This window comes from Scrofimicrobium canadense (genome assembly GCF_009696615.1).
In the GTDB taxonomy this organism is placed as follows: domain Bacteria; phylum Actinomycetota; class Actinomycetes; order Actinomycetales; family Actinomycetaceae; genus Scrofimicrobium; species Scrofimicrobium canadense.
Genome location: NZ_VULO01000011.1, coordinates 1 through 109,901, shown reverse-complemented (window position 1 = coordinate 109,901; position 109,901 = coordinate 1). Strand labels below are relative to the sequence as shown.

129 protein-coding genes and 3 tRNA genes (1 of these 132 running past the window's edge) are annotated in these 109,901 nt (G+C 53.4%); 85 read left to right on the top strand and 47 right to left on the bottom strand.

The genetic code is table 11. The annotated features are described in order from the left end of the window. On the top strand, positions 1 to 928 hold the 3' portion of the coding sequence (gene xylA, locus FYJ24_RS09860; protein ID WP_154545991.1) for a xylose isomerase. The gene continues 254 nt to the left of window position 1, outside the view; the window shows 928 of its 1,182 coding nt (coding positions 255–1,182); its start codon lies beyond the left edge, outside the window; it ends in the stop codon at positions 926 to 928. A gap of 108 nt (positions 929 to 1,036) precedes the next feature. Further along, positions 1,037 to 2,383: an FGGY family carbohydrate kinase gene (locus FYJ24_RS09855; RefSeq protein WP_318656634.1), complete on the top strand. Its 1,347-nt coding sequence runs from the start codon at positions 1,037 to 1,039 to the stop codon at positions 2,381 to 2,383. On the opposite strand, the gene FYJ24_RS09850 is transcribed toward FYJ24_RS09855, so the two are convergent. The 3 genes from FYJ24_RS09850 to FYJ24_RS09840 are packed head-to-tail and all read right to left on the bottom strand — an operon-like array spanning position 2,380 to position 5,795. Then, the gene (locus FYJ24_RS09850) at positions 2,380 to 3,111 is read right to left on the bottom strand and encodes a zinc ribbon domain-containing protein (protein WP_154545942.1); all 732 of its coding nucleotides are present in this window, start codon (positions 3,109 to 3,111) and stop codon (positions 2,380 to 2,382) included. The two genes, FYJ24_RS09855 and FYJ24_RS09850, sit on opposite strands and share 4 nt — an antisense overlap. Further along, entirely contained in the window at positions 3,108 to 3,926 is an 819-nt protein-coding gene (locus FYJ24_RS09845) for a Nif3-like dinuclear metal center hexameric protein (protein ID WP_154545940.1), read from the bottom strand. The genes FYJ24_RS09850 and FYJ24_RS09845 overlap by 4 nt, the downstream gene beginning before the upstream one ends. Before the next feature lie 15 nt (positions 3,927 to 3,941). Next, positions 3,942 to 5,795, bottom strand: coding sequence for a chorismate-binding protein (locus tag FYJ24_RS09840; protein ID WP_154545938.1), 1,854 nt, complete (start codon positions 5,793 to 5,795; stop codon positions 3,942 to 3,944). Between the two features lie 433 nt (positions 5,796 to 6,228). Between FYJ24_RS09840 and FYJ24_RS09835 the strand changes: the two genes are divergently transcribed. From FYJ24_RS09835 to FYJ24_RS09820, 4 genes are all read left to right on the top strand, one after another. Beyond that, a complete protein-coding gene (locus FYJ24_RS09835; protein WP_154545936.1) occupies positions 6,229 to 7,950 on the top strand; it encodes a peptide ABC transporter substrate-binding protein in 1,722 nt (573 codons plus the stop codon). Between the two features lie 86 nt (positions 7,951 to 8,036). Continuing rightward, on the top strand, positions 8,037 to 8,963 hold the full coding sequence (locus FYJ24_RS09830) for an ABC transporter permease (RefSeq protein WP_154545934.1): 927 nt from the start codon (positions 8,037 to 8,039) through the stop codon (positions 8,961 to 8,963). A gap of 7 nt (positions 8,964 to 8,970) precedes the next feature. Then, positions 8,971 to 9,945, top strand: a complete 975-nt coding sequence (locus FYJ24_RS09825; RefSeq protein WP_154545989.1) for an ABC transporter permease — start codon at positions 8,971 to 8,973, stop codon at positions 9,943 to 9,945. A 140-nt stretch (positions 9,946 to 10,085) separates the two neighbouring features. Beyond that, positions 10,086 to 11,792, top strand: a complete 1,707-nt coding sequence (locus FYJ24_RS09820; protein WP_154545988.1) for a dipeptide ABC transporter ATP-binding protein — start codon at positions 10,086 to 10,088, stop codon at positions 11,790 to 11,792. Between the two features lie 413 nt (positions 11,793 to 12,205). Here FYJ24_RS09820 and FYJ24_RS09815 read toward each other — a convergent pair whose 3' ends face one another. From FYJ24_RS09815 to FYJ24_RS09805, 3 genes are read right to left on the bottom strand one after another with little or no spacing between them, the layout of a single operon-like run. Continuing rightward, a complete protein-coding gene (locus tag FYJ24_RS09815) occupies positions 12,206 to 12,670 on the bottom strand; it encodes an META domain-containing protein (RefSeq protein WP_154545932.1) in 465 nt (154 codons plus the stop codon). A 47-nt stretch (positions 12,671 to 12,717) separates the two neighbouring features. Beyond that, a complete protein-coding gene (locus tag FYJ24_RS09810) occupies positions 12,718 to 13,392 on the bottom strand; it encodes a hypothetical protein (protein ID WP_154545930.1) in 675 nt (224 codons plus the stop codon). A gap of 16 nt (positions 13,393 to 13,408) precedes the next feature. Next, positions 13,409 to 15,214, bottom strand: coding sequence for a glycerophosphoryl diester phosphodiesterase membrane domain-containing protein (locus FYJ24_RS09805; protein ID WP_154545928.1), 1,806 nt, complete (start codon positions 15,212 to 15,214; stop codon positions 13,409 to 13,411). 102 nt (positions 15,215 to 15,316) lie between these two features. On the opposite strand from FYJ24_RS09805, the gene gndA reads away from it, so the two are divergent. From gndA to FYJ24_RS09780, 5 genes are read left to right on the top strand one after another with little or no spacing between them, the layout of a single operon-like run. Beyond that, a complete protein-coding gene (gene gndA / locus FYJ24_RS09800) occupies positions 15,317 to 16,756 on the top strand; it encodes an NADP-dependent phosphogluconate dehydrogenase (RefSeq protein ID WP_318656633.1) in 1,440 nt (479 codons plus the stop codon). After that, the gene (gene zwf, locus FYJ24_RS09795; RefSeq protein ID WP_154545926.1) at positions 16,753 to 18,276 is read left to right on the top strand and encodes a glucose-6-phosphate dehydrogenase; all 1,524 of its coding nucleotides are present in this window, start codon (positions 16,753 to 16,755) and stop codon (positions 18,274 to 18,276) included. The genes gndA and zwf overlap by 4 nt, the downstream gene beginning before the upstream one ends. Beyond that, on the top strand, positions 18,273 to 19,175 hold the full coding sequence (locus tag FYJ24_RS09790; protein ID WP_206192635.1) for a glucose-6-phosphate dehydrogenase assembly protein OpcA: 903 nt from the start codon (positions 18,273 to 18,275) through the stop codon (positions 19,173 to 19,175). The genes zwf and FYJ24_RS09790 overlap by 4 nt, the downstream gene beginning before the upstream one ends. Then, on the top strand, positions 19,172 to 19,840 hold the full coding sequence (gene pgl, locus FYJ24_RS09785; RefSeq protein WP_318656632.1) for a 6-phosphogluconolactonase: 669 nt from the start codon (positions 19,172 to 19,174) through the stop codon (positions 19,838 to 19,840). Before FYJ24_RS09790 ends, pgl begins: the two co-directional genes overlap by 4 nt. Before the next feature lie 6 nt (positions 19,841 to 19,846). After that, positions 19,847 to 20,110 carry a hypothetical protein gene (locus tag FYJ24_RS09780; RefSeq protein WP_154545922.1) on the top strand — a complete coding sequence of 88 codons (264 nt, stop codon included), beginning with the start codon at positions 19,847 to 19,849 and terminating at the stop codon, positions 20,108 to 20,110. 239 nt (positions 20,111 to 20,349) lie between these two features. Here the strand turns inward: FYJ24_RS09780 and FYJ24_RS09775 are convergent, their stop codons facing one another. Next, a complete protein-coding gene (locus FYJ24_RS09775; protein WP_154545920.1) occupies positions 20,350 to 20,841 on the bottom strand; it encodes a glutathione peroxidase in 492 nt (163 codons plus the stop codon). A 234-nt stretch (positions 20,842 to 21,075) separates the two neighbouring features. Between FYJ24_RS09775 and FYJ24_RS09770 the strand changes: the two genes are divergently transcribed. The 4 genes from FYJ24_RS09770 (at position 21,076) to FYJ24_RS09755 (ending at position 24,995) form a co-directional block, all read left to right on the top strand. Next, the gene (locus tag FYJ24_RS09770) at positions 21,076 to 23,463 is read left to right on the top strand and encodes a carbon starvation CstA family protein (RefSeq protein ID WP_154545918.1); all 2,388 of its coding nucleotides are present in this window, start codon (positions 21,076 to 21,078) and stop codon (positions 23,461 to 23,463) included. Continuing rightward, entirely contained in the window at positions 23,450 to 23,650 is a 201-nt protein-coding gene (locus FYJ24_RS09765) for a YbdD/YjiX family protein (protein ID WP_154545916.1), read from the top strand. The genes FYJ24_RS09770 and FYJ24_RS09765 overlap by 14 nt, the downstream gene beginning before the upstream one ends. A gap of 125 nt (positions 23,651 to 23,775) precedes the next feature. Further along, the gene (locus FYJ24_RS09760; protein ID WP_154545914.1) at positions 23,776 to 24,408 is read left to right on the top strand and encodes a ClpP family protease; all 633 of its coding nucleotides are present in this window, start codon (positions 23,776 to 23,778) and stop codon (positions 24,406 to 24,408) included. Continuing rightward, a complete protein-coding gene (locus FYJ24_RS09755; protein ID WP_154545912.1) occupies positions 24,405 to 24,995 on the top strand; it encodes a ClpP family protease in 591 nt (196 codons plus the stop codon). Before FYJ24_RS09760 ends, FYJ24_RS09755 begins: the two co-directional genes overlap by 4 nt. Before the next feature lie 7 nt (positions 24,996 to 25,002). Here the strand turns inward: FYJ24_RS09755 and FYJ24_RS09750 are convergent, their stop codons facing one another. Beyond that, positions 25,003 to 25,332: a helix-turn-helix domain-containing protein gene (locus FYJ24_RS09750; protein WP_154545910.1), complete on the bottom strand. Its 330-nt coding sequence runs from the start codon at positions 25,330 to 25,332 to the stop codon at positions 25,003 to 25,005. Positions 25,333 to 25,479: 147 nt separating this feature from the next. Between FYJ24_RS09750 and FYJ24_RS09745 the strand changes: the two genes are divergently transcribed. Next, positions 25,480 to 26,139 carry a DsbA family oxidoreductase gene (locus tag FYJ24_RS09745; protein WP_206192634.1) on the top strand — a complete coding sequence of 220 codons (660 nt, stop codon included), beginning with the start codon at positions 25,480 to 25,482 and terminating at the stop codon, positions 26,137 to 26,139. A 113-nt stretch (positions 26,140 to 26,252) separates the two neighbouring features. Here the strand turns inward: FYJ24_RS09745 and FYJ24_RS09740 are convergent, their stop codons facing one another. The 3 genes from FYJ24_RS09740 to FYJ24_RS09730 all read right to left on the bottom strand — a co-directional run bounded on the left by FYJ24_RS09740 (position 26,253) and on the right by FYJ24_RS09730 (position 28,083). Then, the gene (locus FYJ24_RS09740) at positions 26,253 to 26,744 is read right to left on the bottom strand and encodes a GNAT family N-acetyltransferase (RefSeq protein WP_154545906.1); all 492 of its coding nucleotides are present in this window, start codon (positions 26,742 to 26,744) and stop codon (positions 26,253 to 26,255) included. A gap of 136 nt (positions 26,745 to 26,880) precedes the next feature. Beyond that, positions 26,881 to 27,447, bottom strand: coding sequence for a YdeI/OmpD-associated family protein (locus FYJ24_RS09735; protein ID WP_154545904.1), 567 nt, complete (start codon positions 27,445 to 27,447; stop codon positions 26,881 to 26,883). Positions 27,448 to 27,498: 51 nt separating this feature from the next. Next, positions 27,499 to 28,083, bottom strand: coding sequence for a DUF1349 domain-containing protein (locus FYJ24_RS09730; RefSeq protein ID WP_154545902.1), 585 nt, complete (start codon positions 28,081 to 28,083; stop codon positions 27,499 to 27,501). Positions 28,084 to 28,130: 47 nt separating this feature from the next. On the opposite strand from FYJ24_RS09730, the gene FYJ24_RS09725 reads away from it, so the two are divergent. Continuing rightward, entirely contained in the window at positions 28,131 to 29,357 is a 1,227-nt protein-coding gene (locus FYJ24_RS09725) for a pyridoxal phosphate-dependent aminotransferase (protein WP_154545901.1), read from the top strand. A gap of 26 nt (positions 29,358 to 29,383) precedes the next feature. Here FYJ24_RS09725 and FYJ24_RS09720 read toward each other — a convergent pair whose 3' ends face one another. Together FYJ24_RS09720 and FYJ24_RS09715 are read right to left on the bottom strand one after the other, a co-directional pair. After that, a complete protein-coding gene (locus FYJ24_RS09720; protein ID WP_154545899.1) occupies positions 29,384 to 29,869 on the bottom strand; it encodes a VOC family protein in 486 nt (161 codons plus the stop codon). After that, complete coding sequence (locus tag FYJ24_RS09715) at positions 29,869 to 30,006, bottom strand: beta/alpha barrel domain-containing protein (RefSeq protein ID WP_206192633.1); 138 nt, start codon at positions 30,004 to 30,006, stop codon at positions 29,869 to 29,871. The genes FYJ24_RS09720 and FYJ24_RS09715 overlap by 1 nt, the downstream gene beginning before the upstream one ends. A gap of 159 nt (positions 30,007 to 30,165) precedes the next feature. Here FYJ24_RS09715 and FYJ24_RS09710 point away from each other — a divergent pair, with 159 nt between their 5' ends. Next, positions 30,166 to 31,185, top strand: coding sequence for a LacI family DNA-binding transcriptional regulator (locus tag FYJ24_RS09710; RefSeq protein WP_154545897.1), 1,020 nt, complete (start codon positions 30,166 to 30,168; stop codon positions 31,183 to 31,185). Between the two features lie 14 nt (positions 31,186 to 31,199). On the opposite strand, the gene FYJ24_RS09705 is transcribed toward FYJ24_RS09710, so the two are convergent. The 6 genes from FYJ24_RS09705 to rpmF all read right to left on the bottom strand — a co-directional run bounded on the left by FYJ24_RS09705 (position 31,200) and on the right by rpmF (position 34,353). Continuing rightward, positions 31,200 to 31,625 carry a siderophore-interacting protein gene (locus tag FYJ24_RS09705; RefSeq protein WP_154545896.1) on the bottom strand — a complete coding sequence of 142 codons (426 nt, stop codon included), beginning with the start codon at positions 31,623 to 31,625 and terminating at the stop codon, positions 31,200 to 31,202. Further along, positions 31,538 to 32,065 carry a siderophore-interacting protein gene (locus FYJ24_RS09700; protein WP_154545894.1) on the bottom strand — a complete coding sequence of 176 codons (528 nt, stop codon included), beginning with the start codon at positions 32,063 to 32,065 and terminating at the stop codon, positions 31,538 to 31,540. Before FYJ24_RS09700 ends, FYJ24_RS09705 begins: the two co-directional genes overlap by 88 nt. Positions 32,066 to 32,228: 163 nt before the next feature. Then, the gene (locus FYJ24_RS09695) at positions 32,229 to 32,669 is read right to left on the bottom strand and encodes a type III secretion system chaperone family protein (protein WP_318656631.1); all 441 of its coding nucleotides are present in this window, start codon (positions 32,667 to 32,669) and stop codon (positions 32,229 to 32,231) included. A 676-nt stretch (positions 32,670 to 33,345) separates the two neighbouring features. Then, positions 33,346 to 33,418: transfer RNA gene (locus FYJ24_RS09690), tRNA-Arg, on the bottom strand. A gap of 88 nt (positions 33,419 to 33,506) precedes the next feature. Beyond that, complete coding sequence (locus FYJ24_RS09685; protein ID WP_154545893.1) at positions 33,507 to 34,049, bottom strand: HdeD family acid-resistance protein; 543 nt, start codon at positions 34,047 to 34,049, stop codon at positions 33,507 to 33,509. A gap of 133 nt (positions 34,050 to 34,182) precedes the next feature. Then, positions 34,183 to 34,353 carry a 50S ribosomal protein L32 gene (gene rpmF, locus FYJ24_RS09680; protein WP_154545891.1) on the bottom strand — a complete coding sequence of 57 codons (171 nt, stop codon included), beginning with the start codon at positions 34,351 to 34,353 and terminating at the stop codon, positions 34,183 to 34,185. A 152-nt stretch (positions 34,354 to 34,505) separates the two neighbouring features. Between rpmF and FYJ24_RS09675 the strand changes: the two genes are divergently transcribed. The 4 genes from FYJ24_RS09675 (at position 34,506) to FYJ24_RS09660 (ending at position 37,381) form a co-directional block, all read left to right on the top strand. Next, positions 34,506 to 35,126 carry an IMPACT family protein gene (locus FYJ24_RS09675; RefSeq protein ID WP_206192632.1) on the top strand — a complete coding sequence of 207 codons (621 nt, stop codon included), beginning with the start codon at positions 34,506 to 34,508 and terminating at the stop codon, positions 35,124 to 35,126. Positions 35,127 to 35,320: 194 nt separating this feature from the next. After that, complete coding sequence (cysK, locus tag FYJ24_RS09670) at positions 35,321 to 36,253, top strand: cysteine synthase A (protein ID WP_154545887.1); 933 nt, start codon at positions 35,321 to 35,323, stop codon at positions 36,251 to 36,253. 1 nt (position 36,254) lies between these two features. Then, a complete protein-coding gene (gene cysE, locus FYJ24_RS09665) occupies positions 36,255 to 36,842 on the top strand; it encodes a serine O-acetyltransferase (protein ID WP_154545885.1) in 588 nt (195 codons plus the stop codon). Positions 36,843 to 36,889: 47 nt separating this feature from the next. Continuing rightward, entirely contained in the window at positions 36,890 to 37,381 is a 492-nt protein-coding gene (locus FYJ24_RS09660; protein WP_154545883.1) for a GNAT family N-acetyltransferase, read from the top strand. A 70-nt stretch (positions 37,382 to 37,451) separates the two neighbouring features. Here the strand turns inward: FYJ24_RS09660 and ptsP are convergent, their stop codons facing one another. From ptsP to FYJ24_RS09640, 4 genes are all read right to left on the bottom strand, one after another. Next, positions 37,452 to 39,098 (bottom strand): phosphoenolpyruvate--protein phosphotransferase, encoded by a 1,647-nt coding sequence (gene ptsP / locus FYJ24_RS09655; RefSeq protein ID WP_154545882.1) that lies wholly within the window; start codon positions 39,096 to 39,098, stop codon positions 37,452 to 37,454. A gap of 69 nt (positions 39,099 to 39,167) precedes the next feature. Then, entirely contained in the window at positions 39,168 to 40,031 is an 864-nt protein-coding gene (locus tag FYJ24_RS09650; protein WP_154545880.1) for an Fpg/Nei family DNA glycosylase, read from the bottom strand. A 2-nt stretch (positions 40,032 to 40,033) separates the two neighbouring features. After that, on the bottom strand, positions 40,034 to 42,901 hold the full coding sequence (gene leuS / locus FYJ24_RS09645) for a leucine--tRNA ligase (RefSeq protein WP_318656639.1): 2,868 nt from the start codon (positions 42,899 to 42,901) through the stop codon (positions 40,034 to 40,036). 105 nt (positions 42,902 to 43,006) lie between these two features. Continuing rightward, positions 43,007 to 43,456 (bottom strand): Dps family protein, encoded by a 450-nt coding sequence (locus tag FYJ24_RS09640; RefSeq protein ID WP_154545878.1) that lies wholly within the window; start codon positions 43,454 to 43,456, stop codon positions 43,007 to 43,009. 92 nt (positions 43,457 to 43,548) lie between these two features. On the opposite strand from FYJ24_RS09640, the gene FYJ24_RS09635 reads away from it, so the two are divergent. Continuing rightward, positions 43,549 to 43,974: an HIT family protein gene (locus FYJ24_RS09635; RefSeq protein WP_154545876.1), complete on the top strand. Its 426-nt coding sequence runs from the start codon at positions 43,549 to 43,551 to the stop codon at positions 43,972 to 43,974. Here the strand turns inward: FYJ24_RS09635 and FYJ24_RS09630 are convergent. From FYJ24_RS09630 to FYJ24_RS12665, 4 genes are all read right to left on the bottom strand, one after another. Beyond that, positions 43,939 to 44,688, bottom strand: a complete 750-nt coding sequence (locus FYJ24_RS09630; protein WP_154545874.1) for a metal-dependent transcriptional regulator — start codon at positions 44,686 to 44,688, stop codon at positions 43,939 to 43,941. The genes FYJ24_RS09635 and FYJ24_RS09630 overlap by 36 nt on opposite strands. Positions 44,689 to 44,697: 9 nt before the next feature. Then, positions 44,698 to 45,315, bottom strand: coding sequence for a vitamin K epoxide reductase family protein (locus tag FYJ24_RS09625; RefSeq protein WP_206192631.1), 618 nt, complete (start codon positions 45,313 to 45,315; stop codon positions 44,698 to 44,700). 109 nt (positions 45,316 to 45,424) lie between these two features. Then, the gene (locus tag FYJ24_RS13570) at positions 45,425 to 45,727 is read right to left on the bottom strand and encodes a GNAT family N-acetyltransferase (RefSeq protein ID WP_206192630.1); all 303 of its coding nucleotides are present in this window, start codon (positions 45,725 to 45,727) and stop codon (positions 45,425 to 45,427) included. Beyond that, a complete protein-coding gene (locus FYJ24_RS12665) occupies positions 45,643 to 45,849 on the bottom strand; it encodes a hypothetical protein (protein WP_206192629.1) in 207 nt (68 codons plus the stop codon). The genes FYJ24_RS13570 and FYJ24_RS12665 overlap by 85 nt, the downstream gene beginning before the upstream one ends. Positions 45,850 to 45,959: 110 nt before the next feature. On the opposite strand from FYJ24_RS12665, the gene FYJ24_RS09615 reads away from it, so the two are divergent. Then, positions 45,960 to 46,032: transfer RNA gene (locus FYJ24_RS09615), tRNA-Lys, on the top strand. An 89-nt stretch (positions 46,033 to 46,121) separates the two neighbouring features. Here the strand turns inward: FYJ24_RS09615 and FYJ24_RS09610 are convergent. Genes FYJ24_RS09610 through FYJ24_RS09600 form a run of 3 tightly spaced genes read right to left on the bottom strand, consistent with a single transcriptional unit; the run spans position 46,122 to position 48,194 of the window. Beyond that, positions 46,122 to 47,399, bottom strand: coding sequence for a tyrosine-type recombinase/integrase (locus FYJ24_RS09610; protein ID WP_154545870.1), 1,278 nt, complete (start codon positions 47,397 to 47,399; stop codon positions 46,122 to 46,124). Continuing rightward, positions 47,389 to 47,829 (bottom strand): ImmA/IrrE family metallo-endopeptidase, encoded by a 441-nt coding sequence (locus FYJ24_RS09605; RefSeq protein WP_154545869.1) that lies wholly within the window; start codon positions 47,827 to 47,829, stop codon positions 47,389 to 47,391. The genes FYJ24_RS09610 and FYJ24_RS09605 overlap by 11 nt, the downstream gene beginning before the upstream one ends. Beyond that, positions 47,811 to 48,194, bottom strand: coding sequence for a helix-turn-helix domain-containing protein (locus tag FYJ24_RS09600; protein WP_154545867.1), 384 nt, complete (start codon positions 48,192 to 48,194; stop codon positions 47,811 to 47,813). The genes FYJ24_RS09605 and FYJ24_RS09600 overlap by 19 nt, the downstream gene beginning before the upstream one ends. Positions 48,195 to 48,290: 96 nt before the next feature. Here FYJ24_RS09600 and FYJ24_RS09595 point away from each other — a divergent pair, with 96 nt between their 5' ends. The 21 genes from FYJ24_RS09595 to FYJ24_RS09500 all read left to right on the top strand — a co-directional run bounded on the left by FYJ24_RS09595 (position 48,291) and on the right by FYJ24_RS09500 (position 59,121). Continuing rightward, positions 48,291 to 48,554, top strand: a complete 264-nt coding sequence (locus FYJ24_RS09595; protein ID WP_154545866.1) for a helix-turn-helix domain-containing protein — start codon at positions 48,291 to 48,293, stop codon at positions 48,552 to 48,554. Next, positions 48,551 to 48,757, top strand: coding sequence for a helix-turn-helix transcriptional regulator (locus FYJ24_RS09590; RefSeq protein WP_154545864.1), 207 nt, complete (start codon positions 48,551 to 48,553; stop codon positions 48,755 to 48,757). Before FYJ24_RS09595 ends, FYJ24_RS09590 begins: the two co-directional genes overlap by 4 nt. Further along, a complete protein-coding gene (locus tag FYJ24_RS09585) occupies positions 48,757 to 49,215 on the top strand; it encodes a hypothetical protein (protein WP_154545862.1) in 459 nt (152 codons plus the stop codon). The genes FYJ24_RS09590 and FYJ24_RS09585 overlap by 1 nt, the downstream gene beginning before the upstream one ends. After that, positions 49,215 to 49,340: a hypothetical protein gene (locus tag FYJ24_RS13200; protein ID WP_263970229.1), complete on the top strand. Its 126-nt coding sequence runs from the start codon at positions 49,215 to 49,217 to the stop codon at positions 49,338 to 49,340. The genes FYJ24_RS09585 and FYJ24_RS13200 overlap by 1 nt, the downstream gene beginning before the upstream one ends. Continuing rightward, the gene (locus FYJ24_RS09580; RefSeq protein ID WP_154545860.1) at positions 49,337 to 49,708 is read left to right on the top strand and encodes a hypothetical protein; all 372 of its coding nucleotides are present in this window, start codon (positions 49,337 to 49,339) and stop codon (positions 49,706 to 49,708) included. Before FYJ24_RS13200 ends, FYJ24_RS09580 begins: the two co-directional genes overlap by 4 nt. 2 nt (positions 49,709 to 49,710) lie before the next feature. After that, the gene (locus FYJ24_RS09575; RefSeq protein ID WP_154545859.1) at positions 49,711 to 49,920 is read left to right on the top strand and encodes a hypothetical protein; all 210 of its coding nucleotides are present in this window, start codon (positions 49,711 to 49,713) and stop codon (positions 49,918 to 49,920) included. Beyond that, a complete protein-coding gene (locus FYJ24_RS09570; RefSeq protein WP_154545857.1) occupies positions 49,917 to 50,798 on the top strand; it encodes a hypothetical protein in 882 nt (293 codons plus the stop codon). The genes FYJ24_RS09575 and FYJ24_RS09570 overlap by 4 nt, the downstream gene beginning before the upstream one ends. A 23-nt stretch (positions 50,799 to 50,821) precedes the next feature. Beyond that, positions 50,822 to 51,652, top strand: a complete 831-nt coding sequence (locus tag FYJ24_RS09565) for a hypothetical protein (RefSeq protein ID WP_154545855.1) — start codon at positions 50,822 to 50,824, stop codon at positions 51,650 to 51,652. 94 nt (positions 51,653 to 51,746) lie between these two features. Beyond that, positions 51,747 to 52,160, top strand: coding sequence for a hypothetical protein (locus tag FYJ24_RS09560; RefSeq protein WP_154545854.1), 414 nt, complete (start codon positions 51,747 to 51,749; stop codon positions 52,158 to 52,160). Further along, positions 52,157 to 52,402: a glutaredoxin domain-containing protein gene (locus FYJ24_RS09555; protein ID WP_154545852.1), complete on the top strand. Its 246-nt coding sequence runs from the start codon at positions 52,157 to 52,159 to the stop codon at positions 52,400 to 52,402. The genes FYJ24_RS09560 and FYJ24_RS09555 overlap by 4 nt, the downstream gene beginning before the upstream one ends. Beyond that, the gene (locus FYJ24_RS09550; RefSeq protein ID WP_154545850.1) at positions 52,399 to 52,872 is read left to right on the top strand and encodes a hypothetical protein; all 474 of its coding nucleotides are present in this window, start codon (positions 52,399 to 52,401) and stop codon (positions 52,870 to 52,872) included. Before FYJ24_RS09555 ends, FYJ24_RS09550 begins: the two co-directional genes overlap by 4 nt. Further along, complete coding sequence (locus FYJ24_RS09545; RefSeq protein ID WP_154545848.1) at positions 52,869 to 53,120, top strand: hypothetical protein; 252 nt, start codon at positions 52,869 to 52,871, stop codon at positions 53,118 to 53,120. The genes FYJ24_RS09550 and FYJ24_RS09545 overlap by 4 nt, the downstream gene beginning before the upstream one ends. Continuing rightward, positions 53,117 to 53,776 (top strand): hypothetical protein, encoded by a 660-nt coding sequence (locus tag FYJ24_RS09540; protein WP_206192628.1) that lies wholly within the window; start codon positions 53,117 to 53,119, stop codon positions 53,774 to 53,776. Before FYJ24_RS09545 ends, FYJ24_RS09540 begins: the two co-directional genes overlap by 4 nt. After that, the gene (locus FYJ24_RS09535) at positions 53,773 to 54,192 is read left to right on the top strand and encodes a hypothetical protein (protein ID WP_154545846.1); all 420 of its coding nucleotides are present in this window, start codon (positions 53,773 to 53,775) and stop codon (positions 54,190 to 54,192) included. The genes FYJ24_RS09540 and FYJ24_RS09535 overlap by 4 nt, the downstream gene beginning before the upstream one ends. Beyond that, complete coding sequence (locus tag FYJ24_RS09530; RefSeq protein WP_154545844.1) at positions 54,189 to 54,524, top strand: DUF4406 domain-containing protein; 336 nt, start codon at positions 54,189 to 54,191, stop codon at positions 54,522 to 54,524. The genes FYJ24_RS09535 and FYJ24_RS09530 overlap by 4 nt, the downstream gene beginning before the upstream one ends. 49 nt (positions 54,525 to 54,573) lie before the next feature. Continuing rightward, positions 54,574 to 57,036 carry a phage/plasmid primase, P4 family gene (locus FYJ24_RS09525; protein ID WP_154545842.1) on the top strand — a complete coding sequence of 821 codons (2,463 nt, stop codon included), beginning with the start codon at positions 54,574 to 54,576 and terminating at the stop codon, positions 57,034 to 57,036. Between the two features lie 311 nt (positions 57,037 to 57,347). After that, positions 57,348 to 57,695 (top strand): hypothetical protein, encoded by a 348-nt coding sequence (locus FYJ24_RS09520; RefSeq protein WP_154545841.1) that lies wholly within the window; start codon positions 57,348 to 57,350, stop codon positions 57,693 to 57,695. Further along, positions 57,692 to 58,111: a hypothetical protein gene (locus tag FYJ24_RS09515; RefSeq protein ID WP_154545839.1), complete on the top strand. Its 420-nt coding sequence runs from the start codon at positions 57,692 to 57,694 to the stop codon at positions 58,109 to 58,111. The genes FYJ24_RS09520 and FYJ24_RS09515 overlap by 4 nt, the downstream gene beginning before the upstream one ends. A gap of 72 nt (positions 58,112 to 58,183) precedes the next feature. Beyond that, on the top strand, positions 58,184 to 58,582 hold the full coding sequence (locus FYJ24_RS09510; protein ID WP_154545837.1) for a hypothetical protein: 399 nt from the start codon (positions 58,184 to 58,186) through the stop codon (positions 58,580 to 58,582). Further along, positions 58,579 to 58,737 carry a hypothetical protein gene (locus tag FYJ24_RS09505; RefSeq protein ID WP_154545835.1) on the top strand — a complete coding sequence of 53 codons (159 nt, stop codon included), beginning with the start codon at positions 58,579 to 58,581 and terminating at the stop codon, positions 58,735 to 58,737. Before FYJ24_RS09510 ends, FYJ24_RS09505 begins: the two co-directional genes overlap by 4 nt. Next, entirely contained in the window at positions 58,738 to 59,121 is a 384-nt protein-coding gene (locus FYJ24_RS09500) for a hypothetical protein (protein WP_154545833.1), read from the top strand. It begins immediately after the preceding gene. On the opposite strand, the gene FYJ24_RS09495 is transcribed toward FYJ24_RS09500, so the two are convergent. Continuing rightward, positions 59,107 to 59,391, bottom strand: a complete 285-nt coding sequence (locus tag FYJ24_RS09495; RefSeq protein ID WP_154545831.1) for a hypothetical protein — start codon at positions 59,389 to 59,391, stop codon at positions 59,107 to 59,109. The genes FYJ24_RS09500 and FYJ24_RS09495 overlap by 15 nt on opposite strands. Before the next feature lie 15 nt (positions 59,392 to 59,406). Here FYJ24_RS09495 and FYJ24_RS09490 point away from each other — a divergent pair, with 15 nt between their 5' ends. The 26 genes from FYJ24_RS09490 to FYJ24_RS13435 all read left to right on the top strand — a co-directional run bounded on the left by FYJ24_RS09490 (position 59,407) and on the right by FYJ24_RS13435 (position 80,042). Further along, complete coding sequence (locus FYJ24_RS09490) at positions 59,407 to 59,592, top strand: helix-turn-helix domain-containing protein (protein WP_154545829.1); 186 nt, start codon at positions 59,407 to 59,409, stop codon at positions 59,590 to 59,592. A 379-nt stretch (positions 59,593 to 59,971) separates the two neighbouring features. Then, complete coding sequence (locus tag FYJ24_RS09485; RefSeq protein WP_154545827.1) at positions 59,972 to 60,223, top strand: hypothetical protein; 252 nt, start codon at positions 59,972 to 59,974, stop codon at positions 60,221 to 60,223. Positions 60,224 to 60,321: 98 nt separating this feature from the next. After that, on the top strand, positions 60,322 to 61,083 hold the full coding sequence (locus FYJ24_RS09480; protein WP_154545825.1) for a hypothetical protein: 762 nt from the start codon (positions 60,322 to 60,324) through the stop codon (positions 61,081 to 61,083). A gap of 50 nt (positions 61,084 to 61,133) precedes the next feature. Continuing rightward, positions 61,134 to 61,805 (top strand): DUF6308 family protein, encoded by a 672-nt coding sequence (locus FYJ24_RS09475; RefSeq protein WP_154545823.1) that lies wholly within the window; start codon positions 61,134 to 61,136, stop codon positions 61,803 to 61,805. A 10-nt stretch (positions 61,806 to 61,815) separates the two neighbouring features. Next, on the top strand, positions 61,816 to 62,493 hold the full coding sequence (locus tag FYJ24_RS09470) for a hypothetical protein (RefSeq protein ID WP_154545821.1): 678 nt from the start codon (positions 61,816 to 61,818) through the stop codon (positions 62,491 to 62,493). A gap of 176 nt (positions 62,494 to 62,669) precedes the next feature. Further along, a complete protein-coding gene (locus tag FYJ24_RS13440; protein WP_318656630.1) occupies positions 62,670 to 62,966 on the top strand; it encodes an HNH endonuclease in 297 nt (98 codons plus the stop codon). Continuing rightward, complete coding sequence (locus tag FYJ24_RS09460) at positions 62,966 to 63,106, top strand: hypothetical protein (RefSeq protein WP_154545819.1); 141 nt, start codon at positions 62,966 to 62,968, stop codon at positions 63,104 to 63,106. Before FYJ24_RS13440 ends, FYJ24_RS09460 begins: the two co-directional genes overlap by 1 nt. Positions 63,107 to 63,222: 116 nt before the next feature. Next, complete coding sequence (locus FYJ24_RS09455; RefSeq protein WP_154545817.1) at positions 63,223 to 63,624, top strand: hypothetical protein; 402 nt, start codon at positions 63,223 to 63,225, stop codon at positions 63,622 to 63,624. Next, the gene (locus FYJ24_RS09450) at positions 63,599 to 65,158 is read left to right on the top strand and encodes a hypothetical protein (RefSeq protein WP_154545815.1); all 1,560 of its coding nucleotides are present in this window, start codon (positions 63,599 to 63,601) and stop codon (positions 65,156 to 65,158) included. Before FYJ24_RS09455 ends, FYJ24_RS09450 begins: the two co-directional genes overlap by 26 nt. Before the next feature lie 14 nt (positions 65,159 to 65,172). After that, positions 65,173 to 66,600 carry a phage portal protein family protein gene (locus FYJ24_RS09445; RefSeq protein ID WP_206192627.1) on the top strand — a complete coding sequence of 476 codons (1,428 nt, stop codon included), beginning with the start codon at positions 65,173 to 65,175 and terminating at the stop codon, positions 66,598 to 66,600. After that, positions 66,597 to 67,766, top strand: coding sequence for a head maturation protease, ClpP-related (locus FYJ24_RS09440; protein ID WP_154545813.1), 1,170 nt, complete (start codon positions 66,597 to 66,599; stop codon positions 67,764 to 67,766). The genes FYJ24_RS09445 and FYJ24_RS09440 overlap by 4 nt, the downstream gene beginning before the upstream one ends. Before the next feature lie 2 nt (positions 67,767 to 67,768). Then, positions 67,769 to 68,122, top strand: coding sequence for a DUF2190 family protein (locus FYJ24_RS09435; RefSeq protein WP_154545811.1), 354 nt, complete (start codon positions 67,769 to 67,771; stop codon positions 68,120 to 68,122). Positions 68,123 to 68,137: 15 nt separating this feature from the next. Further along, positions 68,138 to 69,064 carry a phage major capsid protein gene (locus tag FYJ24_RS09430; RefSeq protein ID WP_154545809.1) on the top strand — a complete coding sequence of 309 codons (927 nt, stop codon included), beginning with the start codon at positions 68,138 to 68,140 and terminating at the stop codon, positions 69,062 to 69,064. Next, positions 69,064 to 69,408: a hypothetical protein gene (locus FYJ24_RS09425; RefSeq protein WP_154545807.1), complete on the top strand. Its 345-nt coding sequence runs from the start codon at positions 69,064 to 69,066 to the stop codon at positions 69,406 to 69,408. The genes FYJ24_RS09430 and FYJ24_RS09425 overlap by 1 nt, the downstream gene beginning before the upstream one ends. A 19-nt stretch (positions 69,409 to 69,427) precedes the next feature. Continuing rightward, positions 69,428 to 69,793, top strand: coding sequence for a hypothetical protein (locus FYJ24_RS09420; protein ID WP_154545805.1), 366 nt, complete (start codon positions 69,428 to 69,430; stop codon positions 69,791 to 69,793). Further along, positions 69,793 to 70,155, top strand: coding sequence for a hypothetical protein (locus FYJ24_RS09415; RefSeq protein WP_154545803.1), 363 nt, complete (start codon positions 69,793 to 69,795; stop codon positions 70,153 to 70,155). Before FYJ24_RS09420 ends, FYJ24_RS09415 begins: the two co-directional genes overlap by 1 nt. 3 nt (positions 70,156 to 70,158) lie before the next feature. Beyond that, entirely contained in the window at positions 70,159 to 70,452 is a 294-nt protein-coding gene (locus FYJ24_RS09410; protein WP_206192626.1) for a hypothetical protein, read from the top strand. 3 nt (positions 70,453 to 70,455) lie between these two features. Beyond that, entirely contained in the window at positions 70,456 to 70,878 is a 423-nt protein-coding gene (locus tag FYJ24_RS09405) for a hypothetical protein (RefSeq protein ID WP_154545801.1), read from the top strand. Between the two features lie 74 nt (positions 70,879 to 70,952). Beyond that, positions 70,953 to 71,576 (top strand): hypothetical protein, encoded by a 624-nt coding sequence (locus FYJ24_RS09400; protein WP_154545799.1) that lies wholly within the window; start codon positions 70,953 to 70,955, stop codon positions 71,574 to 71,576. Between the two features lie 87 nt (positions 71,577 to 71,663). After that, positions 71,664 to 72,101, top strand: a complete 438-nt coding sequence (locus FYJ24_RS09395) for a hypothetical protein (RefSeq protein WP_154545797.1) — start codon at positions 71,664 to 71,666, stop codon at positions 72,099 to 72,101. Between the two features lie 62 nt (positions 72,102 to 72,163). Further along, positions 72,164 to 72,427 carry a hypothetical protein gene (locus tag FYJ24_RS09390; protein ID WP_154545795.1) on the top strand — a complete coding sequence of 88 codons (264 nt, stop codon included), beginning with the start codon at positions 72,164 to 72,166 and terminating at the stop codon, positions 72,425 to 72,427. Between the two features lie 18 nt (positions 72,428 to 72,445). Next, positions 72,446 to 75,706 (top strand): phage tail protein, encoded by a 3,261-nt coding sequence (locus tag FYJ24_RS09385; protein ID WP_154545793.1) that lies wholly within the window; start codon positions 72,446 to 72,448, stop codon positions 75,704 to 75,706. Then, complete coding sequence (locus FYJ24_RS09380) at positions 75,703 to 76,521, top strand: hypothetical protein (protein ID WP_154545791.1); 819 nt, start codon at positions 75,703 to 75,705, stop codon at positions 76,519 to 76,521. The genes FYJ24_RS09385 and FYJ24_RS09380 overlap by 4 nt, the downstream gene beginning before the upstream one ends. Then, the gene (locus tag FYJ24_RS09375) at positions 76,512 to 77,618 is read left to right on the top strand and encodes a hypothetical protein (protein WP_154545790.1); all 1,107 of its coding nucleotides are present in this window, start codon (positions 76,512 to 76,514) and stop codon (positions 77,616 to 77,618) included. The genes FYJ24_RS09380 and FYJ24_RS09375 overlap by 10 nt, the downstream gene beginning before the upstream one ends. Then, a complete protein-coding gene (locus tag FYJ24_RS09370) occupies positions 77,615 to 78,133 on the top strand; it encodes a hypothetical protein (protein ID WP_154545788.1) in 519 nt (172 codons plus the stop codon). The genes FYJ24_RS09375 and FYJ24_RS09370 overlap by 4 nt, the downstream gene beginning before the upstream one ends. A gap of 70 nt (positions 78,134 to 78,203) precedes the next feature. Continuing rightward, the gene (locus FYJ24_RS13435) at positions 78,204 to 80,042 is read left to right on the top strand and encodes a polysaccharide deacetylase family protein (protein ID WP_154545786.1); all 1,839 of its coding nucleotides are present in this window, start codon (positions 78,204 to 78,206) and stop codon (positions 80,040 to 80,042) included. Here the strand turns inward: FYJ24_RS13435 and FYJ24_RS09360 are convergent. Beyond that, positions 80,012 to 80,161, bottom strand: coding sequence for a hypothetical protein (locus FYJ24_RS09360; protein ID WP_154545784.1), 150 nt, complete (start codon positions 80,159 to 80,161; stop codon positions 80,012 to 80,014). The two genes, FYJ24_RS13435 and FYJ24_RS09360, sit on opposite strands and share 31 nt — an antisense overlap. Positions 80,162 to 80,201: 40 nt before the next feature. Continuing rightward, positions 80,202 to 81,890, bottom strand: coding sequence for a hypothetical protein (locus FYJ24_RS09355; protein WP_154545782.1), 1,689 nt, complete (start codon positions 81,888 to 81,890; stop codon positions 80,202 to 80,204). 199 nt (positions 81,891 to 82,089) lie between these two features. On the opposite strand from FYJ24_RS09355, the gene FYJ24_RS09350 reads away from it, so the two are divergent. From FYJ24_RS09350 to FYJ24_RS09340, 3 genes are read left to right on the top strand one after another with little or no spacing between them, the layout of a single operon-like run. Next, positions 82,090 to 82,989: a CHAP domain-containing protein gene (locus FYJ24_RS09350; RefSeq protein WP_154545780.1), complete on the top strand. Its 900-nt coding sequence runs from the start codon at positions 82,090 to 82,092 to the stop codon at positions 82,987 to 82,989. Then, positions 82,989 to 83,336 (top strand): hypothetical protein, encoded by a 348-nt coding sequence (locus tag FYJ24_RS09345; protein WP_154545778.1) that lies wholly within the window; start codon positions 82,989 to 82,991, stop codon positions 83,334 to 83,336. Before FYJ24_RS09350 ends, FYJ24_RS09345 begins: the two co-directional genes overlap by 1 nt. Positions 83,337 to 83,338: 2 nt before the next feature. Continuing rightward, positions 83,339 to 83,659: a hypothetical protein gene (locus FYJ24_RS09340; RefSeq protein WP_154545776.1), complete on the top strand. Its 321-nt coding sequence runs from the start codon at positions 83,339 to 83,341 to the stop codon at positions 83,657 to 83,659. A gap of 80 nt (positions 83,660 to 83,739) precedes the next feature. Here FYJ24_RS09340 and FYJ24_RS09335 read toward each other — a convergent pair whose 3' ends face one another. Continuing rightward, entirely contained in the window at positions 83,740 to 84,444 is a 705-nt protein-coding gene (locus tag FYJ24_RS09335) for a hypothetical protein (RefSeq protein WP_154545774.1), read from the bottom strand. A 486-nt stretch (positions 84,445 to 84,930) separates the two neighbouring features. Here FYJ24_RS09335 and FYJ24_RS09330 point away from each other — a divergent pair, with 486 nt between their 5' ends. From FYJ24_RS09330 to FYJ24_RS13195, 4 genes are all read left to right on the top strand, one after another. Beyond that, on the top strand, positions 84,931 to 86,091 hold the full coding sequence (locus tag FYJ24_RS09330) for a hypothetical protein (protein WP_154545772.1): 1,161 nt from the start codon (positions 84,931 to 84,933) through the stop codon (positions 86,089 to 86,091). Beyond that, on the top strand, positions 86,088 to 86,540 hold the full coding sequence (locus tag FYJ24_RS09325) for a hypothetical protein (protein WP_154545770.1): 453 nt from the start codon (positions 86,088 to 86,090) through the stop codon (positions 86,538 to 86,540). The genes FYJ24_RS09330 and FYJ24_RS09325 overlap by 4 nt, the downstream gene beginning before the upstream one ends. A 628-nt stretch (positions 86,541 to 87,168) precedes the next feature. Then, a complete protein-coding gene (locus FYJ24_RS09320; protein WP_206192625.1) occupies positions 87,169 to 87,591 on the top strand; it encodes a GyrI-like domain-containing protein in 423 nt (140 codons plus the stop codon). A gap of 8 nt (positions 87,592 to 87,599) precedes the next feature. Then, the gene (locus FYJ24_RS13195; RefSeq protein ID WP_206192636.1) at positions 87,600 to 87,782 is read left to right on the top strand and encodes a GyrI-like domain-containing protein; all 183 of its coding nucleotides are present in this window, start codon (positions 87,600 to 87,602) and stop codon (positions 87,780 to 87,782) included. Positions 87,783 to 88,101: 319 nt separating this feature from the next. On the opposite strand, the gene FYJ24_RS12655 is transcribed toward FYJ24_RS13195, so the two are convergent. From FYJ24_RS12655 to FYJ24_RS09290, 7 genes are all read right to left on the bottom strand, one after another. After that, positions 88,102 to 88,275, bottom strand: coding sequence for a hypothetical protein (locus FYJ24_RS12655; RefSeq protein WP_206192624.1), 174 nt, complete (start codon positions 88,273 to 88,275; stop codon positions 88,102 to 88,104). 94 nt (positions 88,276 to 88,369) lie between these two features. Further along, a complete protein-coding gene (locus FYJ24_RS09315) occupies positions 88,370 to 89,122 on the bottom strand; it encodes an amino acid ABC transporter ATP-binding protein (protein WP_154545974.1) in 753 nt (250 codons plus the stop codon). A gap of 8 nt (positions 89,123 to 89,130) precedes the next feature. Beyond that, positions 89,131 to 90,084, bottom strand: coding sequence for an amino acid ABC transporter permease (locus tag FYJ24_RS09310; RefSeq protein ID WP_154545768.1), 954 nt, complete (start codon positions 90,082 to 90,084; stop codon positions 89,131 to 89,133). Between the two features lie 7 nt (positions 90,085 to 90,091). Next, the gene (locus tag FYJ24_RS09305) at positions 90,092 to 91,039 is read right to left on the bottom strand and encodes a transporter substrate-binding domain-containing protein (protein WP_154545766.1); all 948 of its coding nucleotides are present in this window, start codon (positions 91,037 to 91,039) and stop codon (positions 90,092 to 90,094) included. An 89-nt stretch (positions 91,040 to 91,128) separates the two neighbouring features. After that, positions 91,129 to 92,172 (bottom strand): glycoside hydrolase family 3 protein, encoded by a 1,044-nt coding sequence (locus FYJ24_RS09300; RefSeq protein ID WP_206192623.1) that lies wholly within the window; start codon positions 92,170 to 92,172, stop codon positions 91,129 to 91,131. Positions 92,173 to 92,285: 113 nt separating this feature from the next. Further along, entirely contained in the window at positions 92,286 to 92,669 is a 384-nt protein-coding gene (locus FYJ24_RS09295; RefSeq protein ID WP_154545762.1) for a YccF domain-containing protein, read from the bottom strand. A 48-nt stretch (positions 92,670 to 92,717) separates the two neighbouring features. Beyond that, positions 92,718 to 93,767, bottom strand: a complete 1,050-nt coding sequence (locus FYJ24_RS09290) for a lipoate--protein ligase family protein (protein WP_154545760.1) — start codon at positions 93,765 to 93,767, stop codon at positions 92,718 to 92,720. A gap of 115 nt (positions 93,768 to 93,882) precedes the next feature. On the opposite strand from FYJ24_RS09290, the gene ilvD reads away from it, so the two are divergent. Both ilvD and manA read left to right on the top strand, forming a co-directional pair. Further along, positions 93,883 to 95,751, top strand: coding sequence for a dihydroxy-acid dehydratase (gene ilvD / locus FYJ24_RS09285; RefSeq protein ID WP_154545758.1), 1,869 nt, complete (start codon positions 93,883 to 93,885; stop codon positions 95,749 to 95,751). A 4-nt stretch (positions 95,752 to 95,755) separates the two neighbouring features. Beyond that, positions 95,756 to 96,934: a mannose-6-phosphate isomerase, class I gene (manA, locus tag FYJ24_RS09280; protein WP_154545756.1), complete on the top strand. Its 1,179-nt coding sequence runs from the start codon at positions 95,756 to 95,758 to the stop codon at positions 96,932 to 96,934. A gap of 63 nt (positions 96,935 to 96,997) precedes the next feature. Here manA and FYJ24_RS09275 read toward each other — a convergent pair whose 3' ends face one another. The 5 genes from FYJ24_RS09275 to FYJ24_RS09255 all read right to left on the bottom strand — a co-directional run bounded on the left by FYJ24_RS09275 (position 96,998) and on the right by FYJ24_RS09255 (position 102,555). Next, complete coding sequence (locus FYJ24_RS09275; protein ID WP_318656629.1) at positions 96,998 to 98,125, bottom strand: branched-chain amino acid aminotransferase; 1,128 nt, start codon at positions 98,123 to 98,125, stop codon at positions 96,998 to 97,000. A 12-nt stretch (positions 98,126 to 98,137) separates the two neighbouring features. After that, on the bottom strand, positions 98,138 to 99,178 hold the full coding sequence (locus tag FYJ24_RS09270; protein WP_154545754.1) for a 3-isopropylmalate dehydrogenase: 1,041 nt from the start codon (positions 99,176 to 99,178) through the stop codon (positions 98,138 to 98,140). A 94-nt stretch (positions 99,179 to 99,272) separates the two neighbouring features. Beyond that, positions 99,273 to 100,298, bottom strand: coding sequence for a ketol-acid reductoisomerase (gene ilvC, locus FYJ24_RS09265; RefSeq protein WP_154545753.1), 1,026 nt, complete (start codon positions 100,296 to 100,298; stop codon positions 99,273 to 99,275). Between the two features lie 2 nt (positions 100,299 to 100,300). Then, positions 100,301 to 100,813 carry an acetolactate synthase small subunit gene (gene ilvN, locus FYJ24_RS09260; protein WP_154545751.1) on the bottom strand — a complete coding sequence of 171 codons (513 nt, stop codon included), beginning with the start codon at positions 100,811 to 100,813 and terminating at the stop codon, positions 100,301 to 100,303. A gap of 2 nt (positions 100,814 to 100,815) precedes the next feature. Then, a complete protein-coding gene (locus tag FYJ24_RS09255; protein ID WP_154545971.1) occupies positions 100,816 to 102,555 on the bottom strand; it encodes an acetolactate synthase large subunit in 1,740 nt (579 codons plus the stop codon). 359 nt (positions 102,556 to 102,914) lie between these two features. Here FYJ24_RS09255 and FYJ24_RS09250 point away from each other — a divergent pair, with 359 nt between their 5' ends. Both FYJ24_RS09250 and FYJ24_RS09245 read left to right on the top strand, forming a co-directional pair. After that, entirely contained in the window at positions 102,915 to 104,507 is a 1,593-nt protein-coding gene (locus FYJ24_RS09250) for an aspartate:alanine exchanger family transporter (protein WP_318656638.1), read from the top strand. Between the two features lie 42 nt (positions 104,508 to 104,549). Beyond that, on the top strand, positions 104,550 to 105,881 hold the full coding sequence (locus FYJ24_RS09245; protein WP_154545749.1) for a threonine/serine exporter family protein: 1,332 nt from the start codon (positions 104,550 to 104,552) through the stop codon (positions 105,879 to 105,881). 84 nt (positions 105,882 to 105,965) lie between these two features. Here FYJ24_RS09245 and FYJ24_RS09240 read toward each other — a convergent pair whose 3' ends face one another. Beyond that, the gene (locus tag FYJ24_RS09240; RefSeq protein WP_154545747.1) at positions 105,966 to 108,404 is read right to left on the bottom strand and encodes a GH36-type glycosyl hydrolase domain-containing protein; all 2,439 of its coding nucleotides are present in this window, start codon (positions 108,402 to 108,404) and stop codon (positions 105,966 to 105,968) included. Between the two features lie 183 nt (positions 108,405 to 108,587). On the opposite strand from FYJ24_RS09240, the gene FYJ24_RS09235 reads away from it, so the two are divergent. The 3 genes from FYJ24_RS09235 to FYJ24_RS09225 all read left to right on the top strand — a co-directional run bounded on the left by FYJ24_RS09235 (position 108,588) and on the right by FYJ24_RS09225 (position 109,542). After that, positions 108,588 to 109,088 carry a GyrI-like domain-containing protein gene (locus tag FYJ24_RS09235; protein WP_154545745.1) on the top strand — a complete coding sequence of 167 codons (501 nt, stop codon included), beginning with the start codon at positions 108,588 to 108,590 and terminating at the stop codon, positions 109,086 to 109,088. A 12-nt stretch (positions 109,089 to 109,100) separates the two neighbouring features. Next, entirely contained in the window at positions 109,101 to 109,397 is a 297-nt protein-coding gene (locus FYJ24_RS09230; protein ID WP_154545743.1) for a Dabb family protein, read from the top strand. A 68-nt stretch (positions 109,398 to 109,465) separates the two neighbouring features. Then, positions 109,466 to 109,542 (top strand) — tRNA-Pro (locus tag FYJ24_RS09225). The last annotated feature ends 359 nt before the right edge of the window (positions 109,543 to 109,901 follow it).

Sequence of the window (109,901 nt, the reverse complement as noted above, 5' to 3'; positions counted from 1 at the left end):
GATTGAAATGGTCACCACCAACACATTTACCCACCCCATTTTCAAAGATGGCGGCCTCACCAACAACGATCGTTCCATCCGCCGCTTTGGCCTTCGCAAAATTTTGCGCAATGTTGATCTTGCCGCAGAACTTGGCGCATCAGTCTTCGTCATGTGGGGGGGACGCGAAGGCGCCGAATACGATTCCTCTAAGGATCTCAACGCCTCGCTTAACCGATACAAGGAAGGTCTAGACACCGTCGCCGCATACATCAAGGAACGCGGTTACGACCTGACTATTGGACTAGAGCCTAAACCCAACGAACCGCGCGGAGACATCTTCCTCCCCACTGTTGGACACGCACTAGCCCTCATCGCTGAACTCGACAATGGGGACATCGTAGGACTCAACCCAGAAGTGGGGCATGAGCAGATGGCTAATCTCAACTACACGCACGGCATTGCCCAGGCTCTCAATGCTGGAAAGCTCTTCCACATTGACCTCAACGGCCAGTCCGGCCTGAAGTATGACCAGGACAAGGTCTTTGGCCACGGCGATCTAGCATCCGCATTCTTCACTGTTGACCTCATTGAAAATGGTTTCCCCGGGGGCGGCCCCACCTATGACGGCCCACGCCACTTCGACTACAAGCCCAGCCGCACCGAAGGCATGGAAGGCGTGTGGGAGTCTGCAGCTGCAAATATGGAAATGTACTTAATGCTTAAGGAAAAGGCCCAGGCCTTCCGCGCTGATCCGCGAACCCAAGAGCTTATGGAACTCGCCTCGATCCCAGAATCGAGCATCCCCACAATCGCCGAAAGTGAAAGCCTAGAGGAATTCCTCAGCGACCAGACTGCCTTTGAAGAATTCGATGCCAAGACTGCCGGTGAGAGAGAATACCACTTCGTAGAGCTCTACCAGCAGGCTATGCGTCACCTCATCGGCTAGGAGTCCCCTCCTTGCATAAGTGCTGGGGTTTTACAGATACACTCTTTGTAATCTGTAAAACCCCAGCACTCCGCACTATTAATGAATCCCAACGATGTGAGGAAAAACGTGAGTGAAACTCGATATGTTGCTGGCGTAGATACGTCGACACAGTCTTGCAAGGTCGTCATTACCGATGCCAGCACGGGCGAAATAATTCGGCAAGGTCGCGCTTCCCACCCTGATGGTACTGAAATCGATCCTTCTCATTGGTGGGATGCGTTCCTGGAGGCTGTAGAGGCTGCGGGCGGTCTCGCCGATGTATCTGCACTCTCCGTCGCTGGTCAACAACATGGCATGGTATGCCTGGATGAAAATGGCGAAGTTATCCGACCGGCATTGCTCTGGAATGACACCCGCAGTGCGGAAGCTGCCGAAGAGCTTATAGCCGAGCTAGGTGATGGAGATACCCAACTCGGCAAGGAACGCTGGGCCAATCTCACCGGATCTGTCCCAGTCGCCTCGCTCACTGTCACTAAGCTTCGTTGGCTGGCCGATCATGAGCCAGAAAACGCGGCGAGAATACGCGCAATATGTCTTCCTCACGACTGGCTTACCTGGAAGATTCAGGGAGCCAAGTCGCTTGGTGCTTTGGTAACGGACCGATCTGATGCATCCGGAACGGGGTATATGAGCAGACTAACCTCCGAATATTTGCCACAGCTTCTTGGCTTGGCATTGCGCCGAACGCCCCAGGAACTGGACAATATCACCTTGCCAAGCATTCTAGGACCTTGGGAGAGTGCCGGTCACGGGGACCCCGATAGAGGATGGAGTCATATCCGGATCGGTCCCGGTTGCGGCGATAATGCCGGAGCAGCTTTGGGAATTGGACTCACTCCAGGTGAAGCGATGGTCTCATTAGGGACTTCGGGGGTGGCAGCCGTTGTGAGTCCACACAGCACCGAAGACCCCAGTGGACTTGTCACCGGATTCGCCGATGCCAGTGGAAATTGGTTGCCATTGGCCTGCACCCTCAATGCATCACGAATTATCGATGCGATCTGCAGTCTTGGAGGCTTTGACTATACAGAATGTGATGCGCTTGCCTTGAGTGTTCCAGATGCGGCAGGCCTGACCCTGGTGCCCTATTTCGAGGGAGAGCGTACCCCTAATCTGCCAGACGCTACCGCGACTCTGTCAGGCATGACTTTAGCTAATTCGGATCAGGCACATCTAGCAAGAGCTGGTATTGAAGGATTACTGACACTGATGAGGGGTGCCTTGGATGCTGTAACGGATCTCACCGGACCAGTACGCCTCGTCCACATTGTAGGAGGAGGCGCAAAGTCCACAGCGGTACAAGAACTTGCCCCAGAATTCCTGGGAGCACCTGTCAACGTCCCCCACCCCGGAGAATACGTGGCACTCGGGGCAGCGGCCCAGGCAGCTAAGGTCCTTGAATCGGCCCGTTAGGACTCGGTTCTGACAACCATGTATTCATAGTCGTCAGAGAGATAAATGTGGTCTTTCGGGGTGGCTGCAATTTCGGCAAGCTCAGCTAAGGAAAAGTCCACAGGTGAAGATAGCGGGCGGCCGTCCTTCACCTCGATCACTACGCTGACACCCAACCGACTTTGCAGGCGCTGATATTCCTTGACCACCGGCTCAGGGATCAACTCTATGAGTTGATCCCTCCTGGCCCTGAGTTCGTCAACGCGCGCCTGAATTTCCGTACCAAACTGTGCAAGCGCTGCCTGTGCCGCTTCTAGATCGGCGGTAATGGCCTCAGCACTCGCGTGGGAGGTGAGTATCTTGGCCTCAATTTCTTCGCCCTCGCCCATGGCCTCTAGCAATTCATTCTCGAGGTCAGAGATTCGCACGTCCATCTGCGCGATTTCATGTTGCAGTGCAGACATATCCCTCATGGGCACTTTGCCCTGTTCTAAACGATCTTGCTGAAGTTCTCGCCGGGAACGCACTTTCTCTATTTCGTCTTCTATTCCGCGCGTCTTTCGTCCACAGGCCTGCAAGTCTGCTTCGAATGCCACGGTGGCAGCGCGGAGATCCTCAGCGCGACCTTGAAGCTGCCGAATCTCTTCATGAAGAGGGTTGCCGCGGTACTCATGCGCCGCCTTCGCAATCGCCAAATCGGTTTGCTGAAGTTCTAGCAAGTGGGATTGTTCCAAGGGCAGGGCTTTCATAGACGTCCTCTCGTGGGTAGATGCTCTACCCATGGTTCGGTGCACACTGTTGATATTGAGACTTCTAGAGTACCGTCACCGCAGTGTTGCGTGAGTTCAGTGGCGAGGTGTGGCAGCCACGGCCACTCGGTTGCCCAATGCGACCCACAGAGCAGCGCCGGTGGCCCTTCCATGAGGTGTTCTGATGCCGGGTGATGTCTCAGATCAGCCGTAAGGAAGACATCCGCCCCGGCTTGGCGAGCAGCGCCCAAGAGAGAGTCACCAGCGCCGCCAGAAACAGCAACAGTCTCAACCTCACTATCGAGATTCCCGCCTACGTATAGGCCTGTGGGACCTTTAGGAAGCACACTGGCTACTTTTGTCGAAAATTCTCTCAGTGTCTGGCGTTTCACTTTGCCAACCCGACCAATGCCCAGATTTCCTTCTCCGCGGCCTACAAGGGGCACCATTTCTTCTAGTCCCACCAGCAATCCAAGTGCGTCTGCTACTCCCCCGACTGCCACGTCAGCATTCGTGTGAGCACAAAATAACGCGCAGTCGGCACGAATAAGATCGCGAACCATACGGCCTTTCGCATCGTCAGAAGAGACATACGAGGTCCCTCTTAGATAAAGAGGATGGTGAGTGATGAGTAGTTGACAGCCAGTATCGATAGCTTCCGCGACAACTTCAGGGACCGGGTCTACCGCCAATAGGATCTTGCGGACCTCGTGAGTTCGATCGCCGACAATGAAGCCCACTCGGTCCCAGTCTTCCACGGAGCCTTTTGGATAGCGGCTTTCCATGTACTCAAGTACGCTCGCGATTCTCACCATTGTCCTATTCCTTTGCTAGCTGAGAACGTGCGCCACCACGCGGGTAAGTGCTCCGAAGCCATCATACGAGAGTACCGACTCCAAGTGTCCTTGAACGGAGACTACATTTTCACCAGTCAACAGGTGAACAAAGCCTGTATCCGGTTCAGAATGGACTCTTAGATTCCATAGTGGTGTGCGGCTTCCGTCCGCACCGACAGCCGTAAATGTATTGTAGAAGCCGATGCGACTATTTTTCCCTAAGATCTCGACGTCCAAGGGTTGTCCTTGACGAGGTACAGGAAGTTGTCGAATCTCAAGACCACTCATCGACGCAAGAATCTGGTGACTTAGGCACACCGCCACCATCGGGCGCCCCATTCTTTCACTGATAAGGCTGCGCACCCGCGCAATGCGGGGATCACCGCCGCTCAGGGGATCACCGGGCCCAGGCCCAAATACGACAAGGTCCCAGTCAAGTACGTTTTCAACCTCATCCCAGGGCAAAATTTTGACATCCATGCCTAGTCGGCGTAGTTGGTGGGCGAGCATAGTGGTGAACTCGTCTTCACAGTCAACAACGAGTACTTGAGCATCAAAAGTGGCAACAACGGTTTGTTCATCTCGCCAAAATGGAGCCAAATGACGATTGCGGTCCGTAAGTGCTTGTGCAACTTGAGGATCGTCGACCGCCGTATTCAATGCAGGACGAGGCATTGGCTCCCCCTGGGTCTTCGATCGACCTATGCCCAGGGCTCCCAATACTCCCGAGGCTTTTGCATGAGTTTCTTTCGCCTCGCTCATTGCATCTGAATGTCGAACCAGAGTAGCCCCTGCTGAGACGGTAATATCACCAGATGGGGTGAGGAAGGCGGTTCGAATGAGAATCGACGCGTGTAGGTCGTATCCAGTAGCAGTTGGTGCAAAATGAGCTAACACTCCGGAATAGTAGCCCCGACCGGTATCTTCATGACGCGCAATAACACGGCATGCGTTTTCCATGGGTGAACCAGTCACCGTAGGCGCAAACATCGTCAAACGCAGTATCTCCCGCGGATCAAGCTTTGATCGTCCTTCTAAGAGATACTCGGTATGAGTCAGCCGGGACATAGGCTTTAAGAATGGACCGCGCATGACACCGCCCTCGGGACATACCGCACTCATCATTTTGAGTTCCTCATCGACCACCATCACGAGTTCTTCGCTCTCTTTGCGGTCTTGGAGGAAAGCAAGAAGCTCTGAAGTAGTTGGAACATGGTCGCCATGGCGCAACGTACCAGAAATCGGATTCATCATCACGGTGCCCTGCTCTACGCTGACGTGTCTTTCAGGGGTTGCACCAACCGCAAAAATTTCAGGCGCGCAAAAGGCGAAAGTCCAGTAGGCTCCGCTTTCCCCCTCAAGTAGGCGTCGAAGCCATGCAAGTGTTGCCTGGCGCGTTGGTTCCTTGGTTTTTGCCCGGTAGTCACGCCGGATAACAAAATTAGCGCCCTCACCACGCCCTATTTCATCGCGAATAACAGTAGTAGCACGCTGGGCGTATTCCTCATCCGAGAGGCTGAAGCCCAGATCATCGATCTGAGGGAGACTCTCAGGAAGCGCGTCCACGAAGGCGGCAGTGTCAAGTACTTCTTTTTTATCTGCCACAAGTACAAGTAGCGGAGAACCATCATCAATAGCTTCAAACCCACGTTCACGAATCTGCCGGAAAGGAACCATAGCTATGACTTCCTTGCCTTCAAGAGGAATATCCGCCAGCATATCCACTGATTGGATATCTCCGGTCAATACTGTCAGAGATAATTCATCTAGGTGACGGAGTACTGCAAATCCTCGCGTGGGTGGCAGATCTAGCAACCTTGCTATTGTCTCTTGAGCCTGTGGGGCCATCAGTCACATCACTTTCTGCCCCTGCCGCCTCCGCCGCTGGGGCGGTTGCACGAAAAATGGACCGCCTATGCAGCGGACCACCATCCCATGCGGCTGTTCGTCATGTCGCTATAGTAATGACTTTTCTTTACTCTTCGCTACGCCATCTCGAATCTTCACCAGACCACCTGTAAAGACAAGAATCTATAAGTGATTTACATAACACTATTTCAACAATATCTTTCAAATTTTTAAGAGTATCGCCAATATCGTGTCATGAATACCGCATGTTTCCAGCATTCATTAGCTTGTTACCTAATTGTTACGCAATTTCGATGTTCACATGCTGATACTTGCTATCGTTTACAGAATGTCGGGTTTATTAGAGTCCGATCTATCTGATTCTATATGTAGAGCCAGATTTAATGAGTTCCGTGAGTATTCAGGAGGAACGATGAAACTCAAGCGCACATGGCTGGCGCTGGCAGCCGTGGCAGGCCTCTCTTTGAGCGCCTGCTCAGCTAGCAACAACAATGAAGGCGGCGACCAGAGCGGCACACAGAGTGCTGCCGGTGGTGGTGCAAGCAGCGGTGTAGTAACCGCGAACCGCACTGAGCCCCAAAACCCACTTATTCCTGCAAACACCAACGAAGTAGGCGGCGGCCACATTGTTGATATGCTGTTCGCAGGCTTGGTCTACTACGACCAGGACGGCAACGTCGTCAATGACATGGCCGAGTCGATCGAGACTGAAGATAACCAAACCTTCACCGTGAAGCTCAAGGCTGACCAGAAGTTCTCTGATGGCACTCCAGTCACCTCTAACTCTTTTGTTGGGGCATGGACGGCCGCGGCAGAAAATGGCATGAACAATGTCAACTTCTTCGTTCCAATCCAGGGCGAACCCCTTGACCTCGCTAAGTGTGAAGCCGACCAGAAGACCGCGTGGGACGGCGCAGAGCACGAAGAAGGCGAAGAGTTCGCGTTCGATGACTCTGCTTGCCCCCGCACTCTCACAGGTCTTAAGACAGTTGACGACACCACATTCACCATCACGTTGGCCCAGCCTGAAGCTGACTTCCCGTTGCGGTTGGGATACTCGGCTTTCTACCCCCTCCCAGAGAGCACCCTTGAGGACCTTGAGGCCGGCGGCGAAAACCCCATCGGCAATGGCCCCTACATGCTCGGTGGCGAAGGCTGGGTTCACAATGAAAGAATCGATCTGGTTCCCAACCCTGAGTACAAAGGCGGTCGCCAAGCACAAAACGGTGGGCTAACCTTCCTCTTTTACGCGGATAATAATGCGGCCTACAACGATTTACTAGCAGGAAACCTAGATATCCTCGATCAGATACCTGACTCTGCGGTTACAACATTCCAAGAAGACCTTGGCGACCGCGCTATCAATGTCCCTGCTGCGATTAACCAAACATTCACCTTGCCAGAAGGTCTTGAGCATTTTGCGCCCGGTGAAGAAGGCAACCTTCGTCGTCAAGCCTTGTCGTTGGCTATCAACCGTGAAGAGATCACCGAGAAAGTCTTCAACGGCACCCGTACTCCTGCAGTCGACTTCACTTCACCAGTGGTAGCTGGATTCCAAGAAGGTATAGAAGGCTCTGAGATCCTGGAATTCAACCCTGAAAAGGCCAAGGAACTTTGGGAGAAAGCCGATGCTATTTCTCCTTACGAAGGTAAGTTTGAGATCGCATATAACGCAGATGGTCCTCACCAGGCTTGGGTAGACGCAGTCGCGAACCAAATCAAGAATAATCTTGGTATCGATGCAGCTGGCAAGCCCTACCCAGACTTTAAGTCGTTGCGTGACGATGTGACTAAGCGCACCATCACTACTGCATTCCGTACCGGATGGCAAGGTGACTATCCTTCGGCATACAACTTCCTGGCTCCCTTGTACCAGACCGGTGCTGGCGCGAATGACTCCGACTACTCATCAGAAGAGTTCGATAAGCTGATCACCGAAGCAGCGGCTGCATTCTCCACCTCACAAGACGAGGCGAACAAACTGATGGCAGAGGCACAAACCGTGCTCTTCCGCGATCTACCTTCGATCCCGTTGTGGTATCAGAACGCGGCAGGCGGTTTCTCGGAACACGTAGATAATGTGGTGTTCGGATGGAATTCCGAACCTCTCTACTACCAGGTCACAAAAAACTAACGGTATAGTGTGATCTGATCGTGCGTTGAAATGGTGGGAAGACCATGGTCTTCCCACCATTTCTTGCGACAAACACAGAGGAACCAATGGCTCGCTACATAGGGCGTCGGATACTGCAGACCATCCCAGTATTCTTTGGCGCAACTTTTTTGATTTTTGCGATGGTCTATCTCATGCCGGGTGACCCCGTTGCTGCGTTGGGCGGTGATCGTGGGTTAGATCCCAGCGTACAGGCTCGCATCCGCGCCGAGTATAATCTCGATCAGCCTTTCTGGATGCAGTACCTGCTCTATCTCAAAGGCGTTTTCACCTTTGACTTTGGAAAAACCTTCTCGGGAAGACCCGTCGCAGAGGTGATGGCGCATGCCTTTCCTATCACCATCCGGCTAGCATTCTTCGCCATAGCGATTGAAGCTATATTCGGAATCATTCTTGGTGTCATTGCAGGATTGCGTAAAGGCAAGATTATCGATTCTACGATTCTCGTATTCTCCATGATCTTGATTTCTGTTCCTACCTTCGTGATGGGCTTCGTCCTTCAATTCGTCGTCGGAGTGAAACTCAAGTGGCTCCCGGTCACAGTCGGCCAGACTTTAGACTTCAAGTCTCTACTCATGCCTGCTTTCGTATTGGCAGCGGTTTCGCTGGCATACGTGATCCGTCTGAGCCGTCAGTCAATTTCAGAGACAATGTCGGCCGATTTCGTACGCACAGCACGGGCCAAAGGAATGTCCGGGCTTGCTGTAACCAACCGCCACATCCTAAGGAACTCTCTGATTCCCGTCGTCACCTTCATTGGCGCTGACCTGGGTGCTCTCATGGGTGGGGCAATCATTACTGAAGGTATCTTCAATATCAAGGGCGTTGGTGGTGTTCTCTTTGATGGAATTAAAAAAGGCGAACCAGCAACAGTTGTGTCGATGACTACGGCGTTGGTATTGGTCTATATCATTGCCAACCTACTGGTGGACCTTCTCTATGCCGCCTTGGACCCACGGATTCGTTATGAGTGATGACGCCATGAGTGAAAACCTAATACCTTCAAAAAAGATAGCACGCACGCGTGCTGGACAGTCACACTATATCTCTGACACGGATGAAACCGGACTTGGAGCAGTCGACGCCGTTGCAGATGAGTCGGCGCCCGCATCAATGTGGGGCGAAGCATGGAAAAACCTGCGACGCCGCCCAATGTTTTGGGTCGCAGCATTCATTATTGCGGTGGCCGTACTTATGGCCGCTTTTCCACAGCTGTTCTCGAGTCAGGATCCACGTTTTTGCGAGCTTTCGCGTTCCTTAGGCGCTCCTGAGCCTGGACACGTTTTTGGATTCGACCAGCAAGGCTGCGACATCTATTCGCGCGTTATCTATGGTGCCCGCGCGTCGGTGCTCGTAGGAATATTTACGACTATCGTCGTGGTAATAATTGGCGGTACCTTTGGCACTTTAGCAGGCTTTTTTGGTGGCTGGATAGATGCCCTTATGTCGCGCCTCACCGATATCTTCTTCGCAGTTCCACTCGTTCTGGGTGCGATCGTATTCATGCAGTTGTTCAAAGAACAGCGCACAGTAATGATGGTTGTAGTAATCCTGGCAGTCTTCGGTTGGCCGCAGATCGCACGGATTACTAGAGGTGCGGTATTGCAAGCAAAGAACGAAGAATATGTCACTTCAGCACGTGCTTTGGGAGCTTCACGTTGGCGCATCATTACGTCGCATATTCTTCCCAATGCGATGGCTCCCATCATCGTCTATGCAACGGTCGCGCTAGGCACTTTTATCGTTGCTGAAGCATCTCTGTCCTTCCTAGGTGTTGGCCTACCCGCGGATGTTGTCTCATGGGGCGGGGATATCTCCAGAGCTCAAACAGCATTGAGGACTCAGCCGATGGTACTGTTCTACCCCGCCATTGCATTGGCACTGACAGTACTGAGCTTCATAATGATGGGCGATGTCGTTCGCGATGCCCTTGATCCGAAGGCTAGGAAACGATGACAGATAGCACTCTCTTCCCCGGCGATGAGCCGCTTGAAGAATACGAGGATTGGAAAGATGCTCCTGATCCAATCACGGCAAAGAAAGATCGTGAAGAGGAACGGAAGATTGATCTAAGGGAGGGGAAAACTGATCCAGCAATGCTTAAAAAGCTGGAAGCACAGCCTCACCCAGATGACGCGAATCCCCTACTGCGTCTGACCAACCTTGACGTCACATTTACAACATCAACAGGTACCGTCACTGCGGTTCGAGAAGCAAACCTCACCATTTATCCCGGTCAAACAGTTGCCATCGTCGGCGAGTCCGGTTCTGGTAAATCGACGACGGCGGCAGCCATCATCGGTCTGCTTCCAGGCACCGGGAAAGTAACCAGTGGCAGCATCGAATTTGATGGTGCGGACATCACTCACCTCTCCCCTAAAGAGTGGGTTGCCATTAGGGGATCAGGTATCGGTATGGTGCCACAAGATCCTATGACTAACCTCAATCCCGTGTGGCGTATTGGGACACAAGTCAAGGAAGCACTCAAAGCCAACAATGTTGTCCCGAAATCCGAAATCGGTCAGCGAGTAGCTGATGTCTTAGAAGAAGCCGGTCTACCTGATGCGGAGCGCCGCGCCAAACAATACCCTCATGAGTTCTCTGGCGGTATGCGACAACGCGCCCTTATAGGTATTGGGATGGCGGCGAATCCAAAACTTCTTATTGCCGACGAGCCAACATCTGCATTGGATGTGACTGTTCAGCGCCGCATTTTAGACCACCTACAGGTTCTCACTGAAGAAAAGGGTACTGCTGTCCTTTTTATTACTCACGACCTGGGCCTAGCTGCTGAGCGTGCAGAACAACTGGTAGTGATGCACCGCGGACGTGTGGTTGAATCGGGTCCCGCACTGGAAATACTGCAGCACCCCCAGCATCCGTATACGAAACGGCTCGTATCTGCAGCTCCATCGCTAGCGTCACAGCGTATCGAAGTAGCTCATGAAAAGGGTATCGCCGTAACGGACGAAGAGCTCACTGGTTCTGGTGCTGGCTCGGTATCAACGTCCGAAATCATTCGAGTCGAAAACCTCGTCAAAGAATTTGACGTGCGCGGCGCCAAAGGAGAAGCGAAGATTCTCCGAGCTGTGGATGATGTCAGTTTCGGCGTGCGCTCAGGTACTACTCTGGCCTTAGTCGGAGAATCGGGGTCGGGTAAGTCCACCGTTGCGAATATGGTTCTCAACTTGATTGATCCAACGTCTGGAAAAGTCTTTTTCAAAGGTGAAGATCTCTCCACCTTGAACTCTAAAGACCTCTTCAAGATGCGCCGTAAACTGCAAGTAGTATTCCAGAATCCATACGGCTCTCTAGATCCCATGTACTCAATCTTCCGGGTTGTCGAAGAGCCACTGCGTGTTCACAATATCGGCAGTAAGAAAGAACGTGTCAATAAAGTAGTCGATCTTCTTGATCGTGTCGCTTTGCCGCGCTCGGTGATGCGTCGCTACCCCAATGAGTTATCTGGTGGCCAGCGACAAAGAGTTGCCATTGCGCGTGCACTTGCTCTCGACCCCGAAGTTGTCGTCTTAGATGAGGCAGTATCAGCGCTTGACGTTTTGGTCCAGAACCAGATTTTGCTTCTGCTGAACGATCTTCAGGCAGACCTCGGCCTCACGTATCTTTTCATTACTCATGACCTGGCCGTTGTCCGCTTGATTGCAGATGACGTTGTAGTGATGGAAAAAGGCAAGATCGTGGAAGCGGCCCCTTCAGATCAGCTTTTCGATGATCCTCAAAAGGAATACACTCGTGAGCTTATTGACGCAGTGCCGGGGCGAAAGATTCAGCTCGCACTGTAAACGTAGATAGACGTATAGAGTGGGGTTCCAGTTCCGATTCTGGAACCCCACTCTTAGTCTGTAAAAAGATTGGTAGACGATACCCGCCGTTTGAAGGCTAGCCAGGAAAGCAGCACGCGGTACCGTTGGTATCCACGTTGAGTGTTCGCCTATTCTGCGACTCAGCAACGGCCTTCGTTTTTCCGAGGCGACGACCAACATTCAACGGTTCCCTTTTCAGATAGGGCGCAATGCGGAAATCCCCAATACCACCAAGATATATAGACTACTGCGATCGTAGCTGACCATAACGAACTGCTAGAAAATGCTCCCGAATACACTCCTGCTAAAGACAGCTCCTATTAAACTCACGATACTTACAGCGAGTATCCCGACAAGCAATCGAATGTTTAGACTCAGATCCATGCGTCATTTTATTCTCTCTGGAAAGTCAGAGCCCCGTGATCTCCTACTATCTGCAATTCGCCAGACTCGGTCAATGTTGCCCCTGAAATACCCTCAAGGACATCTGTAACAAGGGTGTCCATGTCCATAAGAGCTGGGTCACAAGCCATGCGTGTTGTGATTACAGGGCCATCAATACTGAGAATCCCGTCATCGTTGACAGTGAACGTCCCCCGCGGATCATTACAGCCGGTGGTTACCTGGAAGGCTCCGTCATCATTCACAGTCATGGTTACCGACGAGAAATTACGAAGATCCTCACCGTTGCGTGCGGCGTCAGCACCTTCCCACTGTCCCCTGAGCGAGGCCAAAGAAATTGTGGCAGATGGCTTGAGCTCAGAGTCACCTGCCGATTGTTCAGGGCTGCTTTGGGCGCACCCAGCCGCACTCATCCCAACAAGCAATACAACGCCAAAACCTACAGTTTTCTTCATAATATTTACATTACTTTCATCCAGAGAATCTCGCAGAAAACTGAGGACTATTTATCCGCGGGGGTCCTGCTAATGACATCTGCATTCGTGAAGATGACAACTTCTCTATCAGTTGTGAGGACTCGCAGGTAGCCCGAAGTGTTTTCTAGGACATACCCTTGCAGTTGACCAGACTTTGTGACGATAATTTCTTCGGGCGACCACGGGGTGTTCACGGTTGTAGCAAGAACTAAAAGGGCCGCCACCATGATTGCACCAGCACGTTTACCTAACTGCGTGAACCACGGTGGAGTATCGCGTTTCTTAAGCAGCATGTACACGATAACAAGGACAATAGCTAACACGACTGGGGCAATTACCGGCCACCACAACGAAAATGACCTCACCAACACAACTTGAGTTGCAACGAGGGAAACTGCCAGTAGCCAATCTGTAAGTGACCCCCGAGAGCCGTGATACCTCGCAAGGATAAAGACTCTGAACAAGACCAGAGGCAAAACAATTGTGATGACGATACCTGTGAGGTCAGGGCGCTCAAATAGAGTGCCAAAAGCAATAGAGATAGCATCGTCAAAGTTGAAAGAATCAGCTATCTCTGCTGCAACCTGCCAGTTCCAGTCCGACACGGCAAGAATACGCAAAAACAGAAACAGCACGATCACTCCAGCAGTAATGCCAGCACCACTAGCCGTTTTTTGGCCACTATCTTCTTGTTTTTCCATACCCATCACTCGCCAATCAACTATTGAGGAGCAAATCCATCAACGCGTCATAGAGTACCGCGCTGAGGCCTTTCTCATCGGCCATCTCTGATCGACTAGTGATTCCTAAGTCAGTTCGATCAGTAATTATTGCGTCTGTGTCGCGCCGAAGTCGCTCACGAATTGTGTTGTCTTGGTTTGGGGTCCACACAACAAATCCAAGACCCGCATCGGTCACTTGCCTTTGAAGAGTGGTGCCCGCCGAAGACTCCTCGATCACCAGAAAATCACCAAGGGTGTTCGGGACTCCCCCAGCAGCAAAAGGCATAATGTACCCGACCGTGAGGTCCGGGCGTTGCTGTTTTAACGCCGTTACCGATGCGGCATCGAGAGAATGAAAGATATTGCCCTCCAGCAAATCATGGTCTTCTAGTAAACTCACCAGTTCAGCCACATGATCTGGGCCTTCGGCTCCCGACAGCTTGATTTCAATCAGTAGCGGTTGCCCAAGCTCTTTCGCTCTCATCCCAAAATCAATGAGAGACGGAATCTGCCCCGTATTCCCCGACCGATCATGTATTTCTAGGCCGACCGCCTCGTCGAATGTAATGTCTTTTACATCAACGTTGCGGGACGCTAAACGCCCTAAGCTTGTGTCATGCATGACGATGTAGCCACCGTCTTTCGTTTGCATGGCATCTAATTCGACGATATCTGCCCCAGCGGCGTGTGCTGCTTCTAAAGAGTCGATAGTGTTCTCAACTGCGTGCGCCGTAAAGCCGCGGTGACCCATAATGATGGAATCAGGATGCCGACTCAAATGTTCCATTGTTGGAATGGCCGCAAACCCCATAGCAACGACAGCAACGGCTGTTGCCCCCGCTGCTATCCAGCGGCTTCTCTTGCCTGCCATGGTCTCGCGATTCGGAAGTGTAATAAGGTCCTCTTTATTTTCGAGGTATCCCATAAGAACGCCAGCAACCACTGCCAGAGTAAATCCTCCTATGATCGCCACAGTGACGTGGGCCAGCCCCAGCGAAAAGGCGGCAACAACAACAGAACCGTCATCCCATAGGGCATCCGCTAACATCGTAGGCAATATTGAGATAAAGGCGGTCGCAATGGCGCACACCGCAGAAATACAGAGAACAATCACCACGGCAAAAAAGAACGGTAATGATCGAAGTCCGCGTGTGAGGTACCAGCTACGTTTAATTGATTCAGTACCAGATAAGGAGGTCAGTGCAAAACATGGGATAGTCAATGCGAGGCGAATATTCAACCACATGATCGCTGCGAAAAACACCCACATGGCTACTTGTGTGATGGATTCTTTCGCAAGCTCCCCCGTGATGAATGCGGGAATTGAGATGTTCTCTAAGAGCACAGAGGTAAAACCAAAACCTGCCAATGGAATTACCAGTAACGCATAGAGTGCGACTGGTATCGAGCTAGCACGGAAGACTTTTCGGGCAACTTTTACCAAGTCTTGCCAGATCTGCGACATAGGGCTGTCAGGGTGTTTCAGCAGTGTCAGGATTGCTGCAAATTGTAAAACAACTAAGAAAAACAGAAGGCCAATAATTGTAAGAATCAGTCCAATAGTGAGTGGAATACCGGGCCGAATTCCAAAGTCCGCCATATCGAGGACCATCATTCCGTTGGCGCGCAGGGCTTCTCTGAAAAGCCAACTTACTAGGGGAAAAGCTAGAGATCCCAGTAACAACTGAGTCGCAACAACGAGCACCAGCATACGGCCGCCAGTTTGACGCACTACACGCACGCTGTTTCGTAACAGCGCAAAAGGACTGGGGCTCCATACTTCACCAAAATGGACGCTCATAGGACCAGTTTCCCATGTGAGCAAGCAAACGGCAGATTATAGCAATATGCTTTCATGGGTGAGTATCTTTACGATGACGATTCGGCTAAGTGAGGTTTCAGCGTGAGTGCGAAAAAAGCACAAATTGGAGTAACCGGTCTTGCAGTCATGGGACGCAATCTGGCTCGTAATCTGGCTAGGCACGGATACACGGTGGCCGTGCATAACCGTTCACCTCAACGCGTTGAGTCCCTCATTGAGGATCATGGCAGCGAAGGGGATTTTATCCCGACAACTTCGCTTGAAGGCTTCGTTGATTCGCTAGAGCGTCCGCGCACCGCCATTATCATGGTCCAAGCTGGTGCTGCCACCGATGCGGTGATTGAGGGCCTGGCAGAACTGATGGAGCCTGGCGACATTATCGTCGACGCAGGCAACGCTCATTTCCCCGACACGATCCGACGGGAAGCAGCTCTGCGCGATCAGGGGATTCACTTTGTCGGAACTGGCGTATCTGGAGGGGAAGAGGGGGCCCTCAACGGGCCGTCCATCATGCCTGGCGGCACTCAAGAGTCCTATCAGACGCTCGGTCCAATGTTAGAAGCCATTTCAGCAAAAGTAGACGGAGTCCCCTGTTGTACTCATGTGGGGCCAGATGGCGCGGGACATTTTGTCAAGATGGTACATAATGGCATCGAATATGCCGATATGCAGCTCATTGCCGAGGCTTATGATCTTTTGCGTCACGGTCTCCACGCCTCTCCCGCTGAAATAGCCGATATCTTTGCTCAGTGGAACCAGGGAGAACTTGAATCGTATCTCATCGAAATAACTGCCGAGGTGTTGCGTCACTTTGACGCGGAAACCGGCAAGGGCTTTGTTGACATCGTTTTGGACCAGGCAGAGCAAAAGGGAACTGGTAGGTGGACTGTTCAAAGTGCACTAGACCTTGGCGTTCCAGTGACAGGAATTGCCGAAGCTACTTTTGCCCGGGCCCTTTCAGGTTCCCTCCCCCAGCGTGAGGCTGCGCGTGCCACGCTTCCAGCTGAGGCACAGCAATGGGACGTCACCCGTCCCGAAGAGTTCATCGAAGATGTTCGCCGCGCGCTGCTGTCTTCCAAAGTCGTTGCCTATTCACAAGGGTTTGACCAAATTGCTGCTGCTTCAGCAGAATATGGATGGAACGTAGATTTGGGTGCAATGGCCCGCATTTGGCGAGGTGGCTGCATCATTCGGGCCCGTTTCCTTGATCGGATTACCGAGGCATATGAGGCTAACCCCGACCTTGCGCTCCTTCTCTCTGCCCCCTATTTTACTAGTGTCGTTTCTGATGGTTTGGGTTCGTGGCGAAAGATCGTTGCTCAAGCAGCGCTGTGTGGCGTGCCCACACCAGCATTCTCATCGTCGTTAGCCTATTACGACGGTATTCGCAGCGAAGCATTACCAGCGAATCTCATTCAAGCTCAGCGCGATTTCTTCGGAGCTCATACCTACCGTCGTACCGACAAACCTGGTTCTTTCCATACAGACTGGTCGGGTGATAGGTCGGAATCGCCAGTATGAGTTTCCATAACCCACTGCGCGATGCCAGAGATCTTCGCCTCGCCCGGATCGCTGGCCCCTCTGCTTTAGTAATTTTCGGGGTGACGGGAGACCTGGCCAAGAAAAAACTCCTCCCCGCTGTGTACGATCTTGCCAACAGAGGCCTTCTACATCCAAGTTTTTCTCTCGTCGGTTTCGGTAGGCGCGACTGGACTGACTCGGAATTTGCAGAAGAAGTAAAGACTGCTGTGAAGGAGCATGCGCGAACTGAGTTTCGCGATAGTACGTGGGACCAGTTGGCGGCAGGAATCCGTTTTGTCACGGGAACCTTTGACGATCCCCAAGGGTATCAATGCCTACGACAAGTATTGGCCGACCTTGACCAGCACAGAGGCACCGGCGGCAACTACGCCTTCTATCTTTCTATTCCTCCGAGTGCATTCCCCGTAGTGTGCCAGCAGCTTGAACTCGCCAACCTGGCCCGCTCAGATGCAGAGCATTGGCGCCGCGTTATTGTCGAAAAACCGTTCGGCAACAATCTTGAGACTGCAGTAGAGCTCAACGATATTCTTAACTCCGTCTTCCGACCAGGTGAAATTTTCCGTATCGATCACTATCTTGGTAAAGAAACTGTACAAAATATCTTGGCTTTGCGTTTTGCGAACCAACTGTTTGAACCCATATGGAACTCCAATTACGTCGATCACGTTCAAATCACGATGGCCGAAGACATCGGCGTGGGAGGGCGTGCAGGGTACTATGACGGAGTTGGCGCAGCTAGGGACGTAATCCAAAACCACCTACTGCAGCTGTTAGCCCTCACTGCCATGGAGGAGCCTGTCACTTTTGAAGCTGCTGATCTAACCGCAGAGAAAGTCAAAGCTCTCTCGGCCGTTCGCCTGCCCACAGACCTGGGGTCCCATACAGCCAGAGGGCAATACACTGGCGGATGGCAGGGCGGCGAAGAAGTCGTTGGATATTTGGAAGAAGGCGGTTTCAGCGCCGATTCCACCACGGAGACCTACGCTGCAATACGGCTCGATATCGACACTAGACGATGGGCTGGGGTTCCGTTCTATTTGCGCACTGGCAAACGCCTCGGTAAAAGAGTAACTGAGATTGCTGTCATGTTCAAAAAGGCTCCCCACCTGCCTTTTAAATCGACTGCCACTCGCGAGCTTACCAAGAATGCCCTAGTGATCCGGGTTCAGCCTGATGAGGGAGTGACATTGAGATTCGGATCTAAGGTTCCCGGAGATTCCATGTCGGTGCGTGATGTGACAATGGACTTTGGATACGGACACGCTTTTACTGAGTCGTCTCCCGAAGCATACGAACGTCTCATCCTTGACGTGTTACTAGGAGAGCCACCGCTTTTCCCCAGACGTGAAGAAGTCGAACTCTCATGGAAGATTCTTGACCCTATCACCGCATATTGGGAGACACTAGATAGGCCTGAAGGGTACCGAGCGGGTACGTGGGGTCCACCTGAAGCCGATGAGATGATGGCCCGAGACGGCCGGGCCTGGAGGTTGCCGTGATCATCAATCTGCAAGGTACTACCGCACAACACATCAGCACTAGTCTCCAACAGGCCCGAGATGAGGGTGGTGCTGTGGCTCTGGGTCGTGTCCTCACGCTCATTATTGATGTTGGCGAACGCGACCCTGAGCTAGCTATCGAGGCTGCAAACCAAGCAAGTCACGAGAATCCTTGTCGGATCATCGTACTCACAGAAGACCAGGCACCCACCTCGGGGCTTGATGCAGAAATACGGCTTGGAGGTGACGCGGGTGCAAGTGAGGTTATCGTATTGCGCTATTCCCCTACTGTTGCTGCGCACGCCGACACCTTGGTTTTGCCGCTTTTGCTTCCAGATACGCCTATTGTCGCATGGTGGCCCTACCAGGCCCCAAATAATCCCTCCGAGCATCCTATCGGGAAACTGTCTCGGCGACGCATTACCGATTCGACTATGTGCAAGAACGGGGTCAATACTCTACGCAAACTTGCCCTGCATTATCAGCCAGGAGACACGGACTTAGCGTGGACACGTACGACCCTGTGGCGCGGTCTTACCGCGGCAAGTATGGATCTACCTCCCTTTGAGCCAGTGCAGAGTGTCACAATCTCAGGTCAATCTACACATCCATCCCTTGACGTACTTCAAGCTTGGTTTTCACATACGCTCGGTGTTCCGGTTGAAATTAACCGAATCGCTGGAGCACCCGCACTCACTGAAGTGCGATTAGATCGGCCATCAGGTCCCATCATTATCAATAGGCCTGACGGCTTGGTTGCCCGCATCAGCCAGCCGGGCCAACCAGATCATTCAATTCCGCTTCCTATTCGTGGTCTTGGCGAATGTATTGCCGAGGAGCTAAGGCGCCTTGATGCTGACGAGGTGTATGGCGAAGTTCTAAAGGAGATGAGTTCGTGACTCGATTAGTGATAGTGCATCCTGATGCGCAGACATTGGCCCACGCGACGGCTGCGCGGCTTATTACTCGTCTTATCGACTTGCAATCCCAACAGGAGTCAATCAATCTGGCTCTTACTGGCGGGACTATTGGTATCGCGACTTTGGCAGCCGTCGCTAAGAATCCCGCGTGTCATGCGGTCGACTGGTCATCTGTGCATTTGTGGTGGGGAGACGAACGGTTCTTACCTTCAGGCGACCCTGATCGCAATGAGACACAGGCCCGGGAGGTATTCATTGATGCACTTGCCCACGTGAACGTCCACCCAGTACCACAAGCAAATTCCGTCCATGAGGCAGCCGAGCTGTACGCCGAGCAGCTACCGGAGCATATGGACATCACTCTGCTAGGAGTTGGCCCCGACGGTCATGTAGCTTCACTTTTTCCAGGGAATCCCGCACTTAGAGTAGCTGGACGCGTGGTTGGAGTAGAGAACTCTCCCAAGCCTCCCCCTAAGCGTGTTTCTTTGACATTTGAGGCAATTAACGATTCTCGCGAGGTTTGGTTGATTGTATCTGGCGCGCAGAAGGCGGATGCGCTCCGAGATCCATCGGTACCAGCAGCTCAGGTGCATGGCACAGACACAACGTTGCTCTTGGCTGATGTTGCAGCGGTGGCAAAGTAATTTCTAGTGGGTGAAAAGAACGCGCGTGCTTCAGCTGGTAGCTGGTCCTTAGCTCTAGGGCTTGGTAGCGGTGTGGCGCTTTTGTTGCCAGCATTCAGTGATTACGTAGCTATCATCTGTGTTCTTGGCGCATTTGTCACTGGCTATGTGGGAATAGTTGACTTCGAAAAAAAGAAAACACCTCATCGGTGGGGCGCAGTATTCGGCATTATGTGCGGAGCAATTGCTCTCTTCCTTATCGTTATCATGCGTATGTCAGCTGCCCGGTAAATGAACGGTTTAGGACCAGGAGACAGCCGATATGTTGGCTCTTTAGGAGACGAGCAGTTTGCAAAAGAAACATTCAGGAAAGTGGGGTAATTGCCGTTTTAAGTCGGAATGAAATAACAGGAAACGGTATCTCAAGAATTCTTCCAACAACAAGTGCTCCAATATATAGGGAGCCCTGATTTCTCTCTAGCCGCAAGGGCACTGACTTTTCCAGGCTCTCATTGGTTACAACACTATGGTCAAGATTTTTCAGGGAGCCATTCTTCGATAAGCTGCACTATTGCGGGGTCATCAGGTTTCGTTGTCGGTCGGAACCTCGCACGCTCTCCTTGAGGACCAAGAAGGAATTTTTCAAAGTTCCATTTGACGCGGCCTGCTTTACCGTTCACATCGGGTATCTGCGTGAGCTCTTTGTACAGTGCATCCGCATGCTTGCCATTGAGTTTCATCTTTGCGGTCATTGGGAAGGTCGTTCCCCATGTAGTCGAACAATAGGTCGCGATACCTCCTTCGCTACCAGGTTCTTGAAGAAACTGATTACTGGGGACACCTATGACGGTAAAACCACGGCCGCCAAAACGCCTGTGGAGTGCCTCCAGTTGTTCATATTGTGGGGTGAGGCCACACCGAGAAGCTACATTCACGACCAAAGCAACTTTTCTTTCAACGAGATCACCAAAAGTGGTCTCGGTACCATCCAACAGAGGCACTTGTATGTCATTAAGATCCATAGCATTAGCCTTCCGTCACTGTCATGCTAACGCGACCTAGGACCAATTGCATAGGCTCTTGTCCTGTATGGCAAGGCTCGCACCTACTTCTCTCATATGTGCTCAAATGTTTTACTGAAACACAGTTAACGTTGCTATTTTCATGTTATTTTCGGATTATAGGCTTTCTGCCTATGGCAATCATCCATCAATAATTCCATCGATGAACATAGTAGAGAGAAGGTGAATACCCACATGACTTCTCCGGCATTGCAGGGGCCAAAAGCTCTGACCCCAGACGAAGAAAAGTACGTCATTCGCAATAAGAACGGCGTACCTGTTGGTACTAAACCACACACCAAATGGACCTGGTGGAAGGTTCTTATTTGGGTAGCGATCTCCTTGGCATGCGCATTAGGTTGGACGATGCTGGCCATCGTTCGCGGCGAAGAAGTGAATACGATTTGGTTCGTTATCACAGCTGTATGCTCCTACGCCATCGCCTATCGCTTCTATGCGCTCTATATTCAGCGCAAAATCATGAAGCCGAACGATTCAAATGCGACCCCGGCCGAACGCATAAATAATGGTAAAGATTTTGACCCGACGAACCGCGTTGTTCTCTATGGTCACCATTTTGCGGCAATCGCAGGAGCTGGCCCACTAGTCGGTCCGGTATTAGCTGCTCAAATGGGGTATCTGCCCGGCACGTTATGGATTATCTTCGGGGTTATCATTGCGGGCGCAGTGCAAGATATGCTTGTTCTCTTCTTCTCAATGCGCCGCGGCGGGCGTTCACTGGGGCAAATGGCCATCGATGAAATCGGTAAAATCGGCGGTACCATCGCAACAATTGGCATATTCGTCATGTTGATGATCGTCCTAGCGGTATTGGCAATGATCTGTGTCAATGCTCTTGCAGAAAGCCCATGGGGCGTTTTCGCGGTTGCCTGCACCATTCCCATCGCGGTTGGAATGGGACTGTGGCTTCGTTTTGTTCAACCGGGGAAAATCACCGCGGTATCCATTGCCGGGTTTATCCTTCTGATTGCTGCCATCATCGGTGGCCGCTGGGTTGCAGAAAACCCCACACTGTCAGATTTCTTCCATCTATCACCCACTGCCCTCGTATGGTGCATGGTAATTTATGGATTCTTAGCAGCGGTGCTCCCTGTGTGGCTGCTTCTCACTCCACGCGATTACCTCTCCACTTTCATGAAAGTGGGAACAATCGTTGTCTTAGCTATCGGCATTATCGTTGTGCGTCCTATCGTACAAATGCCAGCTATTACTGAGTTTGCCTCGAATACAGAAGGACCCGTTTTCGCTGGGACTCTCTTCCCATTCCTCTTCATCACCATTGCCTGTGGAGCGCTGTCTGGAATGCATGCCACGGTTGCATCAGGAACTACTCCGAAGATGATTCAGAAAGAATCCCAAGCTCGCATGATTGGATACGGCGGTATGCTCATGGAGTCGTTCGTAGCGATCATGGCCTTAGCAGCTGCGGTGTCGTTGAATCAAGGCGTCTATTTCTCGATGAACATGTCTCAAGCTGCAGTCGAAAAAACTGCTGGTATAGAGAAAATCGAAGGCGAAGCGGGGTCTCAAGAGTTCTACGACAACCAGGCAGAGGCGGCAGAACTTGCCATTCAGAACCTCCGCGTCTCAGATACTGCTGGCAATCAGCCCACGATTCAATGGGAATCTGATGCCAATGGGCAGATGGAAATGTTGGAAGGTGCGGAGGCAATCAAAGCAGTTGCCAAAGACGTCGGTGAGCCTTCTGTAGTTTCACGAACCGGTGGCGCACCTACATTAGCCGTGGGTATTGCAAATATCATGCACCAGGTTGGCGGCGGCAAAGCAATGATGGGCTTCTGGTATCACTTTGCCATTATGTTCGAGGCTCTCTTTATTCTCTCTGCAGTAGATGCAGTTACACGTGTTTCACGTTTCCAGTTGGGCGACGCCATAGGCAATATCGTGCCGAAGTTCCGCGACCCATCGTGGCGCATAGGATCGTGGCTCACGACAGGAATCGTCGTGGCAGCGTGGGGTTCACTGTTATTGATGGGCGTGACCGATCCCCGAGGTGGGATCCAGACCCTGTACCCCCTATTCGGCATTGCAAACCAGTTGATAGCGGCTCTGGCACTGCTTCTCTGTACAGTCGTTGTTATCAGAAAAGGATATGCAAAGTGGGCATGGATTCCTGGAATTCCGTTCCTGTGGGACTTGGCAACGACATTCACTGCCTCGTACCAAAAGATCTTCTCATCTGACCCAGCACTGGGCTATTGGAAGCAATGGTCGAATGCTCGTGAGCTGAAGGCCACTTTGACCGAACCTGATGCAATTGCAGTTCAAGATGCGATTATTCGTAATACTTTCATTCAGGGAACCATGTCGATCATTTTCGTCATCTTGGTAACAGCTGTCATAGTTGCTGCAGTAGCTCGCATTATCAAGACGCTTCGCACCAAAGATACAACCAGTTCAGAAGATCCCTTCCAAGAATCTGCGTTCTATGCGCCTAGCCTGCTATTCCCCTCGGTAATTGAGAAGAAACTCATTGCTGAGTACGAAATAGTTGGCGATCCAGCGTTGATTCCTGGAAAATCAACACATGGGAGTCATTAGTTCGCTAGCGACTGCTTGGCGCAGTCTCCGTTGGTTTTCTCGCAACCTCATGGGCGACTCAGCCTATGAGAATTACGTGCGACGTCATGAAATGGTCCACCCGGACCATCCACCCATGACAGAGAAAGAGTTCTGGAGATCCAGAGATGACTTCAACGAGGACAACGTACAAAGTGGCTGCTGCTAAATAGTAACTACAAAAGGGGTGGGTAAGGGCTGCGGTCCCTACCCACCCCTTTGCTATGTCCACAGCAGATCCGCCATTAGCAGCGCAGCACGTCATATATTCGTTTATCCCCCAATACTGGGAACATGACAGATCCCGCACTCCCCCAGTTTTCCCCTCACACTCGCAATCTACTCTACGAACAGCGCATTCTAGTTCTTGATGGTGAACTGACCGATGACAACGGAGTTCTACTCACCTCTCAACTGCTCAGTCTGGCTTCTGAAGATCCGTCTACGACCATATCTCTGTGGATTCATTCACCGGGGGGTTCAGTTCCCGCCATGTTAGCGATCCGCGATGTGATGAGGATTATCCCCTGCGACGTCGCTACGGTGGCACTCGGAATAGCTTGCAGTGCCGGACAGTTCATTCTCACTGCGGGGACACCGGGAATGCGCATGGCTCTCCCCCATGCTCGCATTCTTATGCATCAGGGATCAGCTGGCATCGGTGGGTCGACAATCGACGTCGAAGTTCAAGGAGCTCATCTCAAGCACACCCGAGAAACAGTTTTGCGGATCACAGCCTCCGATACCGGTCAATCGTATGAACAAATATTCCATGATTCACTCCACGATCACTGGTATACCGCTTCCGAGGCAGTGGCCTACGGACTTATCGATTCGATAGTTGATGACTACCAACAGATTATTCCGCAAGCCATACGCAGCGCTGGATTTACCACACCAAGCAACTCAAGAGGAGGACAACAATGAGCTCTTACACAATACCGAACGTTATCTCACACAATCCCCGAGGCGAACGGATCATGGATGTCTTTTCGCATCTACTGACCGAACGCATCATCTACCTAGGTACTCCCATAGATGAAGGAGTTGCGGGGACCCTCATTGCTCAACTGCTCTACTTAGAGTCAGCTAATCCAGAAGACCTAGTTCAGCTCTATATCAATAGCCCCGGCGGTGACCCTTCATCCATGCTCGCGGTCTACGACACCATACAATACATCCGATGTCCAGTTGGTACTACCTGCATCGGTCAAGCTGCAGGGGTTGCCGCCATTTTACTTGCCGCTGGCGAATATGGGCGCCGCGCAGCTTTAAGCCACTCACGAATCGTCCTAGCTCAACCAATATCTCAAGGCCAACGCGGGACGATTCCAGAATTGATTTTGCACGCCGACGAAATGGTTCGTGTTCGTTCTGACTTGGAAACCGCACTATCGCGCCATACTGGTCAGCCCATCGAACGCATCCAAGCTGACTCGAACCTTGACCATGTATTCACCGCTGAAGATGCGTGCACCTATGGAATCGTCGATAGAGTACTAACGATGCGCTGACAAGTTGCTACGCCGCTAGCATCAAAGCAGAGGACACAGACGGCACACCCGAAATACTCGAGGCCGAAACAGGCCAGTGTTCGATAGTTGCCTGGCACAAGTCAAGAACCGTCATACCCAAGGCACCTGCGATAGCCTCGATAATCTCACTAGAGGGATCCTTAATTCCTCGTTCCACCTCGGACAAATATTGGGCAGAGATATCGGCGCGCCGCGCAGTATCTACCAGCCGGTCTCCGCGCATATGACGCCGCCGCCGAATTTCGTGACCCAATAGTTCTCGCCACAACGGCGAGATGGTCTGGGGAAGGTGCTTACTTCTCGCTGTGGAAGTCATATAGGCATGCTACCGAGTGATACATGCATGCGCGTGCCACTCTGCCCTTAGCAGAAGCGATCTGCTGCTATCGCACTTAGCGTTAGCTACCGATACGCTACCTAAACAAAACTCAGCAATATGCGCTAAAGGAAGCAGGACCTGTCCGTGACAAATCCGCTGACAATCGATATATGGTCAGACGTCCAATGTCCTTGGTGCTATATCGGCAAAAGACGTTTTGAGACTGCCTTAGATGCTTTTTATAGTTCCCATCCACAAGTTGACGTGAGAATTGTTTTCCATTCTTTTGAGCTTTCGCCCGACACCCCTCCTAACTTTGTTGGTTCCCCCTTGGACTATCTAGTTAGCCGTAAGGGGCTGAGCGAACAGCAAGTCCTCGACATGTTTGACAATGTGACAGCACTAGCACTGCAAGAGGGGCTTGAATACCACCTGGCTGAAGCCAAACAAGTCAATACTCGTAAAGCACATGAACTGTTGCACTATGCACTCAAAGAAGGAAAGCAAAACTTGGTGAAGGAGGCTCTACTGCGCGCATACTTCACCGAGTCCAGGAACGTTGCTTCCTTAGAAGAGCTGGTTTCCATTGCTGAGGAATGCGGACTTGACGGCCACAGTGTCCGGCAGTCCCTAGAGGCTGGAGAGTTTTCCGCAGCGGTAACGAACGATGAACAGCAGGCGCAAGCCCTGGGTATCACCGGAGTGCCGTTTTTCGTCCTTGCCGGGAAATACGGGATCTCAGGAGCCCAGCCTGTTGAAGTTTTTTCCCAAGCTCTAGAGCAGGTTTACGATGAACAAAACTGACAAGACTGAAAACCACCCACCCCACAAGTCTCAGGTACCTTTGGTTACGCCTCTTATATCATTGCCGGGCCAAGAGTCCGGTGATGTCTGCGGCCCAGATGGGTGCTTATACATCACGAGCGTCCCAAAGCCTGCAGCGCAGAACCAGTCAAGCGATAGGTGTCCCATTCCTCTTGCGGTCTAGCTCCAAGTTTCCGGTACACGGCAATACTCGGTTCATTCCACTTGAGGACTGACCATTCCAGGCGCGGATAGTCACGTTCCACACAGATTTGTGCCAGCGTAGATATCAGCAACCGTCCCATTCCCTCACCCCGTCTATCCTCGCGCACATAGAGGTCCTCTAAATAGATGCCGTGTGTTCCTTCCCATGTAGAAAAGTTGAGGAACCACAACGCCATCCCGTCCAGTCGGCGTCCAGTAACACCTGAAGGAATTACCGTCGCAAATACGGCAGGAGTCTCTCCAAATAGGTGCTCACAAAGGCCCTTTTCCGTAGCCTTGACTGCGTCAGGCTCTCTTTCGTAATCTGCTAGCAGATGGATCATCTCAAGAATTTCCGGAACGTCCTCTGGAACTGCGGGTCTGGTGATAGTCTCAGGCATCTTTCTAGGATAGTCCGAAGTCTCTGCGCATATCCTCTAGCATCGTGTAATCAGAGAGAAGGCACTGGTAAGCCTCGATGAAAACCCCGCACCAAAACCTCAAATCCCCCCAGAAGTTATCGTACTTAGTTCTGTTTTATGACTCTGTAATGTGTGGAAGGGACAGCTTACCGCCCTTTGACAGCTCCGGGTCAGTGCACGATGATAAATCGAAGCAGCATGGGCGTCTTTTACCTGCCAGAAGTTTGGAAATAGTCACTTCGATCCGTTTGGCCCGAGTAACAGGGTTTTTCGTCGCACCTACCCAACGCACCCATTCCCAACGCGCCATGGGAGTAATATCATTCCACTGCTGTTCGGCAGCCTTTTCGCTTTCGAGCGCATCATGCATATCGTTGGGGATGGTTGGTTCAGGCCATTGGGCGCAACGATGTAGGTCAAAATCGATAGTTTCTTCCTGACCAATTTCAGGCATCCCGGTAAGGTCTATCCAATGGCCCCGCAAGCCATCAGGCTCAAGCATGCCAACGTATGGTTTTCCTGCAACAGTACCCTCAATGGCAACTTGACCGCGCGATGGAGCAGCCGCGCTCGCCGATTCTGGAAGTCGGAGAATCATTCGACTACCAATGTCGATAAGGCGGCCTGACCCGGAAATTGACTCTATCTGTACCGGGCGTTCTTGCCCGCTTTGACCTACCATAGGCTCATCTTAGGAGCACTTAAGGATTTCGGCTCATCCACATGTCGACATCTAGTGTAATGATTTATCAGCCTCTGTCAGATACCACTGGGTGAAACGCACCTGCAAACCTGCTCTGGTTGGCGCGCAAGTAAATGGCCCTGCCATCACCCCGTTAGAGCCCGAAAAGGGAGTAACACGCACCAACGCGAAATCTTCACCAACTTTGCGCGCACGAATGATCAGGCAATCATCATGTCGACTTATCCGAATGCACACCTCGGAGTCACTCCATCCAGGAACGGGTGCCACTGACCAATCCGAATTATCGTGTGTGACAACTGCCCCTAGTTGTAATTCCCCATCAGCATATTCGACACCAGCCTTCACCCAGGTGTATTCATTCAGGCGCACAAAAATTCCGGCCTGGTCGAATTGTTGGTCAAAAGATGCCATGAAAGTCACTTCCATAGCTGCGCCAATGGGCAGCTCCTTGACCAAGGCATGCTCAGTATCATGAACGAAACCATAGGAAGTGTTACGCCAGGCATCACTGCCCTCTTGCGCAGTAACGACCATTGTGTCCCCTTTCAGGTCAACCGCCACGGGTTGATGTGTCCACGTTCCTTCATCCCAGGTGATTCTCTGCTTCTCCATGTGGCATAGCGTACAGTGGATGACGCTGCGCATAGTAATGTATATACATGTCTCATTTACGAACTCTAGGTCAGTCAACGAAATTGCAGAATGTCCTCTATGAAATCAGAGGTGCCGCCCTGCAAGAAGCTGCCCGCCTTGAGTCCGAAGGCCACACTATCCTCAAGCTCAATACCGGTAATCCTGCGGTATTTGGGTTCGAAGCCCCTTATCAGATCGTCCACGACATGATTGAGGCAATCCCCGTTTCTCATGGATACAGCGACAGTCGGGGTATTTTGCCAGCTCGGCGCGCTATTATCAGTCGCTATGAGCAAATCCCCGATTTTCCAAAGATCACCCCTGACTATGTCTATTTGGGAAACGGGGTATCTGAGCTCATAACAATGACGATGCAGGCGTTGGTTAATGAGGGCGATGAGGTATTGATCCCCGCGCCTGATTACCCTCTGTGGACTGCAATGACCAATCTGGCAGGGGGAACTTCTGTCCACTACAGGTGCGATGAAGAAAATGACTGGCAACCAGATATAGAAGATATCCGCGCCAAGATTACTCCGCGGACTAAAGCCATTGTCATTATTAACCCCAATAATCCTACAGGTGCTGTATATTCACCAGCGATTTTAGAGCAAATAGTGGAGGTTGCCAGAGAACATTCGCTCCTTATTCTCGCTGATGAAATATACGATCGTATACTCTACGACGGTGCCCAGCACACGTCTATCGCAACACTTGCCCCCGACCTTCTGGTCTTCACCTTTAACGGATTATCGAAGACATACAGAGTTGCTGGCTTCCGTTCTGGATGGCTAGTTATTACAGGACCCAAGAAGCACGCGACCGGGTTCCTTGAAGGCGTCCAGCTTTTAGCATCGACTCGACTATGCGCCAACGTTCCGGCGCAACACGCAGTACTGGCAGCCCTCACCGGAATCCAGTCAATAAGCCAGCTAGTGGCTCCTCCTGGTCGTCTTCACCGACAACGAGACATCTCCTGGGAAGGTCTAGAGAGGATACCTGGTGTTTCATGCGTGAAACCTCAAGGAGCTCTCTACGCTTTCCCACGACTAGATCCTGAGGTGTACGACATCCATGACGACAAACAACTGGTATACGACCTACTGGTTGCTGAACATATTCTCTTGGTTGAGGGAACCGGATTCAACTGGCCGGACCCAGACCATTTACGGATCGTCACTCTTCCCGAACCACGTGTTCTTGAAGAGGCTGTGGAACGATTGGGGAACTTCCTGTCTTCCTACAAGCAATAGCCCATACCACGGGCCTAAGAAACCCATTAGTCACTGAAGTCGGCAATGACAATTTTGCTCATCGCCTGAAGCTTCTTCCATGCGCCCGGACTAAGCATCAAATCTTCTATGGAGTCTGGAACAACCTGCCAGCTCACGTTGAATTGGTCCTTCACCCAACCGCACACCGCAGCTTCAGGTACGGCCGATAGGCGTTCCCAGAAATAGTCAATATCGTCTTGGGTACCGACCCGAATTTCATATGAGACAGCTTCAGAGAACTCAGCTTCTCCTGCCGCGGCATCCATAAGAACAAACCAATTCCCCGCTAACTCGATATCAGAGAACATCACAGCACCTGAAGTCACAGAACCGTTTTCTTCTGGATATGTATAGAGACCTCCAGCGTGGGAAGGAGAGAATACCTTGCCGTAGTATTCCAGCGCGGATGCGGCCTGGTTTTGTTGGTTGCCGCCGAATAGTAAACAGGGAATGACCGGAGGCCTCTGCTCTCCGCCAGGGTTGGTTAACATCAGTTGCCAAGAGTAACCTCCGCTACCGGCAAGCCTCCTTCAGTGAGAGCATCGGCGAGAGGGGCTGCGTCTTTCGCATCATCAAGCACAACGACGGGAACGATACGTTTTGCACCTAGCTGTTCAAGAACTGACATTTCTGCTCCTTGCGCTTCCTAATCTATCTCCATACTCTGCATACGTTACCATTCTAACGACATAAATCCTATCAATTGGCTTATTTTATAGGCCGCATACGTTTGCAGATATATTTTTCTTTTCGCTTCGCCTAGGATGAAAGAAGTGCTCGTCAGTATATGAGTTCGGTTCTCTTTGTGGAGGTGTACATGCCAGCAACCAGTAAGGATGTGGCTAGAGAAGCTGGAGTCTCCCCCTCAACAGTCTCACGAGCTTTTACACGGCCAGAAATGGTGGACCCACACACTCGCGAACTCATCTTCACCACAGCACGTCGGTTGAATTACCGCCCTAATAGGGCTGCGCGGCTTCTCTCTTCAGGCCAGACTGGGTATCTAGGAGCGGTCCTCCCTGACGTCAACAATCCTTTTTTTGCGAGTGTTCTCAAGGGGATATATGGTGCCGCAACCGGCCTAGAACTCCAGGTTCTCTTTGTAGATTTCTGCGATGACGAAAAAGCCGAAGATGAAGCTGTAACAGAACTTACGCCGCAAGTAGATGCTTTCATCTTATGTTCTTCACGACTGAGCGACTCGGCAATCATTAATCTTCACAGCAAACAACCGGTAGTTTTAGTCAATCGCCAAGCCGAAAATATACCTTACGTTCACTTCGACAACGCCGAAGGCATGCGGGAAGCATATATGCATCTCCTCGCACTAGGCCATCGCAGAATCGGATATTGTGGCGGACCCACCCTATCTCGCTCGGCGCAAGAGCGGCTCAATTCCTTTACAGAAATGGCGCAAACTAGCAAAGCGGCCAGCGAAGGCATTTATATAGGAGAATTTCCTTCAACCTTCGAAGGAGGCGCAAAAGCTGCCGACACGGCACTTAACCAAGGTGTCTCCGCAGTGATTGCCTATAACGATGTCATGGCAATAGGGATGATGAATCGCCTCATCAGCTACGGTATCGAACTACCCGCAGACCTATCCATCATCGGTTTTGACGATGTTCCTATCGCTGCAATGATGAGTCCTGAACTTACTTCCGTCCGACTGCCCCAGGAAGAGGCAGGACGCCTAGCCGTCGAACTCGCGGTACAAGAGCTGCAAACTCATGATGCACATTCAGTCGATATGCCAGTGAGTCTCCAAGTTCGCTCTTCAACCTCCCGCTTTCAGCCACACAGGTAGTCTCCAAGGTGAAACTAATCGCGGTGAGGTATGTGCAGCATGTGCTTGACTGCGTGAAGAACGTCCCCCGCAGTCAATTGATTGCCATGCTTGCCATGCCGCCAATACCCTGTGAGATCAAACTCTCCAGCGACAAGTCCCGCCTCTTTTACCCAAGCCCTTAGCGGCTTGATGGCGCTTTGTTCGCCGCCAAACCACACGTAGGTTCCCGGTGAAGGTGGCAGCGATACTTTCTTCGCCTCAGAAACAAGCTCACTAGTGGACCCTGCAGGCCTTCCACCACGAATTATCCACCGGATTTCAAAGCCGGGAGGACACTCCAAATCCTGCATCTCTCCCTCGTCAGCAACCTCTACCAGCACAATCCCACGTAGGTGCGCTGGAATCTCTTCTCGTCGGCGCGCAATTGCCGGAAGAGCTGTCTCATCGCCAATATACATCTGCCAGGAAAAGCATCCGGAATTCGAATTCCTCGCGGAGGTCCAGCTACCCAATTGGCTTCCCCTAGGGGAGCTTCAACTGCCCAAGTGGACCCAACACCACCCTCATGGACGACAATATCAATATCGACTTCACCAGTATTACTATCGTATCGATGAACCGTGTAATCCCGGGATGGCACTAATGGCTTTAGCCAGGAGAGGCGGTCGCCATTTTGAGTGGGAATACGTGTGTGGTCTTCCGGCGGATCAGGAAAGAGTAACTTCACGTGTTCATCTGCAATGTGACTTTCGAAGCCCACGTGCTCAGGGCCGCCCAGAGTCACTCGTATCATTTTTGGCGTCACGCACTCGCGCCGAAGAAGTACCAGTTGCCGAATGCGTACTGACCAGCGCTCTAGTTGCGCCTTTGGACGTACACCTGCATCGGAAATACCCATCCCTCCCTTAGGAGAGATGCAGCGTGATGCCGCACCATTCCCGGTAAACCGCAATTACTTATCTAAAGCATATAGTGATTAGGGTGATCTAAGTGATTGTATGGTATCTGCAATGCATGCCCGCTGACGTCGTCGACAGCTCACAAGAGTGTAATCAGGCGTGTTAGAGAGCCAGTTCCGCCTCTAGTCCGTCATAAAAACTGCGACTCGAAGCAACCGCGCACGTTACTTGCTGCTGCAACTGCTTGTCAGTAACTCCATGTTCCCAGTCAATATTATTTTCAGTGAAGACTCGAACTTTCCCGTCCTCACGAATACGGTAGAAACATTTTGGCCAAAAGTGCGTTCGGTGCCATTCCTCAATAAATATACGCACATCATCTAGGCGTTCTGGATCAATTTCACGATTCCATAATGACTGAATATGGAGGATTTCCTGTTCATCGCCTCGAAGAAGAAAAAAGAAGGTCGATCCGTCCCACAAAGCACCAAAATCATCTTCATCATCTATGAAGTAACGCCAATCATTTTCTTTAAACACTGTGATGAGGCGTTCCTGACTCAGTGGCAGTGCTTCTCCAGTTGGACGTTGGAATAAATCCACGCTTCTACCTTCCCTTAGGATTTTCTGTCATCCAACTTACGCGGAATCAAGCTGAAGAATCAACCTGCAGAAAGACTATTTCCGCAGTCAGGTAGACTAGCGCGACATTCCAAAAGTTCGATTCGACAGCGCGTGCTAGTCCATTACCAAGCGTTCGTCCACCACAGTGGAGTAACTACCCCATTCCCACGTACGGGGTCATAAAACTGTACACCGGGACTTATACCGCCCTGGCAGCTACCACATTGCCCAGGATGCTGCGCTGAGCTAGTCGACAATATCTTTCGCATTGATTTTTGCGTGGGATGCCTGTGCACATGTGTAGGGAGAAGAGTATAAGGGGGACTTCTCGCACACATCTAGCCTCTACTGCTTTGCCGGCTCTTGGGGTTTTGGTGGGGTGTGGGCTGGTAGCGTCGTGCCTGTCCCGACCCCTTGACGGATTTACCACCATTTGACGCGTGGAGTATTAGCCGATGTGCAGTGGGGGGCTCAATGTGCACGGGGCACATACACATTGAGCCTCCCCGCGCACATTGAACTATCCAAATGCCCCAAAGGAATACTTCACACCAAAAACCCAAGAGCCGCTTTGCCGCACAGGTCGATAAGAATACAGCTAATAGCGGTCCGCAAGAAGAAACCCTGCCAATGCACCAAACCGGAAGAACTGAAGTGCCCCAGGCGGGACTCGAACCCACAACCTACGGATTAGAAGGCCGTTGCTCTATCCATTGAGCTACTGAGGCGTGCCCTAAGAGATTACCCGTTCCAAGCGCTCTTGAGCAAAACGAAAGGCGAAGGCACAATGGCCTTCGCCCCTCAAATATCCTTCAATTACTTACCTACTGAGAAAGACCTCACAAACTGAACCAATCCAAGGATGATAAGTGAAATGGCAAGTAGCCACCACAGTACGGTGACGTAGAAGGGAGAGAAGACCAAAACAAGGCCAGCAATAACGGAAAGAACTCCATAGAGGATGTTCCAGCCAGAGCTGGTTCCTTGAGCTACCGACACGAATGCGGTGATGCCTTCCCATATCCATACGATTCCAATAAAGATGCCGACCCAGATTGCAGCAAATAGTGTGGTTTCAGGCAGGTTCATGAGGAATACGATGCCAGCAACGATGTAGAAGACACCTAGCAGACCGATACCAAAGCGCGCCCATCCGCCCCTACCTGCCGCTGAGAAGGCGATCCCTAAGTAGACAACGCCTGCGATAATCATCCAGACTGCCGCTATAGCAACGATGACTTTCGCGCTGGTAACTGGCCAAAAGAGCATGGCGATACCGACAACAAAACTAAGTAAACCGACAATTGCAAGAGCAGAACGGATGCCCCTTGCTGCGGTAGTAAGCCCATCAGTTGACATTTTTTCCCCTGTCTGTGTTTTTTAAGACACTGTCATTATGGAGTCAAAACGAAACTCGCGCAGGTCGAAAATGCGTGACAAAAGAAAAAGCGGCACCAGCATAGCCGGTACCGCCAAAACTTTAGAGCATTTTTCAGCTCTCGATGTCCAGTAAACCCTTCTGGTAAGCCTTAGTCAGCTTGCGAGGAATGCGCACCTGACGACCGTCGACAGTCACACTGTCGAGCGGGGTGAGCTTGGCCTTCCAGGCAGAGCGACGCGTACGGGTGTTGGACCGGGACATTTTACGCTTAGGAACTGCCATGTCCGAACCTTCCTTGTCTGATTGAATGAGAAAACAGCATGCTGTTTTCTTCGAACGCAAGAACTAACTCTGCCAGAAATATCAGCGATATTCCAACTCTGTATAGGATTATTGAGTGTGACATCTGCCCTACCGACAGGGACAATGACTATATGCTGACACTCAAAAGCGATAGTGAGACAACTAGGGAAATCGAAGTACGTCGTTCACGCTTCATTGCCTATGCTTGCCGCGCCGACTCTTCGGATGCAGCACACCGTATCGTGAATAGTCGTCGCACCCGGTATCCTGACGCTCGTCACCACTGCTCAGCCTATGTTATTAGCCAAGAGGGAATGAACCCATTGCTCCATTCGTCAGACGACGGCGAACCATCGGGAACAGCAGGGCCTCCAATTTTGCAGGTGATCAGCCACTCTGGGCTGAGCAACCTGGTGGTCGTTGTTACGCGCTACTTCGGTGGAACACTTTTAGGGACCGGTGGACTGACCCGCGCCTATTCCGATGCGACGGCAGCGGTACTGGATGCTGCGCCGAAGGTCTCATTGGTTCGGCAGGACATCTATCAAACGGAAGTCTCCACGGATGTTGCTGGGAAAGTGGAAGCTGAGCTGCGCGCGGCAGGATTCCACATTGACGAGGTTCGCTGGGGGGCTTTAGTCGATATCAAGGTTGTGACGAACACTCCAGATGAGCTCTCATCCAAGCTTTCGTCCCTTCTGCGAGATTCGGTCACAGTCCAGAAGGTGGGCAGTCGAGAGGTGGAAATGTAGCTTAAGCGTTAGACTTCGAATCGTGATTGCACTCTACGCCCAACCGATGATCGGTAATCGGCGTACCCATGGTGCGGATGCTTTCTGCTGCAGGAATATGTGTCTTTAGGGGCCGCGGAGTAGCGGCCTTGGCTACTGCTAAGGCAACCGCAGCCCCCCTCGCACAAACGACAACCATAAAAGGCAGAGGAAAAATGACTTCAGTACACAACAATATTGTCGACACTATTGGTAAGACTCCCCTGGTTCGGCTCAACCGCCTCGCTCCTGAAGGAGTCACCGTTCTTGCAAAAGTTGAGTCCTTCAACCCTGGAGGGTCAGTCAAGGACCGCATTGCGAAGGCAATTATTGACGCAGCCGAAGAATCAGGCGATCTCAAACCTGGCGGGACTATCGTAGAGGCAACTTCAGGCAATACCGGGATCGCTTTGGCACTTGTTGGAGCTGCGCGCGGCTACCATGTTGTTCTTACTATGCCTGCCTCAATGAGTAAGGAACGCAGAGCTCTGATGCGTGCTTATGGGGCGGAGCTTGTACTCACAGATCCGCCCCTAGGAATGAAGGGAGCTGTCGAGGCAGCGAACCAAATTCTCCAAGAACGCGATGGGGCAGTGCTCGCTTCACAGTTTGCGAATCCTGCAAATCCCGAAGTCCATCGCAAGACCACCGCAGTGGAAATCTGGGACGACACTGATGGCGATGTTGACATTTTTGTGGGAGGAATCGGAACAGGTGGGACAATCACCGGCGTTGGCGAAGTCCTCAAAGCAAAGAAGCCAGAAGTAGAAATCATCGCCGTGGAACCCGCGGAATCACCGCTACTCACCGAAGGAAAGGCGGGCCCTCACCTCATTCAAGGTATCGGCGCCAATTTTGTTCCCGAGGTCCTCAACCAAGAGATTATCGACGAAGTCATTCCAGTCGCAGGCGAAGACGGTCTAGCACAAGCCCGCCAGGCTGCTTCGGAAGAGGGGCTACTTGTCGGCATTTCGTCTGGGGCTGCCCTCAAAGCAGCTCTCGACGTAGCAAACCGCCCTGAATCTCAGGGCAAGACTATCGTCGTATTGCTTCCCGATACCGGTGAACGCTACCTATCAACTGCGCTCTATCAGGACCTCGTTGACTAGGATGATTAGAATTCGCGTTCCAAAGTCCGTCGAGCTGATGCGCGAGGACCTCCAGACTGCGCTACGGCGCGATCCTGCTGCAACGAACGCGTTAGAAGTTGCCCTCACCTACCCGGGACTCCATGCCTTATGGGGGTACCGGGTAGGTAACGCACTGTGGAAAAAGGGGTTAAAATTTCCAGCACGCCTTGTACAAAGTGCCACTAGGTTCGCTACTGGAGTCGATATTCACCCCGCCGCAACGATTGGACGACGCTTATTCATCGATCATGCTGTGGGGGTCGTCATTGGACAGACAGCAGAAATTGGGGAAGACGTGTTGATTTTCCACGAGGTGACGTTGGGCGGTGTCTCCATGTCGCCCGGGAAGAGACACCCTACCGTTGGCGACCATGTGACAATCGGGGCAGGTGCAAAGGTTTTGGGTCCGATTGACATAGGAGAACATGCGAGGATCGGCGCTAATGCAGTTGTAATTCGTGATATTCCCGCAGAATCTGTCGCTGTGGGGGTCCCGGCGACACTGCGTCGAATTGGCACCACCGCTATCAATCGCGAACTCATGACGGAGCCTGCTCTCTACATATAGGCGTGTCTGACCTGGTAAAGAACGACGTTATGCCCTATCCTTACACTATGAGAGAGCTCACATTACAGGCTGATATGGAAGACATTGACGTCGATAGCGCTGTGAACGCCCTCGAACTAGCCAGCCTGACAACCTACGACACACCAGCACTTGCTTCGCTATACGTCGTGGCATACGACATGCCTCAGACTGCTGAAGAATTATTCGCCGCTTCTGATGAACTTCATTTGATTTTTGACGGAGCGTTTGGCACCCCTCGTGATGATTCCTTCATCGGAGCGTGGCTTGATGGACAACTAGTCGGAGCAATCTTGGCTGTCCTTGATGCCCCTTGGGATGAAGTGCCCCGTGGCCCTTTTGTCCTCGAACTTATGGTCGATCCTGAACATCGCCGCAAGGGGATAGCAACAGCACTCATTGCAGAACTGGCAAAACGCGCAGAGCAGTGGGAATACGATTCACTGACACTGCGCCTCGACTTGAAACGAAGCCCAGGGGCACTTCCCCTTTATCAACAACTTGGTTTCACTGAGCTCTAGGCTGGCGATTCTGCTCAGCTTCGAATGCGCCCACAAACTCGCGTATCTAACTTATCTGCTGTCAGAATCCCTATAGTAATGTCAATGCGGTACGCCGCGCCTCGTTCGCATCCATAGCTTCACACGCAGCCTCAGCCGCTTGCTGGGCCTTAGATCGCGTTGTCTGTGACAGTCCCCAACGCACTTCCGGAAGTGCGGTAGGAGCAGCACTCAACGATGTAGCCCCCAACGCTATCAAGATCGGAGCCAAATGCGGATCGGCAGCTGCCTCTCCGCATACTCCCAGAGGCTTACCAGCGCGTTCGGCTGCTTCTCCCAGCATCTTCACTAATCGCAGCACCGCCGGATGCCAAGGACTCTGATATGACCCCAATCCGCCTAATAACCTGTCAGCTGCCATGAGATATTGTGTCAAGTCGTTGGTGCCGATACTGACAAAATCGCAGGAGGAAAAAACCTGATCAGCGACAATCGCCACTGAGGGAATCTCAGCCATGACCCCCACCACGTTCAGCCCAGCTTCTTTTGCCTCACCATAAAACTGTGAGGCTTCACGTGCGTCAGCAATCATAGGAGCCATGACCCACACATCGGCGTTACTCTCCCGCGCGGCCGCAGAAATAGCGTCAAGCTGCGTACGAGATATATGGGGGTACTTGGAAAGACTGCGGTATCCACGCTCTCCCAAAGCCGGATTGGGTTCAATCGCCGGATTTAAGTATGGTAGCGGCTTATCGGCGCCCGCATCGAGAGTTCGTACCACCACTTTCTTTCCCGAAAACTGAGAAAAGAGAGCACGGTACTCTTTGGTCTGCGCTTCGAGTGAAGGTGCATTATCTGAGTCGAGGAATACGAATTCTGTACGAAAAAGCCCTATCCCCTGCGCACCCTGTTCCAAGGCAATTGCACCCTCATTAGCCGAACCGACATTAGCCAAAAGCTCAACTGCTTCACCGTCACTGAAAGCCGCGGGTCCTTGAAAGGCCAGCCTTTCTGCCCGGTTTTTACAGTTCATTTGAGCCTCTTCGACCTGCTCTGGCGAAGGATCGACTATGACAATACCTTTTGCAGCATCTGCAATAACGACCGCGTCCTCATCCATGTCCATACATCCCGCAACCCCAACTAATGCAGGAATTCCGTTTCCTCGGGCAATGATCGCGGTATGCCCGGTAGGGCCTCCTCCTTCGGTAATAAGGCCTTTCACCACAGAGAAGTCGAGAACTGCGGTATCCGCAGGAGCCAGATCTGGCGCAACAAGAATGAAGGGTTCGGTGCGTACCGGGACACTGGGAGCAGGTACTCCTTGCAGCACCGCCCTAATACGGGCAGAGACGTCGGCGAGGTCGCCAGCGCGTTCCGCCATATACCCACCCATCTGGCGAAGCGTGTCTGAAAAAGCTTCGATAGCCTCCCACACCGCCCTCTCGCCCGTTTTGTTTCGGGCAATCCGAGCATCAACATCACTCATTAGCACCGGGTCAGCCGCCATTAGAGCAGTTGCATTGAGTATCTCGGCGGCTTCTTCTGGCGCCGAAGCGGCCCGCCGTTCGAGGTCGGCAACCACGGCCTCAGAGGCCTCGCGCACACGCTTTTGCTCCGCAGCGATATCCCCCATGAAACGAATATCATCGGGATCAGGTAATGGAGGCGACATCTTTACAATCGGAGCGACTGCGATTCCACTGCCAACTCCCAGACCCTGTAGTTCACGCATGCTGCTCTCCTCCATCGGATTGACCGGATTATTTACCAGCTTAACTCGAAGATCACTGTAATGTTGAGTTCATCTTTGGCAGCGGGGGCACCAAAAGAGCGTACGTCCGTGGACCTTTTTCATAGCTACTTTGCCATTGCACTCCAAACAGGGTTTGCCCGCTCGGTGGTACACATACCAAGCCTCGCTCTCAGGATCAATAGCTTCCGTATTGGGCTCCACTGTCACGATATGACCGTTGAGCACAGCCCGGTTCATCAATAGCACCAAATCGTCCCATAAGGAGTTGAGCCGCTTTTGAGAGACTTTTTCACCCGACCTTCCCGGAGCAATTCCTTGGCGAAAGAGCGCTTCTGCTCTAAAAATGTTGCCCACCCCTGCCGCAATTTTCTGGTCGAGGAGCAACTCACCTACAGGTCGTTTCGACGAGCGAATGGCACTAGTGAAAATCTCACGATCACCTGTTTCGTTCTTCAAAGGATCAGGACCTAAGCGCCCAAGCACAGAGGAAATGTCACCTAGCACTTCACACGTATTGGGGCCAGTTACATCCGCCACACAATCGGAAGTCAAAAGCCTCAACCTCACCTGACCGATGGGTTGAGCAGGCTGCCAGTCCTCCACAAGCTCACCCGTCATGGCTCTATCAGGATCTATCTTTCGAGGCGCCCCAATCGCGGCAATCCCCGCCGCAGGACCAGCAAAACGCCATGCCCCATAAAGTCCCAAATGGATATGTAACCATAACGGTTCGTCGCCAAAGCCCAGAAATAGATGTTTGCCATGAGCCATCACCTCTGTCATGACATGCCCATCGAGTAACCGTGCGCCCGCAGCAAAACGGCCTTGGGGAGACGATACCTGACACCGCCGCCCAAGAAATAGCTGTTCAAAAGCTGAGGCTAGGCGCCGTATCGAATGACCTTCTGGCATCCCTATGCCTTCGGCAACACAACATTAACCAGTTTTGGCGCCCTCACAATCACCTTGAGCGGTACCCGCCCATCCAAATGCTTAACGATGGGGTCTGCCGCAAGTGCGCATTGCTCAAGTTCGGAATCGTCAATATCAGCGGCTACCTCGAGTTTGGCGCGCAGCTTTCCATTGACCTGCACAATACAGGTCACCGTTTCGTCCACTAGTAGTGACTCATCGTGAACCTTGGGGAACACTGCTCTGGACACAGATTCATCATGTCCCAGGCGTGACCACAGCTCCTCGCAAATGTGCGGGGCAACCGGTGAAAGTAGAAGCACCAACGGCTCAATAGCTTCGCGCGGAACCGATACAAGTCCAGTCAGGTGATTATTGAGCACGATCATGCGGGCAATAGCCGTGTTGATTCGCAGGTTGTCATACTCTTCAGTCACTTCTGCAATCGTCTTTGCAACCAGTCGTTTCGTATCGAGATCTGCTTCTTCTTCGCTGACAAGAAGCTCACCAGTGTCCTCGTTAATCACATTTCGCCACAACCGTTGCAGGAATCTTTGCGCGCCAACAACAGCGCGTGTTTCCCAGGGCCGCGACAAATCGAGGGGTCCCATCGACATCTCATACAAGCGGAATGTGTCAGCCCCATAGCGCTCACACATCTCGTCGGGAGTTACCGAGTTTTTGAGGGACTTCCCCATCTTGCCGTATTCGCGGGTGACCGGCTTTCCTTGATACGTAAAACCGGATTTTTCATCGCCTTCCACCTCTTCAGCAGGCACATACACTCCCCGCTCATCAGTGAAGGCATACGCCATGACATACCCTTGATTGAAGAGCCGATGGAACGGCTCGGCAGCTTTGACGTACCCCAGATCAAAGAGGACCTTTTGCCAGAAGCGAGCGTAGAGCAAGTGCAATACAGCATGTTCGACACCGCCAACATACAGATCAACGCCTCCTCGGGCTTTTCCATCCCGCGGCCCCATCCAGTATGTGTCATTCTCGGGTTGAATCAGCGCATCTTTTTCTTTCGGATCCACATATCGAAGCTCGTAGTAGCATGACCCAGCCCAGTTTGGCATGGTATTTGTATCGCGATAGTAGGTCTGAAGTCCATCGCCAAGATCTAGCTCAACAGAAAGCCAGTCCTTGGCTCTGCCCAGGGGAGTTTCAGGGTTTGAATTTGCGTCCTCGGGGTCAAAAGTGCGCGGGGAAAAATCATCCAGGTGCGGAAGTGTCACAGGGAGCATTTCTTCGGGCAGCGCATGGACTGATCCGTCTTCGGCGTAGACAATGGGGAAAGGTTCTCCCCAATAGCGCTGACGTGAGAACAGCCAATCGCGTAGTCGATAGGTGGTAGTCGGATCACCTAGCGACTTTGCTTCTAACCATTCGATGATTCGAGTTATTGCCTCTTGTTTGTTCAACCCGTTGAGGGAAATCTCCTCATTTTCCGAGTTGATGAGAACTCCATCACCCGTCCACGCTTCCTGACTGATATCAAAGCCTTCTTCAGGTTGAATAGTCGGAATAATATCGAGATCAAATTTGGTTGCGAATTCGAAGTCTCTCTGGTCATGCGCTGGCACAGCCATGATGGCCCCAGTGCCGTATCCCATAAGGACATAGTCAGCAACGAAAATCGGAACTGGTTTCCCATTGACTGGATTAGTCCCGTAGAGACCGGTAAAGACACCTGTCTTTTCGCCAGCATCGGCTTGACGTTCAACGTCACTACGATGTGAAGACCAGTCTTTATAGTCAGCTACGGCCTGAGCCGGACTGGTCTTGCCACCCGTCCAGGCGTCCCTGGTTCCTTCTGGCCATTGCTGGGCCAAGGCTGCTTCGAGGATCGGGTGTTCGGGAGCTACAACCATAAATGTTGCCCCGAAAAGCGTATCTGGGCGAGTCGTAAACACCTGAAGTTCACCTCGACCAGCAACATCAAAACGGACCGTGGCTCCAGTAGACTTGCCGATCCAATGTTTCTGCATCGAGCGAACCTTGTCCGGCCAATCAATGTAGTCCAATGCTTCAACTAGACGATCCGAATAGGCGGTAATCCTCATATTCCATTGTTTGAGGCTACGAGTAAATACCGGGAAATTCCCCCGCTCAGAACGGCCGTCCGCGGTCACTTCTTCATTAGCAAGAACCGTTCCTAAACCTGGGCACCAGTTCACCGGGGACTCTGACACATACGCCAACCGATATTCGTCAAGTACTGCAGATCTTTCGGCGGCTGAAAGCGTATTCCACGGTCTTCCATCCGGTGTCGAACGCTCACCCCTGGCAAATTGATCGATAAGATCCTGAATGGGCCGGGCTTTTCCTAAGCCGCCTTCTCCATTAGGTTCTTCAGGGTCAAACCAGGAATTGAAAATCTGCAGGAAAATCCACTGGGTCCATTTCACGTAATCGTCATCGATCGTGGCGAAAGAACGGCGGGGGTCATGCGAAAGACCCAGCCGCGCCAGTTGTGACGTCATATTTGCAATGGCGTCAAGAGTGGTCTTTCGTGGATGCTGACCAGTTTGGATCGCATATTGCTCTGCAGGAAGTCCGAAGGCATCAAAACCCAGTGTGTAGAGAACGTTTTTTCCTTGCATGCGTTGATAACGCGCAAGGGTGTCAGTCGCGATATATCCCAGCGGGTGCCCAACATGCAGCCCAGCACCCGAGGGGTAAGGGAACATATCCATCACAAACCACGGCTGCTTTTGAGCCCCGGCCCCCGCAAGATCACCTACTGGATTGTCGGCATTAAAAGTGCCGTCCCTATCCCATGTTTCCTGCCACTTGTGTTCGATCTGATCCGCAAGTTTTGCTGTATAGCGAAACTCTGGTTCGCGCGCTACATCATCCACAATGTGCCTTCCTCCATAGAACGTCCCCCGCTAGAGTAGCGCAACAAAAAGAGGTTGCCCCGTCATGTCCGAGACAACCCCTTTTGTCTGCTGCCTGAAGTTAACGTGTCACGCACCTTCAGTTGCACTGCGCAACAGCCATGCCTGCTTATCCAAGGTTTCCGCGGCGGCAATGAGAATGTCTCCAGAAACGTGGCACTTCTCATCTACAGGCTCAATGACCGACTTGATTCGATCAGAGACTTCCTGCACCTTCTCTGCCATAAGTTGATAAGTCTTATCCACCTCGAGCAAACCATAGTCAATCTCTTCCAGGCTAGAAGTCTGACTGACAGCAGTTACGCGCCCATCAGGAATGCCGCCGATCTGTGCGAGTCGCTCAGCCACAGTATCAGCCTGCTCGCGTGCAGCATCAACAACCTCATCCAAAGCAAGGTGCAAAGCGCGGAAACGCGCACCACGAATGTTCCAATGAGCTTGTTTGGATTGAAGCTCCAAGGAAATGAGGTCAACCAAAGTTTGCTGTAAGGCATCGGCTACGACTGGTTCGGGTGCCATATGTCCTCCTCCATCTCGACTAGTTTTCTCTTTCTCTTCTACTCTAGGCGGGTCGCCCTGATACGTCAGCACGAACCGAGCAAAATAGCACTATGAGCACAATTTTTGAATCAATCATGGCCCGAAACATCCCAGGCGAGTTCATTTGGGAAGACTCCCAATGTGTTGCAATTATGACGATTGAGCCAGTATCGCCAGGCCACGCGCTGGTTATTCCTCGCGAACCCGTCTCCAAATGGACTGATCTACCGACGGAGCTACTGCATCACATTACGGAAGTATCCCAACACATCGGCAATGCACAGATCGAGGCCTTTCACGCTCCACGCGCAGCTGTCGTCATCGCGGGATTCGAGGTGCCCCACACCCACATTCACGTGATTCCTGCACATACGGAGATGGATTGTTTGCTCTCGCGGGCAACAAAAGCAGAGCCAGAAGAACTTGCCGCAGCTGCGGATCTACTCCGAGGGACCCTACGGTCAGCGGGGTTCGCTTCCTTCATCCCCTCCAACTGATACCCATATCGACTGAACAGCCATGTCTCCCAGGTCAAAGGAAGATTCTTGGCCTGGGGCAACGCTGGCGTGTAGTCCAGCGGCATTGCGCGGATGCCAGTCTTCAGGTGGAGTGATTCTTACTCGAAGCAACCCTGCAAATCCTAGCTTGTCAACAACTTCAATATGCGCATCTGGCACGACTCCAAGCGATTCGAGGTGTCGCAACAAAGCAGGTTCTTCATCACTGATACGTGCAACAGTTGCCGACTGGCCTTTACCAACCTCGTCGAGCGGCCTCACTCTGGGCGGAACATAGTCTTCATTCAACTGCGGTATTGGGTCACCATGCGGATCACGTGTGGGGCAGCCAAGAATCTGATCAATGCGATCCAGCAATGCGTCGGATGCCGCGTGTTCCAATGCGTCTGCTTCGGGATGCACCTCATCCCATTCAAAACCCAGTTTTTCGTAGAGGTAGGTTTCTAAAAGGCGGTGTCTGCGTATTACTGCAAGCGCCCCCAGACGTCCCTTTTTCGTGAGACGCACTTTCTGATAAGGGGAATGCTCCACCAACCCATCTTTTTTCAGACGACGCACCGTCTCCGAAGCAGTGGAAGGAGTAACTGACATCCTTTTAGCCAATTCCGTTACCCCCAACGCACTTTCACCGCGTTCTTCACCTGCATAAAGGGTTTTGAGGTAGTCCTCTGCCACAACCGAGTTTGTGCTCATGCCCCCAGTCTAGAAGAGGAGCGCTACCCTGTCCCGCAAGACGATCAATATAACAATCGCGATCAAGGCCACAATCCCCACTGCAATCACCCACCAAAGAGACCTGAGGGTCTTACCGGCCGACATTACTTTGTCCCCCAGCTGCCCTCCCGCAGCGGCTTGGGTCCAGACAATCGATGCCACCCCAATGAAAGCGACCCATGTAAGCATGCAATAGGGGCACAGGGTGCGGAAATGGGACACCGACAGGTAAACGAAGTAACCCACATAGATCAATCCGGCACCAGTCCCCATAACCCAGCCCCACCATACCCACCTCGGCAAAAGTGTACGACTGGCCAGCAACACTCCCAAGGTAATAAACACCGTGAAAACTGCGATACCAATCACAGAATTTGGAGTACCGAAGAGCGATGACTCCGGAGCAATGAGAGAGCTTGAACACGCAACCAATGGATTGACATCGCATCCTAGAGTCGCACCATCATCCTTCAACAAAATCAGCTCAGACTGAATCAGCATGAATGAGGCATAGAGGCCAAGTCCGCCAAAGAGAATCAGACAAATCGCATTAACGATACTCATAGACGTATCGGAGTCGTTGCGGGCATGTATGTTACGTGTCATTGTCCCAGCGTATTTGTTTGACGGGCCTAGGTCCATCTCACAACCGATGGTGGTGATATTTGCAGGTTTGCCGAGAGCAGCAAGCAGCTAGGCTTTCCTCTCCACGTATCTACGTCGCATGAACTTCTGAAGGGAACAGTTCGAGATTTCGATACACAATCTCAGGGCGCGTTGTATACCCTACGTGCTCCCAGTATCTGTTTGCATTTTCATTTTCCTGAAGCACCAGTAACGCCACCTTAACGATTCCTTCATGCCGAAGTGCCTCATTGGCAGCATTGGTGAGCGCACGTCCGATTCCTCGTTGTCTCTGATCATCCTCGACTGCTAAATGGTAAATGAATCCTCGCCGCCCATCGTGCCCAGCAAGGATGCCCCAAGGAGGCGTCCTTTTTCTTCGGCAACAAAACACGTTGTCGGATTTCGTAGCAGGTACTTTTCGATCCCCTCCCGACTATCGTCGATGCTGTTGAGAGCTAGACCGGCCGTATTAAGCCACAGATGCCGAAGTGCATCGTAATCTGAGATATCCATGAGGCATATTTTCATCATCCAAGAGTATTAGGTGCACCACTATCTGCATAAAAGAACCAAAATGGTTTGCGTGGCGAGGGCTATCTCCACTAAAGTAGTTTTTCGTTGAGGCGCCATTAGCTCAACTGGCAGAGCATCTGACTCTTAATCAGAGGGTTGAGGGTTCAAGTCCCCCATGGCGCACAGCTAAAAGGCTCTGACCTGGACTTCAGTTCTGGGTCAGAGCCTTTTTTGTGCCCTAAAACGGGCTTCCCCCCACTTTCCCCCCACTTTCAACTTCGGGCACGCTTCAACAGATCACCCAACACAGCCGACGTATCTGGAACAGAAACATCATGCTCGGCATAAAACTTTTCCGTCGTCCTGCGATCAGTATGACCCAACAACACTCTCGCTTCTTCAATACTCATCTCATGAGCCACTTCTGTTGCCGCAGTCTTACGCATCAAATATGGCTTCAATGCGCCCTCAAATTCGCTCCCCTTCAACGCGCGCCGCAGCGCTGACCGGAAATTATTTGGGCTCATGGGGCGGCCGTCACGGGTGGGGAAAATCAGCCCCTCATCATTCGCAGGATTGTTCTTGATCCGAGCAAAAAGACGATGTGCCATCTCAGCAGGGATATAAGGAGTGCGGAACCCGGCTTTAGTTTTTGGGTGCGCCTGTCTATATGGCGTGCTCCCATCACGGGGTGAAATAACCGTCCCTGAGAGCGCAATAGTGTAGCGAGGCGCAAAAGGGATGCGCTCAGGCGCCACCTGCTGCAAATCTTGTGCGCGAACCGCTAGAGCTTCACCGGTGCGGCAAGCAACAACAAGCATTAGGTCCAACACATCGAGAAGTTTCTCGCCCCGTGCAGGTCCGAAGGTTTGCCCGGCTTGCCAGTCCATAATGACTTTTCGTACTTGCTGCAGCTGCTCTAAGGTCGCCGCAACTGGCGCTTCAGATTTAGTTTTGAAAGTAGGGGTGCCTTCAACGGGATTGTTTTCTATTGCGTCGCGGCGCACGGCGAAAGTGAAAATGTGTTTGAGTACTACGCGAGCAAACCACGCATTCGATGGTGCCCCCTCGGCTATTTGTCGAAGTTTGTCAGTCAGGAGACCGGTGGTGACCTCTTGGATGGTGTAGCCGCCGAAATGTGGGAGGACATGCCTGTCTAAAGCATCTTTGTATGTGTCTTTAGTTTGCTTTCTTGCGGAGTCTTCTTTCTCGTAGAAGGTCCACCACTTCATTGCCATGTGTTCGACAGTGGTTTTTTGCTCACGAATGTTGAGGGCGGTGTCAACTCTGTCGGGGAGTTTTTTGTTGACTGCTCGGATCGCGGCGGCCCTGCTGGGTGCCCATGCTTCGGCGCGTTGCCGGTGCCCGTTTTTGCCCCGGTAGTAGACGCTTGCCCGCCAGCGGATTTCCGAGAATTGTTTAAGGTCTTTTTGTTCTTCTGCGGTGAGCCTGCGCCATTTTTTGGACCCGTTTTTCTTGGTGCCGTTTGGCGTGTATGGGTGGGCTTTTACGGTGGTCCATGTGCCGAGGGGGATTCGTTCACGAGGCATGGCGCTCACCGGGAAGAGTTAGCGTGGCTAGCGCGGTTTTTATTACGCTGTCGGCGTCTGCCTGCCAAATCTTGAGGACGTGGGCGGGGACGAGTAGCTCTCGACTTATCGCCCCTATGTGTCCTTCGAACATTTCTTCGGCGCGTGCGTATTCGATGGGGCTGATGAGGAGGTGGGCTGCGTAGCGGTCTGCCTGGTATTCATCACGTTCGATAGTGTGTTCTAGTCTCCAGTCGTGGCCGTATTTCCAGTGGCCGCATTCGTGGGCTAGCGCGTACCGTTTGGTCGCTTCGGTGCGAGCTTCGTTGAGGATCACGCGGCCTCCTTCCAAGAGGACGGCGTTGAGCGAGCCGCGGAGTGGTGCTTCTTCGACTTCCAAACCGATGTTCTTCGCGTGGGCCAATGTGTTGTTCAGGGTTGTTCCTCCCAAGCCTCTACCTCTGCGTCGATGTTTCTATCTGATGCTGCGAGGATAACGTCAAGGTCCGACAAGTCTCGATGCTTGTCAGAAGCTGCCGGTGCTGGTGATAGTCCGACACCGCCGCGACCAAGACGGCGCTCCGCACGCTGCATGATGTCACTCATTGCAACGTTAAACTCAACACAAATAGCTTCAAGATAGGCCATTGTTACAGCACGTTTTCCATTGAAGATCCGTAACAGTGTTTGCTTGGATATTTCGGTTCGTTGTGCCAAGTCATCGAAGGTGATTTGTTGAGCGCTCCGTTCGGCTCGAAGCTCGGCAGCAATGGCCGCATTCATACCTGAAGCTGGGTCGTTATCTAGAGGTGTCATACCCAAAACGTTAACATATCTGACCACTTAGTACCAGTTTTACGACAATTAGTATCCAAACTTGCACCATGAAGCAATGCCGTTTATGGTATCCATATGGTCACTAAACAACCACTTACAGTCACTGAAGCGCTGAATGAGATCATCCTAGTTGAGCTACGTCGCCACGGAATCTCACATACAAACATGGCAAGAACCCTCGGTATCGGACGCGACACTTTCGCTCGACGCCTTGACGGTCCACACGGGTTTACTGGGGCAGAACTCGAGAGAATCGCGAGCAGCCTCGGTACTACTCCTTCGCGGCTGCTATCTCTAGCCGAAATACGCTCGTTAGCAAGCCAGGCGGTGTCGGCATGACCGTTTCAGCCCCACCTCTCCCTAAGCTCCTCACCGTCAACGACCTCGCACAAATCTTTGACGTGTCGCGAGCCACCATCTACCGGTGGCGTTCTGAAGGGAAGCCACTGCCCCGGGCGATCCAGATCGGGAGTTGCCCACGGTGGCACCCCGACGAAGTAGCACGATTCGTCGCAGAACAAGAAGGAACCGGAGACCTCTAATGGCTGCCGCTGAGCTGTTCGTTCACGCGTCCCTACTCACGATCGGCGTTTTCGTCGTTGCTGCCATCACAGACGTGGTGGTGAAAAGAATACGGTCCCAACCTCTTGCCAGGTCAGGACCGCGAAATAGAAAGGTAAACCAATCCATGACCAAGAATACCAGTGCTTGCGGGCACACTCCCCTGCAACACGTCACCCTCAAACTCACCAGCATGGCCCGCCAAGCCCAACAAGACTCCGAGAACCCGAAGCTAACTCTGGCCACACCAGAAGAGGCCCGCCTCACTGCAACCATTTTGAACAACATTGTGGAAACAATCCTCGTTCCCGCCCTCATCGATGAAGCCGCCCTCGAACTCGGCATCGACCTAGCTGCCATCCTCGATACACAAATCGGAGAGCACGTTGATGCCGGCATGGAACAGATGGCTGCATTCCTGAAAAGCGAGGCCCTTTGATGCCTGTGAGTGCTGCGCTCATTGAGGATGCCTGCGACGGCGACCTCGCACTCTCTCCCCTCGGCCAGCACATGCGCCGAAACCTGAAAACCAAAGACCTACAAGAAGAAAGGCCCTCGAAATGACCGCCACCGAAATCAGCGTGGAAGACCAGCAGGCATACGCACAAATGGCCGCAAGGCTCTCAGACCTGGACGCCCAAATCGAACAACTCAAAGAGCAACGCGACCAGGTCGCCGAACTCCTCCTGGGCTGCCTACCCGAGGGTGCGAAGAAGGTTGAGGCTGGGGATTACACGATCAGTGTGCGCGCCGGGGCTAGGCGTTTGAATACCCGCAAGATTGAAGAGCAGTTCCCGGCTGCCCAGTACCCCACCATGTACCAGCAGAAAGCCGTGCTCATCACTGAGGAAGTGAAACGCCAAGTCTCCGAAGCGTTCCTCGAGGCCAATGGCTTGTTCATTGTTGGACGCCCGTCTGTGAGCGTGAAATAGCCATGGCACGCATTACCGACAACCTCGTCATCCAAAGGGTCGGTGACGACAAACTCGTCATAATCGATGACGAAACCAAAAACGAAACCGTCATCCCCATCGCCGCTGGCGTGCGGCTCACTGCCATGGCCGCGTACCTCACGAACCCGGAGTACCCACTGGTGGCACTCCTCAACGCGGAAGAACACCTGCACGAGGCGGGTGCCGTATGACCACCACTATTACCGCCGAAGAAATACCCGGGACGATCGACGGGATCCGCATGGCATCCCAGGCCCTCTACACGCCAGGGCTTGGGGAAAAAGAGCTGGCACGCGACATAGAAAGCGTCCTCACCTACCAGATTCTCAACCAGCCACGGAGCCAGCAGAAGATCATTGGCCCATCCGAAATCGGCACTGATTGCGAACACTGCTTGGCGGCGAAGCTTGCCGGGTGGGAACAGTCAGAAAAGGGTATCGCGTGGGCGCCAACCATCGGCACAGCAGTCCACGCGCTCTTCGAAGAGTTCTTCCATAGGAACCAGCTGCGCATCATCGGCCAAAACCCTGACCAGCCCGTGTCGATGGAAGCTCACCGGTACTGGTGGGAACAAAAGACCATGGTCGGGAAAATCGGAGACCAGGAAATCTGGGGCAGTACGGACCTGATCGATCTGACCGTCGGCGCGACCGTCGACTGGAAACTAGTCGGCAAAAGCGTTCTAGACAACTACCGGCGTAAAGGCCCAACACCACAGTACCGGGTGCAGGCCCACCTGTACGCGAAAGGGTGGAACGACGCGGGCGTGAAAGTCGACCACGTCAGCATCGCATTCTTACCCCGCACCACCATCAAGTTCAGTGACAGGTACTGGTGGAGCGAACCATACAACGAACAGATAGCGGTAGACGCTCTCGCGAAGGCGAACCAGATCCACACGAACCTCAAGGCGTTGGAGGCAATCAGCGTGGAGGTGCGGGACAACTGGATCAGCAGCCTCCCACGCGCTGACCACTGTCGGGACTGCGAAAGATTCCAGCAGGACTGGACGCCAAACGCGAAACCACAAGTAACCAACGGGGTCGACATGACCCTACCCACCAAATAACAACAAAAGGAAGGCCCTCAACAATGAGTTCACTAGACGACCTACTCTCCACCGGAGCTAAATCCGCGTTCACCCGCGACACCCCGGTCGGCACTCAAGTGCGCGGCACCATCATCAGCGCCACACAACGCCAGAAAACCGACTATGTCACCAAACAACCCAAGTTCTGGGACGACGGATCACCACAAATGCAGGTAATCGTCAGTATCCAAACTGATCAGCGCAGTGACGCTGACGATGACGGGGTGCGCAGCATTTACATCAAAGCATGGGGCAAAGACAAGATCGCCCTTTCAGACGCGATCCGGGATGCCGGATTCACTAAAGCCACTGAGGCACTCGCACCCGGCAATATTTTCGCTGCCGCGTTCATCGGCGAAGAACCCTCAGGCAAGGGAAACCCCATGAAGGTCTACGCCTACCAAATCCAGCGTGGCGCAAACGTGCCAGCCTTGGACGCAAACCCGTTCGGGGCCCAGCAGCCTGTGCAACAGTCAGTGCCGGCAAATCCCTGGGCTACCGCGCCAGCTGCGGATGCGAACCCATTCGGAGCACCACAACCCACGGCGCCTACGCAGTCTGTGCCGGCACCGTTCTCAGCGCCTCAACCAGTCCAACCGGCCCCCACCCCACAGCCGCAATACCAGCCAAGTGTGCAAACACCAGTAGGCCCAGTGAACCCAACTACCGGGGAAGTCCTCACACCGCCAGCTGCACCCGCAGCGCCAGCTGCACCGGTGGAGAACCCGGCGGTGGCCCTGATCCGGCAAGGAGCGGATGACGCGACCATCCAGGCGCAGACGGGGCTCACCCCTGACGTGATTGCGATCATGCGTCAACAACTCGCCAGCTAGCCAAGCGGGCAGCCCGACTAGCAGACACCCCAGGTGCGAGTCCCGGGGCGGGCACCAACACGAAGAAAACAACCAACACAACTGAAAGGAAACAATGGTGAAAGTACTTGCCACAAAAATCACCAGCCACACAAACACACCCCTAGGCGCCTACTGCACACGGTGTGGCATCAAAACCAGTCAAACCTACCGGGGTCGCTGCCGTGACTGCCGAGCAGTCGAATGCCCCAACGGCCACCTACTCACCCCAGAAAACTCCACCCCACGAGAAAACCGGGCACCAGAATGCCTAGCGTGCAAAACACGGCGACACACCATCAAACACTCGTACACGCTCACCCCCACCACCATGCACACAAGAATCCGTGAGGCACGCCAAAAACTCGCAGCCGAAGCCACAACACTCGGCCAGGTTGACGGCCATCCCGTCCTCGACATACACCACAATGCGTCACGCGCCTACGGCACCATCACCATACTCAACACGCCAGAGCAGGCAGCAGCATGACAATCACCGTTTACACGAAAGACCGGTGCGTCCAATGTGACGCCACCAAACGCTGGCTAGCCCAAAACAACATCAACTACACGGAACTGCACGCCCCCGACTGGACCCGCGAACTCAAAAAACTTGGCCACCAAAGCGCCCCTGTCATCACCATCACCACCCCAACCGGGATTATCGAGGACCACTGGAGTGGACACCGCCCCGACCGACTGAAAACACTCAAGAAAGGCGTCCACGCATGAGCACCTACGCCCAGAACACACAGGTCAGCACTGACCGGTCGCTATCCGAAATCAAGAACACACTCATGCGCTACGGGGCCGACCAGTTCGCCGTCATGGAATCCCGGGACAAAGCCTCTGTTGCCTTCACCTGGGAAGAACGACAAGTCCGCTTCGATCTGCCCCTCCCCAGCCGCAACAGCAGGGAGTTCACTCTCACCCCCACCGGGAAAACGCGCACCGCATCGTCTGCTCAGGATGCGTGGGAGAAAGCCTGCCGGCAGAAATGGCGTGCCCTAGCCCTCGTCGTCAAAGCGAAACTTGAAGCCGTCGAATCCGGCATCTCCACATTCGATCGGGAATTCTTCCCCAACATCATCCTCCCCGGCGGCGCATCCGTGTTCGATACCCTCGCACCCGCGGTCACCGACGCTATCCACGGCAACCCCGCCGGACTCCTCCAAATCACCCAAGGAGGCGACCTCTCATGAGGGTCCTTACTGTCCGCCAGCCGCACGCGTGGGCCATCATCGGCATCGTCGACCTCGTCGACGTGCACCCCTCCGGGAACTTCCAGCACCCCTGTGGATGCAACACCAAGTGGAGACTCCGCACCGGCTACCACCTCGTACTCGCCAACCCCCGCGCACTAAAAACACCAATCCCCTACACCGGAGCACTAGGGCTACGCACTATCACCGACCCCAGTGTTCTACGAGAACTGGAGGTCATCGAATGAACGCACCAGTCGTTGACACTTGTACGTCAAAGGAAGGTTTAGGGTACGCCTCCTCCACACTGATCCGCACAGTCGAAACCACGTGGGCCACCATCCAAGCGCACAATCCGGACGTGCCGCCCGTGTTCGTTACCATCGGCGAAGGAGGAAACACTCTCGGGCATTTCTGGGCGAACCGGTGGAAACACCGCACCGACGACCAGAGGGTTCACGAGTTGTTCCTCGGCGGGGAAGGCCTAGAACGTGGTGGCAGCGACACACTCGGCACTCTCCTGCACGAAGCCGCCCACGGCATCGCAAACCACCGGGAAATCAAAGACACCAGCCGCCAAGGCCGCTACCACAACACCCGCTTCAAAGCCCTCGCCGAAGAGATCGGCATCCATGTCGAGCACTCCAAAAGTCTCGGCTGGTCCACCACCACACTCCCCGACCACACCGCCAAGAAGTACGCGCAACAAATCGACGACCTGGATGCGGCAATCACCCACTACCGGCAAGCCTCCCTCCTCTTCCGCCTCGGCAAAGAAACCAAAAAAGTGCCGGCACTCGTGTGCGGGTGCGGCCGGAAGATCCGCGCCTCCAAAAAATCCCAAGATTTCGGGCCAATCATGTGCGGCGTCTGCCGCGAAGAGTTCACAGAGGAAGACCTATGAGCACGCTATTCGACGCGTTCGACCCTACCGACCTACCAGCGGAACTACACCACCTGCTGTCTCCGGAAAACCTTGCCACTGAGATTCCCCGCGAGCAATGGGAAGACTCCGCTGACTACGGTCGCGGCCTACGTGCACTCGTTCCCATCTCGTCGGGCACTGCCACTAACAAGGACTGCCGCCGCCTCCAAGAACTCGAATACGCATGGCTCCACCAACAAGGCGTGCCTGCATGGGAACACACCTGGTTCACCGCGAAAACCGACACCGGTGTGCACGGCCAATGGGCCAACTCCCCCGAAGAGGCCGCCATGGGAATCACCTTCTGGTGGCAAACCACAATCACCAATCTCTACGCGGACCCAGGCAACCGACTTTATGACCACCTCCGCAAACAAGAACGGAAAGAAGCATGAAGATCTATATCGCGGGACCAATGACCGGATACACCGACTACAACCGGCAAGCATTCCACCGGGCAGCAGACGCACTCCGCCACGTCGGCTACGAAGTAGTCAACCCCGCAGACATCAAAGAGCCCTGCGAGAACCCCAAGTGGAAAGACTGGATGCGCGAAGCCATCAAACTCCTAGTTGATTGCGACGGCGTATGCCTCCTGCCAGACTCCGAGCTCTCAAGAGGAGCGAAGGTGGAGAAAGCCCTCGCTCTCGGCCTCCATATGGAAGTTGGCTCCCTCGGCGGCTGGATCACCCACAAGAAATACCCCAGCGACGATGACGCTGAATAACCCGCTCTTCTCCGTCTGCCCCCCACTATCCAAGAAGGACCGTAAGTAAATGAATCCTATTCTCGCCGCCGCCCTGGCCCTCACCAACGCAGGAGTAAGCATTGTGCCCACCCTGCCCGGTGGTGAGAAGAAACCAGCCATGCCCTGGAAGCCATACACCCAGAAACGCCCCACCCTGGAACAGGTAACCCAGTGGTACACGCAGAACCCCCACTGGGGTATTGCAGCCATCAGCGGCCAAGTGTCCGGCAACCTCATCATGGTCGAACTCGAAGGCAGAGCAGCCGGAGAATTCGCAGCACTCAAAGAACTCGCCCACGACTCAGGGATCGGCACACTCTGGGACAAGGCGACTGCTGGCTGGTTCGAAGCATCACCAACAGGTGGTCTCCACTGGTTCGTTCGGAGCACTGAGCCCGTCCCCGGCAACCAAAAGCTAGCTCGCGCAGCCGACAAACTCGTCCTAGCGGAGACCCGCGGCGAAAACGGGTACACCATCGTCGCACCCACCGGCCCCGAACACCACACCCTAAACCGGCCCTGGACGCTGCTCGCTGGCGGCCCCCGAACGATCCCCGTCCTCACCCCCGAAGAACTCACCGACTTCCTCACCCTTTTCCGCACGCTCGACCAAACACCCCCACCACCAGCCGCAACAGGCGGACCAATCTCCCCCTTCCCCGTGACGACTAGTCCAGGTGGCAGGTTGAAACCAGGTGACGACTATGAAAACAAAGTGGGCTGGGCGGAAATACTCACCCCACACGGGTGGGTTGTTGCGTTCCAACGAGGCCAAACCATCTACTGGCGGCGCCCCGGCAAAAACACCGGCATGAGCGCAACCACCGGCAACGCCACCGACCGCGACAGATTGTACGTATTCACCACCAGCACTGAGTTCGAAGCCGAAACCCCATACACGAAGTTCGGCGCCTACGCACTCCTCAACCACGCCGGTGATCATGCTGCAGCCGCCAAACAACTAGCCTCAGAAGGCTACGGCGAGAGCCTCGCGGACGTGGTTATTGACCTCCCAAAAGCACCTACAACCCAGCCCACAGACGCTGGGAATGGAGTTGACGGTCAGCTCGCTACGGTCATCGACATCGACGACCACCCCCGCGTCAAACACTCCGGGCAGCTCCACGAAGCAGCCAACGGCAAATACCTAGTTGACGCCTACGGAGACCGCATCCGCTACATCACAGACCGCGACCGCTGGCTCCACTGGAACGGCCACACCTGGGAAACCACAGGACGCGGCGCCGCACCAATAAAACAGTTAGCCGTCACCGCACTCGAAGCACTCCCCGCAGTGTCAAAGGAAGAACAGCGCTTCAGGTTGAAATCACTCGGCAGTGCCGGCATCTCCAACACCCTCACCCTCGCCGCGACAGATCCTCGTATCGCCATCCAACAATCCGACCTCGATTCCCATCCCGGTGAGCTCAACACCCCCGGCGGAATCGTAGATTTACACACCGGCAGACTACTCCGCTCCGACCCAACCAAACTCCACACCCGCTCCACCCTGATCACACCCGACTGGCAAATGCCAACACCCCGCTGGAACACATTCCTAGCCGAAACCTTCACAGGTCACCAAGGCCTCGACACCTACGTGCAACAACTAGCCGGATACGCGGCCACCGGATACGTGCGCACCCAAATACTCCCCTTCCTCTACGGAGCAGGAGCCAACGGCAAAAGCGTCCTCGCCGACGTCCTCATGCGACTACTCCACGACTACGCAGAACCCGCACCCGCCAACTTTTTGATGATGACCCAAACCCAACACCCCACCGAAATCGCCCGCCTCCAAGGAGCACGCATGGTCGTCGCCAGCGAGGTCCCCGAAGGCGGCAAATTCGACGAAGTCAAAGTCAAACAACTCACCGGCGGAGACACCCTCACCGCCCGCTACATGCACGGAGACTTCTTCACCTTCCAACCCACCCACAAACTCTGGCTCCTCGGCAACCACCAACCCAAAGTCAGCGCCGGCGGATACTCCTTCTGGCGACGCCTCCGCCAAATCCCCTTCACCAACATCGTCCCCGAAAACAAAAGAGACCTCGCACTCGCCGACAAACTCATCAACCAAGAAGGCCCAGGCATCCTCGCCTGGATCATCAACGGAGCCGTCAACTACCTCACCCACGGACTCAACGAACCCACCGAAGTCCTAGAAGCCACCAAAGCCTACGAACGCGACGAAGACGCACTACAACGATTCGTCGACGACCGACTCATCATCGGCGGCGGCAACCTCGTCAGAGTAGCCCGCAAAACCATGCGCCACGAATACACCGCCTGGTGCAAACTCGAAGGCGTCACACCCGCAAGCGCAAACGCCTTCACAAGAGAACTCGCACTGCGATTCAACATTGGCACCACAAAATCTAACGGCGCTCATTTCTACACAGGAGTCACCCTCCTAGCAGACGAAGACACCCCCGAAGAAGACCCCCGACCCGGCAGTTTCGGAGACCTTGGCGGAGGTGTCTTCTGATGAGTTATCCACAGGTAAAAAGTGGCCCTGAAAAGTGGCCCTCGCCCTCAAATACTAAGGGCCACTTAGTGCGTGTTAGTGCCAGTTCGATTTCGAAAAGTGGCACTGAGAAAAGCCAATGGTCCACTAGCAAAAGTGGCCAACAGTGCCGCTTAGTGCCACTTTCTGACACCTACAACACAAGCATATTCACACTAGTGGACCACACGAAAAAAGCATCCCAATTGCTCCACGCCCGGGTAGTTAACAAGAAAAGTGGCACTTTGTGGCACTGCCACCCAAGTTATCCACAGGCAGAAAGGCCCTCGAAAATGATCAACATTCCACTCCGCAACAAGCTCCTCCGCGACAGCCACAAGACCTCCACGGAAGCCACCAGCTACCTCCAGGACCACCCCAAGATTCCCTGCAAGCCACCAACAGCAACCCAGCCCGGAAACATCACTGTTATCCGCGAAAGAGACGCCCAGCTCGCAGCCAACGCGTCAACCTCAATCTTCATGCTCATCACCGAACACGACGATGGAACCACCCGCAGGCAACCATTCTTGGACTGGTCCGCCGCAAAAGCCGCCCAGAAACGCGCACACGAACGAGGCCACGCCACAAGCATCCTCATCGCCCAACTCAATTACTGGGCAGAAGTGGACCTCACATGAGCACCCCCACACTCTTCACCCTGAAATCCACACCCAAAAAACCCAAAAAGAAACAACCAATCCGCATAGGCCGCAAACCCCAACCACGCACCTGCCCCACCTGCCACCAAACAATCCTCACCGCACTCACCGACGGCGGACTCTCAGAACAAACCACCGACCCCTGGACCCTCACACTCCCCGCAATCCAAGCAGCCCACCAACTAGGCATCACCATCTACAGGGCCCCAGTCAACCAACACGGACAACCCCAAGAACTCTGGTGGACCCACCCCAACGACCCACTAGACGACTACCCAAAATACGCGTGGCTACCAGCCCACCAATGCGGCAAACCACAACTCCCCGGACAACCAATCCCCATCTACCCACCAAACCAACCAGAGAAGGAAACCAACGGCCCACCACCCTACTAACCACCCGAACAAGGGGTCGTGTGCGCGAACGTGCGCGGCCAATACCAAACACACGAGAGAAAAGAGAAAACAATGACGACGACTAACCGTGAACGAATGATCGAAGCTATCCGCTCTGTCGAACTCAACGAGACGAGGGACATCACTGGTCCCATCACGATCGGCTACAGCGAGGCGGAAGCTATCGTCACGGCGATCCATAATCTGTTGGACGAACCCGAAGATAAACGGCCTCATGTTGATTTCGACCTGGCCGCCGAGATCGACGACGTCCATATCGAGACCACCGTGTCTGTGCGCTACCCGAGGAACCATGGGGCCGATGCTGCGCGGATCATCTTTGAGGCCTTTCAGAATGATCAGACGTTCGTACAGCTACTCATGATGTTGGCGGAGCGTGGCGATGCTTCAGCGGTTGGATTACTGCTCACCGCTGGGAACGACGCTGGCGAGGACGGTGACGACCGGTGAGCTCGCCAACTGTCATTTTGAGTGGCCTGGTCCCGCTTAACCTGTTCATCGCCATTTCGAAGCTTATCGGTGAGCAGTATCCGGATGCGCAGATGCGTAACGGAGTGGGCGGCACATACGAGTTCATTTTGACCCCAGAAAAGGAGGCCAACTAAATGGCTAGGAATCGTAAGAGCGCGAAGGCTGCCGGCAGCAGCTTCGAACGCCTAGTCGCCGACTATCTCGCAGCCCATGTTGATGACCGTATCGACCGCAGAGTGAAAACCGGCAGCAAGGACCGTGGGGACATTAGTGGTTTGCGGCATATGGGTGGCCGCGTGGTTGTTGAGTGTAAGAACACCAGCAAGATCAGCCTCGGAACCTGGGCTACTGAGGCGGAAATCGAACGCGGCAACGACGACGCCCTCGCCGGCATCGTCGCCCACAAACGCCACGGCAAAGGACGGCCAGAGGATCAGTGGATCACCATGACACTGGGCGACCTCGTGGCCCTACTCACCGGGTCACGAGGGCATTTGGAGGAATCAAATGATGAATAGCGCGATGATGCTGGCGGCGCTCCCAATGACGGCACTCAACGCGGTCAACGAAACTCGAAATAGTGTCTTGCCTACAGCGCGCGCATTATTGCGAGCAAGCTTCCCTATTACTTCAAGCTCTCCGAAAGTGACACCCCTGTCGCCCAGGCTCTTGTCCCGGGGCGCCTGCAAAATGGCACGCGTTTCTCGGTATGAGTCAACTCCAGATACTACTGCGACATACCCCGCCATAAGTGCCGAAACCACGTACATCACAACTACTAGAACCAAGAGAAGGGTCCTTTCATGAAGGAAGAAAACGAATCCACCAGCATTTGGCTAACGCCCCAAGAGTGCGCTGACCACATGAAGGTCTCACTGCGCACTCTCCAGGATTGGCGTAGCCGGAAAGTCGGTCCACCGTTCCACAAAGTCGGGAAAACAGTTCGATACCACATTGAGGAGGTTGACGAATGGCTACTCAAATCTTAGAAAAAGGGTGGCCTTGGCTGTACACTAACTTTCAAGGCCACCCGGGTTCGAAGACGTATCAAACGGCTAGCTGGTTACTTTCCGTGTTTGACAGTCGTGTTCGGGTTGGCCTTTCCGTGCTTTGTTGTCACGTATCGGCCAGTTTTTGCGCTGCGATAATGATCCTTCTGTGGGGACCCTTTTCCTTTGGCCATCTTGTTTTCACCTCCTTCCGTTTTTGTGACTCATGCGAGCCATTAAGCAAATTAGCGCAGAACGCAACATGTTGTGGTGCGAATCGCCTAAACGCACTAGATGTAGTGTTCAAAGGCTTACACCCATGTGATTTGCCGGGACTTAAGACCTATTCTTCTTGTTCTATTCCCAAGGAAGCATCGAAATGAAACACCGACTACTAGCCCTACTCGCCACCTGTCTGCTTCTCACAGGCTGCACCACCACAACTGAAATGCCGGAGCCCGCAAGCGCCCCACAAAGCACCAGCACACCAGACATGAGCGTGCCCTCGTGGAAAGTTGGTGACGGGTGGGTGAGCCGCTACATTCTTGCCCAGCGCGACGGTCGCCCGTTGGAGTGTGTTGTGTACACGCAAGGCGGAATCACCTGCAACTGGAATCCACAAAACCGCTAATAATCGCCACATATAAGCAAAAACACGAAGCCCCCAATCCGAAGATCAGGGGCTTGTGACAACCAGACACTGTCACCATAGCCTGCCTGGAGGACACAATGACCACCAACACCCCAATGCCCCGCGACACCGCCATCCAAAAACTCGACCAACTCGCACGGTGGAAACAAGAAATCCCTGACGCCCACGCCAACCTCATCGGCCTCCACTCCACCTGGCAGGTGGGTGGGCTACACGGCACTCTCGCCGAAGACGTGCGCATGCCCCACGGCCTCGACGCAGTATTCGACGACGTCGACAGCCTGGGAGCTCCCGGTATTCGTACTGAGACGGGAGCAAACGAAATCCTCGAATCTTTAGCCATCATGGTTGCTGGATACCTCCAAGTCGACGTGGAAGGCTGGCCCGCCCACTGGCTACACGAAACCCTCTGGCTCTACCCCGAGAGTTTCTGGCACGCCTGGGAAGACTGGGAAACCTTCACGCAGGAGCTATCACAAGCCCACGGCACCGTCGCAAGACTCTGCGGCCGATCCTCTGTGACCGTGCGACTCTGCCCCCAGTGCGGCGGCAAAGTCAAAGCCCACATGACCCATGACGGACAAGCCACGAAAGGCACCTGCGCCGGGTGCGCCGCGTCGTTTGACCTCACCAAAGAAGACTGGGACGCCGCACTCATCGAACGGCTACGCTCCCCAAAAATCAGTCGTACAGTGTTGGTAACCCACACCCAGCTGAAAACCATCTGGCCACAACTACGCATGGGCACAGTCCGCCTCTGGGTCCACCGCGGCCAAGTCAGTAAAGTCGATGACCGGTATGTCCTCGCCGACATAAACGGGCGGGCGGTGGTACTGTAACGCTTGAGGGCATTTAGTGCGCCCATTTTCATCATTCAATGAGGAAGCCGATGACGAAAGAGTTTATTCGCAATAGTTGTCTTCGAGACACCTTGAACGACAGTTCTCTCAGTGTCGAACTTCTAAAGGGCTACTATCGTCCAATCAAGGACGGCGGCCATTTCGAGGGAGGCTACTTCGACACCTTCCCGCCAGGCAAAGCAAACGACCCCCACCGGTTCACAGTCGAAGACCTACTCGCATGCTCACTTCTGAGTGCTGACATCAAGGCCAATGGCATCGTCGAAATACTTATAGACAACCCCGATAGATACACGAATCTGCTCACAGAAATCGACGTGTCAAAGCGATTTATCAACATCCCGGCGAAGGCATGGAGCAGTAAGAAATATCCGGGACGTGACCTCTACCTCGCCCTTGCTAGTGCTTTCAAGTCTGGTGGAATCAAAAACCTTGGGGAAACACGTGCAACCAAACTAATGGCTAGAAAACGACCAGAGCTATTCCCCATCACAGACTCTGTTGTACGCGGGATGACAGTGGGTCCGAAAAAGAAATACTGGACACCTTTCAGTGAATGGCTCAATACGGACAACAACTACAGCAAACTCGAAAGCATTCGAGCAGAAGCAGGCCTAGAAGATCGCATCTCTGTCATTCGGGTTTTCGACGTAATCGCGTGGCTGATTGGATCGAAGAAGTACAAACGAATACTGAGTTAGAATCGTTGGTATGAAACGCATTGGCGCATCCCTCACAGCAATACTGCTAGCACTCACACTCACCGCATGTGACGACACTGACTCGAGCACAACACAATCAGCTGAAGTTATTCAATCTGAACCGCAAGCCTCCGATCAAGTAGGCCAGCTACTCACAATCGCAGAGGCTAACCTTGAGCTCGAAGGATACGAAGTTGAAACCGTAACCGATAGCGGAAAAAGCATCTTCAAAAAGGGCAACTGGACCGTCATCGAACAAAAACAGAACGACAACCAAGTCCTTCTCACCGTCACGAAAAATGAAGATAAAGAAGAAGGAACCGAGACCCCTGCAGCCCCCACTGAACAAGCTCCCACCCCGGAACCCGCTGTGGATGAGGAACGATCAGCTGCACTCACTCAAGCCACTAAAGACGCTTTTGGCGGACAAGAATTCACAGAAATACTAGTAAGCGACCCGACACTATGGGCCGGATACATCAACGGAATCCGCGTTGAAGGAGACTTGGCCTATTACACGCTTCAAATCTCAGCGGACGACCTAGACCGAGAAGAATTTGGTCAGCAAGCAGCACGAGCTTTGTCGACACTCCTCCCAGCATCGGCTGTAGAAGGCATCGACTGGATCATTGTGGAAGACGGCGCTGGAACAGTCATCGCTCAAGAACAGCCCAACCCAATCATGTGACCCCTCTTCGTGTGGAGGTGCAAGGTTGGCTCGCGCCTCTGCACGAAGATACAAACAACTCAAAGAAGAGTTCGACCAGCAAAGCAAACAATCAAACGCTAGAGGCGGTCCTGCGCGGACAAAAGACCTTCACTGTTATCAGCCATACCTGAAAACCTATTCAGGAGGATGACAACGTGAGTGTGAAACGGACTAGCAGTCGCAACGGACGCGGCCACCGCGCATACCGAAGACAACAAGCAGCACTCAAAGCAAGGGTCAAACGACTCAACCTCCCCTGCTACTGGTGCGGGCAACCCATCGACACCGCCCTCCCCGCAACAGAGCGCATGAGTTTCACCGCAGACCACCCTGACGCGCTCGCCAACGGCGGCAGACTCGCCGGACAACAACTACAACCAATGCACCGCTCCTGCAACAGCCGCAAAGGCAACCGTGAAGACATCGACCTCGAAGGATGGGCGGCCAGCTAATGATCACCACGACACTAGTCCAACACCGAGAACAAGCACTCCACCAATGGGCCACAAACCAAACAAAAACGAACCGCCGACGCCTCGCCTGGTGGGACACATTCCTTGACATCTGGACCCTCAACGGACGACGCCGCTAACCCCCACCCCCTAAAAATCCAGGGACCCACCTGCTGCCAACCTCCCGCGCGGCTCGAGGCATTTTTCTCCCCGCAGTTTTCTCCGTGTGCTCCATTTGTGCGAGGAGGTGCTCGGCATGCCTCGTAAACCCTCCCCATGTGGGACGGAAGCCGCTTATAAACGCCACTTGCGACACAAGGAAGAGCCCTGTGACGCGTGCCGTGAGGCTCACCGCAATTTGCAGCGATCGAAGCGCGCAAACAAGAAACCACCTATTGCTAATGTCGTTCCACTGCCTGCTCCGCAAAAAGGAGTTTCGCGACTGGACGCGTTGGAGTTTCAGCGCGATTTGTTGACTGAGTCGATGAGGGTAGCTGCTGTGGCTGAGCCAAAGTCGGTTGCTGGGATTTCGCGTGAATTGCGGGCTGTGTGGGCGGAGATTGAAGAGCTTAATCGCGGTGAGGATGGCGCCGGGGGTGCTGACAGTTTAGAGATCCTTGCGGGAGGTCTAAGTGTCGTTCCTATTGGTACAGCCTAGAGTTCAGTCGCTGCCTGCGAATGTGGGGACGGCATTCACGCCAGAGATGAACTCCTGGCTCGTGTCCATCGGTGTGGTTCTAGATCCTTGGCAGCGGCGTGATCTTGCCGCGTGGATGGCAGTTGATGCGTCAGGTAACTGGGCTGCAACCGAGGTTGGTGAGCTGGTAGCCCGCCAGAACGGTAAAGGCGAGATTCTTCTTGCCTACGATCTTCTGCATTTGTTCGTCATTCGCCGCAAAGATAGTCGACCAAAGACGGTCGTCCATACGTCGCATGAAGTTAAGACCAACACTGAGGCGCTTCAAAAACTGACCTCCACTGTTCGTGCGAACCCGGACTTGATGGCACGAGTTTCGCAGATTTATGAGGGCAATAATGAGCAGGGTATCCGACTGAAGCCGCGTCCGGGTCAGCGTCGTGGTGATCGGATCAAGTTCATTGCTCGATCGAAGAACTCTGGGCGTGGCTTCACAGCAGACGTGATCATTTATGACGAAGCGCAGGAGCTGTCGCAAGCGTCATATCGGGCATTGACGTTCACTGCGACGACAGTGAAGAACCGTCAGGAAGTATTCACTGGGACGGTTCCCGAAGAAGGTGTGAATGATGCTGAGGTGTTTGAGGGCCTTCGGGACCGCGGTCGGGACGGAAGTAGGAAGAATAAGCGGACCTGTTGGGTGGAATACTCCCCGGTTGGATCGGATGATCCGAAGCTCGCGAAGAAAATCGATCTGACAGATGAGAAGAATTGGGAAGCAGCGAACCCAGCTATTGATGTGCGGGTGTACCGCGAGACTACCTCTGAAGAACTGAATCGGGACACCTCGCCCGACAAGGAAGGGTTTGCTCGGGAGCGGCTGTCTATCTGGCCGAACCGGCCTGCCGCAGAAGCGGTGAAGCGGTCCGAGCTAGACCTGACGGTGTGGGACCGTAGCGTTTCCGACGACGCCGGTGTCACTGGTGATGGTGTGGTCCTGGCGTTGGCTCTGGGGAAAGCTGGGGCGTTCGGCACAATCGCTAAAGCTGTCCGCGTGGACTCTGAGCAGGTGGCCGTCGAGCACCATAGAACCGACAAAGGTACTCGCTGGGTTGCCGAAGAGTTGAAGTCTCTCAAGGCCGAGTATAGGAACGCCCTAGTTGTGCTGGATGCGAAGAACGCTGCTGCGGTCATCTCCTCACTGGAAACAGCGAAGGTGAAGTTCTTATCCATGAACTTGGATGAGATTGCCGCTGCGCAAGCCCTGTTTGTGGAACATGTCAACGCTGGCTTGGTGCCGCACCGCCCACAGGCTGAGGTGCGTAAATCGTTAGAGTTTGCGACCACTCGAAACATTGGTCGGGCTGGTGTGACGTGGGAACAGTCCGATCCGAAGATCCCGGTGTCGATCGCTCAGGCGGTTACCTGGGCGTTTTGGGGAGTACTCAAGTCTGAAGCTTCCCCGAAGAAAGAACTGCCGCCACCGCCTGCACCTAGAACTCTCCCTGGGGACGTTGTGCCCTCTGACATTGATCTGCGCATTGTGCGCTTCTAGAAAGGAGGACTCACGTGAAAGAAATCGGCTATCAGGCTGACGGAGGACTCCTGGGCTGGGGACGATTGACGGCGGAAACTCACGAGATGAATCCGGACCTCCAATGGCCGCAGTCGATTGACGTGTTTGACCGGATGCGCCGCGAGGACACGCAGGTGAAGTCAGTACTCCGCGCTGTGAAGCTTCCGATCATGCGAACAGAATGGGTCGTTGATGGTGCCGGTTGCCGTCCAGAAGTAACCAAGTATGTTGCGGATAATCTGGGTCTGCCGGTCAAGGGTGAGCCTTTCGAAGCTCCTTTGCGGTTGAAGGGTAGGTTCTCTTTCAAAGAGTTTCTGCGCCTTGCTTTGCTGGAGCTCGATTTTGGGCACAGTTTCTTTGAGCAGGTGTATGACCAGTCGGATGGATCGACGCGGCTGGCGAAACTGGCTTGGCGTCCCCCACGTACCATCGCAGATGTTGAGGTTGCCCCAGATGGTGGCCTGGTTGCGATAAAACAGCGTGGGATCAGCGGCGGGTCTGTTGTGACGATCCCTGTTGATCGTCTGGTCGCTTTCGTGAATGAACGTGAGGGTGCGAACTGGCTGGGGGAGTCGATTCTGCGGTCCGCCTACAAAATGTGGCTGCTGAAGGACAGGTTGCTGCGAGTTCAGGCGCTCACCGCCGAACGTAATGGTCTTGGTATTCCTACATTCACGTCCGCTCCCCCGCCGGAAGGTTCCACGTACGAGGAAGCTGAAGAGTGGATGAAGCGAGAGATCGACCGGGGCTTAGAGATTGCGAAGGCAGCTCGCGCCGGGGAATCGGCGGGAGTGTCTCTGGCCGCTGATTCAAAGTTCGCTCTTACTGGCGTGACGGGACGTTTGCCGGATACGGATAAGCCGATCCGGTATTACGACGAGCAGATCGCGGGAGCGGTCCTCGCTAACTTCCTCAGCCTGGGTGGAGACAACGCCACCGGAAGCTATGCGCTGGGTGCGACGTTCGTGAACTTCTTTACCGACTCGTTGAATGCGACTGCGCAGCACATCGCCGAGGTGGTCCAGTCCCACGTTGTCGAGGACCTTGTGGATTTGAACTGGGGGTCATCTGAGCCCTCTCCTCGTGTCGTCCCGGCTGTGATCGGTGAGACGCAGACACTGACCGCTGAGGCAGTGCGGGCACTCATTGACTGCGGGGCGCTGACCACAGACCCAGCTCTCGAGGAGTATTTGCGCGCGAAGTATGGAATGCCAGTCAAAGGCGCCGCGGATGCTCCAGACGACGACCCGTCCAGTTCGGACCTTCCAACCGATGCGGAACTGGCGCGCAACGCCGCCGAGGTGGCCCAGAAGGTGTACCTCGCGACAGACAAGAAACCACTCACTCAGGCGGTAGCGCGCGAGATCATTCGTCGCACTGGAGCAGACATTACGGGCAGTGGCCCCGAGGAGGCAACATGACGAAGACAAAGACGCGAGGGCCACGCGACTGGTTCCGTATCGAGGCAAAAGCAGACGGTGAGTCGTCAGCGGACGTGTACATCTACGACGAGATTGGCGAGTCCTGGTGGGGTGGAGGCATCGGCCCCAAAGCCCTGGTAGATGAGATCAGCGCTCTCGACGTGGACACCCTCACTGTACACATCAACTCGCCTGGCGGGTCCGCGTGGGATGGCGTAACTATCATGAACGCGCTGCGCTCCCACCGGGCACACGTCGATGTGATCGTTGACGGGCTGGCGGCCTCCGCCGCGTCGGTGATCGCCATGTCCGGCGACACGATAACCATGAACCGCGGCTCCCAGATGATGATCCATGACGCGTCCGGCGGCGCCTACGGGAACGCGGAGTTCCTAGAAGAGACCGCAGCGATCCTCCACAAACTGTCTAACTCCTACGCGGACATTTACGCTGCCCGCGCCGGAGGAACCCGCGAACAGTGGCGGGCGATCATGCAAGCCGAAACCTGGTACACGGCCGAAGAAGCAGTCGACGCTGGTCTTGCCGATAAGTGGGACGGCACTGAAGAAGACGACTTGGAAGCCACTTCTGCTTTTGACCTGTCCCGGTTCCGTTTCAAGGGGCGCGCACACGCACCCACCCCAGTTTTCGCCGCGACTACCGCGGTGGAGAAGAATCCCGCCTCAACCGAGTCGGGTAAACCCAACACGAAGGAGGTCACTATGAGTGACGCTTTCCTGGCTGGCGTTCGTGAGCGGCTCGGTCTGACCGATGCCGAAGCATCCGAGGAAGCAGTGATGACTGCTCTCGAAGAAGCTCTCACCGCTCCAGCCCCAACCAAGGTACTCCCGGAGGGCGCGATCGTCGTTGACGAGACGGCATACGCACAGCTCCAGGATGACGCCGCCGCAGGTCGCAAGGCAATGGACACAATCGACGCTCAGCGTCGTGACAGCATCATTGCTGACGCGCTCAAGTCGGGCCGGATCACCGCCGAGTCAAAAGATAAGTGGCGCGCCCAGCTCGACAACGACGAAGAGGGCATCACTGCGATTATCGCGTCCATGCCAAAAAACACGGTTCCCGTGGAGGAGATCGGACATTCCGACTCCCTCACAAGTGCCGATGACGCGCTGTACGCCAAGTACAGCGGTGAGGAGGCATAATCATGGCGGACTACATTCCAAAATTCATGCCCGGAGCCGCAGTGACTTTCACTGCATCCACAGCCATCACTGGGGGGCGGCTCGTCGCTGCCACGGGTGACCGCACCGTAGGACCCGCGGGTGAAGATTCTGTTGGCGTCGTCGGCGTCGCCGCACGTGATGCAAAGGCCGGGGAACAGGTAACCGTATACATCGGTCGCCAAATCCACCGGCTCCCCACAGCCGAAGCAATCACCGCAGGCACGACCGTCTCATCTGCAGTAGGCGGGAAAGTCGCTGCTACCGGAACCAACAAGCTGGGCCTCGCACTCACGTCCGCAGCTGAGGCTGACGACGTGGTCGAGGTCATGATCTAGAAAGGGGCCGAAGGAATGGGTTACGCATATCCTGCGCGCCACAAAGAAGGCTCGCTGACAACCAGCGAGCTGCATCTGCTACTCAAGTCTCCAACACTGATCGCAAGGCGCCTGGCCGACCTGACCAAGGAAAAGTTCCTCGCGGACTATCTCCTGTCAGGCCGCTATGATGCCACCGGCGGCGGGGTTTTCTACGAAACCGGCACCGACGATCTCTACACGGGTGAGGCCCCTGAGGCAATCGAACCCGGCGGGGAGTACCCGCTGATCGCTCTTGATGAGGGCCTGCCGTCCGCAGCGCGCACCGTCAAGTGGGGTCAGGGCACGATCATCACCGATGAGAAGATCACGCGTGAAGGCCGCCAGTACGTGGAGAAAGCTCTGAAGCGCATCGCGAATCAGATCGTTCGCACCGTCGACCAGACCACATGGGGTGTTATCGCGTCGCGTGTTACGTCCACTTCTGCCGCTCCGGGCGGGTGGGAGAAGGCAGGTAAGGCTGTTGAGCACATTTTGAAGATTCAGAACGAACGTGCCGAATTGGCGACCGGCCTGGAACTGGATGTCGTGGCTCTGCCGGGTGCGCAGTTCGCGAAGTTCATTGGGCTCCTTGTTGATGATGGGGCGCTCCCCCGTGAGCAGGCAAACGTGGTCCTCACAGGCAGCCTGCCGGTCAATGCGCTCGGTCTGACCTGGGCAACCTCGGGTCACATCATGGGCACAGACCCGTGGTTGTTCGATATCGATCAGCTCGGCGGAATGGCTGATGAGAAAATCCTCTCCCCCGAGTTTGCCCCTGCGGGCAACACCGGTGTGGAAGCGTCCACTGACCGTGCCACCACGGGAGACAAAGACGGTTACCTGCTGCGTGGCCGCCGCGTCACTGTCCCGGTCGTTACTGAGCCGATGGCGGGCGTGAAGCTCACCGGGACGGGTCTGTGATGAGTGAGGTCGTGGCCGGAGAAGGTTTTTACCGGGTTGTCGGCGGGTGCGCGGTAGTGCGCCTGATCGACGGTTCTGAGAGATACGTATACAAGCCTGCCGGGTTTGATGCTTCTACCGTTGACGCGGCAAGCATCGAGCATCTGGTGGGTGCAGGCCTCATCGAAAAGGTTGAAGTGAAAACTGAGCCCGGAGATGAGGGCAGCATCCCCGAGGGTGAGCCTTCGGAGGAATGGACCGGTAAGCAGTTGGACGCCTACGCCGCATCGAAGAATATCGATGTGAGTAAGGCGAAGAGTAAGGCGGAGAAGGTCGCCGCGATCATGGCAGCTCAAGGGGAATAAGAAGAGAGGGGGCGGTGAAATGATCACCCATGAAAGCGTCGGTCCCGACGAAGACCTTGCACGTGAAGTGCTCATAGTGGCTCGTGACATCGCCCCCTGCATCTCCTCGTTTGCCGACGACAGTGAGGAACAAAAAGACGCGGTCGCTATTCTCAAGCGCGTCTACAAGACGCTCGCCACTCGCGGCTCGCAGTTGGTGAAATCGCAACGGATCGGTAGTGCGTCTGTCGAGTATGCGGATGTTGAATCCGCATTCGATGGTCAACCCCGGCGGGCCCTGCGAGCTCTCTGTGCAGCAAGTGGAGGGAGCCGTGCCGGGCATTCGGTTGGTTCTTTCCCCCAAACGCGCCCCATATCTAGGGTTTGGCCTGAAGGAGACTACTAGTGGAATTTCCCTTTGGTACAAGCGTGTATCGTCTACGGGCAGAAGCCAAAGTTGACCCCTACGATCCAGACTCAACTATCCCTGCGGACTGGGACCACCCGGACGTCTTGGAAATCCCGAACGCTTTCATCGCCCAGTCATCTACATCCATGACAAAGGCTGAGAGCCGGGAGCAGGCACTCGAAGCAAAGTCCCTGTTCTGTGATGGGGCCTTTGATATTCGCAAAGGCGACCGGATACGCAACGGTCCTCCAGGGGCACCTACCTACACGATTGATGGGATTCCCCCAGCAGCAGATACGAACCCGTTTACGGGGTGGTCTCCGCCAAGAGAAATACCACTAAACCGATACGTGGGGTGACTCGTGGCAGTCAAAGGGCAAACTTACATAGAGTTCAACCAGGTTTTTTTCGACGATATTTTGCGGGAAAGTGGAGTTCAAAGCCTTGAACGTCAAGCGGCGGAGAAAGTTTTAGCCGCCGCGAAAGCTAACGCCCCATACGATACGGGTGCATACCAGCGGGGCCTACGTATCGAAAAGGCCGAGGCTCGTTTCCGCACCGTCTATCTGGTGACCGGCACGGACCCGAAAACGCTACTGGTCGAATCGAAAACGGGGAATCTCGCGCGGGCTCTGAAATCTGCCGGACGGGGGTGAACTATGACGCGAGTGACCGCACCCGATCTGGAGCTGTGGCTCACAACGTACCTGCGGACGGCCCTCACAAGTGAAGGGCACTCAGTGCAGGTTTCCAACAAAGAACCCACAGACCTCTCTCTGCCGCTGAAGCAGCCGCTAATCATGATTCGGGACGACTCGGGGATGCGCCTCTCACACGTGACTTTTGATAGGTCGATCGGTGTCTCGATCCTGGCGGGATCACGCATGAACGATAAGCCCGCGAACGATTTGGGGCGCCTGGTGATGTCGATCCTGATGGATGACGCGATAGTCCACGCTGACGGGTCGCCGATAGCCTCTGTTGATTGGGACGGGTGCAACGGCCCCTACCCGGTGATTGACGATCTAGATGTCGCCAGGCGTTACGGGACCGTGGGATACATAGTCGTTGGCTCTTGGTAGAGCCACAAAACAAGTAAACCGAAACCAACCAGCCGTCCTGTGGGCGGCTTTTCTGTTACTCAGGAGGTAACACGATGGCTGCTGATGAGCAGGGTAATGATCTAAGCGCGGTGCCAGTCCCGATTGGTGGGATTGTCGCTTTCGCGCCGTACGCGTCCGCGAACGTCATAGCGGACACGATGATAGGACAAACACCTCTGGAACTGCCAGAGGCCTACGACATGCTGGGTCTAGTCAAGCAGGACGGCGCACCCCAGCATCAGCGTGAGTCTGGTGACGCTCTCGAGTTTTGGCAGAAAGGTTACGTGCTGCCAGGGGATGGCACACGGTCTTTTGTGGTGAATGCTGCGGAAAACAACGCGGCAGTTTTGAAACTGACGGAAGGCAAAGAACCTGACGCGAACGGCGTCATTTATGTTGATTCTTCCCTCCCTGAAGCCAAGTGGCTGATCTTCCTAGCTACGAAGTTCAAGAACGGCACGGAGGATCGGTATAACGGGGCAGCTCAGGTCACTGAGATTGAGATTGACCAGGACACTCGCGGTGAAGTGCGTGGCAGGTCAGTGACTCTCACCTGGCAGGAAGACCCCCTATTCAAGGACCCGAAGACTGGTTTGGATAAGCCTTTCAAAATGTGGCACGGCACGCCAGCATCTAAGAACACTCCTCCCCCTGGCGGAGATCAGTCCGGGGAGTGATTCATTAGTCGTCCGGTCGGGGTGTGCCTATCTGCCCCGACCGGCACCAATATCCACCAGGTAGGCAATCACTGATAGGAGAAAACAATGGGAGCAAAGAAAACGGAAACAACAGCGGAATCTACTGAAGGTTTGGTGTGGGATTCCCGGAATACCGCCACGGATTTGAATGAGCTTTTCGATACCTGGGACGAAGCGAAGGAAGAAGCAGCGCTGGCCGAAGCGGCAGTAGCTGTGGATGTTCCTTGCATCATTATTGAAAAGCGCGTCGTGGCTGGTCGTTTTCCTGATGGGACCATCATCAAAGCACCACTAGCATTTTCCGTACAGGACCTCGACGAAGTCACTGCAACACATGACAACGAGGTGGACCAGCTCAAAGCCCTGCTTATCGCGATGGGTGATGAAGACTCAGCTGCGGCGTTGGAGAAGCAGAATCTTGCCTCTGTGGTGATTTTTGCGTCTAAGTTCTTCAACTTGTTCCAGAAGATGGCGCAGGTGGCGTTGGGAAAATATATCAGCTGATCGCGCTGTGGCGTGATCATCGGGCAGCACTGACCACCACGCTTGGCGCATACGGTGTGAACGTGTGGGAGCTGTCCACTCCCGCCTCGTGGGGGCAGGCGTGCACGCTCGTGGACGCCTCCCTAGAGGACTCAGCTACAAGCCTTTTCGTGGCGGTCAACGGGTGGGACTACCCAATCTCCATGCCAGAGTTACTTCTCGTGATCGGCCTGTACGGGGACAAGGCCGAGCGGCTACTCCCCTTCCACGATGAGGGAACGCATGTCACTGAGGAAGAGCACAGCGCCGCGGTGAGTGAGCTTCTCGAGGAAATCCGCTTTACGTAGTATACGAGGGGGTGGCCCGTGAGCTCTCGCGTAGGTACTGGTCACGTGGCCATCCTCCCTGTCATGACTGGCTTCAAGAAGTCCGTCAGTCGTGAGTTCAAGAGTGCCGGCAGCGCGGGCGCGAAAGACCTACAAAACAACCTCAAAGGGGCGGGCCGGGAAACCGGGAACAAACTCGGCAGGGATCTAAAGTCCGCATTTGATTCTTCGACCAAGGACCTTGGCGGAGTAGGCCTGAAGGTGCTCCAGCGCGATGTGGCATCAGCATCGGCCGCACTGTCGAAAGCCCGGCTCAAGCAGCAGGATGACGCGGGCCGGGTGCTGGTTGCTGAGCAGCAGCTTTTGGCTGCGTGGGAGAAATATCCTGCGGGGTCGGTTCAGGTAGTGCGTGCTGAGGAGCGGTTGTCTTCAGCGATGCGCGCTTCGAAGGCTTCGGTAGATGCGGTGGCGGAAGCTGCGCGGCGATTGAAGTCGGCGCAAGACGAGCTCGAGTCCCTTGGGACAATTGGTGCTGGCAGTGCTGGTGGATGGCGGCAGATGGCTGCCAATTTCCGTGCCGGTTTCACGGATCTTGAGGCGGGCAAATTAGCTGCCACCGGGATTGCTGGGGCACTTGGCTCTCTCACGAAATCAGTGTTATCGCCCGCGATCTCTCTTTCAGGGAAGTTTAAGTCGGCGTTTGTTTCCGCTATGGGTAAAGCCGCTACCGCTGGGGGAAAGATAGGCGGGCCTGTTCTTTCCTCGCTGCGATCTGTGCGGTCCAACCTGGCTGGGTTTGCTAGTGATCTTGGCGCGCCGTTTCGTAGTTTTGCGGGCAAAGTTGGCCCGTATTTCTCCCCGGTGGCAGCAAAGGTTACTGGCTATTTGGGTCCGGTTGTTTCGTCGGTTAAGGCTTTAGCTGGCAAACTACCCTCAGCGATCGGTAGTGGCGTGACTGGGATGGTCACGACGTTTGGACGTGGTTTCACCACTATGGTGAGCGCCGCGAATAACGGCATGAGCCGGGTCGCTAGCACTCTTCGTGGCCCCGCTACTGCTCTGGTTACTGCGGCGGGAGCTGGCATTGGTGTTGCCCTTGGTAAAGGGTTTTCTCGTCTGACTGCGATTGATACCGCGTCGAAGAAGCTGACTGGGTTTGGTCATGACGCGGCGTCCGTGAAGACGATCATGGATGATGCGACCACTTCAGTCAGGGGCACAGCGTTTGGATTGGGAGAGGCTGCAACTGTTGCTGGTGCTGCTGTGGCGGCTGGAATCAAGCCCGGCGAGCAACTCCAGCGTCACCTGAAAACGGTTGCGAACAATGCGTCTGCGGCTGGCATGTCGATGGAGGAAATGGGCTCGGTCATGAACCGGGCTGCCACTCAGGCTAACGGCGTCCAAAACGATGTGATTGGCCAGCTCGCGGACCGTGGTATCCCGATCTACCAAGAGCTCGCCAAAGAACTAGGTGTCACCGCTGGTGAAGTCTTCAAGATGGCTTCCGAGGGGAAGATCGACTTCGAGACATTCTCGCGGGCCGCTGAAAAGGCTGCTGGCACGGTTGCTGACGAGATGGGCAACACCGTGCCGGGTTCTTTCAAGAACTTGATGGCTTCGGTTGGGCGTATCGGCGCTAACCTACTTGGTGGTATCTACCCCAAGATCGCTCCCCTCATCCAGGCTGTCACTGGCGCTCTGGGGCCGATTGAAGATAAAGCCAAATCTCTGGGTGAGGTGATCGGCACGAAGGTCGGTCCTGTGATAGACCGGCTCACTGAGTGGATCGGGAAGCTCTCTGACGGATCGTTGAAGTCCTCCAAAGGATTCGATGGCCTCTTGAAGGTCGCGGGACCTCTTGGTGGAGTTTTACTCGCCCTCGGCTCTGGTGGCCTTGGCGGTCTGATCTCTAGGATTCCTGTTGTCGGGGGCATGCTGGGTGGTCTGGGCGGTGTCTTCAAGCTTTTGGGCGGCCCGATCGGACTGCTCATTGGTCTCATCGGTGGTCTCGTTGCTACTGGTGGGGATGTTGCGGGGTTTACCTCCGCGATTACTGGCATGATGTACGACCTGGTAGGGCAAATCCCCGCTTTGGTCAAAGGGATCATGACGGTTGGCCCGAAAATCATTCATGGTTTACTGTCAGCGATTCCGCTGCTCCTTGATGCTGGCACTGAGATTGTTATCGCGCTTGTGCGCGGAATCCTCACAGGGCTTCCTCAACTGGTGCAAGGGGCCTTACGGCTGGTGTTGTCGCTGTCGGCGCAACTTAAGCAGATGCTGCCGGTCATTATTGAAGCAGGTATCACGCTCTTACAAGCACTGATTACCGGAATCATTCAATCGCTCCCACTACTGGTGGAAGGCGTTCTTGTACTGGTTGATGGGTTGCTGGTTGCTCTTGTTGGGCTGCTCCCGTTGATCATTGAAGGTGGTGTGCAACTACTGGGGGCCCTCGTCCAGGGGCTCCTTACCGCACTACCAGTACTCCTTGAGGCAGTAATAATACTGATACAAGGATTAGTGACCGCGCTCCTTGAGAATCTTCCCTTGTTGATTGATTCAGGGATTCAATTGTTGATGAGTCTGGTTTCTGGGCTTATTCAGGCTTTGCCGGAACTGATCACTGCGGCGCTCACCTTGATCATACAGTTGGTTGAGGGGCTTATTCAGAATCTCCCTGAGCTTGTCAATGCTGGCATTCAGTTGGTGCTTGCCCTCGCGCAGGGGTTGATTGACGCGATCCCTGACCTGGTTGCGGCGCTCCCTGCACTGTTTTCTGCGATCATCGAGGGCTTCGCGGGAGTGGATTGGCTCAGTGTTGGCGCCAATATTGTCACTGGTATCATTTCTGGTCTTTGGTCTATGGCAGGCGAACTGGTCAACGCCATGTGGGAGATGGCTAAGGAAGCGTTTGGTGGGGTCCTCAAGTTCTTCGGGATCGCGTCCCCCTCCAAACTCATGGATCGGGCAGTGGGACGTATGCTCCCACGCGGTGCCGCTCGCGGTGTGAAAGCCGAATCGGGCGTGTTCGAGGACGCGACCGAAGCCATGGCCAAACGGGCCACTGACAGTGCCCAGCGGGCAATGGGAACAATCAACACCGCAATGAACATCGTCACCAATAAAGACCCCTACTCTCCCTCCACCCCCACGCGCCGGGGAAACACGAACGCTGGCAGTGGTGGCAGGAAAGTTGAGATCAATAACTACGGTGTTGACGCCGCCGAGCTCGGAAGCCGCACTTTCGCCCAGTTCAAACACTGGAGTGATGACGACATAGGAGGTGTACACCCATGACATACGGTTACACTCCCTCACCTATCAGTACCCTCAGCCCAGGGTTCACCGCACACCGGAAAACCCTGGGCCAACTGGTACGCGTATCCCTTGGTGGCATTGAAGGCGAAACACAACGACCCCTGTACGGCCCTGGTGGATGGTATTGGTTGGTACAAACAATCACCGGCTGGTGGGAAACCGCGCCCATCGAAACTAGCACCGTGAAACATCCCCTCGGCAGTGGGGTGCTCGCACTCACCCCACAGTTCGGCCCCCGACCTATCTCTATAAGCGGAAGAATCATCGCCGATCGAGGAGGCCCAGGCGCGCTCGAAGCAGCACTAGATGAGCTCGGCTCTATCAAACACGGTGTGCTCCTCATCGATGAGCTACAACGTGGACTATGCCGTGAAGCCGACGTGCGACTCACGGACATGCAAGTAACCCGTGAGACCAACATCCGCGCGTCCGTTACCCTCTCATTACAAGCCGATGATCCACGCAGATACGGATCGGCAGTGCAAAAACTCAAAAACGGTTCCAACACACTTCTCAATCCCGGTAACTCACCTTGTTTCCCCACCATTAGCCTTGTCGGCCCCCACTCCGCTCTGACCATCACCCACCCGGGAGGAAACTACACTTTCCCGGCGCTCTCCACCGGGCAGCGTCGCCGAATCCAGGGAGCCACCCGCAACGTATGGGCAGGAGACACTCGAGTGTTCGTTGGGTCGGGCCCTTACCCGCGTGTCGAAGAAGGCGGAGCCCGCTGGACAATCAACGGGCTTGGAAATGGAACCGCCACAGCACAAAGGATCGAAGCATGGATGTGAGAATCTGGGTTGCCCACGCACTCACAGGAATCGTGGCCGGTGAACTCGAAGCGGTCTCAGGAACGTTTACGCAAAAGTTTGGTGGTGGTACCGCCTCCGACCTCACTATCCCGCTAGGGCATCTCACCACACCAGATGGTGTCAATATTGACTGGAATGCGGTAGCCCGCGTGGTGGACTGGTGCCTTGGAGGGAAATACACACTTGTTCTCACCGCCGGCACCAATGTGCTTGGTGAGTGGCTGATGATGAAACACCCCGAATCAATCAGCGACCAAACACTAGCTGTGTCCGGAATGGAATGGGACGGATACCCCGCGCTACGCAGCCTGCACGCCAACTACACATACACGAACGTAGACCAGCTCACGATCGCGAAAACTCTCCTCGAAGACGCATTCATCGGCTGGCAAACGGGCTTCCAAATAACGGTCCCCACGGTCACGTCCGGAGTGAAGCGCACTGCGCAGTGGCGAACCAGGGAAGGCTACTACTCTGACGCGCTTGATGAAATAGCTCTCCCCGAAAACGGGTTTGACTGGCGCGTCACTCACACCGGAACCTGGACGGGCGGAGCACTGACCAAAGTCACCCGCACCATAAGGTTCGGCTCACCCACCATCAGAACATCAACACCCATAGTGATCCGATACGACGGGCCCGGAGCGCCCATCGATAACTGTCTCACCTTCGAACAAGAATGGGACTTTCACCGCTACGCGCACTCTGTCTACGCATGGGGCGCAGGGGATGGCGCGAAAAAGCTTTTCTACGAGGCCGGTAACAACACTCTACCCAATCAGGGATACGTGAAAATCACCAAGAATCTCTCATACCCCAGTATCACCAACCCCGATGCGCTCAAGGCCCTTGCAGATGCGGACCTGCAAGCATCTCAAGAGTTACGAACCCCAGCCCAATCAGAGCTCCTCATCGACCGGCTCCCACAAATTCCTGCTCTTGGGGATTTGATGCGCGTTGAAATCGGGCCGACCTGGACTATCCCCCACGGGTATGAAGGAACCATGCGGATCGGTGAAATATCGTTCCCTGTAAACGCAAACCGGGTGGAGACCGTGAAAGTGGGTGCCCTATGAGATTCCCCTACCAGCGCACCACCGGCACTCTTCTGCGTGAAGCATTCAGAGTCCAACGGGCCCAATCCTCCGCCCGCAACCTGGGATTGTCATCAATCACTAAAGGCGAAGGAAGTATTGATCTTCTCGCAACAGACACTGCCACCACTCCAGAAGTGTCTATCGGTGACCTACCAGGCGGGCTGTTCGGTATTGGCCTCAAAGTCGCTGGGTCCATCAAAGAAATCGGTAGGCACATAACCGATTCCATCAGTACAGCCACCCAACCACTAAAAGATCGGATCGGGTCGCTCGAAGGGTGGCGCGTTGAAGCAGCATCAGCGATCGCTCAAGAACGACGCCGCAACGACAATCAAGACTCTCGGCTCGCCACACTCGAAGGAAAACCTGACGGACCCAAGGAATCAGACTTCCAAAAGCTACGCGATGAAGTCGCGGCCCTGAAAGAACAAGTACGCAAACTTCAAATCAGGGCAGACATGCCAGGCGGACTCCCCGAAATCATCGACGCCTAACCCCGCTAACACCCGTCTTCACCCCCCTTGTTGGGGGTTTTCTTTTGCCCACAAAACCTAGGAGGTAACTGTGGCATCATCATTCCCGAACTTGGGTCGTGCTCCAAGCCTGCCGTCTCGTATTGTCACGGTTGATCTCGCAGAAACACACATCGGTCAGCCCGAGACGGGCGCCAAGGTTGATTTCACGCTCCCCCAGGACATTCACGTGCGCGCTGATGGGGTGATAGTCCAGGCAGGCACGGTCACCTTAGAGCTCGACGCTAATGGTCGCGGTGAGATTCGCCTGCCCTGCTACTCGTCTGCCAGCAAACCGGAGGATTGGGTGATCCTCGTGAAAAAACACTGGGCGCCTTACCCCTACCCCATACGCGTGCCAGCAGGCAACACAAAAATCTCTCTCGCATCCCTCGAACCACCAGTGGAGGTGTCAGACGCCATGGCCAAATTTGTTCCCACCGATGCCGTAGTGCGCAGCATCAAGGAGGGGTCGCAGTGGGCGGCCTCCGCCGAGGTTGATGGCGGCATTATCAACCTCGATTTCACTGTGCCACCGGGTGGTACTGCCTGGCCGCGTGGGGGACTCAATACCTCAGCCGACCTCGACGGCCTTTTTGGCCAAGCCTCAGCCGGGATCTATCGGATACAGACCCAGCAAATCGCCTCCGCACTAGGCCTACCCTCCCCCGCGCCAGGAGTACTCACTGTCCAATGGACACGCTCCGTGTCCGGGGATGACTCCATGCACATTTGGGAGCCCGCCACTGGTGGGCGATTCACACGCCGCTACACCGGCACGTGGAGCACGTGGGTGAACGACTCGTGGATCAAAGGGGCCATCACCAGCGGTGACGATCTCGACGCGTACAGCACATTCGCCGCTCAGGGCGTGTACCGCGTGGGCACTGCTGCCGAAGCGGCTGCCATCGCCCACATCCCCACTAACGCGCCCGGGACACTAACTGTCACCTGGTCCGGTGCGGACCGCGCCTACCACGAGTACTCCTGCCTGCATGGGATTTTCATACGGCAACTCAATGCCGGTGCTGGCTGGTCAGATTGGACGCGCCTCGCAACCCTCGCCGACATTCCAGATTCACCCACCGCGAGCGGCCCCGACGCGGGCCTCGCAAACAGTCTCCTCCAGGAGGATTTCTCGCGGCGCATGGGCGGGCGCATCCTCACCGGAGGAAAAGGAGCAGTCGCGTTCCGCTTCGACCATGGCCTCGCGGCCTTCCAAACAAAAGTGCTGCCACTTTTGCAGGCACGCGGAATCGTGGGTTCGCAAGCAATCAATTCCAGGAACTGGGACTACCCCGAGAACGAGGGGGTAACCCCCGAAATAGTCAATGTTTGGGTGCGTGACGGTCTCGTGGAAATCTGGAATCACTCAGCAACCCACACTAACCCCACCAGCCTGGCCGAGCTGGAACGAGAGATCATCACGGGCCTAGCAGAACTCCGCACCCAGCTACCCGACGCTCAAATAGACGGGTGGGCAGTCCCCGGGGTGAACGCTACCGATCCCTACATGGGATTTGGGACTGGCACCAGTGTGCAAGATTTTTATCAGACCGACGCGGGCCGGATGATCCTCACCCACCACGCGGTCGCAACCGGACACATCCCTGGCACACACCGGCGCGTCCTGGACGGGCGCATTCGGCAGGGCCAACACCAGTACACGATTGACTCGCGCAGCATCACTGAGATCAAAACTGAGATCGACCAGGCGATCACTGAAAAAACAGGCTTGCAGATCATGCTCCACCCCTCCCAACTCGACCTCGAAGGAAAACTCACCACACCCGAGCTAGAAGAAATGCTGGATTACGCAGTCGTAAAACAAACCAACGGTGAGCTAGTAATCCTCAGCCCCTACCAACTCATGATCGCCTCGTCGTCTTGAATGAGGTCTATTGTTCGGACTGAATGCTCACCATCGTGGCCGTCTTCTAGTATGCAGTAGAGATCATCCACTGCACCGTCATCCCACTCATGATAACCGCAACGCTTGTTAATACTCATACATGAGGATAACCCCTCTGTGGGGTATTATGGGACGTTTTCAGTGCACCGTTCCCAAGGAAAGGAGCTTTCCTACCGAGGCTGCCTCTCTGCTAGAGGCAGCAATCCTCCGAGTGTCATTGAAATTTAAAGTGTCAACTGTTGTTTTAACATCAGGTGACACGAGATCTGAAAAACGGGTTAGTGACTCAAGTGCCATGGGGCTAAGATTTGCGAAGGAAATTCCGCCTGACAGACCTCGTGATTTCGCAAAATTTATTTGGGTGGTAAGGAAGCCTTTAGACGGGTAAAGACTACCAACAACCCTATATGGCGGAAGGTCAGCAAAGTCGATAAGTCTCTCGCTAAGAGCTTCCCGCCTTTGGTCAACAAATCTTGGTCGAGGGGACTTTACCGGCGTATCAAAAGGAATTTTTGCCATGTCAGGACGGAGAGCAATTAAGGTATCTAGTATCACGCTTGGACGCCCAGGTTTGGGTGCGACGAGTTGATTTTTTGAGGATCTACTAAGACCAATCAAAGGGATTTGCGCTGTAGGGCGTGCAACGTAGTCACTACTCAGAGTGGCCCTACCTCCATGAATCGCATTCCTAAACGCGAGGTAATGCCATTCAGACCCCCACTGATCGTTAGGGTCCACACCTATAGAGCAAAGTGCGCGTCTCGCCTGACGTAATGCTGATGGGGGCATCTCAATGTCTGATAGCCCGCGCCAACCGTATGCGCCTTTGGAACTCCCTGCCCCATGGCCTCCTATAGTAAAACTTGGATGCTCGATAACAGGAAAAGCACCTGGCATGTAAAGAGCATCATATATGCCTAACGATGTGGCGGCCCATGCAGCAGTTGTATCGACACGCTCGGGGGCTCCCTCGTCACTAGTATGACGATTTAAACCGAAATTGAATTGTTCGCCTAGCCGTTGCGCAATCAGATAATCCGGGCTTCCTGGATTGCTACAGATTATATTTATGCTCTCACTCGTGCCCGCGACCAGCGCAGCGGCCAGGCAGACTCGCGAATCCTGCCCTCCGGACAGTGCTAGTGTCATCTTCGCACCCGTCAGAGGGTACGTTTTAAACATGCGTACCATTCGAGCAGCTGCTTCACTGATCGCACTCCCGTGATCCGTGATTCTACCTGCATAGAAGTTCTGGAGATTCAGGGCTTTCTCTTCAAAGACCCCCGTTTTAAGATCTAAGGACAATTCGGTGCCAGGAGTCGCATATCGGATTTCCCGGCAGTAGGTTTCACGCCCAATTTGCTGATAGCTCATTGAGTTTAGCCACATGCGACCACGAACGGATTCTTCGTCGACTGTGTTGCTCATGCCCAGCTGCTCACGGATAGCTATTAACGAAAGGTACGAGTCGGATACTGCAGAAACGCCTTTTTCGCTGAACCAGAGCATTGGCACAAACCCATATAGATCAGCTCCGAAACGTACCTTTTCGTCAGATAAATGAAGCGAAAAATAGCTACCTTCCACGGGGCTCGATGGGTCTGGAACGAAGCGGTCAGGCGCGCTTGCGAACACCATGAGTTCTTTCTCATGGTCTGTCGCAAACCCCTGAAACCAAGTCTGGTCCCCTCGGTGTGCAGAATTGCTTACATAAAAGAGGCGTCGTTCGCCTGATAGCCCGACAACGTCAGTCTCTTCCCTGAGGAAAAGTTCTTCGAGACGGTCCGCGATGTCTTCTGGAGCTACTACCGCAATATATCCGGACACCTCTGCTCCTAACGTAATGGCAATAGATTAGCCATTTTACCACCACCCCCACAATCCCAAGCCTCCACTACCTGTGGGGGCTTTTCTTATGCCCGAAAACAAAGGAGAACACGCATGGAAACGCCTACCCCTGAGCAGATGGCCAAGCTCGATACCACGACTGGCCCCGCGAATGTCGCGCCGATCGAGGTGATCGAATATGACGACGCCGAATAAGGTCCTCGCGGTAGCCTCCCGCGAGATCGGCTACAACCGGTGGGACGACGAAGCTGAGGGCACAAAGTATGGCCGCTGGTACGCCGACCACACCAACAGCCCCTACTTTGGCACCAGCGGTGTGCCGTATTGCAACATGTTCACGTCCTGGGTGCTCGCACAAGCAGGCGTGAAGGAGCCAGCTCCAGGACACTTTGCCTACACGCCCTATTGCCTCAACGCCTACCGCAATATCGGTAACGGTGTTGGTGTTCGCGACGGGCGACCCGGTGACCTAGTGTTCTTCGACTGGGATGATGATGGCGTAGTAGACCACATCGGTATCATCGAGGTTGCCGCCTCGTGGGGCTACCAAACCATCGAAGGCAACACCAGTGCTGGCGCCTATGGCAGCCAGGGTAATGGTGGTGGCGTGTACCGGCGCACACGAGGCTGGGACAGCGGCATTTCTGCAGTAGTACGACCCCAATACGCGGGTACGTCTAGCGCCCACAATCCTGGCACCACCACTGGCTACCAGATCAACCCCGATGGATACTGGGGCATTGCCACCACGCGCGCCTGGCAGCTACTCCAAGGCACCACACAGGACGGCATCGTGTCCGACCAAGACGTGTACTGGCGCGACCAAAACCCCGGCCTCACTACCGGCTGGGAATGGGTAGAAAACCCAACCGAAGGGTCTCAGCTCATCGGGTCACTGCAAAACGCGTGGGGTCTGACACCACAAGACAACCTTGCCGGTCCACAACTATTCAAGTTCATGCAGGACTACTACGGGTCTGCCGGCATTCACGATGGGCGCTTTGACGATGCAAGCCCGGGCATTATCGCCATGCAAAACGCAATAAACGGCAGTCTTGCCAAGAGAGGAATTAAATAATGACCGCACAGAATCCCTACCCAAAGCGGGCGTCCGTACAGACACAGGCCGCCTACCCGTGGCACACTGTCGCCCGCACCATCTTCCAAGCAGTGATCGGTTTCGCCGCCGCATGGGCACTCATAGTCGAAGCCGCCGGCGTCGACCAGACAATCCCCTGGGTCGCCACCAGTCTGGCGATCACAGCGGCGATCACCCGTATCATGGCACTCCCCCAGGTGAACGAGTGGTTGAGCAGGTTCATTCCCTGGCTAGCACCCGAAGGAAAAACCAAGCTAACAGCGTCCCAGGGCGATCCGGTAGATGAAAACGGCGACCCACTCGGCGCGCTGACTGATTCGGAGTAGCCATGAGTGAGGCGGGGATCATCGCCATCACTAGCGCCATCTTGGCATTCGTGGGAGGGAGCGGCGGCCTAGTGGCATGGCTCAGATACAAAACCGAGAAACAAAAAAACTACGTCGACCAAGCCCTGGCAGGCTTCCAAGCACTATTGGAAGCCGAGCAGAACCGCCGCAAAGAACTGGCCGACAGGGTGACCCTCCTAGAGGCCGAGGCGTTCACACGCGAAGGTGAGCTGTCTGCAGAGCGTGAATACACACATCTACTTGAAGACCACATCAACGCGAGGCTTCCTCCACCCCCACCACCACGGCCCCAAACCACCTAAAACGAATAAATAAAATGGCCCCCACCTGGCCAATACGGCTAGGTGAGGATGTCAGTTGGTCATTTAGCTCTTCGAAAGAACTACTTGCCGCGCGCTCTCTTACGTAAAGCCCTTATTTCCTTCATAGCGCGCCTATAGTCCGCGCGTGCCTCGATTCTTTCCTCCTCGGATTGAAGAAAATAACGTTTCACATCTGTTCGTACACGAAACTTGGCTGAGGTGTACCCAAGAATATCTTGATACTCCGACAATAGTTCATTTCGAAGAAGAATATGGTTATCATTCACTGTATCTTTCATTAAAAGTACCCATATTTGCACTACAACAAAGAACACGAAGAAGAGAGCTGAATAAAGCAGAAAAAGCCAAACTAAACTAATTAAAACTTTGGGCTGATCTTCATTAATAAATGGCACAAATCTGACCACAAGTATAATAACGAACGCAAAAAAGAAAGAGACCAACGAAAAACAACCGAGGACGCGACCAAGCCTTTCAATACTCCCCTGCGCGGAGCGTAACTTGTCATACTGCCTCAGAATCGTCAAGTACCTATCGATATACCGGGTTGCAAGCCCCTTGAAAGGTTCGGAATTTATTCCCGCTGCTTTAGACTCTACCTCGAGTCTTTGAGCTTCTTCCAGACAAACCCGAGCTTCGCTGAGTAATTTGTCTTCTCGTTTTTTCTTCCCGCCCCCAGCAACGGACCGCCAAGAGCTTATAGCCGCCAAAATTAGAGGTGTTAGGCCTACGAGAATCTCAAGTATGCTTTTAGCCGTTTCCACTACGACCTCCTCAGACAGCTAAACCTTATATTTCCATACGATTCCCCAACATTACGCCAACCGATTCACTTTGTGTCCGATCAGCAGAAGGACCTAAGAGTTTTTCGGGCTACGTTCCTAAACTCAACGCGTTCACCTGTGGATTGTCCTCTAACTGAAACTTGAAGAACTCAAGTGCAGGCGCACGGGAATCTATACACAGTCCGAGCAAACTCACACCACCCACCTAGTGGGATTGCCAAGTAGAGTGCCTGCCTCTACAGACGCAGATGCAGACTTCCAAGCGAAGGCTATTAATACTATGATCCCAAAACACGCATAAACACCCGATACACTGCTGGCTGCATGACTGCAACCAACTGGAAGCTACCGAGGACAGAACTTGACTATATTCGGTCCCCGCAAAGGTTTAGTTGTTCTCACCGGGCGGACACATAAGTGTCCATTCAGGAGCTACTCGAAGAATTGGTGCGGTACTATACTGACATGGACGAGAATGGCAAAGAGGGCAATGAAGCCCTGGAGCTACGCCTGTCCGGGAAAAGATTTGAAAATGGCCATCTTCCTATCGACTCTTTAGCAGACCTTGAGAGGTACCAACGTCTGGTGCGCTCCATAACGATTGCGAAGTGGACAACTGCAAATCCCGAAGAAGAAGTACCCAAAGACCTATCAGAGATCGGGCTATCCATCGCGCGGATTGACGAGGGCAGCGTGGTGCTGCCATTACTCTTCACTCCAAATGTCGAGTACGTCGATTACCAATTGGAAGCTGCACAAGCTGTTGAGACCGCGTTCGTCGAAATCTACGATGACAATGGCGGAATGGTTATTCTTCCTCCAGAAATGGACGAAGAAGACGCCGAAGCGCTTGCTGGTATTGGGCGAACACTTCTCCCAGATGAGAAGCTGACAGTGACGTTGCAGGTGCAAGAAGAATCCAGAGTCGTTGTAATAGACTCAGCGAGTCGGGAGCGGGCTGAAGAACGCATGAGGGTGTCTGGACTCATGATCGTCGAGGACGACGAAGTAGCAACTGTTACTGAAAACTCAAAGCTGCCAGGCAAGGTCTGCGGGAAAATCACTGCATTGGACACGGATGCCATGCGATACAGACTAAAGCTACCCACAGGTGAAACGATCAATGGCCTATATAAGAATGCGCCCACGGTAGTTGATGACCTGAGAGATGCGATCGACAAGGCCGAGGAGGGTCCCGTGGTCCGAATCTCTGGGACTCTTCACTACAAGGACGAAATGCTTTGGCGCGTTTGGCAAACCGATGAGGTGGAGGTATTTGACTCTCCAGAGATCTCGAGGCGGGGCGACCTCGAACGGATTGCGCTGCTAGGACGCGGATGGGACGGAGAAGATGCGCCAGCCATCTCCTTTGTTGCTTTGGAGGTAGCCGGAAAACTACTTCAAGACCTTCCTGAGTCCACGCAATTTGACGCAAGCATCTTCCCTGACGAAGGTTCTGGGCTGCTGATCGAGTGGGCGAACGCGCAGCGCGTCCTAAGTGTCGAAGTAGACGCCGCGGGCCGCATGATAATCACTCACTTGCCTGAAGGAAAATTCGAAACCTACGAGGAAGAGACCGCAAACGTCGCTGATGCGGTCAAGTTTGTGAGGGAGGTTTTGTCTTGAAAGATCTCCCTCTCGAACCTGGCGAAGAAGAAATTGAACCCTCTGAAGAACTCTTGTTCAGGCAAATCACTGTGCATCTAATGAACAATGGCAAACCCTCCACTAGTTCTTTCGGTCCTGCCACTTCCGACAAAGGGAAGCCTTCTTTTTCAAGAGAATCTGTAGTGAGCGCCAAAGACGCGCAAACTTGGCATAATCAGCACGCAAAATCAGAATCGCTTGGAGTTTGGTCTGTTAGTGTTGACGAGGCCGCTTCGACAGGATTGCGGACTATTGACGATTCTGCAGTACCACCCGCACCATGGAGTCAAAAAGCCCCAGGGCACTGTTATGTTGACTATCGCGCTATGGAAAAAAGGGCGGAACGAGAATGCCGAGCCGTGCTGCTACGGTTCGCCTTGAAGAGAGGGCAAGTCCCCACCGGAGACGATGAAGAGCCCACCGCCTAGTCTGCCCGTCATTGTGCACTAGCTCCACATGTTAAATCCCGCTCAGTTCCCCCCACTTTCCCCCCACATTCAACGCTAAAAGTCGCTAAACAACGAGACACCTTGAGACACCCAAACTGGCGACCACCTGTACGATGAGATAAAATGAGACACAGTAAGACAGCATGTTTTAGGCGGTTTCGAATCAGAGGGTTGAGGGTTCAAGTCCCCCATGGCGCACAGCTAAAAGGCTCTGACCTGGAACTTCGATTCTGGGTCAGAGCCCTTTTTGTGCCCTAAAACGGCCCCCTTTTTTCCTTCCCTCCTGTCTCCACGTACAGGGTCATAAAACCGTACACTGGGCGGTATGCGGCCCCGGCACACACCACATCGCCCAGTATGCGGTCAGTGCGATCGGAAGGGATAGCCCCGAGGTCTTTTCCAGGCTTGCCCAAAAAAGCTCTTCACAATGCCCACACAACTCGAGTGGGAGACAGGACTGATCGGTTCCTTCCATCACAAGCACAAAATTGTCAACGCATTCATGTAATGGCTGCTGGTTATAGCTATAGAAAGCAAGTGCTCTTGTGTCTGACACTTTGTCAGAGTATTTACTGAGATTACAACGTCAAGGAAGGCAGCATCGATCATGCAGAAAATAGACTTCAAGAAGCAAGAATCAAGCCTCTATGCCCCCAGCCAATCATGGCAACTAGTCGAGGTGCCTCCCATGAAGTTTGCCACAATTTCTGGGGTCGGTAACCCGAACCTGAGCGAGGATTACGCCGCAGCTGTGTCTACCCTGTACGCATTGTCCTACGCGGCAAAGTTCGCGAGCAAAAAACAGCTTGGCCTTGACGACGTGGTTCTCCCGCTTGAGGGCTTATGGTCAGCAGACGACGCTCAAGTCTTCAAGGTGTCTGACAAGGATAATTACCAGTGGACCATGATGATCCGTCAACCGAATTGGCTTGATCTCAATACGCTGGAGGAAGCTAGCCTCACTGCCGCTCGAAAAAACCTGACCTACCATGGGAAAAGCTTGGCTTCATCGATATTCACGAGGGACTGAGTCTACAGATGTTACATATCGGCAGCTATGACGACGAAGCCCCTATCCTTGCTGATCTCCATAGCAATGTTATTCCTCAACAGCAGTTAGAAGAGAACGGTCTCCACCACGAAATCTACCTTGGCGCCCCACAAAAGGTTGCACCCGAGCGTCTCAAAACTATCCTCCGCCAGCCTGTTCGTCGGGTGTGAGTATTGAGAGATACTCTGCGTGATGAAGTGCTGATTTTGAATCTATCCCAAAGGGGCATAGAGAGACATGCTGGGACCGCCTGTTTTCGGCGGTTTGAATGAGACGGTCGAGAGTTCGCAACCTCCATGGGACTAGCAAAAGATGCAGGCCTGAGATTTTGATTGTGGGCCAGAACCTTTTTCGCCCCTACGTACGGGGATCATAGACATGAGCGATAGCCGCAGCAGCGAATCGCGAATCCCCCGAATAAAACAGTGTCGCGGTGACAAATATCAAGCTGCCACGGGAATTAGCATACTGTGATGCAACAAGGGAGGGCTAGTCCCGCGCAGCTTCTCGTTCTTTTCGCTTTCCTCGAAAGTAAAGCCACAAGGCTGTAATCACAAATAGGATCAATCCAACGAAGCCCAGCCACAGAAGGCCCTTCACTACGAAGCCAACAATCGCCGCGGCAGCCCAGATTATCAAGAGAATAACAAGAAAAGTAATCATACTTTAGGGGATGAGCCAACACTATGGTGCGCAACAGCTAGAGTGAGATCGCTATCAGCTACACATGGGTGCACTTTCTATGGCTCGGAACGCCCTATAGCACTTTCGAAAAGAACTCCTGTGTGCGCCTCTCCTGAGAATTATCTATAACCTGAGTGGGGGAACCTCGTTCTACAATAATGCCGTCATCCATGAACACCACTTCATCGGCAACTTCACGAGCGAATCCAACCTCGTGCGTCACTACAACCATTGTCATACCAGACGACGCCAGATCTTTAATCACGCCGAGAACTTCCCCAACCAGCTCCGGGTCAAGGGCTGAAGTCGGCTCATCAAAGAGCATCACATCGGGCTCCATGGCTAGTGCACGGGCAATCGCCACACGTTGCTGTTGCCCTCCTGAAAGCTGAGACGGATAGTGCCCCGCGCGTTCAAGAAGCCCGACCCTGTCTAAGAGCTCTAGACCAAGTGCTTCCGCTTTTTTCTTCGGTATTTTCTTTACGCGAAGGGGAGCCTCCATCACATTTTCCAGAGCCGTCCTATGGGGGAAGAGATTAAAACGCTGGAAGACCATGCCAATGCGGGAACGCTGTCGCGCAATTGCTTTGTCAGGTAAATCGTAGAGTCGACCATTTTCTTCACGGTACCCTTGGAGCTCTCCCTCAACAAATATTCGCCCTGCCGATATTTCTTCCAACTGATTAATGCACCGAAGCAACGTGGATTTGCCGGAGCCCGAAGGCCCCAAGATTACACAAACATCACTGGGCTTAACGTCGAGGCTCACTCCTCGAAGGACGTGCAAGTTCCCAAAATATTTATGAACGTCTTTAACGCGTACCATCAGATCCGTCACGGTCTGGCCTCCAAACTTGGATCGATAGTGGGCGGGTCCTGAGCCAAAAGAGCTTGGCGCCGAGCTTCAACCCAGTCTTCTCTTGATGATTCTTTCCCATCAAACCCTCGACCAAAATAGGCCTCTATGTAGTGTTGGATGACCATGAGAATAGACGTAATCACCAAATACCAGATTGCAGCACAAATAAGGAGCGGAATCGGTAAGAAAAGTTGGTTTCCTTTAGTGCTTGCTGCAAAGGTCAGCTCGAGGGTAAAGGGGATCGCAGCCACCAGTGATGTAGTTTTGAGCATCGAGATGGTTTCGTTGCCGAGGGGAGGGATTATAACTCTCATTGCTTGAGGAAGCACTATCCTCCACATGATTTGTCCGCGCGACATGCCTAAGGCAGTAGCGGCCTCCCATTGTCCCTTGTCGACTGCATTAAGGCCAGCTCTAATAATCTCTGCTAGATAGGCTCCCTCATTGAAGCCCAGCCCTAGTGCTGCCATCCAAAACACTGACAGCACTGCAGAGGTCTGGAAAGTTACAAATTCAGCCCCAAAAGGAATACCTAAAGATAGTTGGGGATAGAGAACCGGTAGCAATGACCAAAATATCAACTGTGTATATACCGGAGTTCCCCGGAAGAACCATATGTAGGCCCATGCAACGCCACTAAGGATGGGGTTGGGCGATTGCCGCATCACTGCCATAGTAAGCGCCAGTATCGTGCCAATAACCATCGCCAGGACTGTGAGCAAAAGTGTATACCCCACGCCGATCATAATTGTGCGGGAGAAAAGCCACTCCCACACAACAGGCCAATTGAAATTCGGGTTGGTTACTAAAGAGTTAACCATCATCGCAACAATTACCGCCACGATGATAGCGGATACCCAGCGGCCCGGCTTCGGTACCGGGCGCGCATGGATCAGTTCAACAGAATCGGGTCGTACCGCATGTGACATATGAGGATCAGACCTTCGGGTTTACTTCTGCCTTCGGCAATGCCGAGTCTTGGGCGCCGTACACTGCGAGGATCTCTTCAAAGTAGCCCTCATCCATCAGGTATTGCAGGGCAGCCTGTACAGCGGCAGCCAGCTCAGCATCTTCCTTTTTCACGACGATACCTTGCGGCGCTGATTCGATACTTTCGCCAATCACCTCTACCTGGCCACCGGTTTGTACTACTGCGTAACCTGCTACTGGAGAATCTGCGAATGTGGCATCGTATTGTCCGCCTACAACCTTAGTGGTCACATCGCTTTGTAGATCGTGAGGCTTGACGTCAATAGCCTTCTTACCATCGGCCACACACTTTTCTGACAGCTCGTTGATGTAGTCGAATTGGAATGTACCATTCTGAACGCCAATGACCGCTCCACATGGGTCTGCAGGATCGAATCCTTGAGGATTCCCTGCGGCCACTGCATAAGACGACCCCACGTTAAGATAGGAAACCATATTGGTCTGTTCCAGGCGCTCAGGCGTAATAGTGAAAGAGGACGCGCCAACATCAAACTTTGTACCTAATGCAGGAATAATCGTGGGGAACTCTGCGTGTGTGGTGGTACCGTCTTCTAATCCCATGACAAGAGCGATTGCCTTAACGATGTCGATATCGTATCCCACTGGCGTCTGTCCATCTTCTGCACGGAACTCCCCTGGTGGATAATCAGTGGATGCGCCATTACGCAGAATTCCCGCGTCCTTGACGTTTTCTGGTACCAAAGCGACTATTTCGTCAACAGGATCAAGTTTGGAAAAGTCGAATCCTTCTGCAGAATCGCTACTGGCAGCTCCCTGGGATTGAGTGGTCTCTTGACTGGCAGGAGTCTCAGTTTTCGAATCTGGGTCAGAACAGCCTGCCAGCGCCAGTGCGGTTATCGACAGTGCTGACAGCGCCACAGTTACTTTGCGCATACTTTCTCGCTTTCCTCATGTACTGCCCCCAAGTATGCGCATAGATGGATACATATTCATAATGTGTCTCAAGATGTGGGGCAGCCACTTCATTTCTCAAGAAGCTTGTGGCGAAGTTTCCACACTCTCTTCGAAGCATCACGCACAGTATCCTTGTCGAGGAGACCTGTATCAATCGCATCCAATACGCCATCAATAACGGCATGAGCATGGCGATTAACGTCGTCACCATCAAGGCCAGAAAGATCCAATACTAGGCTTGCCCCTGACTCAAGAGCAGCTACATCATTAGCTACGGTATCCGGATATTCATCGCTTCCTTCTAACATGAGCATCGAGTCAGTGACAATGACGCCGTCGAATCCTAAGTCGTCGCGAAGAATGTCATTCCATTTTTTCGACATCGATACAGGAATTTCGTCGATTGATTGATACCGCAGATGACCTGTCATAATCAATTCAACTCCCGCTTTTATGCCTGCTTCAAAGGGAAGCGCGCCACTACTCAACCATTGTTCAAGTGATATGTCCGTACTAGGGAGCATGGTATGTGAATCTCCAGGGGCCGCGCCGTGATCGGGAAAATGTTTGAGCGTCGAGTACACCAAACCGTGCTCTCCCTTTATCGCGGCTTCAACGCCTCGGGCAGCAAGGGCTGGAGTAGTTCCCAGTATTCGATCGTAAATAAAGGAGTGGGGGTCATCAGTGTGGTCGGCAATTATGCCGAAGTTAAGGTTGATTCCTAGCTGGCGGAGGCGGCGTCCACGGTCACGAAAAGCCTCTTCTATTAGTTCCGGGGGACCATCTTGTAGTTCAAGAGCTCCGGGAGCAGGATCTGAATCGATCCTGCTCACCACTCCTCCTTCTTGATCAATTCCTACTAAAAAGGGGAGGTCAACAGTCTTTTGCCACGAATCCACCATGGTGGCGACAATATCCTCTTCATCTGGGATGTTGTCCCCCATCAAGATCACCCCAGCGGGTTGAATTTCTTCAAGAAAACCTCGGATGGCGTCACCATCAGTTCCTGGATAGTGAAACATGAATACTGATGCGACTTGCTGTCGAGGTGTCAGATTCTCCCAGTACTCATCGAATGGATCACTAATATCAGTCGTTTCACCGCTCTGCACGATGGGTTTCTCGGAGGATTCTACTGAAGACTGCGTCGAAGAGGCACTCTCAGAACACCCCGAGAACACCAGCAGCCCAACCATAGTTCCACAAAATACGCGCTTCATCTCAACTAGGGGGTATTTCTTGTGTCAACGATCATCTTCCCAAAGGGGAAAGCTGTCACCGGGATCATCTTAATGTTGACGATTGCGTCCAATATTCCAACTATCGTGATTGCCTGGGCAATCGCGGTGATGAAGTGCACCACGCAAAGCCACCATCCTGCGATGATAAACCAGATGGCGTTCATGAGTGACGAGCCAGCTCCCGCACCTGGTTGCCGCACAACAGTACGACCAAATGGCCAAAGAACATATGCGGCCATTCGGAAAGCCGCCACACCCACGGGAATAGTGATGATAAAAATACAGGCCAGAACGCCTGCAAGTACGTAGCCTAGGAAGAGCCAGAAGCCTCCTAGGATCACCCAAATGATATTTACTATGGTGCGCATGGCCCTAGCCTAGGTCAATACTGACCAAGTCACGTTCCGAAAAGGACCCTAAGGAATTCTATGTATCCAAGCTGGGTCCGAAAATTTCTTCTGCACGAGGCGGTCTGCAACGCGCAGGTCTTCTTCCGTTAGGTGACCGGTAGTCGCCTGATATCTTTCCGTAAAGCTGTCTTTGAACCTGGATATGATTTCTCCGCGAGACAGTCCCGTTTGCGCACGCATTGGGTCTACTCTTTTCACAGCTGAACGCAGACCTTTATCTCGGATTTTCTCCTTGCCAATCCGCAAACACTCATTCATTTTGATCGCATCAATGTCATACGCCATCGTCACGTGGTGAAGCATGTACCCATTTGCAAACCGCTTTTGTGCAGCTCCGGCGATTTTTCCTTGCTCAGATGCGATGTCATTGAGAGGAACATACTTTGCCTTAATGCCAACCTTTGTCAGCGCCTCCATCACCCATTCATCTAGGAAAGGATAGGACTGTTCAAAGCTCATGCCATCGACGAGGGCAATAGGCACTACCAGCGAATAGGTGATGCAGTTACCCGGCTCCATAAACATCGCTCCCCCACCTGATATGCGGCGAGAAACGGTAATGCTGTGTTTATCGATCCCCTCTTGATTGATTTCATTTTCATAGGATTGGAACGAACCGATGACAATTTGCGGACCATTCCACTCCCAGAATCGCAAGAAGGGCTTGCGCTGGCCCGATGCCACCGAGGCAACAAGGGACTCATCAAGTGCAACATTGACTACCGGCGCAACGGCAGGCCCGTGTATCACTTCCATTTCTAAGTCATCCCAGCTAATCGCCTGGCCCAAGGCCCGTCGTACCGCTACACCGATAGCCTCCGGGCTTACTCCTAGGAGTTCGTCTCCCTCGCGCATAATCGAGTGAAGTCTTTTCGCAATGTCAGTGCTCCCAGAATCCTTGGGGATACCGGATAGTGCCTGGCCAAATCGTTCTATGATGTCGTCAGGTTCAGCGAAAAAATCACCTGATATGCGCACTTCACCTAAGTCATTGCCATCGACTTCAACGTCAACAGATACAAGTTTGCCGCCAGGAACTTTGTATTCACCATGCATAACATGATTATGCCTCTATTATTAGACGATTTGCTCCCCTTGTCCATGATGGTCATCACTGCTACATGTCGCAGCCCCGCGGTAATATGACGTGACGACCTATCTGGAGGGGACGATGCCTAAACCACTGCGCTCAGCGACATCTACGGGCGGACGGAACATGGCCGGAGCCCGCTCGCTTTGGCGAGCAACCGGCATGACTGATGACGATTTTGGTAAACCTATTATCGCGGTCGTCAACTCCTTCACCGAGTTTGTGCCTGGTCATGTCCATCTACGCAATATGGGAAAGTTGGTCGCCGATTCCATTAAAAGTGCGGGCGGTGTAGCGAAAGAATTTAACACGATCGCTGTAGATGACGGTATTGCCATGGGGCATGGTGGGATGCTGTATTCTCTTCCTTCCCGCGAACTAATTGCCGATTCGGTAGAATACATGGTCAATGCTCACTGCGCTGACGCAATGGTATGTATTTCGAACTGCGACAAGATCACTCCTGGAATGCTGCTCGCTGCCATGCGACTTAATATCCCATGCGTTTTTGTCTCTGGCGGCCCGATGGAAGCTGGAAAGGATATTCCCGCTGATGCTATCGTCGGCCCCTCCACTGCCGGGCACGGCAATCTCATCACTGTTATGAATGCAACAGCCAACGATGATATTTCCGATTCAGAGTTACTTGCGCTCGAAAAAGCTGCGTGTCCAACGTGTGGATCATGTTCGGGTATGTTCACCGCAAACTCGATGAATTGCCTTACTGAGGCGCTAGGTCTTTCGCTTCCAGGTAACGGTTCCACCCTGGCGACACATGTTGCACGCAAAGCACTTTTCGAAGAGGCAGGACGTCTCTCAGTTGATCTATGCCAACGCTATTACAACGAGGACGATGACTCCGTCCTTCCAAAAGCTATAGCTACAAAAGATGCCTTTTGGAATGCCATAGCGTTAGATATGGCAATGGGCGGAAGTTCGAATACTGTCCTTCATATTTTGGCGATTGCCCGCGAAGCTGGCGTCGATTTTGACCTGAAAGACATCGGTCAGGCGGGAGAAAGCGTCCCATGTCTGTCAAAAGTAGCTCCTAATCACAATGACTACCACATGGAGGACGTGCACCGCGCCGGGGGTATCCCCGCGCTTCTAGGCGAACTCAACCGGGCAGGACATCTGCATTCCAAAGTTCACACTGTTCACTCGCCAGATCTAGAGTCTTGGCTTGACGAGTGGGATATCCGCGGAGGAAAAGCCAGCCAAAGGGCGATTGAACTGTTCAAAGCAGCGCCCGGTAATGTGCGTACTACCGAGGCTTTCTCCACTGACAACACATGGGCAGAACTAGATCAGGATGCCGAAAATGGCTGTATTCGCGATCAAGCCCACGCATATACGGCATCAGGTGGTCTCACGGTCCTCTATGGCAATCTTGCTGAGGACGGCGCTATCATCAAGTCGGCCGGTGTTGACCCCGCGCTTTTCCGGTTCGTTGGAAAAGCGCGAGTCATGGAAAGTCAAGAAGAGGCTATTGAGAAGATTCTCGATAAAACAGTCCAGGCGGGCGATGTGGTCGTAATCCGATATGAAGGACCGGCTGGCGGGCCAGGCATGCAAGAAATGCTCTACCCAACGTCGTTCCTCAAGGGGCGTGGCCTCGGCGCACAATGCGCACTGATCACTGATGGGCGCTTCTCTGGAGGCACCTCAGGAATCTCAGTGGGCCACGTATCACCCGAAGCGGCTGCTGGGGGGCTTATCGGCCTAGTTGAGGACGGCGATGAGATCCTCATTGATGTGAATGAAGGCCGCCTTGAATTACTAGTTGACGACAACATTTTGGCTCAACGCCGCAAAGAGCAAGAATCTCGTGAGCATCCTTGGACTCCGGTCAATCGGGATCGAGTAGTATCTCCAGCTCTTCAGCTCTATGCAGCGACCGCACTATCTGCTTCTCAAGGCGCTGCGCGCGATGTGAATAAAGTACTCTAGCCTTATGCATCGTCTTGCAGGTAGGCCCCAACATTATGACTGGGGGTCAGTTACGGCGATTCCAGATTTCTTAGGTGAGCAGCAGTGCGAAAGGCCAGTTGCCGAATTATGGTTTGGAGCTCACCCTCAAGCCCCCAGCCTTGCCGATGGAGATCGCTTAGATGAAGTAATAGCCAAGGATCCGCGGCGTGCCCTTGGCCCATCAACCTGCTATGCCTTCGGCTGTCAGCTTCCTTACCTATTGAAACTCATAGCACCTGATGCGCCTTTATCCCTACAGCTTCATCCGTCCCGGTCACAAGCACAAACAGGATTCCTCAGAGAAGAAACACTTGGTATTCCTCGTAACGCACCTGAGAGAACCTATAGGGATCCAAACCATAAGCCCGAATTACTCTACGCTCTTACCCACTTCAGGGCCTTTGCTGGATTCAGCGTTCGTCGAAAATCGAGAGAGCTACTGGAAAGCCTTGATGCTCCGCTTGCCCAAAAAATCAACCGGCGACTTTTGCTTTCAGCTGGTAGAGGTATGCGGCCGGTTGTGACATGGCTTCTTGACCCTGATTCAGGTCCAACCACCGCACAAGTTGTGCGTTTTGGACAGGCCTGTGGTGAGCGACTAAGAGCCGGAGCATCTCCCGACCCATTGCTTGATGAAATGGTCTCAGACTTACATCAACAGTTCCCAGGTGACCCAGCGGTTGCAGTGGCCTTCCTCATGAACCCCGTTCACCTTTCACCAGGCGAAGCTCTTTATCTCCCTGCGGGCACACTCCACTCATACCAATCAGGTTTTGCTGTGGAAGTAATGGCAAGTTCTGATAATGTCATCCGCGCCGGACTTACCAGCAAGCATATTGACCGCGGCCAGCTTCTCGATCTAGGAGAATTCGATGCACATCCAGCGGTCCGCCTTGCCCCAGAACGTCCCAGTGAAGGAATTCTCCGGTTCAATCCTCCAGTAGAAGACTTTGAGTTGTCAGTCGCAACAGTAAAAGACGACTCGGTTGCTCTGCCTAGCTTAGGACCGCGTATCGTCCTATGTTTAGATGGCAATATCCGTGTGGAATGCCTTCAATCAACAGATAGTCTCAAGCCCGGTGAATGTGTATTTATTAGCGATGGCGAAGGGCCAGCTCGTTTGTCTGGCAATGGACACGCCATTGCCTGCTCGGTACCCTAGGTTTCCTTAACGTGCGTATAGGCGCAAGGTTTTCTCAACCTTGCACCTATACGCATAAAAAGACTAAATTAGCTGATACATCCAGTGATGGCGATCTGGCAAAATCCCGCGCTGTATCCCCGAAAGCTCTTCACGAATACTCAATGTCAGGTCTCCACCAGGCACCGCTACGGTAAAGCCCTCACCAGCGATTTCTCCAATCGGCGTGATAACTGCAGCAGTGCCGCACGCAAAAAGTTCCACGACCTCACCCAAACGTATGTCGGCAATAAGATCGGCCAATGCAATCGGCGTTTCCTCCACAGTCACATTCCGATCAGCCAGTAGCTGGATGATGGCTCCGCGGGTGCCTCCTTCAAGGATCGTCCCATCAAGGGCAGGCGTTTGGACGCTTCCGTCAGCATGCACAACAAAGATATTCATCCCCCCCAATTCCTCCAGGTGCGAATTCGTTGCAGCATCAAGATAGCAAACTTGAGCATAGCCTTTCTTAGCTGCTAACGACTGAGGCAGAAGAGAATTAGCATAGTTCCCGCCAGTCTTTGCGGTGCCTGTCCCGCCAGGAGCTGCTCGATGATACTCAGTTTCTACCCAAATCTTGACAGGCTTCAGTCCACCTTTAAAATACGGTCCAACTGGCGTCGAAATCATGAGATATAAGTACTCAGCCGCGGAACGCACACCGAGAAATGGTTCCGAAGCAATCATGAACGGCCGCAGATAAAGACTGGAGTCTTCCGAAGATGGAACCCATCTTTCATCTGCCCGAACTGTCTGGACGATTGCACCCAAGAAATCTTTGACATCAATCTGTGGCATTCCCATTCGCCAGGCTGAATGGTTAAATCTTGCTGCGTTAAAACCGGGACGGAATGTCCATACCGATCCGTCTTGCCAGCGGTAGGCTTTCATTCCCTCAAAGATTTCTTGCCCATAGTGTAATACTGCGGCGGAGGGCTCCAACGGAATTGGACCGTAAGGCACAACTGCACGATCATGCCACCCCTCGTCTTCCGTCCATTTTGCGTACCCCATATAGTCGCCAAAAGTTGTCCCAAATTTCAGCTCTTCTAAGGCTTGTGCGTGCACGCTATCATCTGCAGGTGTTGGATTGACAGTGACCGGATAGAGGGCCGCCACCTCATCGGCTGGAGGTAGTGTGCTCTCGGCCAGACGTTCTAATTCAGTCACTGTTTTCTCCTCTCAATCGAGCAGCGCGAGGATCGCGTCGCCCACCTCTACAGTTGTGCGCTGTGGTGACCCATTGGAGGCGCGCCACTTCATATCTTCTTCAATAGCTGCACCTACGCGTGCGGCTTGTTCCCCATACCCATTGTTTGCCAATAACAACTCCACTGATCCAATGGCAGCAATTGGATCGGCTATACCCCGTCCCGCAATATCGGGAGCTGAACCATGAACCGGCTCGAACATGGACGGGAAAGTACCCGTTGGATTTAAGTTAGCGGATGCTGCAAGACCAATACCTCCAGTAATTGCACCTGCCTCGTCCGTAATGATGTCGCCAAAGAGATTATCGGTAACGATCACATCAAATCGTTGGGGATCCTTCACCAAGTAAATCGTTGCTGCATCAATATGGGAGTAATCAACCTCAACCCGAGGATACTCTGCCGAAATCTCATTCACATAGCGCTGCCATAGCTTACCTGCATGTACAAGCACGTTGGTTTTATGGACTAACGTGAGTTTTTTTCGTTCCCTTGATTCGGCAAGATCAAATGCGTAGCGGACAACCCTCTCTACGCCGAGAGCAGTGTTCATTGATACCTCGGTAGCGATTTCTCCTGGGGTTCCCACCCGGATTACACCACCGTTGCCCACGTAGAGGCCCTCGGTTCCCTCTCGCACCACCACCATGTCGGTACCCTCAGGGGCTTTCAATGGAGAATCCACTCCCGCATAGTATTTTGATGGTCTCAGATTGACGTATTGATCGAAGTCAAAACGGAGCTTCAAAAGAAGTCCCCGTTCCAATATGCCCGGTGCTACACGCGGGTCCCCTACAGCACCGAGAAGAATGGCCTGATGCTTGGAAAGAGCTTCTTCGTCAGTATCGGTAAGAATCTCTCCAGTACGCAGATAACGATCTGCCCCAAGATCGAAATACGTCAGTTGAAGGTCCTGACCAGCTAGGACCTTTTCGAGGACACGGACAGCCTGAGCAGTGACCTCGACACCGATGCCATCACCCGGCACAACCGCAACATTGAAGGTACTCATAGGGGAAGATTCTCCTGTTTCGATCCGCGTGAATGCTGGATTTTTGCATAGAAATTATACTATTTCCCGCAAAAATCCAGCACTCACCATTTAGTCAGCGAGCGGCGGAGCCATCGACGTAGTCTCCATCTGCCTGAGTCCACCCGAAGTTCTTACGAAGCTCTTGACCGACCTTCTCAATCTGGTGACTTTCTCCTTCAGCGCGCAGAGCCTTGAATTCTTGACCACCGTTGTCTTGATCGGCGATGAACCGTTTAGCGAAGGTACCGTCCTGAATATCCGCCAGTACACCCTTCATGTTTTCTTTGACATGCTCATCAATCACGCGAGGACCCGATACGTAGTCACCAAACTCAGCGGTGTCAGAACAAGACCAGCGTTGCTTGGTGATGCCGCCCTCGTTCATCAAATCAACGATGAGCTTAAGCTCGTGCAGAACCTCGAAATAGGCAATTTCTGGTTGGTAGCCAGCTTCGACTAGTGTCTCGAAACCGTACTGGACCAGTTGAGAAACTCCTCCACAAAGAACTGCTTGTTCACCGAATAGATCCGTCTCAGTCTCTTCGGTGAAGGTAGTCTTGATTACCCCGGCGCGAGTTGCACCGATAGCTTTCGCGTAAGACAAAGCGAGCTCCCAAGCCTGTCCCGATGCATCCTGCTCGACAGCAACAATCGCTGGGATTCCTTTGCCATCCACGTATTGCTCGCGAACTTTGTGGCCTGGTCCTTTAGGTGCGACCATGCAGACATCGTGTCCGGCGCCCGGGTCAATGTAATTGAATCGAATGTTAAAACCATGTGCAAAGAACAGTGCAGCGTCATCCTTGAGATTCGGAGCAACATGGTCCTTGTACACGTGGCGCTGGAACTGATCGGGAACCAGCATCATGACTACATCTGCCTGGGCAACAGCTGAAGGCACATCAGTCACTGCAAGTCCAGCCTCTTCAGCTTTTTTCCAGGACAGAGAACCTGCACGTAGTCCAACAACGACGTCAACACCTGAATCCTTGAGGTTGAGCGCATGCGCGTGGCCCTGCGAGCCATAGCCAATAATCGCTACTTTTTTCGATTGGATGAGGGCGAGGTCAGCGTCGTTCTCGTAGAACAATTCGGCCATTATTAGTTCTCCTTGATTTGATCGGTGATCGATTTCGAGCCGCGGCCAATAGCCACCGCACCGGACTGCGCGAGTTCACGCACTCCGTAAGGTTCCAGTGAAGCGAGCAACGCTTCTAGTTTTTGACGTGAGCCAATTGACTCAACGATGACAGTGTCTGCTTGAACATCAACGACGTGGGCACGGAAAAGATCGACAATCTGCAACACCGCTGTGCGGCAGGATTCATCGGCACGCACTTTGAGTAGGAGTAGTCTGCGTTCCACGGATTCGGCTGGCGGCATTTCCACCACCTTGAGCACGTTGATTAGCTTATTAAGCTGTTTGGTAACTTGCTCTAATGGGACTTCTTCTGCGTCGACGATGATCGTCATACGGGAGATGCTGATGTCCTCGGTCTCGCCGACGGTGAGAGATTTAATGTTGAAGTTGCGTCTAGCGAAAAGCCCGGCAACTCTAGTCAGCACACCTGGTTTATTTTCCACCAAGATGCTCAATGTATGTAAGTGTTCCATGGTCACTCCTCCCCATCCCACTGTGGAGCTAAGCCTCGGGCGTATTTGATGTCATCATTGGAGACTCCGGCTGCAACCATTGGCCAGACCATCGCGTCCTTAGAAACTCTGAAATCGATAAATACAGGGCTGTCGTTAATAGATAGTGCCCATTCGATAGCGTCATCGACTTCTTCAGCCTTTGTCACCTTACGTGTCGGAATCGAATATGCCTCAACCAGAGCACAAAAATCTGGGACCTGTCGATCAGCATCTTCGTCGTTCAGGTGAGTGTGCGAATACCTCTCGTTATAAAAGAGATTTTGCCACTGGCGGACCATACCCAAAACTGAGTTGTTGATCAGTGCAACTTTTACAGGGATCTTGTTCACCACACAGGTGGCCAATTCCTGGTTAGTCATCTGGAATGAGCCGTCTCCATCAATGATCCACACGACGTCATCTGGGTTAGCAACCTGAACCCCCATGCCAGCCGGGACTCCATATCCCATGGTACCCAGGCCAGAAGAAGAGATGAAGTGCCGAGGTTTTTCAAGCTCAATAAACTGCGCCGCCCACATCTGATGTTGTCCAACCCCAGTTGCCCAATACGCGTCGGGACCTGACAGTGCGGAAAGGCGCTCTAACACATACTGCGGTGCTAGCTTTCCATCTTCAGGTTCAGTCCAACCCAATGGATAATCACGAACTAATCTATTGAGGTAACGCCACCACCCAGCTAGATCTGGTTTCCCATATTTCTTTTGCGATTCTGGTAGCTGCTGATTCAACGCGGCCAGCACACGCTTCAGATCTCCAACGATAGGAATCTCAGCAGTACGATTCTTCGAAATCTCAGCCGCATCAATATCAACGTGAATAATCTTTGCTCGATTCGCAAAGGTGTCCAGTTTACCTGTCACCCTGTCATCGAACCGCGCACCCAGCGACACTACAAGGTCTGCCCGCTGCAAAGCCCCCACAGCAGCAACCGTTCCATGCATACCTGGCATACCAAGATTATGAGGATTTGAGTCCGGGAAGGCTCCCCTAGCAGTCAACGTTGTCACGACGGCAGCATCAGTAAGTTCCACCAACTGTGCAAGCTCATCGCTTGCACCAGAGCGAATAAGCCCACCGCCAACATACAGAACGGGGGCCTGAGCTTCACACAGTGCTCTTGCAGCTGCTTTTACCTGCTTATTCGAGGGTTTGCCTGGCTCGCGATAGCCACGAATGTCAAACTGCGGAGGCCAAGAAAAGTCGAGCTCACCGGTCTGAGCTGATTTCGCTATATCAACAAGGACAGGACCCGGCCGCCCTGTCGCCGCGATATGGAACGCCTCTGCAATCCGCGCCGGAATGTCGGCTGCCTCTGTCACCAAAAACGAGTGCTTTGAAATGGGCATCGCTGCCCCCACCACATCAGCTTCTTGAAAAGCATCCGTACCGATGAGCGCGGCTCCTACTTGCCCCGTAATAACCACTATCGGGACCGAGTCGAGGTTCGCGTCTCCAAGCGCGGTCATCATATTGAGAGCGGCTGGGCCCGATGTAACTATCGCCACCCCAACTTTTCCACTCGAAATTGCATATCCTTCGGCTGCATGTCCTGCGCCTTGCTCATGCCTCACCAAAATATGATTGAGTTTCGAATCCATGAGCGGGTCGTAGGTTGGAAGGATTGCGCCGCCTGGAAGACCGAATATATCGGTCACCCCAAGATTTTCCAACGAGCGAACAATCGCTTCTGCACCGGTCATTCTGGCCTGCTGCGTCACTGCTATATCTCCGTCCAAATAGTCCCCAGGTTTCCAATAAAAAAACCCCAGCTGTATGAGCGTGGGGAAAGCGTGTGGTCCACCTGTTAGACAGCAGGAGCCACACGCCCGGGTACGACTACCACGGGGTACATGATGACTCCAATCGCGTTGTGCATGAAGATAACACTAGCCGAAATTTTCTAAATCCCGTGACTGTCTCAAAGTGTGAGTAGGATCGCCGTCACAATAGCCACCCATCCGGGACCATTGCCCGATAGTTGTCCCATAGGACGGGATAGGCTTTAGCTAGAAGAGTAGTAGCCCTTGGGCCCACCATCATCGACGAAGTGAGAGAATCTGTGACTGCTGTCTTTGAACTCTTGGCGGAACAGCCAATCATCTATGTGTTCCTCCTGATTGGTATAGGGATGGCCTTCGGTCATATCAAAGTCAAAGGTATTAGCCTTGGCCCCGCTGCCGTTTTGTTTCTCGCAATCATCCTTTCTGCATGGGCCGATTCTTACAATGTGAAACTCGAAGTCGCTCCCGTCATTGGGACTCTAGGTCTAGTCATATTTGTCTTTGCAATAGGTATCAATTCTGGATCGGCCTTTTTCCACAATCTCAAGACATCTTTAGCTCCAATACTGGCGATGGTTGTCCTATTCGTGGTTTCTGGGTTTGTTACTTTTGGCGTCGGAAAAGGCGTTTTCAATATGTCATCAGCCCAGATTGGTGGTGTCTTTGCTGGCGCTTTGACGAATACTCCTGCACTGGCTGCGGCAGCTGGCGCATCAGGGGACGAGGCTTCAGCAACAGTTGCCTATGCCATCACCTACCTCTTTGGTGTAGCGGGCATGTTAGTTGCAGCCATGGCTGCGCTTTCCTATGGCAAGCGTGATACGGATACTCCCAGTCCCCTCGCTAATCGCACCATTCGAGTAGAACGTGACGATCATCCATTTATTGGGGATCTTTTTGAGAAATTTGGCGGGAAAGTCACTTTCTCTCGCTTGCGCCGTGGAGAAAGCGGTCCAATCACGCGGCCTTCCATGTCAGATACGCTCGATCCCGACGATCTGGTTACGGTAGTTGGCCCTCGTGAACTTGTGGCAAAGATGGCCGATGAACTAGGCCATAACTCCTCACATTCACTAACGAAGGATCGCACCTACCTGGATTTCCGGCGCATCACGGTCTCTGATCCAAAAATTTCGGGCCGTAAAATCGGCGATCTAGAAATGGCAAAAAACTTCTCGGCCACTATTTCACGCGTTCGACGAGGCGACGTCGATATGGTCGGTGAACCAGGTCTCGTGCTCCAAGAAGGCGACCGTGTCCGTGTCGTAGCACCGACCTCGAAGATGGCGGCGATAACGAAGTTTTTTGGAGACTCTTCACGCGGACTCTCGGACATCAACCCCGTAGCCTTGGGGATCGGTATTGCACTCGGATTCGCAATCGGACATATCCCGATTCCTCTGGGAGATTCAGTATTCACGATTGGCGGTGCCGCTGGCGCGCTCATTGTTGGCTTGATTTTTGGGAAACTTGGAAGAATTGGTCCCTTTGTTACCGCTGTTCCTTACACTGCGTGCATGGTCATGGTAGAACTTGGGCTACTCCTATTCTTGGCTCAGGCTGGCAGCAAAGCTGGAGCGCAGGTCCTCACAGCATTTGCTGACGGTGAATGGTGGCGTATCCTCATTACGGGAATCATAGTCACTTCGGTCATGGGGGCTGGCCTCTATCTTGTGATGCGTTTCATGTTCAAAATGGGTGGGACAAAGCTCTCAGGCTTGCTCGGCGGAGCGCAAACTCAGCCTGCAGTCCTAGCATTCGCTAACTCGCGTACGGGTGCAGATCCGCGTGTTGCTCTAGGTTATGCACTGGTCTACCCGGTCGCTATGATCAGTAAAATTCTCATTGCACAGGTACTGGGTGCGCTCTGACCCCCCACTGCATCTCGATCTCTTTTTCGACACAATGGAGATATGGCATTAGAGCAGAATTCGGATGATCAGATCAGCCGGTCAATCCGGCAACGAGATATTTTGGCCTACCAGCTTCGGGTAGTCTTGCGACTTGGCAGTATGCTGCTTGGTGCTGGCGCCAGTTCCTTCAGGGTCAAGGCATCGATGAATCGTTTGGCCCACGCCGTTGGAATAGAAGAACATCGCAGTCTGGTGACTATGACTGAAATCGTGTCCACAGGCTATTCTCATGGCACATTCCGCACAGAAATTGCGGAGCAACGAAGCATGGGAGTAAATGCTGATCTTATCGATCGACTCAACCGATTCGTTGCAAGTCTTGATGGTCAAATATCTGTCGAAGAGGCAGAGGAACGTTTGAGCCTCGCAGAAAAGAATAAAAGGGTGTACAGCAAGACCACCAATATGCTGGCCTCAGGCTTCGCGTGCGCGGGCTTCTCTTTCCTCAATGATGGCACCCCCATCCACCTTTTGGCCGTATTCATAGCGGCGACCATCGGCCAGTGGGTTCGCCGCATGCTCATTGTCCGTGGCATCAATCATGTTGGTGTGTGGATGTTTTGTGGCGCACTTTCTTCCGCTATCTACATCGGGTTCCTCAATATCCTTTCCATTTTCCTCCCTGATAGCCCGATGTATCACGGAGGCGTTATCGCTGCTGTCTTATTTCTAGTACCTGGGTTCCCACTACTTACTTCATTACTCGAGATGATTCGACAAGACCTATCTGCTGCGGTTCCCCGCATGCTCTATTCCATCGGTCTCATAACCGCCGTTGGAGTCTCTTTGTGGGTAGTCGTTACTTTCATGGATACACAGGCCACACAATCTCCCGCATACGCAGCAACAACACTGTCACTACCGCTTCTCTTGCCACTTCAAGGCGTTGCGTCATTTGTCGCAGCGTATGGTTTCGCGATGCTTTTCAATGCCCCGCCCCTCGCTTGTCTCGGCGCTGCTCTCATCGGAACAATAGTCAATGTTCCCCGAATCTTCGCCATCGATGCGGGAGCACCGCGTCAGCTTGTTATCGGAATAGCTTCGCTGGTCATTGGTCTTTTAGCAGCTGCCGTGGCTTCAAAGACTCGTTATTCCCGTGTCTCTCTTTCTGTCCCCGCAGCCGTCATTATGATTCCAGGGGTCTATTTGTACCAGGCCTTTTCGGACCTCAACAATGCGCAGGTAGGAGCGGCCGCGGATTCACTGACAACCGTGTTGTTTTCGGTTCTGTCAATCGGCGCTGGACTTGCAATTGCGCGTATGCTCACGGACCGCAACTGGCTCATTGATCGCTCCCCAGATCTTCCCGTCATCGCAAAACCAACCTGGTAGCTACCTTCGCCTTCCATGGATACTTCCGCGAAAACCCTGGGAATAGTACCGAAACCCCCAGGAAATAAGGACCTTGGTTCAGTTTTATAACTCTGTATTGCGTGGAAGGGCATCAATCTTGACCACAGAACCTGCCGAGGCGTACGGGACTAGTTTTCCTTCCACCTCTACCCCATCGACCAACAATCGATAGTCTGACGCGCCTGTCGCTGCTACCCGTACGATGTAATCGGCTCCGCGGATTCGCCGTCGGACAGTGTACTCTCCCACTTCTGCACCGATACATGGATCGATAATCAATCCATCGTAATCAGGTCGTACGCCCAGCAGATACTGTGAAATGGCAACGAAATTCCACGACGCAGTACCCGTAAGCCACGAATTTTTCGCCTCCCCGGGCCGGGCTGCATCTTTGCCCGCAATCATCTGCGCGTAAACATACGGCTCCAAACGATGAACTTCTGAAATGTCCTCACGGTAGGCGGGCGCAATTTGCTTATAGTATTCCCACGCGCGTTCCGGGCGTCCCACGATCGTCTCAGCGATCATGATCCACGGATTGTTGTGGCAAAAGACGCCCGCATTTTCTTTGTACCCGGGGGGATATGTACTGATTTCGCCGTATTCCGGGTAATAATGTGTAAACGCAGGATTCAATACCACGGATCCATTGGGAGTATTGAGACGTTCGCGAACGGAATCTAGCGCTTCGATAGCCCTACCATCCTCCATCCCGATACCACCCATGATGCAGTATCCCTGAGGCTCTATCCAGATCTTTCCTTCAGCGTTAAAATTCGACCCAACGGGGTTTCCGTCATAATCGTACGCACGAAGGAACCACTTTCCATCCCAGCCGCTTTCAGAGACAGCACGCCGCATGGTTTCCACAGCCTTGTCGGCTCTGTCGGCCTCTCCAAAATCCTTACGCCGCCGGGCCAGCTGCGCATAATCTGGACCAATCGCAGCAAACATTCCTCCGATAAAAACAGACTCTGCTACGCCTCCTTCACGGTTTGGCATAGTTTGGAAAGACTCACCGGGTTCCTTGGAAAGAACATTGAGGTTGAGGCAGTCATTCCAATCGGCACGCCCAATAAGGGGTAATCCATGAGGCCCCAAGTTGTTCAGTGTGAAATCGAAGGATCGACGCAGGTGTTCCATCAAAGGTGCTGCAAGAGAGTCATCGTTATCAAAAGGAACCATGACGTCAAGGATTGATTCGTCACCGGTTTCTTTGATGTATGCGGCAACGCCTGCGATGAGCCACAGCGGGTCATCATTGAAGCCCGAACCAATGGCGTCGTTACCTCGTTTCGTGAGCGGCTGGTATTGATGATAAGCCGATCCATCTGGAAGTTGAGTAGCAGCAATGTCAAGAATCCTTTGACGGGCCCTCTCAGGAACAAGGTGCACAAAACCTAAAAGATCTTGGTTCGAGTCTCTAAAACCCATTCCGCGACCGATGCCCGTCTCAAAATAACTAGCAGAACGAGACATGTTGTAAGTGACCATGCACTGATATTGGTTCCAGATATTCACCATGCGATCGAGCTTGTCGTCTCCTGACTCGACCGTATAAGACCCCAATAAGGTATCCCAATACTGCTGAAGTCGGGAAAACTCTTCCCAAGCCTTTTCGGAGGTGTCGAACTGCGCCAGAATCGTGCGCGCCGGGTCCTTATTAACCACGCCAGGCGATTCCCATTTCTGGTCTTCAGCGACTTCCACATACGCCAAAGTGAAAACCAGATCACGCGACTCACCCGGTTCCAAGTGCACGTTCAGACAGTGGGAGGCGATGGGATACCAACCGTGAGCAATAGAATCACGAGACTTCCCATCAAAAACGACTTGCGCCTCTGACCAAGAGTTTTGCTGGCCAAGATAGCTGTCACGGTCGGTATCAAAACCGACGATAGGTTCGTTGACCGAGTACACGGCGTAGTGGTTGCGACGTTCGCGATATTCAGTCTTGTGATAGATGGAAGAACCATCTACTTCTACCTCTCCCAAAGACAGGTTGCGCTGATAGTTGGTTTGGTCATCCTCAGCATTCCATAACGCAAACTCTACGAAACTGAAAAGCCTAATATCTTTGGGTGCATCAGTCTCGTTTGTAAGCGTGACAATTTGAACTTCAGCATGTGCGTCTAGCGGGACGTAAAAGAGAACAGAGGCTTTTAGCCCACCCCGTGAACCTGTGATTCGCGTATATCCAAGACCATGACGGGTTTCAAAGAAGTCGAGTTCCTTCTTGTATGGAAAGAATTCTGGGCTCCACACATCTCCTTGATCATTAATGGAAAAGATTCTGCCTCCGGCATCGACTGGCACATTGTTGTACCTATAGCGCAGTAATCGACGCATCTTTGCATCCCGATAGAACGCATATCCCCCTCCGGTATGGGAAATCAAGCTAAAAAAGTCTTGAGATCCTAGGTAGTTAATCCAAGGGAGGGGTGTCGTTGGGGTCTCGATAACGTACTCTTTGTTGTCATCGTCAAAGTGGCCAAACCGCATCGTCGTGCCTTCCGTGTTACGTTGACGCCTCGCATTCTGAGACGCAGTGGGAGCGCTCCCACGAGCATACCGGTGAAACCGCTCCCATGCCAGTCCGCTACACAGATATGTTCAGACTCCTACTTCCATCGCGGAATACCGTTTTACCCTGCTAGCAAGCATGTATCTTGCTATGATCACACCATGTACAGCATCGTAAAATCGACCAAAAGTGACCAAGAAATCAGGTTGCCTCGCTTCGTCATCGGACACGCAGTCCGTACCCGCAACGACATTGAAAGCAGTGATAGAGCACTCATTCCAGAGCTCTGGCAACGAGTCGTGGCAGACGATGTCCTCACAAACCTTCCGGGAAGAGTCGGCGAAGAATACTTTGCCGTAATTAACGATTATGAAACTGACCAGCATAGTCACTTCACTAAGGTAATTGGGGTGGGAGTCGACCACCTCGTAGATATCCCTCAGGACCTTGTTGCTGTTTCTATTCCCCACAAACGCCGCAATGTCTTTGAAGCCCTGGCCGACATGCCTGCAGCCCTGGCAGAAGCCTGGGATCGAGTGTGGGAGAAGCATCCTTACCTCCCCACTAACCGGCGGGGGGGAACCGATATAGAAGTCCACTATCCCGATGGCGACATTCTCATACTTGCCGCGTATCAGGATGATGAAGAAATTCCCGAGTAGAAAGAAACTTCCGTGCTCAAACACATCGTGATGTGGAAATTAGAAGGATCAGAGGAAGAACGCGCTGCTCGCACTCAGGCACTGGGTGAAGCCTTAGAGAATTTGGTGGGAAATATCCCATCTTTGCTAGGAGCGATTGCTCGAAGCGCAGTTCCAGAGTTAGAGAACGATTACGACTTAGTCTTGATAGCCGACTTTGCCGATGTCGACGGGCTAAATGCCTACCAAAAGCACCCTGATCATGTTGAGGTAGCAAAACGCATTAAGGAGCTAAGCGTCGAGCGAGCCGCGATCGACTTTATGATCTGAGTTCGATCTTCGGGACTTTTTTGCGTATGATCATGTACTGTGCCCGACGCGAAAGCGGACGGGTAATTCGGGATGTAGCGCAGCTTGGTAGCGCATCCGCTTTGGGAGCGGAGGGTCGCAGGTTCAAATCCTGTCATCCCGACCATGTAAAGTGTCGGGACATCGTTTACGGTGTTCCGACTTTTTTGTTTGTGGGTGTGTCGGGTCATGGTTGACGGTGTGTTGGTTGGTTTTTTGGTTGGTAGTTCTTGTTGGGGTTGATGGTGTGTTCGGCGATAATCTGGCTCTTCGGACTTTGGTGGTGGATAGCGTGTCTCTCTCCCGATAGCCTCCTGTATTCACATATCGATTGCTGAGGGTGAAGCGGTCCGGGTAAAGCGGCTCTTCGGACTTTGGTGGGGTGTGGGTTAGGGGATGGTGATTGAGTCGAGTGTTTTCCAGTGGGGTTTGCCGGCGTAGAGGAGGACTCTGGTTTTGTAGTTGTTGAAGTTGGTGAAGCCGAAT

Excerpts from the sequence above, each read along its gene's own strand:
- FYJ24_RS09850 (WP_154545942.1), bottom strand. The coding sequence starts at position 3,111 with ATGAAAGCCCTGCCCTTGGAACAATCCCACTTGCTAGAACTTCAGCAA.
- FYJ24_RS09845 (WP_154545940.1), bottom strand. The coding sequence starts at position 3,926 with ATGGTGAGAATCGCGAGCGTACTTGAGTACATGGAAAGCCGCTATCCA.
- FYJ24_RS09840 (WP_154545938.1), bottom strand. The coding sequence starts at position 5,795 with ATGGCCCCACAGGCTCAAGAGACAATAGCAAGGTTGCTAGATCTGCCA.
- FYJ24_RS09835 (WP_154545936.1), top strand. The coding sequence starts at position 6,229 with ATGAAACTCAAGCGCACATGGCTGGCGCTGGCAGCCGTGGCAGGCCTC.
- FYJ24_RS09830 (WP_154545934.1), top strand. The coding sequence starts at position 8,037 with ATGGCTCGCTACATAGGGCGTCGGATACTGCAGACCATCCCAGTATTC.
- FYJ24_RS09825 (WP_154545989.1), top strand. The coding sequence starts at position 8,971 with ATGAGTGAAAACCTAATACCTTCAAAAAAGATAGCACGCACGCGTGCT.
- FYJ24_RS09820 (WP_154545988.1), top strand. The coding sequence starts at position 10,086 with ATGCTTAAAAAGCTGGAAGCACAGCCTCACCCAGATGACGCGAATCCC.
- FYJ24_RS09815 (WP_154545932.1), bottom strand. The coding sequence starts at position 12,670 with ATGAAGAAAACTGTAGGTTTTGGCGTTGTATTGCTTGTTGGGATGAGT.
- FYJ24_RS09810 (WP_154545930.1), bottom strand. The coding sequence starts at position 13,392 with ATGGAAAAACAAGAAGATAGTGGCCAAAAAACGGCTAGTGGTGCTGGC.
- FYJ24_RS09805 (WP_154545928.1), bottom strand. The coding sequence starts at position 15,214 with ATGAGCGTCCATTTTGGTGAAGTATGGAGCCCCAGTCCTTTTGCGCTG.
- zwf (WP_154545926.1), top strand. The coding sequence starts at position 16,753 with ATGAGTTTCCATAACCCACTGCGCGATGCCAGAGATCTTCGCCTCGCC.
- FYJ24_RS09775 (WP_154545920.1), bottom strand. The coding sequence starts at position 20,841 with ATGGATCTTAATGACATACAAGTGCCTCTGTTGGATGGTACCGAGACC.
- FYJ24_RS09770 (WP_154545918.1), top strand. The coding sequence starts at position 21,076 with ATGACTTCTCCGGCATTGCAGGGGCCAAAAGCTCTGACCCCAGACGAA.
- FYJ24_RS09765 (WP_154545916.1), top strand. The coding sequence starts at position 23,450 with ATGGGAGTCATTAGTTCGCTAGCGACTGCTTGGCGCAGTCTCCGTTGG.
- FYJ24_RS09760 (WP_154545914.1), top strand. The coding sequence starts at position 23,776 with ATGACAGATCCCGCACTCCCCCAGTTTTCCCCTCACACTCGCAATCTA.
- FYJ24_RS09755 (WP_154545912.1), top strand. The coding sequence starts at position 24,405 with ATGAGCTCTTACACAATACCGAACGTTATCTCACACAATCCCCGAGGC.
- FYJ24_RS09750 (WP_154545910.1), bottom strand. The coding sequence starts at position 25,332 with ATGACTTCCACAGCGAGAAGTAAGCACCTTCCCCAGACCATCTCGCCG.
- FYJ24_RS09740 (WP_154545906.1), bottom strand. The coding sequence starts at position 26,744 with ATGCCTGAGACTATCACCAGACCCGCAGTTCCAGAGGACGTTCCGGAA.
- FYJ24_RS09735 (WP_154545904.1), bottom strand. The coding sequence starts at position 27,447 with ATGGTAGGTCAAAGCGGGCAAGAACGCCCGGTACAGATAGAGTCAATT.
- FYJ24_RS09730 (WP_154545902.1), bottom strand. The coding sequence starts at position 28,083 with ATGGAGAAGCAGAGAATCACCTGGGATGAAGGAACGTGGACACATCAA.
- FYJ24_RS09725 (WP_154545901.1), top strand. The coding sequence starts at position 28,131 with ATGTCTCATTTACGAACTCTAGGTCAGTCAACGAAATTGCAGAATGTC.
- FYJ24_RS09720 (WP_154545899.1), bottom strand. The coding sequence starts at position 29,869 with ATGTTAACCAACCCTGGCGGAGAGCAGAGGCCTCCGGTCATTCCCTGT.
- FYJ24_RS09715 (WP_206192633.1), bottom strand. The coding sequence starts at position 30,006 with ATGTCAGTTCTTGAACAGCTAGGTGCAAAACGTATCGTTCCCGTCGTT.
- FYJ24_RS09710 (WP_154545897.1), top strand. The coding sequence starts at position 30,166 with ATGAGTTCGGTTCTCTTTGTGGAGGTGTACATGCCAGCAACCAGTAAG.
- FYJ24_RS09705 (WP_154545896.1), bottom strand. The coding sequence starts at position 31,625 with ATGTATATTGGCGATGAGACAGCTCTTCCGGCAATTGCGCGCCGACGA.
- FYJ24_RS09700 (WP_154545894.1), bottom strand. The coding sequence starts at position 32,065 with ATGGGTATTTCCGATGCAGGTGTACGTCCAAAGGCGCAACTAGAGCGC.
- FYJ24_RS09685 (WP_154545893.1), bottom strand. The coding sequence starts at position 34,049 with ATGTCAACTGATGGGCTTACTACCGCAGCAAGGGGCATCCGTTCTGCT.
- rpmF (WP_154545891.1), bottom strand. The coding sequence starts at position 34,353 with ATGGCAGTTCCTAAGCGTAAAATGTCCCGGTCCAACACCCGTACGCGT.
- FYJ24_RS09675 (WP_206192632.1), top strand. The coding sequence starts at position 34,506 with ATGCTGACACTCAAAAGCGATAGTGAGACAACTAGGGAAATCGAAGTA.
- cysK (WP_154545887.1), top strand. The coding sequence starts at position 35,321 with ATGACTTCAGTACACAACAATATTGTCGACACTATTGGTAAGACTCCC.
- cysE (WP_154545885.1), top strand. The coding sequence starts at position 36,255 with ATGATTAGAATTCGCGTTCCAAAGTCCGTCGAGCTGATGCGCGAGGAC.
- FYJ24_RS09660 (WP_154545883.1), top strand. The coding sequence starts at position 36,890 with ATGAGAGAGCTCACATTACAGGCTGATATGGAAGACATTGACGTCGAT.
- ptsP (WP_154545882.1), bottom strand. The coding sequence starts at position 39,098 with ATGCGTGAACTACAGGGTCTGGGAGTTGGCAGTGGAATCGCAGTCGCT.
- FYJ24_RS09650 (WP_154545880.1), bottom strand. The coding sequence starts at position 40,031 with ATGCCAGAAGGTCATTCGATACGGCGCCTAGCCTCAGCTTTTGAACAG.
- FYJ24_RS09640 (WP_154545878.1), bottom strand. The coding sequence starts at position 43,456 with ATGGCACCCGAACCAGTCGTAGCCGATGCCTTACAGCAAACTTTGGTT.
- FYJ24_RS09635 (WP_154545876.1), top strand. The coding sequence starts at position 43,549 with ATGAGCACAATTTTTGAATCAATCATGGCCCGAAACATCCCAGGCGAG.
- FYJ24_RS09630 (WP_154545874.1), bottom strand. The coding sequence starts at position 44,688 with ATGAGCACAAACTCGGTTGTGGCAGAGGACTACCTCAAAACCCTTTAT.
- FYJ24_RS09625 (WP_206192631.1), bottom strand. The coding sequence starts at position 45,315 with ATGACACGTAACATACATGCCCGCAACGACTCCGATACGTCTATGAGT.
- FYJ24_RS12665 (WP_206192629.1), bottom strand. The coding sequence starts at position 45,849 with ATGGATATCTCAGATTACGATGCACTTCGGCATCTGTGGCTTAATACG.
- FYJ24_RS09610 (WP_154545870.1), bottom strand. The coding sequence starts at position 47,399 with ATGCCTCGTGAACGAATCCCCCTCGGCACATGGACCACCGTAAAAGCC.
- FYJ24_RS09600 (WP_154545867.1), bottom strand. The coding sequence starts at position 48,194 with ATGACACCTCTAGATAACGACCCAGCTTCAGGTATGAATGCGGCCATT.
- FYJ24_RS09595 (WP_154545866.1), top strand. The coding sequence starts at position 48,291 with ATGGTCACTAAACAACCACTTACAGTCACTGAAGCGCTGAATGAGATC.
- FYJ24_RS09590 (WP_154545864.1), top strand. The coding sequence starts at position 48,551 with ATGACCGTTTCAGCCCCACCTCTCCCTAAGCTCCTCACCGTCAACGAC.
- FYJ24_RS09585 (WP_154545862.1), top strand. The coding sequence starts at position 48,757 with ATGGCTGCCGCTGAGCTGTTCGTTCACGCGTCCCTACTCACGATCGGC.
- FYJ24_RS13200 (WP_263970229.1), top strand. The coding sequence starts at position 49,215 with ATGCCTGTGAGTGCTGCGCTCATTGAGGATGCCTGCGACGGCGACCTC.
- FYJ24_RS09580 (WP_154545860.1), top strand. The coding sequence starts at position 49,337 with ATGACCGCCACCGAAATCAGCGTGGAAGACCAGCAGGCATACGCACAA.
- FYJ24_RS09575 (WP_154545859.1), top strand. The coding sequence starts at position 49,711 with ATGGCACGCATTACCGACAACCTCGTCATCCAAAGGGTCGGTGACGAC.
- FYJ24_RS09570 (WP_154545857.1), top strand. The coding sequence starts at position 49,917 with ATGACCACCACTATTACCGCCGAAGAAATACCCGGGACGATCGACGGG.
- FYJ24_RS09565 (WP_154545855.1), top strand. The coding sequence starts at position 50,822 with ATGAGTTCACTAGACGACCTACTCTCCACCGGAGCTAAATCCGCGTTC.
- FYJ24_RS09560 (WP_154545854.1), top strand. The coding sequence starts at position 51,747 with ATGGTGAAAGTACTTGCCACAAAAATCACCAGCCACACAAACACACCC.
- FYJ24_RS09555 (WP_154545852.1), top strand. The coding sequence starts at position 52,157 with ATGACAATCACCGTTTACACGAAAGACCGGTGCGTCCAATGTGACGCC.
- FYJ24_RS09550 (WP_154545850.1), top strand. The coding sequence starts at position 52,399 with ATGAGCACCTACGCCCAGAACACACAGGTCAGCACTGACCGGTCGCTA.
- FYJ24_RS09545 (WP_154545848.1), top strand. The coding sequence starts at position 52,869 with ATGAGGGTCCTTACTGTCCGCCAGCCGCACGCGTGGGCCATCATCGGC.
- FYJ24_RS09540 (WP_206192628.1), top strand. The coding sequence starts at position 53,117 with ATGAACGCACCAGTCGTTGACACTTGTACGTCAAAGGAAGGTTTAGGG.
- FYJ24_RS09535 (WP_154545846.1), top strand. The coding sequence starts at position 53,773 with ATGAGCACGCTATTCGACGCGTTCGACCCTACCGACCTACCAGCGGAA.
- FYJ24_RS09530 (WP_154545844.1), top strand. The coding sequence starts at position 54,189 with ATGAAGATCTATATCGCGGGACCAATGACCGGATACACCGACTACAAC.
- FYJ24_RS09525 (WP_154545842.1), top strand. The coding sequence starts at position 54,574 with ATGAATCCTATTCTCGCCGCCGCCCTGGCCCTCACCAACGCAGGAGTA.
- FYJ24_RS09520 (WP_154545841.1), top strand. The coding sequence starts at position 57,348 with ATGATCAACATTCCACTCCGCAACAAGCTCCTCCGCGACAGCCACAAG.
- FYJ24_RS09515 (WP_154545839.1), top strand. The coding sequence starts at position 57,692 with ATGAGCACCCCCACACTCTTCACCCTGAAATCCACACCCAAAAAACCC.
- FYJ24_RS09510 (WP_154545837.1), top strand. The coding sequence starts at position 58,184 with ATGACGACGACTAACCGTGAACGAATGATCGAAGCTATCCGCTCTGTC.
- FYJ24_RS09500 (WP_154545833.1), top strand. The coding sequence starts at position 58,738 with ATGGCTAGGAATCGTAAGAGCGCGAAGGCTGCCGGCAGCAGCTTCGAA.
- FYJ24_RS09490 (WP_154545829.1), top strand. The coding sequence starts at position 59,407 with ATGAAGGAAGAAAACGAATCCACCAGCATTTGGCTAACGCCCCAAGAG.
- FYJ24_RS09485 (WP_154545827.1), top strand. The coding sequence starts at position 59,972 with ATGAAACACCGACTACTAGCCCTACTCGCCACCTGTCTGCTTCTCACA.
- FYJ24_RS09480 (WP_154545825.1), top strand. The coding sequence starts at position 60,322 with ATGACCACCAACACCCCAATGCCCCGCGACACCGCCATCCAAAAACTC.
- FYJ24_RS09475 (WP_154545823.1), top strand. The coding sequence starts at position 61,134 with ATGACGAAAGAGTTTATTCGCAATAGTTGTCTTCGAGACACCTTGAAC.
- FYJ24_RS09470 (WP_154545821.1), top strand. The coding sequence starts at position 61,816 with ATGAAACGCATTGGCGCATCCCTCACAGCAATACTGCTAGCACTCACA.
- FYJ24_RS09460 (WP_154545819.1), top strand. The coding sequence starts at position 62,966 with ATGATCACCACGACACTAGTCCAACACCGAGAACAAGCACTCCACCAA.
- FYJ24_RS09455 (WP_154545817.1), top strand. The coding sequence starts at position 63,223 with ATGCCTCGTAAACCCTCCCCATGTGGGACGGAAGCCGCTTATAAACGC.
- FYJ24_RS09440 (WP_154545813.1), top strand. The coding sequence starts at position 66,597 with ATGACGAAGACAAAGACGCGAGGGCCACGCGACTGGTTCCGTATCGAG.
- FYJ24_RS09435 (WP_154545811.1), top strand. The coding sequence starts at position 67,769 with ATGGCGGACTACATTCCAAAATTCATGCCCGGAGCCGCAGTGACTTTC.
- FYJ24_RS09430 (WP_154545809.1), top strand. The coding sequence starts at position 68,138 with ATGGGTTACGCATATCCTGCGCGCCACAAAGAAGGCTCGCTGACAACC.
- FYJ24_RS09425 (WP_154545807.1), top strand. The coding sequence starts at position 69,064 with ATGAGTGAGGTCGTGGCCGGAGAAGGTTTTTACCGGGTTGTCGGCGGG.
- FYJ24_RS09420 (WP_154545805.1), top strand. The coding sequence starts at position 69,428 with ATGATCACCCATGAAAGCGTCGGTCCCGACGAAGACCTTGCACGTGAA.
- FYJ24_RS09405 (WP_154545801.1), top strand. The coding sequence starts at position 70,456 with ATGACGCGAGTGACCGCACCCGATCTGGAGCTGTGGCTCACAACGTAC.
- FYJ24_RS09400 (WP_154545799.1), top strand. The coding sequence starts at position 70,953 with ATGGCTGCTGATGAGCAGGGTAATGATCTAAGCGCGGTGCCAGTCCCG.
- FYJ24_RS09395 (WP_154545797.1), top strand. The coding sequence starts at position 71,664 with ATGGGAGCAAAGAAAACGGAAACAACAGCGGAATCTACTGAAGGTTTG.
- FYJ24_RS09380 (WP_154545791.1), top strand. The coding sequence starts at position 75,703 with ATGACATACGGTTACACTCCCTCACCTATCAGTACCCTCAGCCCAGGG.
- FYJ24_RS09375 (WP_154545790.1), top strand. The coding sequence starts at position 76,512 with ATGGATGTGAGAATCTGGGTTGCCCACGCACTCACAGGAATCGTGGCC.
- FYJ24_RS09370 (WP_154545788.1), top strand. The coding sequence starts at position 77,615 with ATGAGATTCCCCTACCAGCGCACCACCGGCACTCTTCTGCGTGAAGCA.
- FYJ24_RS09360 (WP_154545784.1), bottom strand. The coding sequence starts at position 80,161 with ATGAGTATTAACAAGCGTTGCGGTTATCATGAGTGGGATGACGGTGCA.
- FYJ24_RS09350 (WP_154545780.1), top strand. The coding sequence starts at position 82,090 with ATGACGACGCCGAATAAGGTCCTCGCGGTAGCCTCCCGCGAGATCGGC.
- FYJ24_RS09345 (WP_154545778.1), top strand. The coding sequence starts at position 82,989 with ATGACCGCACAGAATCCCTACCCAAAGCGGGCGTCCGTACAGACACAG.
- FYJ24_RS09340 (WP_154545776.1), top strand. The coding sequence starts at position 83,339 with ATGAGTGAGGCGGGGATCATCGCCATCACTAGCGCCATCTTGGCATTC.
- FYJ24_RS09330 (WP_154545772.1), top strand. The coding sequence starts at position 84,931 with ATGGACGAGAATGGCAAAGAGGGCAATGAAGCCCTGGAGCTACGCCTG.
- FYJ24_RS09320 (WP_206192625.1), top strand. The coding sequence starts at position 87,169 with ATGCAGAAAATAGACTTCAAGAAGCAAGAATCAAGCCTCTATGCCCCC.
- FYJ24_RS13195 (WP_206192636.1), top strand. The coding sequence starts at position 87,600 with ATGTTACATATCGGCAGCTATGACGACGAAGCCCCTATCCTTGCTGAT.
- FYJ24_RS12655 (WP_206192624.1), bottom strand. The coding sequence starts at position 88,275 with ATGATTACTTTTCTTGTTATTCTCTTGATAATCTGGGCTGCCGCGGCG.
- FYJ24_RS09315 (WP_154545974.1), bottom strand. The coding sequence starts at position 89,122 with ATGGTACGCGTTAAAGACGTTCATAAATATTTTGGGAACTTGCACGTC.
- FYJ24_RS09310 (WP_154545768.1), bottom strand. The coding sequence starts at position 90,084 with ATGTCACATGCGGTACGACCCGATTCTGTTGAACTGATCCATGCGCGC.
- FYJ24_RS09305 (WP_154545766.1), bottom strand. The coding sequence starts at position 91,039 with ATGCGCAAAGTAACTGTGGCGCTGTCAGCACTGTCGATAACCGCACTG.
- FYJ24_RS09295 (WP_154545762.1), bottom strand. The coding sequence starts at position 92,669 with ATGCGCACCATAGTAAATATCATTTGGGTGATCCTAGGAGGCTTCTGG.
- FYJ24_RS09290 (WP_154545760.1), bottom strand. The coding sequence starts at position 93,767 with ATGCATGGTGAATACAAAGTTCCTGGCGGCAAACTTGTATCTGTTGAC.
- ilvD (WP_154545758.1), top strand. The coding sequence starts at position 93,883 with ATGCCTAAACCACTGCGCTCAGCGACATCTACGGGCGGACGGAACATG.
- manA (WP_154545756.1), top strand. The coding sequence starts at position 95,756 with ATGCATCGTCTTGCAGGTAGGCCCCAACATTATGACTGGGGGTCAGTT.
- FYJ24_RS09270 (WP_154545754.1), bottom strand. The coding sequence starts at position 99,178 with ATGAGTACCTTCAATGTTGCGGTTGTGCCGGGTGATGGCATCGGTGTC.
- ilvC (WP_154545753.1), bottom strand. The coding sequence starts at position 100,298 with ATGGCCGAATTGTTCTACGAGAACGACGCTGACCTCGCCCTCATCCAA.
- ilvN (WP_154545751.1), bottom strand. The coding sequence starts at position 100,813 with ATGGAACACTTACATACATTGAGCATCTTGGTGGAAAATAAACCAGGT.
- FYJ24_RS09255 (WP_154545971.1), bottom strand. The coding sequence starts at position 102,555 with ATGACCGGTGCAGAAGCGATTGTTCGCTCGTTGGAAAATCTTGGGGTG.
- FYJ24_RS09245 (WP_154545749.1), top strand. The coding sequence starts at position 104,550 with ATGGCATTAGAGCAGAATTCGGATGATCAGATCAGCCGGTCAATCCGG.
- FYJ24_RS09240 (WP_154545747.1), bottom strand. The coding sequence starts at position 108,404 with ATGCGGTTTGGCCACTTTGACGATGACAACAAAGAGTACGTTATCGAG.
- FYJ24_RS09235 (WP_154545745.1), top strand. The coding sequence starts at position 108,588 with ATGTACAGCATCGTAAAATCGACCAAAAGTGACCAAGAAATCAGGTTG.